103 protein-coding genes and 1 pseudogene (1 of these 104 running past the window's edge) are annotated in these 115,343 nt (G+C 70.4%); 61 read left to right on the top strand and 43 right to left on the bottom strand.

The window, feature by feature from the left end; all coding sequences use genetic code 11:
- The 6 genes from HF526_RS06170 to HF526_RS06145 all read left to right on the top strand — a co-directional run.
- A protein-coding gene (locus tag HF526_RS06170) for an ethanolamine ammonia-lyase reactivating factor EutA (RefSeq protein WP_169380284.1) crosses the window boundary here: on the top strand, positions 1 to 336 show its 3' portion. It extends 1,161 nt beyond the left edge of the window; the window shows 336 of its 1,497 coding nt (coding positions 1,162-1,497); the start codon falls outside the window, past its left edge; the stop codon is at positions 334 to 336.
- 614 nt (positions 337 to 950) lie between these two features.
- A complete protein-coding gene (locus HF526_RS06165) occupies positions 951 to 1,544 on the top strand; it encodes a cupin domain-containing protein (RefSeq protein ID WP_169380283.1) in 594 nt (197 codons plus the stop codon).
- 1 nt (position 1,545) lies between these two features.
- Complete coding sequence (locus tag HF526_RS06160; protein ID WP_169380282.1) at positions 1,546 to 2,163, top strand: cupin domain-containing protein; 618 nt, start codon at positions 1,546 to 1,548, stop codon at positions 2,161 to 2,163.
- Complete coding sequence (locus tag HF526_RS06155) at positions 2,160 to 2,876, top strand: class II aldolase/adducin family protein (RefSeq protein WP_169380281.1); 717 nt, start codon at positions 2,160 to 2,162, stop codon at positions 2,874 to 2,876. Before HF526_RS06160 ends, HF526_RS06155 begins: the two co-directional genes overlap by 4 nt.
- Entirely contained in the window at positions 2,873 to 3,868 is a 996-nt protein-coding gene (locus HF526_RS06150; RefSeq protein ID WP_169380280.1) for a substrate-binding domain-containing protein, read from the top strand. The genes HF526_RS06155 and HF526_RS06150 overlap by 4 nt, the downstream gene beginning before the upstream one ends.
- 172 nt (positions 3,869 to 4,040) lie before the next feature.
- Positions 4,041 to 4,184, top strand: a complete 144-nt coding sequence (locus HF526_RS06145) for a hypothetical protein (RefSeq protein ID WP_169380279.1) — start codon at positions 4,041 to 4,043, stop codon at positions 4,182 to 4,184.
- 323 nt (positions 4,185 to 4,507) lie between these two features.
- Here HF526_RS06145 and HF526_RS06135 read toward each other — a convergent pair whose 3' ends face one another.
- The 5 genes from HF526_RS06135 to HF526_RS06115 all read right to left on the bottom strand — a co-directional run bounded on the left by HF526_RS06135 (position 4,508) and on the right by HF526_RS06115 (position 8,965).
- Positions 4,508 to 5,386 (bottom strand): polysaccharide deacetylase family protein, encoded by an 879-nt coding sequence (locus HF526_RS06135; RefSeq protein WP_169380277.1) that lies wholly within the window; start codon positions 5,384 to 5,386, stop codon positions 4,508 to 4,510.
- Entirely contained in the window at positions 5,376 to 6,056 is a 681-nt protein-coding gene (locus HF526_RS06130; RefSeq protein WP_169380276.1) for a cysteine hydrolase family protein, read from the bottom strand. Before HF526_RS06130 ends, HF526_RS06135 begins: the two co-directional genes overlap by 11 nt.
- Positions 6,057 to 6,084: 28 nt before the next feature.
- Positions 6,085 to 7,287 (bottom strand): MFS transporter, encoded by a 1,203-nt coding sequence (locus tag HF526_RS06125; RefSeq protein WP_169380275.1) that lies wholly within the window; start codon positions 7,285 to 7,287, stop codon positions 6,085 to 6,087.
- Between the two features lie 89 nt (positions 7,288 to 7,376).
- Complete coding sequence (locus tag HF526_RS06120) at positions 7,377 to 8,264, bottom strand: polysaccharide deacetylase family protein (protein ID WP_169380274.1); 888 nt, start codon at positions 8,262 to 8,264, stop codon at positions 7,377 to 7,379.
- 11 nt (positions 8,265 to 8,275) lie between these two features.
- Positions 8,276 to 8,965 carry an isochorismatase family protein gene (locus tag HF526_RS06115; protein ID WP_169380273.1) on the bottom strand — a complete coding sequence of 230 codons (690 nt, stop codon included), beginning with the start codon at positions 8,963 to 8,965 and terminating at the stop codon, positions 8,276 to 8,278.
- 869 nt (positions 8,966 to 9,834) lie between these two features.
- On the opposite strand from HF526_RS06115, the gene HF526_RS06110 reads away from it, so the two are divergent.
- The 5 genes from HF526_RS06110 to HF526_RS06090 all read left to right on the top strand — a co-directional run bounded on the left by HF526_RS06110 (position 9,835) and on the right by HF526_RS06090 (position 17,830).
- On the top strand, positions 9,835 to 11,553 hold the full coding sequence (locus HF526_RS06110; RefSeq protein ID WP_211176827.1) for a PucR family transcriptional regulator: 1,719 nt from the start codon (positions 9,835 to 9,837) through the stop codon (positions 11,551 to 11,553).
- A 1,032-nt stretch (positions 11,554 to 12,585) separates the two neighbouring features.
- Complete coding sequence (locus HF526_RS06105) at positions 12,586 to 13,983, top strand: amidohydrolase family protein (protein ID WP_211176826.1); 1,398 nt, start codon at positions 12,586 to 12,588, stop codon at positions 13,981 to 13,983.
- A gap of 66 nt (positions 13,984 to 14,049) precedes the next feature.
- Complete coding sequence (locus tag HF526_RS06100) at positions 14,050 to 14,919, top strand: FAD binding domain-containing protein (protein ID WP_169380271.1); 870 nt, start codon at positions 14,050 to 14,052, stop codon at positions 14,917 to 14,919.
- 129 nt (positions 14,920 to 15,048) lie between these two features.
- Complete coding sequence (locus HF526_RS06095) at positions 15,049 to 15,504, top strand: 2Fe-2S iron-sulfur cluster-binding protein (RefSeq protein ID WP_338051325.1); 456 nt, start codon at positions 15,049 to 15,051, stop codon at positions 15,502 to 15,504.
- 1 nt (position 15,505) lies between these two features.
- Positions 15,506 to 17,830 carry a xanthine dehydrogenase family protein molybdopterin-binding subunit gene (locus HF526_RS06090; RefSeq protein WP_169380269.1) on the top strand — a complete coding sequence of 775 codons (2,325 nt, stop codon included), beginning with the start codon at positions 15,506 to 15,508 and terminating at the stop codon, positions 17,828 to 17,830.
- Positions 17,831 to 17,858: 28 nt separating this feature from the next.
- Here the strand turns inward: HF526_RS06090 and HF526_RS06085 are convergent, their stop codons facing one another.
- From HF526_RS06085 to HF526_RS06060, 6 genes are all read right to left on the bottom strand, one after another.
- A complete protein-coding gene (locus tag HF526_RS06085; RefSeq protein WP_169380268.1) occupies positions 17,859 to 18,008 on the bottom strand; it encodes a hypothetical protein in 150 nt (49 codons plus the stop codon).
- Positions 18,009 to 18,419: 411 nt separating this feature from the next.
- Positions 18,420 to 19,778: an LLM class flavin-dependent oxidoreductase gene (locus tag HF526_RS06080; RefSeq protein ID WP_239028350.1), complete on the bottom strand. Its 1,359-nt coding sequence runs from the start codon at positions 19,776 to 19,778 to the stop codon at positions 18,420 to 18,422.
- Positions 19,779 to 19,803: 25 nt separating this feature from the next.
- A complete protein-coding gene (locus tag HF526_RS06075) occupies positions 19,804 to 20,709 on the bottom strand; it encodes an HpcH/HpaI aldolase/citrate lyase family protein (protein WP_169380267.1) in 906 nt (301 codons plus the stop codon).
- Between the two features lie 24 nt (positions 20,710 to 20,733).
- Complete coding sequence (locus HF526_RS06070; protein ID WP_169380266.1) at positions 20,734 to 21,930, bottom strand: CaiB/BaiF CoA transferase family protein; 1,197 nt, start codon at positions 21,928 to 21,930, stop codon at positions 20,734 to 20,736.
- A 27-nt stretch (positions 21,931 to 21,957) separates the two neighbouring features.
- Positions 21,958 to 23,256 (bottom strand): MFS transporter, encoded by a 1,299-nt coding sequence (locus tag HF526_RS06065; protein ID WP_169380265.1) that lies wholly within the window; start codon positions 23,254 to 23,256, stop codon positions 21,958 to 21,960.
- A 62-nt stretch (positions 23,257 to 23,318) separates the two neighbouring features.
- Positions 23,319 to 24,383: a LacI family DNA-binding transcriptional regulator gene (locus HF526_RS06060; RefSeq protein ID WP_169380264.1), complete on the bottom strand. Its 1,065-nt coding sequence runs from the start codon at positions 24,381 to 24,383 to the stop codon at positions 23,319 to 23,321.
- Between the two features lie 188 nt (positions 24,384 to 24,571).
- Here HF526_RS06060 and HF526_RS36820 point away from each other — a divergent pair, with 188 nt between their 5' ends.
- From HF526_RS36820 to HF526_RS05990, 14 genes are all read left to right on the top strand, one after another.
- Positions 24,572 to 25,300, top strand: coding sequence for an FCD domain-containing protein (locus HF526_RS36820; RefSeq protein ID WP_169380263.1), 729 nt, complete (start codon positions 24,572 to 24,574; stop codon positions 25,298 to 25,300).
- A 213-nt stretch (positions 25,301 to 25,513) separates the two neighbouring features.
- Positions 25,514 to 26,515, top strand: coding sequence for a TIGR03619 family F420-dependent LLM class oxidoreductase (locus HF526_RS06050; protein WP_169380262.1), 1,002 nt, complete (start codon positions 25,514 to 25,516; stop codon positions 26,513 to 26,515).
- Positions 26,516 to 26,546: 31 nt separating this feature from the next.
- A complete protein-coding gene (locus tag HF526_RS06045) occupies positions 26,547 to 27,332 on the top strand; it encodes a carbon-nitrogen family hydrolase (protein ID WP_169380261.1) in 786 nt (261 codons plus the stop codon).
- Between the two features lie 10 nt (positions 27,333 to 27,342).
- Positions 27,343 to 28,026 carry a DUF2848 family protein gene (locus HF526_RS06040; RefSeq protein WP_169380260.1) on the top strand — a complete coding sequence of 228 codons (684 nt, stop codon included), beginning with the start codon at positions 27,343 to 27,345 and terminating at the stop codon, positions 28,024 to 28,026.
- 40 nt (positions 28,027 to 28,066) lie between these two features.
- On the top strand, positions 28,067 to 28,420 hold the full coding sequence (locus tag HF526_RS06035) for a cupin domain-containing protein (RefSeq protein ID WP_169380259.1): 354 nt from the start codon (positions 28,067 to 28,069) through the stop codon (positions 28,418 to 28,420).
- A 10-nt stretch (positions 28,421 to 28,430) separates the two neighbouring features.
- On the top strand, positions 28,431 to 30,845 hold the full coding sequence (locus tag HF526_RS06030) for a xanthine dehydrogenase family protein molybdopterin-binding subunit (RefSeq protein WP_239028349.1): 2,415 nt from the start codon (positions 28,431 to 28,433) through the stop codon (positions 30,843 to 30,845).
- Positions 30,824 to 31,708, top strand: a complete 885-nt coding sequence (locus HF526_RS36815) for an FAD binding domain-containing protein (RefSeq protein WP_338051324.1) — start codon at positions 30,824 to 30,826, stop codon at positions 31,706 to 31,708. Before HF526_RS06030 ends, HF526_RS36815 begins: the two co-directional genes overlap by 22 nt.
- Complete coding sequence (locus HF526_RS06020; protein ID WP_169380256.1) at positions 31,705 to 32,244, top strand: (2Fe-2S)-binding protein; 540 nt, start codon at positions 31,705 to 31,707, stop codon at positions 32,242 to 32,244. The genes HF526_RS36815 and HF526_RS06020 overlap by 4 nt, the downstream gene beginning before the upstream one ends.
- The gene (locus HF526_RS06015) at positions 32,237 to 33,403 is read left to right on the top strand and encodes an ABC transporter substrate-binding protein (RefSeq protein WP_169380255.1); all 1,167 of its coding nucleotides are present in this window, start codon (positions 32,237 to 32,239) and stop codon (positions 33,401 to 33,403) included. Before HF526_RS06020 ends, HF526_RS06015 begins: the two co-directional genes overlap by 8 nt.
- 31 nt (positions 33,404 to 33,434) lie before the next feature.
- Entirely contained in the window at positions 33,435 to 34,370 is a 936-nt protein-coding gene (locus HF526_RS06010) for a branched-chain amino acid ABC transporter permease (protein WP_169380254.1), read from the top strand.
- 5 nt (positions 34,371 to 34,375) lie between these two features.
- Positions 34,376 to 35,419 carry a branched-chain amino acid ABC transporter permease gene (locus HF526_RS06005; protein WP_239028370.1) on the top strand — a complete coding sequence of 348 codons (1,044 nt, stop codon included), beginning with the start codon at positions 34,376 to 34,378 and terminating at the stop codon, positions 35,417 to 35,419.
- A 50-nt stretch (positions 35,420 to 35,469) separates the two neighbouring features.
- A complete protein-coding gene (locus tag HF526_RS06000) occupies positions 35,470 to 36,222 on the top strand; it encodes an ABC transporter ATP-binding protein (protein ID WP_169380310.1) in 753 nt (250 codons plus the stop codon).
- An 11-nt stretch (positions 36,223 to 36,233) separates the two neighbouring features.
- Positions 36,234 to 36,962, top strand: a complete 729-nt coding sequence (locus HF526_RS05995; protein WP_169380252.1) for an ABC transporter ATP-binding protein — start codon at positions 36,234 to 36,236, stop codon at positions 36,960 to 36,962.
- Positions 36,959 to 39,214, top strand: coding sequence for a thiamine pyrophosphate-dependent enzyme (locus HF526_RS05990; protein ID WP_169380251.1), 2,256 nt, complete (start codon positions 36,959 to 36,961; stop codon positions 39,212 to 39,214). The genes HF526_RS05995 and HF526_RS05990 overlap by 4 nt, the downstream gene beginning before the upstream one ends.
- A 254-nt stretch (positions 39,215 to 39,468) precedes the next feature.
- Here HF526_RS05990 and HF526_RS05985 read toward each other — a convergent pair whose 3' ends face one another.
- The 3 genes and pseudogenes from HF526_RS05985 to HF526_RS37290 all read right to left on the bottom strand — a co-directional run.
- Positions 39,469 to 39,717 (bottom strand): WhiB family transcriptional regulator, encoded by a 249-nt coding sequence (locus tag HF526_RS05985; protein WP_169380250.1) that lies wholly within the window; start codon positions 39,715 to 39,717, stop codon positions 39,469 to 39,471.
- Positions 39,718 to 39,722: 5 nt separating this feature from the next.
- A complete protein-coding gene (locus HF526_RS05980) occupies positions 39,723 to 39,887 on the bottom strand; it encodes a hypothetical protein (protein WP_169380249.1) in 165 nt (54 codons plus the stop codon).
- Between the two features lie 657 nt (positions 39,888 to 40,544).
- A pseudogene (locus tag HF526_RS37290) lies at positions 40,545 to 41,051 on the bottom strand (IS30 family transposase); the annotation flags it as partial.
- A gap of 679 nt (positions 41,052 to 41,730) precedes the next feature.
- Between HF526_RS37290 and HF526_RS05970 the strand changes: the two are divergent.
- A complete protein-coding gene (locus HF526_RS05970) occupies positions 41,731 to 41,946 on the top strand; it encodes a hypothetical protein (RefSeq protein ID WP_169380248.1) in 216 nt (71 codons plus the stop codon).
- Between the two features lie 895 nt (positions 41,947 to 42,841).
- Here the strand turns inward: HF526_RS05970 and HF526_RS05965 are convergent.
- The 5 genes from HF526_RS05965 to HF526_RS05945 form a co-directional block, all read right to left on the bottom strand.
- Positions 42,842 to 43,018: a hypothetical protein gene (locus HF526_RS05965; RefSeq protein ID WP_169380247.1), complete on the bottom strand. Its 177-nt coding sequence runs from the start codon at positions 43,016 to 43,018 to the stop codon at positions 42,842 to 42,844.
- Between the two features lie 59 nt (positions 43,019 to 43,077).
- Positions 43,078 to 43,401 carry a GYD domain-containing protein gene (locus tag HF526_RS05960; protein WP_169380246.1) on the bottom strand — a complete coding sequence of 108 codons (324 nt, stop codon included), beginning with the start codon at positions 43,399 to 43,401 and terminating at the stop codon, positions 43,078 to 43,080.
- A 558-nt stretch (positions 43,402 to 43,959) separates the two neighbouring features.
- Entirely contained in the window at positions 43,960 to 44,826 is an 867-nt protein-coding gene (locus tag HF526_RS05955) for an alpha/beta fold hydrolase (RefSeq protein WP_169380245.1), read from the bottom strand.
- A 51-nt stretch (positions 44,827 to 44,877) separates the two neighbouring features.
- Complete coding sequence (locus HF526_RS05950; protein WP_169380244.1) at positions 44,878 to 45,276, bottom strand: hypothetical protein; 399 nt, start codon at positions 45,274 to 45,276, stop codon at positions 44,878 to 44,880.
- 512 nt (positions 45,277 to 45,788) lie between these two features.
- Entirely contained in the window at positions 45,789 to 46,625 is an 837-nt protein-coding gene (locus HF526_RS05945) for an alpha/beta fold hydrolase (RefSeq protein ID WP_169380243.1), read from the bottom strand.
- A 264-nt stretch (positions 46,626 to 46,889) separates the two neighbouring features.
- Here HF526_RS05945 and HF526_RS05940 point away from each other — a divergent pair, with 264 nt between their 5' ends.
- The 10 genes from HF526_RS05940 to HF526_RS05895 all read left to right on the top strand — a co-directional run bounded on the left by HF526_RS05940 (position 46,890) and on the right by HF526_RS05895 (position 56,344).
- Positions 46,890 to 48,455 carry a 4-hydroxyphenylacetate 3-hydroxylase family protein gene (locus tag HF526_RS05940; protein ID WP_169380242.1) on the top strand — a complete coding sequence of 522 codons (1,566 nt, stop codon included), beginning with the start codon at positions 46,890 to 46,892 and terminating at the stop codon, positions 48,453 to 48,455.
- A gap of 94 nt (positions 48,456 to 48,549) precedes the next feature.
- Positions 48,550 to 49,323, top strand: coding sequence for a FadR/GntR family transcriptional regulator (locus HF526_RS36810; protein WP_211176825.1), 774 nt, complete (start codon positions 48,550 to 48,552; stop codon positions 49,321 to 49,323).
- A 61-nt stretch (positions 49,324 to 49,384) separates the two neighbouring features.
- Positions 49,385 to 50,002: a flavin reductase family protein gene (locus HF526_RS05930; RefSeq protein ID WP_211176824.1), complete on the top strand. Its 618-nt coding sequence runs from the start codon at positions 49,385 to 49,387 to the stop codon at positions 50,000 to 50,002.
- Positions 49,993 to 50,370, top strand: coding sequence for a 2Fe-2S iron-sulfur cluster-binding protein (locus tag HF526_RS05925; protein WP_169380241.1), 378 nt, complete (start codon positions 49,993 to 49,995; stop codon positions 50,368 to 50,370). Before HF526_RS05930 ends, HF526_RS05925 begins: the two co-directional genes overlap by 10 nt.
- 54 nt (positions 50,371 to 50,424) lie before the next feature.
- Entirely contained in the window at positions 50,425 to 51,336 is a 912-nt protein-coding gene (locus HF526_RS05920; protein WP_169380240.1) for a catechol 2,3-dioxygenase, read from the top strand.
- 395 nt (positions 51,337 to 51,731) lie between these two features.
- Positions 51,732 to 52,739 carry an AsnC family transcriptional regulator gene (locus HF526_RS05915; protein ID WP_169380239.1) on the top strand — a complete coding sequence of 336 codons (1,008 nt, stop codon included), beginning with the start codon at positions 51,732 to 51,734 and terminating at the stop codon, positions 52,737 to 52,739.
- Complete coding sequence (locus tag HF526_RS05910) at positions 52,736 to 53,650, top strand: polysaccharide deacetylase family protein (protein WP_169380238.1); 915 nt, start codon at positions 52,736 to 52,738, stop codon at positions 53,648 to 53,650. The genes HF526_RS05915 and HF526_RS05910 overlap by 4 nt, the downstream gene beginning before the upstream one ends.
- Positions 53,647 to 54,954, top strand: coding sequence for an MFS transporter (locus HF526_RS05905; RefSeq protein WP_169380237.1), 1,308 nt, complete (start codon positions 53,647 to 53,649; stop codon positions 54,952 to 54,954). Before HF526_RS05910 ends, HF526_RS05905 begins: the two co-directional genes overlap by 4 nt.
- A complete protein-coding gene (locus HF526_RS05900; protein WP_169380236.1) occupies positions 54,951 to 55,169 on the top strand; it encodes a 2-dehydropantoate 2-reductase N-terminal domain-containing protein in 219 nt (72 codons plus the stop codon). Before HF526_RS05905 ends, HF526_RS05900 begins: the two co-directional genes overlap by 4 nt.
- On the top strand, positions 55,166 to 56,344 hold the full coding sequence (locus tag HF526_RS05895) for a M20 family metallopeptidase (RefSeq protein WP_338051323.1): 1,179 nt from the start codon (positions 55,166 to 55,168) through the stop codon (positions 56,342 to 56,344). The genes HF526_RS05900 and HF526_RS05895 overlap by 4 nt, the downstream gene beginning before the upstream one ends.
- Before the next feature lie 100 nt (positions 56,345 to 56,444).
- Here HF526_RS05895 and HF526_RS05890 read toward each other — a convergent pair whose 3' ends face one another.
- From HF526_RS05890 to HF526_RS05875, 4 genes are all read right to left on the bottom strand, one after another.
- Positions 56,445 to 57,287, bottom strand: coding sequence for a mycofactocin-coupled SDR family oxidoreductase (locus HF526_RS05890; protein WP_169380235.1), 843 nt, complete (start codon positions 57,285 to 57,287; stop codon positions 56,445 to 56,447).
- Between the two features lie 119 nt (positions 57,288 to 57,406).
- Positions 57,407 to 58,129 (bottom strand): FadR/GntR family transcriptional regulator, encoded by a 723-nt coding sequence (locus tag HF526_RS05885; RefSeq protein WP_169380234.1) that lies wholly within the window; start codon positions 58,127 to 58,129, stop codon positions 57,407 to 57,409.
- A gap of 100 nt (positions 58,130 to 58,229) precedes the next feature.
- The gene (locus HF526_RS05880; protein ID WP_169380233.1) at positions 58,230 to 60,047 is read right to left on the bottom strand and encodes a hydantoinase B/oxoprolinase family protein; all 1,818 of its coding nucleotides are present in this window, start codon (positions 60,045 to 60,047) and stop codon (positions 58,230 to 58,232) included.
- Entirely contained in the window at positions 60,044 to 62,122 is a 2,079-nt protein-coding gene (locus HF526_RS05875) for a hydantoinase/oxoprolinase family protein (RefSeq protein ID WP_169380232.1), read from the bottom strand. Before HF526_RS05875 ends, HF526_RS05880 begins: the two co-directional genes overlap by 4 nt.
- A 507-nt stretch (positions 62,123 to 62,629) precedes the next feature.
- On the opposite strand from HF526_RS05875, the gene HF526_RS05870 reads away from it, so the two are divergent.
- Positions 62,630 to 63,373: a dienelactone hydrolase family protein gene (locus HF526_RS05870; RefSeq protein ID WP_338051322.1), complete on the top strand. Its 744-nt coding sequence runs from the start codon at positions 62,630 to 62,632 to the stop codon at positions 63,371 to 63,373.
- A gap of 68 nt (positions 63,374 to 63,441) precedes the next feature.
- On the opposite strand, the gene HF526_RS05865 is transcribed toward HF526_RS05870, so the two are convergent.
- Positions 63,442 to 64,311 (bottom strand): FadR/GntR family transcriptional regulator, encoded by an 870-nt coding sequence (locus HF526_RS05865; protein ID WP_169380230.1) that lies wholly within the window; start codon positions 64,309 to 64,311, stop codon positions 63,442 to 63,444.
- Positions 64,312 to 64,451: 140 nt separating this feature from the next.
- Here HF526_RS05865 and HF526_RS05860 point away from each other — a divergent pair, with 140 nt between their 5' ends.
- From HF526_RS05860 to HF526_RS05825, 8 genes are all read left to right on the top strand, one after another.
- Positions 64,452 to 65,375 (top strand): HpcH/HpaI aldolase/citrate lyase family protein, encoded by a 924-nt coding sequence (locus tag HF526_RS05860; protein ID WP_338051321.1) that lies wholly within the window; start codon positions 64,452 to 64,454, stop codon positions 65,373 to 65,375.
- Positions 65,376 to 65,523: 148 nt separating this feature from the next.
- A complete protein-coding gene (locus tag HF526_RS05855) occupies positions 65,524 to 66,930 on the top strand; it encodes an MFS transporter (RefSeq protein WP_169380229.1) in 1,407 nt (468 codons plus the stop codon).
- Between the two features lie 36 nt (positions 66,931 to 66,966).
- Positions 66,967 to 67,491: a MaoC/PaaZ C-terminal domain-containing protein gene (locus HF526_RS05850; protein WP_338051320.1), complete on the top strand. Its 525-nt coding sequence runs from the start codon at positions 66,967 to 66,969 to the stop codon at positions 67,489 to 67,491.
- Entirely contained in the window at positions 67,488 to 68,693 is a 1,206-nt protein-coding gene (locus HF526_RS05845) for a CoA transferase (protein ID WP_169380227.1), read from the top strand. The genes HF526_RS05850 and HF526_RS05845 overlap by 4 nt, the downstream gene beginning before the upstream one ends.
- Position 68,694: 1 nt before the next feature.
- The gene (locus tag HF526_RS05840) at positions 68,695 to 69,858 is read left to right on the top strand and encodes an acyl-CoA dehydrogenase family protein (RefSeq protein ID WP_169380226.1); all 1,164 of its coding nucleotides are present in this window, start codon (positions 68,695 to 68,697) and stop codon (positions 69,856 to 69,858) included.
- A gap of 40 nt (positions 69,859 to 69,898) precedes the next feature.
- Positions 69,899 to 71,494, top strand: coding sequence for an amidase (locus tag HF526_RS05835; RefSeq protein ID WP_338051319.1), 1,596 nt, complete (start codon positions 69,899 to 69,901; stop codon positions 71,492 to 71,494).
- A 57-nt stretch (positions 71,495 to 71,551) separates the two neighbouring features.
- Positions 71,552 to 72,934 (top strand): MmgE/PrpD family protein, encoded by a 1,383-nt coding sequence (locus tag HF526_RS05830; protein WP_169380225.1) that lies wholly within the window; start codon positions 71,552 to 71,554, stop codon positions 72,932 to 72,934.
- A complete protein-coding gene (locus tag HF526_RS05825; protein WP_169380224.1) occupies positions 72,927 to 74,027 on the top strand; it encodes an LLM class flavin-dependent oxidoreductase in 1,101 nt (366 codons plus the stop codon). Before HF526_RS05830 ends, HF526_RS05825 begins: the two co-directional genes overlap by 8 nt.
- A gap of 194 nt (positions 74,028 to 74,221) precedes the next feature.
- Here the strand turns inward: HF526_RS05825 and HF526_RS05820 are convergent, their stop codons facing one another.
- From HF526_RS05820 to tcuA, 14 genes are all read right to left on the bottom strand, one after another.
- A complete protein-coding gene (locus HF526_RS05820; RefSeq protein WP_169380223.1) occupies positions 74,222 to 75,205 on the bottom strand; it encodes a zinc-binding dehydrogenase in 984 nt (327 codons plus the stop codon).
- A gap of 49 nt (positions 75,206 to 75,254) precedes the next feature.
- Positions 75,255 to 76,913, bottom strand: coding sequence for a class I adenylate-forming enzyme family protein (locus HF526_RS05815; protein WP_211176822.1), 1,659 nt, complete (start codon positions 76,911 to 76,913; stop codon positions 75,255 to 75,257).
- Between the two features lie 49 nt (positions 76,914 to 76,962).
- Positions 76,963 to 77,952 carry an asparaginase domain-containing protein gene (locus HF526_RS05810; RefSeq protein WP_169380222.1) on the bottom strand — a complete coding sequence of 330 codons (990 nt, stop codon included), beginning with the start codon at positions 77,950 to 77,952 and terminating at the stop codon, positions 76,963 to 76,965.
- On the bottom strand, positions 77,949 to 78,893 hold the full coding sequence (locus tag HF526_RS05805; protein WP_169380221.1) for a polysaccharide deacetylase family protein: 945 nt from the start codon (positions 78,891 to 78,893) through the stop codon (positions 77,949 to 77,951). Before HF526_RS05805 ends, HF526_RS05810 begins: the two co-directional genes overlap by 4 nt.
- Entirely contained in the window at positions 78,886 to 79,716 is an 831-nt protein-coding gene (locus tag HF526_RS05800; protein WP_169380220.1) for a polysaccharide deacetylase family protein, read from the bottom strand. Before HF526_RS05800 ends, HF526_RS05805 begins: the two co-directional genes overlap by 8 nt.
- Positions 79,717 to 79,839: 123 nt before the next feature.
- Complete coding sequence (locus HF526_RS05795; RefSeq protein ID WP_169380219.1) at positions 79,840 to 80,346, bottom strand: (2Fe-2S)-binding protein; 507 nt, start codon at positions 80,344 to 80,346, stop codon at positions 79,840 to 79,842.
- Positions 80,346 to 82,700 carry a xanthine dehydrogenase family protein molybdopterin-binding subunit gene (locus HF526_RS05790; protein ID WP_211176821.1) on the bottom strand — a complete coding sequence of 785 codons (2,355 nt, stop codon included), beginning with the start codon at positions 82,698 to 82,700 and terminating at the stop codon, positions 80,346 to 80,348. The genes HF526_RS05795 and HF526_RS05790 overlap by 1 nt, the downstream gene beginning before the upstream one ends.
- A complete protein-coding gene (locus tag HF526_RS05785) occupies positions 82,697 to 83,569 on the bottom strand; it encodes an FAD binding domain-containing protein (protein ID WP_169380218.1) in 873 nt (290 codons plus the stop codon). The genes HF526_RS05790 and HF526_RS05785 overlap by 4 nt, the downstream gene beginning before the upstream one ends.
- Positions 83,570 to 83,665: 96 nt before the next feature.
- A complete protein-coding gene (locus HF526_RS05780; protein ID WP_169380217.1) occupies positions 83,666 to 84,904 on the bottom strand; it encodes an SRPBCC domain-containing protein in 1,239 nt (412 codons plus the stop codon).
- Positions 84,901 to 85,821 (bottom strand): FAD binding domain-containing protein, encoded by a 921-nt coding sequence (locus HF526_RS05775; protein ID WP_169380216.1) that lies wholly within the window; start codon positions 85,819 to 85,821, stop codon positions 84,901 to 84,903. The genes HF526_RS05780 and HF526_RS05775 overlap by 4 nt, the downstream gene beginning before the upstream one ends.
- On the bottom strand, positions 85,818 to 86,363 hold the full coding sequence (locus HF526_RS05770; RefSeq protein ID WP_239028347.1) for a (2Fe-2S)-binding protein: 546 nt from the start codon (positions 86,361 to 86,363) through the stop codon (positions 85,818 to 85,820). The genes HF526_RS05775 and HF526_RS05770 overlap by 4 nt, the downstream gene beginning before the upstream one ends.
- Positions 86,360 to 88,642: a molybdopterin cofactor-binding domain-containing protein gene (locus HF526_RS05765; RefSeq protein ID WP_169380215.1), complete on the bottom strand. Its 2,283-nt coding sequence runs from the start codon at positions 88,640 to 88,642 to the stop codon at positions 86,360 to 86,362. Before HF526_RS05765 ends, HF526_RS05770 begins: the two co-directional genes overlap by 4 nt.
- A 66-nt stretch (positions 88,643 to 88,708) precedes the next feature.
- A complete protein-coding gene (locus HF526_RS05760) occupies positions 88,709 to 90,070 on the bottom strand; it encodes an MFS transporter (protein WP_169380214.1) in 1,362 nt (453 codons plus the stop codon).
- A gap of 162 nt (positions 90,071 to 90,232) precedes the next feature.
- Positions 90,233 to 91,735, bottom strand: a complete 1,503-nt coding sequence (gene tcuA / locus HF526_RS05755) for an FAD-dependent tricarballylate dehydrogenase TcuA (RefSeq protein ID WP_169380213.1) — start codon at positions 91,733 to 91,735, stop codon at positions 90,233 to 90,235.
- A gap of 827 nt (positions 91,736 to 92,562) precedes the next feature.
- Between tcuA and HF526_RS05750 the strand changes: the two genes are divergently transcribed.
- The 4 genes from HF526_RS05750 to HF526_RS05735 all read left to right on the top strand — a co-directional run bounded on the left by HF526_RS05750 (position 92,563) and on the right by HF526_RS05735 (position 96,081).
- Positions 92,563 to 93,441, top strand: a complete 879-nt coding sequence (locus HF526_RS05750; protein ID WP_338051318.1) for an ABC transporter permease — start codon at positions 92,563 to 92,565, stop codon at positions 93,439 to 93,441.
- The gene (locus HF526_RS05745; RefSeq protein WP_169380212.1) at positions 93,438 to 94,214 is read left to right on the top strand and encodes an ABC transporter permease subunit; all 777 of its coding nucleotides are present in this window, start codon (positions 93,438 to 93,440) and stop codon (positions 94,212 to 94,214) included. Before HF526_RS05750 ends, HF526_RS05745 begins: the two co-directional genes overlap by 4 nt.
- Before the next feature lie 18 nt (positions 94,215 to 94,232).
- A complete protein-coding gene (locus HF526_RS05740; protein ID WP_169380211.1) occupies positions 94,233 to 95,006 on the top strand; it encodes an ABC transporter ATP-binding protein in 774 nt (257 codons plus the stop codon).
- A 61-nt stretch (positions 95,007 to 95,067) separates the two neighbouring features.
- Positions 95,068 to 96,081, top strand: coding sequence for an ABC transporter substrate-binding protein (locus HF526_RS05735; RefSeq protein ID WP_169380210.1), 1,014 nt, complete (start codon positions 95,068 to 95,070; stop codon positions 96,079 to 96,081).
- A 75-nt stretch (positions 96,082 to 96,156) separates the two neighbouring features.
- Here the strand turns inward: HF526_RS05735 and HF526_RS05730 are convergent, their stop codons facing one another.
- Positions 96,157 to 96,837, bottom strand: coding sequence for a GntR family transcriptional regulator (locus HF526_RS05730; protein ID WP_169380209.1), 681 nt, complete (start codon positions 96,835 to 96,837; stop codon positions 96,157 to 96,159).
- Positions 96,838 to 97,214: 377 nt separating this feature from the next.
- On the opposite strand from HF526_RS05730, the gene HF526_RS36200 reads away from it, so the two are divergent.
- Positions 97,215 to 97,340 carry a hypothetical protein gene (locus tag HF526_RS36200; protein ID WP_275403897.1) on the top strand — a complete coding sequence of 42 codons (126 nt, stop codon included), beginning with the start codon at positions 97,215 to 97,217 and terminating at the stop codon, positions 97,338 to 97,340.
- A 313-nt stretch (positions 97,341 to 97,653) separates the two neighbouring features.
- On the opposite strand, the gene HF526_RS05725 is transcribed toward HF526_RS36200, so the two are convergent.
- Complete coding sequence (locus HF526_RS05725; protein WP_169380208.1) at positions 97,654 to 98,433, bottom strand: alpha/beta fold hydrolase; 780 nt, start codon at positions 98,431 to 98,433, stop codon at positions 97,654 to 97,656.
- A gap of 409 nt (positions 98,434 to 98,842) precedes the next feature.
- Here HF526_RS05725 and HF526_RS05720 point away from each other — a divergent pair, with 409 nt between their 5' ends.
- The 11 genes from HF526_RS05720 to HF526_RS05670 all read left to right on the top strand — a co-directional run bounded on the left by HF526_RS05720 (position 98,843) and on the right by HF526_RS05670 (position 113,256).
- The gene (locus HF526_RS05720) at positions 98,843 to 101,857 is read left to right on the top strand and encodes an AfsR/SARP family transcriptional regulator (protein ID WP_169380207.1); all 3,015 of its coding nucleotides are present in this window, start codon (positions 98,843 to 98,845) and stop codon (positions 101,855 to 101,857) included.
- Positions 101,858 to 102,016: 159 nt separating this feature from the next.
- Positions 102,017 to 103,441, top strand: a complete 1,425-nt coding sequence (locus HF526_RS05715) for a metal-dependent hydrolase family protein (protein ID WP_169380206.1) — start codon at positions 102,017 to 102,019, stop codon at positions 103,439 to 103,441.
- A 73-nt stretch (positions 103,442 to 103,514) separates the two neighbouring features.
- Positions 103,515 to 104,927, top strand: a complete 1,413-nt coding sequence (locus tag HF526_RS05710) for an APC family permease (RefSeq protein ID WP_169380205.1) — start codon at positions 103,515 to 103,517, stop codon at positions 104,925 to 104,927.
- 103 nt (positions 104,928 to 105,030) lie between these two features.
- Positions 105,031 to 106,161, top strand: coding sequence for an FAD-dependent monooxygenase (locus tag HF526_RS05705; protein ID WP_169380204.1), 1,131 nt, complete (start codon positions 105,031 to 105,033; stop codon positions 106,159 to 106,161).
- A gap of 69 nt (positions 106,162 to 106,230) precedes the next feature.
- On the top strand, positions 106,231 to 106,650 hold the full coding sequence (locus HF526_RS05700) for a hypothetical protein (protein WP_169380203.1): 420 nt from the start codon (positions 106,231 to 106,233) through the stop codon (positions 106,648 to 106,650).
- A 158-nt stretch (positions 106,651 to 106,808) separates the two neighbouring features.
- Positions 106,809 to 109,232 (top strand): xanthine dehydrogenase family protein molybdopterin-binding subunit, encoded by a 2,424-nt coding sequence (locus tag HF526_RS05695; RefSeq protein WP_338051317.1) that lies wholly within the window; start codon positions 106,809 to 106,811, stop codon positions 109,230 to 109,232.
- Positions 109,229 to 110,098, top strand: coding sequence for an FAD binding domain-containing protein (locus HF526_RS36805; protein ID WP_169380201.1), 870 nt, complete (start codon positions 109,229 to 109,231; stop codon positions 110,096 to 110,098). Before HF526_RS05695 ends, HF526_RS36805 begins: the two co-directional genes overlap by 4 nt.
- Positions 110,099 to 110,100: 2 nt before the next feature.
- Positions 110,101 to 110,673, top strand: a complete 573-nt coding sequence (locus tag HF526_RS05685) for a 2Fe-2S iron-sulfur cluster-binding protein (RefSeq protein WP_169380200.1) — start codon at positions 110,101 to 110,103, stop codon at positions 110,671 to 110,673.
- The gene (locus HF526_RS05680) at positions 110,666 to 111,604 is read left to right on the top strand and encodes an AAA family ATPase (protein ID WP_169380199.1); all 939 of its coding nucleotides are present in this window, start codon (positions 110,666 to 110,668) and stop codon (positions 111,602 to 111,604) included. Before HF526_RS05685 ends, HF526_RS05680 begins: the two co-directional genes overlap by 8 nt.
- 3 nt (positions 111,605 to 111,607) lie before the next feature.
- Positions 111,608 to 112,861: a VWA domain-containing protein gene (locus HF526_RS05675; protein WP_169380198.1), complete on the top strand. Its 1,254-nt coding sequence runs from the start codon at positions 111,608 to 111,610 to the stop codon at positions 112,859 to 112,861.
- Positions 112,858 to 113,256: a RidA family protein gene (locus HF526_RS05670; protein WP_169380197.1), complete on the top strand. Its 399-nt coding sequence runs from the start codon at positions 112,858 to 112,860 to the stop codon at positions 113,254 to 113,256. Before HF526_RS05675 ends, HF526_RS05670 begins: the two co-directional genes overlap by 4 nt.
- 152 nt (positions 113,257 to 113,408) lie before the next feature.
- On the opposite strand, the gene HF526_RS05665 is transcribed toward HF526_RS05670, so the two are convergent.
- The 3 genes from HF526_RS05665 to HF526_RS05655 all read right to left on the bottom strand — a co-directional run bounded on the left by HF526_RS05665 (position 113,409) and on the right by HF526_RS05655 (position 115,211).
- Positions 113,409 to 113,564, bottom strand: coding sequence for a hypothetical protein (locus HF526_RS05665; protein WP_169380196.1), 156 nt, complete (start codon positions 113,562 to 113,564; stop codon positions 113,409 to 113,411).
- Between the two features lie 88 nt (positions 113,565 to 113,652).
- Positions 113,653 to 114,087 (bottom strand): Rid family hydrolase, encoded by a 435-nt coding sequence (locus HF526_RS05660; RefSeq protein ID WP_169380195.1) that lies wholly within the window; start codon positions 114,085 to 114,087, stop codon positions 113,653 to 113,655.
- Positions 114,084 to 115,211: an FAD-dependent oxidoreductase gene (locus tag HF526_RS05655; RefSeq protein WP_169380194.1), complete on the bottom strand. Its 1,128-nt coding sequence runs from the start codon at positions 115,209 to 115,211 to the stop codon at positions 114,084 to 114,086. Before HF526_RS05655 ends, HF526_RS05660 begins: the two co-directional genes overlap by 4 nt.
- Positions 115,212 to 115,343: the final 132 nt, after the last annotated feature.

The raw sequence follows: 115,343 nt of genomic DNA, 5'->3' as shown, positions 1-115,343 counted from the left end.
ATCCGGCGTGCGGCCGAGCAGCAGGACCGGAGCCTCGACGAGGCCCTTGCCCTGGCACTGTGCTGGACCGGCCCGCCCACCCACGCACGGCTCGCGGCGGTCGGCCGGGGGATCGTCGAGGTCGCCGACGGCGGCACGGAGCCGCTGCTGCTGATGATCGATGGTGACGTCGGGCAGAGCCTCGGCCGACTCCTGGACCGCGAGCTGGGTCTGCACAGGCCGTTCGTCGCGATCGACGGCACAAGGCTCGCCGATCTCGACTTCGTCGACGTCGGCGAAAAGCTCGACCCGCCCGGCGTCGTCCCGGTGGTGATCAAATCCCTGCTCTTCTCGTGACCGCGGAGCCTGCGCGGTCACTGCGGTCGGCGGGGATCGCCATCTACCTCCCGTCGCTTTGTTCGGCATCGGGCAGGAGCGGTGATCCCGCTCGCGGCGCTGTCCGCCACCGCCCGGTGCTCCTCGGGGTGTGGTGGTTCGTCTCCGACATCGGCAACGCGCTGGGGCCGATCGTGACCGGCGCGGTCAGCGCGGCGGCACTGGCGCCGGCGTCGACGGCGGGGTGGGGTGGCGGTGGGTGCCCCGGCGACCACCTGGCGACGCCCGGTTCCCTGAAAGGAAGAACGGTAATACCATCGGGCCGTGCACGTGTGATCCTTGCCCCGTGGAAGGACAGTCGATGAGGACTCGATCACTCGCACTACCCCTGCTCGCCGTCGTGGCCGTGCTGCTGGTGGGGGTGCGGCGGCCTGGCCGACCAAGGCGCGGGTGCGTCCGACCTCGGCTCGTCGGCGGCGCAGTCGCCGTCGACCCAGGTTCCCGGTGACACCAGCCCGGAGGGCCTGGACATCGCCCCCTTCGCCTCCGCGGACCTGCTCCGCAACGCGAAGTCCTGGGACGACCGGTACGACGCCAGCTCCGGGCGTGCAGCAGGTCAGGAACGAGGAGGATTCATGACCGATGGCGAGGCGCAGGCGGACGATCCCGCCCTGGCGCATCTCTACCACAGCCAGAAGAACCGGACCTTCGTCCGCGCGATCCAGGGTGAGTACGGGCTGAACGCCGAGCTGGAGCGGCTGCGCTCGATGCCACGGGTGCGCAAGGCGAACGAGATCAAGTTCGTGGACGGGCCCCAGGCGTACTCCCGGCACTACGTGGAGCCCAAGGACGGGATCACCCAGACCTTCCATCTGCACCTGGAGGAGTACGGGCCGGGCGGGAAGTCGCAGAAGCACGGACACGTCAACGAGGCCGCCTTCTACATCCTCGACGGCACGGGCTATGAGATCCACGACGGGATCCGCTACGACTGGTCCGCGGGCGATGTCGCGATCGTGCACAACAACTGCGTGCACCAGCACTTCAACGCCAGCTCGGAGCGGCCGGCCCGGGCACTCGTAATCAAGACCAAGCCGATGTACCTGTTCCTCAACATGCTCTTCCAGAAGCAGGTGGAGCCGCGGGCTCTCGAGCCGGCGCCGGGCGGCGAGGGGTTCACCGCCCGCGAGGAGGAGACCGGCCACAACCACCCGGCGGAGGGGTACTGACATGGCCTGGGACGAGACCGGCGCCTGGATCGCCGGAGCGGACACGGTGGCGACCTACGCCGAGCAGCTGGCCCGGGCCGCCGAGGCCCCGGTGCGCGACGCCGAGCGCCGCAAGGTGCTGCACCCGCAGGACATGCCATGGGAGATGTCGCGGCAGGGCCTGCTCAAGCACCTGATCAATGCGGACCTGAACACCCGCATGCAGACGGTCGACGCCTACATGCAGATCATTCCGGGCGGCAGCCGTTCCGGAAGGCACCGCCATCTTGCCGAGGAGTGCCTCTACGTACTGGAGGGCCGCGGGTACGACCTGCACCAGGACTGCGACGTCGAGATCACCGACACCTACCACTGGAAGCCGCGCGAGGAGGTGCAGCGCTTCGACTGGGAAGCCGGGGACGTCATCTACGTGCCACCCAACACGATCCACCAGCATGTCAACGCCGATCCGGAGCGGCCGGCCCGCCTGATCTCGGCGATCAACCGGGTGTACCGGTACTGCGGGCTCGACGACCTCGAGCAGCTGGAGGACGCCCCGGAGTACGACCCGTCCGTGGTGCTCGACGCGGAGACGGTCCGTCGGTACGTGGCGACGCGCACGTCGGCGGCGCGGGCGTGACCGCCGAGCGGGAGCTGCGGCAGCTCGTCGCGCGGGCCGGGCAGGTGCTCGCCGCGCTCGGCCTGGTCGACTACCTGGGGCACGCCAGCGCCCGAGTGCCGGGGACGGACCGGGTCGTGGTGAAACCGAAGCACTCACCGACCGTGCGGAGCACGGCGGGGCTCGGGCCGGAGCGGATGATCATCGTCGACCTGGACGGGCGGTTGCTCGAGGGGGGCCCGGGCGGCACCGACCGGCCGCCGGCCGAGGTGTTCATCCACACCGAGATCTACCGCGCCCGGCCCGACGTCGGTTGCGTCGTGCACACTCATCAGCGGTCGGCGACTCTCGCGGGCGTGCTGGGGCTGCCGATCGAGCCGGTGCTGCACGTGCCCGCGACCTTCCTCGATCGCACCCCGCCGACCTGGCCGAACCCGGTGCTCGTCGACACTCCGGAGCTGGGTCGGGCTCTGGCCGGCGCACTCGGCGGCGAGCGTTTCTGTCACCTGCAGGGGCACGGGATCGTCAGCGTGGGGGAAGGGGTCCGCGAGGCCACCGTGGGCGCCGCGATGCTCGAGCAGCTCGCCGAGGCGGCGCTCACGGCCGCGTCCACGGGCACCCGACCCCGAGTGATCAGCCCCCACGAGATCGCGACACTGCGCGGGCAGGTGGCGGGCGTCGAGGGCCGGTGGGCCTACTTCTGCCAGCTCGCCGGGATCGAGGAGGCTGCATGAGCACGGTCCCGGTCACCTTGGCCTGCTGGGACTACGACCGCACCCGCGCCCTCGCCGACGGCACGGTACGGCCCGCGGGCGTCGCTCTCACCTATCTGAACCTCCCGGTCGAGGAGACGTTCTTCCGGATGCTGCGGCACCGCGAGTTCGAAGCGGCCGAGATGTCGCTGTCCTCCTACGTCACGCACGTGGGGTGCACGGCCGAGCCGGATCTCGTCGCGATCCCGGTCTTCCCGTCGCGCGCCTTCCGCCACCACGGGATCTACGTGCGCGGGGACAGCGACCTCGTGAAACCCGCCGACCTGCTCGGCGGGGTGGTGGGCGTGCCCGAATACCAGCTCACCGCGAATGTGTGGATCCGCGGCATCCTCGCCGACCGGCACGACCTGCCCGTCGACGCCGTGCGGTACCGGACAGGCGGCATGCACGAACCGGGCCGGGTCGAGAAGCAGGAGCTGGACCTTCCCCCGAGGATCGAGGTCGAGCCGATCCCGCCGGACCGCACACTGCTGGACATGTTGCTGGCGGGCGAGATCGACGCGCTCTACGCGCCCCGCACGCCGCGCCCGATGCTCGCCGGCGACACGTCGGTCCGGCGGCTGTTCCGCGATCCCCGCGTCGAGGAGGAACGCTACGCAGCCGAGACCGGAATCTTCCCGATCATGCACACGGTTGTGCTGCGGCGGGACGTCTACGCCGCGCGCCCGTGGCTGGCCCGCTCGCTCTACAGCGCGTTCGAGCAGGCCAAGGCGCTCACCGAGGCACGGATGGGGGAGGTGGCCGCGAACCCGTACATGGTCCCGTGGCTGACGGACGAGCTGGAGCGCACGCGCGCGCTGCTCGGCCCCGACTTCTGGCCCTATGGACTCGACGCCAACCGGACCACCCTGGCGGTGTTCCTCCGCTACGCCCATGAGCAGGGGCTGACGCCGCGCCGGCTCGCGCCCGAGGAACTCTTCGTTCCCGAGACCCACGAGTCCTATGTCATCTGAGCTGGAGGCCCTCCGCACGGAGATCGCCGACGCCTGTCGGGGTCATGCCCGCTCGCGGCCTCTCGCCGACGGCGTGCTCGGGCACGGCAGCGTGCGCATCGATGAGACACACATGCTGATCCGCTGCCGTGGGCCGCAGGAGCTTGGCCCGGGAGACGGTGGCCTCGCCCGCATGACTCTGCCGTCACGGCGGCACGTGGCGGTCCTCACCATCCCGGAGGCGGACCTCGTGGAGCTGCCCGATCTCGGTTCGGTCGTCACCGTGCGCACGGCGTGGCGACACGAGCTGGCGCGGATCTCGCGGGAGGACGACTGATCGAAGCCCGCTCGCGTCAGCCGTGTCCCTGACGTGACGCCACTCATGACCGAAACAGCTTGACCTTCGCCTCGTCAGGGAGCTGGCCGCCCCATCCCACCCCCGGGTCGGGTGTCCCGTACCGGGCGCCGGCGACGTCGAACTCGTGCAAGTGCGAGGTGGTCCGACCCCATCGCCGACTGCACGACTTCATGCAGCGCGGCCGGGCTGGCCTCACCCGGAACCTGGACCAAACGGGTCACCGCCGCCCGGACGTCCTGCAACACGATCTCGATCTCGAAGGTCTTCGTCGTGTCGGTCACGCGAGGCACGGGCATCGACCGTCACATCGCCCCGAGGGCGCGGTACTGCTCCACGATGTCGGTTCCGCTGGCCATCCAGCTGGCGTTACTGGACGCGATGTGGTTCAGGGCGTCGTGCAGGTAGCGCATCCGGTGCGCCTGACCGGCGAGAAACGGGTGCAGCGGGATCGCCATGACCCGGCCTATGCCGTGCGCGTCGGCGTCCCGGCACAGCTGCTCGAACTGGTCCACGAGTCGCTGCCGGTACTGTTCCCCGGTCAGGTGCTGGCGCAGGAGGAGCTCGGTGTCGTTGAGTTCGATGCTGTAGGGCAGGCACAGCAGTTCTCCGCCCTCGGCCGCGAGCGGGAAGGGCAGGTCGTCGGCCACCCAGTCGCACAGGTACTCGATGCCGGCGGCCCGCAAGATGTCCGGAGTGCGGTGCGACTCGACCAACCCCGGACCGAGCCAGCCCATCGGCCGCTGTCCGGTCGCCGAGGCGATGCGGTCGAGCGCGGTGTGCACCAGCTCGTGCTCTTCGTCCTCGGTCAGGCCGCTCAGCCGCACCGAGTTGTTGGTGCCGTGCCCGATCCACTCCCAGCCGCGCCGGCAGCCTTCCTCCACCAGCTGCGGGTACTCGTCGCACACCTCGCTGTTCAGCGTGGCCGACACCGGTACACCCAGCTCGCCCAGGCAGTCGAACAGCCGCCACATCCCCACCCGTGGCCCGTAGTCGCGCCAGCTGTGGTTGAGCACGTCGGGGTCGGCGGCGGCCGAGCGCTCGTTCACCGGGATGCCGGGATGGCCGAACGGGTAGTGCTCGACGTTGGTGATGACCCATACCGCGACCCCGGCCCCGCCCGGCCAGCGGAACTTCGGGTGGTCGACGATCGGCCGGTAGGCGTAACGGGGGCTACCGGTCACGGCGCTTGCCCAGCTCGGCAATCGCCTCGTCCACCGCGACGACCGAGGCGTACTTCATCGACAACTCGTACAGCGACACCGCGTGCGAGAACGGCGAACGGTCCCACACCGCGTCGGAGAGCACGATGGTCTCAAAGCCGCTGGAGTGGGCGTCGACGGCGGTGGCCCGGATGCAGCCGCAGGTGGTGGAGCCGGCGATGAGCACCGTGTCCACCTTCCGGTTGCGCAGCAGCACGTCCAGGGGCGTACGGAAGAACCCGCTGGCCTTGGACTTGGGCACCACCAACTCGCCCGGAACCGGCGCGATCCGCTCGGGGATCTCGTAGGCCCTCGTCCCGGTGCCCGGGGTGCGGCGGGCACGGGTCGTCGCGCCGTACACCGAGTCGGCCCCAGCCGAGGCACACACGTGCACGACCGGCAGCTCGGCCTCCCGGAAGAAACGCAGCACCTCCTCGGTGCGCTCCAGACCGACCCAGCCCGGCTCGCCGCACGCCGTCGGGTACTCGCTGATCGCCTCGAGGACGTCCACCGGCTGATGCCCGATGAAGCCCCACAGCGCGTCCACGATCAGCAGTGCGGGGCTACCGTCCCAACTCGGTTCCCTGGCGAAACCGGCTCGCCGGTAGATCTCCTGGTCCCGCTCCGGGATCAACCCGTCCCACACAGCCATCGACTCCTCCGACTCGTCGTCTCGATACCTAGTAACGGTCTTTGATCAACAGGGCCAGCGCGGCGGCCGCGACGACCAGGTCGGCGGCCAGCGCGATGACGACCAGTGAGAAGTCTCCGCTCGTGCCGATCATCGCACCGACCAACGCCGGGGCGAGGAAGCTGCCCACGTTCCCGAAACCATTGAGCACACCAGCCGCGCGCCCCATGAGGCGCTGTCCGCTGAAGCTGTGCAGGAGTGCCTGGACATTGCCGGCGCAGGCCTGCTGGCAGCACACACCAGCGATGAGAAAGCTCATGGCGAGCGGGATGTCTTCAGTGATGCCGCCGATGTAGACGCCCACTCCGGCCAGCAGATATCCGAGCGCGCCGAGCGGTGCCCTACGTCCGAGCCGGTCAGTGAGCAGGCCGAGCAGGTACACGGCGGCGACCTCGATGGCGAACGTCAGCGCGGTTAGCCAGCCGGAGGACTGGAAGGAGAAGTGGCGCACCCGGACGAGATAGGTGGGCAGCCAGCTGCTCCAGCCCCAGAAGAAGATGTTGTTGGCTACGAAGGCGAGGACGAGCAACCAGTACCGGTAGTTGCCGAACACCGAGGCCGCACGCTCGGCCGGGGTCACGGCGAGCCGGTGCCCCTGCTCGATCTGGGCCACCTCTCCGGCCGACACCCGGCGGTCAGTACGCGGGTCGTCGCTGGTGAAGAACCAGAGCATGGGAAGGACGACCACGACGCCCAGCGCCGCCAGCGCGAGGAACGCGGGCCGCCACCCGGAGAGCACCACGACCGTGGTGACGAGCACACCGCCGACCGCTCCGCCGACGGTGGCCCCGTTGAACCAAATCGACTGGGCCCGCCCCCGCTCCCGCACCGCGAACCAGCGCGCCACGAACGCGTTGCACACCGGGTACAGGATCCCCTCGCTGAGCCCGAGGAAGATGCGGGACAGATACAGCATCGGCAACGTAGCGCTGAACCCGCCCCACACCAGCGTCACACTCCACGCGACCACACCGACCATCGCGGCGCGCCGAGGCCCGATGCGGTCGATGATCGGTCCCCAGACGAACTGCCCCGCCCCGTAGGAGAGCAGGAAGGCCGAGACCAGGCCGCCGACCATGGCCGGCCGATCCAACAGCCCCATGTCGACCAGGAACGAGTGGCTGGCCATGATGACCGAGATGCTCAGCTTGTCGATCTGGGCAACCAGGGTCGCCACGAACAGCGTGGGCACGACGTAGATCCACCGCACCCGCGATGCCCGGCCCGGACCCTGCCCAAGCGCTGTCTCCTGCGCCGGAACCGCCTGTTCATTCGGGCGCGTCACGGTGTCACCACCCGCTCCGCCGGGAAAGCCGCGGCGCAAGGCGATGCGTCCGGGTGCAGGAGCGCATAGGCATCCGCGATCTCCGACCCGGTCGCCAACCAGACGTCGTCATGGTCCCGGATATGCTGCAGCACCTCGTCGACCGCGCCGATTCGGTGCGGCATCCCGGAGAGGTAGGGATGGAGGGCAAGCGCGAACACCAGCGCGGTGCGGGCCGATTCCGCGTACAGCACATCGAACTGGCGTTTGGCCAGCGCCACGAACTCCGGCGGGGTGAGCCCGGCGCGGTCGTAGGCGGGCTTGTCGTTGGTCTCGACCGAGTACGGCACGGACAGGATCGCCCCGGCCTCGACCGGGATCGGGAACGGCTGGTCGTCGCAGACGTGGTCAGCGACGTACACCACACCCTCGGCGACCAGGTGCGTCAGCGTGTCCGGGGTCTCGAGCAGGCCGGGACTGAGCCACCCCCTCGGCCGGATGCCGGTGACCGACTCCAGCGTTCCCAGGCTCTCGCCGATCAGCTTTCGCTCCTGGTCGGGCGGGTAACAGGGCAGTCGCCGGTTGTTGACCTGGCCGTGCCCCATCAGTTCCCATCCCTCGCCGACCAGTTGCCGCGTCAGCTCGGGATAGCGCACCGCGAATCCGGCGTTCATCGCGGCCGTCGCGCGGATCCCGTACTCGGCGAGTACCGCCCGCAGCCGGCCGAGCCCGACCCGGTTGCCGTACTCGCGGGTGGCCAGCCCGGCGGTGTCACCGGCGGGGCCGCCCGCAGTCAACGGCAGCTCGGGGGCGAAAACCTCCACGTTCGGCACCACCCACACCGCGAGCCGGGCGCCGTTCGGCCACTGCCACGGGGACCGCGCCTCGAGCGGTTTCGCCGCCATCCCGTGAACGCTCACCGGAGGTGCCCGCGCAGCTCGGCCAACGTCATCACGTCGGTGTATTTGTGGTGCAGGTCGAACAGGCTCACCTGGTGGCTCAACTCCGAACGATCGAAAACCGCGTTCTCGACGACCACCGTGTGGAACCCGTGCGAGTAGGCGTCGACCGCCGAGGCGCGCACGCAGCCGCTGGTCGTCTGACCGCAGATCAACAGCGTGTCGACCGCCAGCTCGCGCAGTACGTCGGCCAGTTCCGTGCCAAAGAACGCGCTGGCTCGCCGCTTGCGCACCACGACGTCGGCCGCCGTTGGCCGGAACTCCGGGTGGAAGGCGAAGTCGGTCGCAGAGCGGGGCTGCGCGTCCCGTTCCCGGCGGAGGGTGGGCCTGGTGCGCGCGTCGTCAGGGTTGTCGGTGAGCGCGGCGGCGCTGTAGAGCACCGGGCAGCCGGCCGCGCGTACGGTGTCGAGCAGCTCGTGCAGCACCGGCACGGCGCGCCAGGCGAAGGGCCCGCAGGAGCGCGGATTCACCCGTGCCGCGTCGGCCAGTGAGCCGGGCCCGGAGGGGAACGCGCTGACGAACAGGTCGACGGCCAGCAGGGCAGGCCGTCCGACGACCTTGGTCTCGCGTCGGTACGGCGCGTACACCTGGAGGGTCTCGGCGGGGACGACCCCACGCCAGCAATGGTCCTCGAAGTCGATCGACATAATCAATCGGTCCTCCCGTGCCGGTCCACTCTGACTGACAGTAAAATGGTAAGACCACTATGCCCGTGGAATTGTGAGTGCCCGCGCAGTTCGGTGTCAACCGTGGAACGTGCGCCGGACGTGCGCAGCGGCCTCTGAAGATGCGCTCCGCCGTGACCGAGCTACTGCTGCAGCGACAGCGGCAGCCGGCGGCGGCAGATCGGGGTGCAGGCGAGCGTGAGCAGTGCCGAGAAGTGGCCTCGGTGCAGGTAACGACGGCAGCGTGGGTGGTCGCAGCCCTTGTCGGCGTGCAGTTTGCCCGGTCACCGCCGGGGCGCCCGGGTTGTTCGCTCCATGGTTGCCCTCGCCGCCACGAACACCAGCGAGGAGGTGGTCACGCAACCCGAGCTCGTCCCGGCATGGTGGGCGCCAGCGCTGAAGTGCGTCCCCGCCGAGTCACGACGGGGCCTGCATCACCAGGTATTGCAGACGAATCCTCGAACTGGGCACACCCGGTGCCAGCCCATACGCAAGACGCGCCCCATCCGCTGTCAGCAGGGTGAGCACCCGGGTCCGGGCGGCGTCGCTTCCAGGACGCTCGCGCACCGACTTGTAGATCGCGATGGGGGAGGCTCGAGGATGTGCGCACGCCGCGGCGCATCCTCAAGCAGGTCCTGGAGATCATGGGCGACGCCGGCCAGCAGGGCGTCAAGGAGTCCGGCGCCGAGGTGTTCCGCAACGTTGCGCATTGTGCGTGTGATCGGCAGGCCATCACCTCTTGGGACAGCAGCGGCGGCCGATCACGAGCTTGTCTGCCGACGGCGGCTAGGGCACTATCCGCCTGACGGCAGGCAAAGTTGCCAACAAGTGGGTGATCCAGCATCAATAATGTGCCGAAAGGGTCTGTCTACGGCCTGCCGCTGCAAGAAGTGCTCAAGGTCGACAGCCTGCAGGGCTCGACCGTACTCAGCGGCGCTTCGGGGCTCCTGCGCATGGTCAGTCGACTCAATGTCATGGAAGTTCCGGACATCCTCCCGTGGGTCAAACCGCACGAATTGCTGCTGACCACAGGGTTTCCGCTGCTGCATGCTGATTCCGTCCAGCCGGTGCAGACGGGCCGGGGGGGACCCGTCCGGGGGGAGACGGACCATATGGCCCAGCTCGTCGCCGAGTTCCACGAACGCGGAGTCTGCGCGCTGGCCGTCAAATCGGGCCGCTACCTCTTGGACATCCCGGCCACGGCCCTGGAGGCCTCGGACCGGCTCGGGTTTCCGGTGCTGAGCCTGCCCGCGGACGTCGCCTTCGACGACGTGCTCGCGGACGTCTTCGCCGCGCTACTGGACCACCAGGCTGAGACCCTCGCGATAGCTCATGACCTGCAGCGCAGCCTCGAGACCGTCCTCTTCGCCGGCGGCGGCCTGGCAGAGGTCACCGACGAGGTGGCGCGGCTGCTGGACGTCGCGGTCCTCATCACCGCACCCGATGGTCAGGTGCAAGCAACGGGTGGCGATGAGGCTCGTCGATCGGCCTTGACGGCCCTTCCGGTGTTCGACGCGACCGGCCGCCTTCGGACCGAGGAACTTGCCGTCGGCATCCTGCACCAGCAAGGACCTGGCTCGGGCGAGTTGGCTGTCGTGCCCGTGCACGGCGGCGGACTCAACCACGGGTACATCGTCGCCCACAGCGTCACCGGGCAGCTGTCCGAGATCGGTGTGCATGCTCTGGAAAGGGTCGCGACGGTGGTCGCGCTACTGATCACCCGACAGCAGGCCGTGGCAGCGGTGGAGAGCAAGTACCGGGGCGATTTCCTCCGGGATGCCCTGACCGGCCGCGCCGGCGAGCCGCAGCAGGTGGCCGCGCACTTCGCCACGCTCGGATGGGACATCGATCGGCCGCTCGTTGTGGCGGTGGCCGAGCTCGAGCCCGACAACGACACCGGCTCCGGCCTGCACACCACCCTGCCGGTGCGGTCCTATCAGGACCGCCTCGCCGCGGCATGGCAGCAGGTGGTGCGCAGCCGCGACAGCAAGGCCCCGGTCGTCGGCTTCAGTCAGGAGATCATCACGTTGATCCCGGTGTCCGGAACTGCCGCCGAGGTGGAGGCCACCGTCGCCGGCATCGTCACCGAAGTCGCCAGGGACCGGGCGGCCGGCCGGCGGTCGTTCTCCGTCGGAGTCAGCCGGGTTGTTCCCGACCCGGCGACCGCACCCGAGGCCCTGACCACCGCCTACCAGCAGGCGCGCAAATCAGTGGCCATCGGGCGGCGGATCCACGGTCCAGGCTCGGTCACCCACTTCGGCGGTCTCGGGGTGCATCGCCTGTTGTCTCTCGTACCCGACCCGGCGGAGTTGCGATCCTTCGCCGAGGAGGTTCTCGGCAAGCTCGCCGGTGACGAGCCGGAGGCCCTCGATCTGCGGATGACGTTGCAGGCCCTGCTGGACAACAGCTTGAACGTCGCCGAAACCGCCCGCTCCCTGCACTTCCACTACAACACGCTCCGCTATCGGATCAGGAAGCTCGAACGGATGCTCGGCCCCTTCATCGGCGACCCCACGCTGCGGCTCGACATCACGCTGGCCTTGCAGGTGGTAGAGATGCGTGGGCTGTAGAACGTGGACAGACGCGCTCCCCACCCCCGTCGTCGGCAGCTGTTGCCAGATATCCACGTCCGAATTGAGCGACAATGCGCAGTGCTGGGGCATCCGCCAGTTCCTCACGTTCCACGGGACGACCCGGACCGTATGTGGGTCCGGTGAGAGCACAGGCAGCGTGACGACAGGCGACAGCATGGACCGTGTGCCGACCTCGGCGAGCAGCCATCCGGAGCGCACCGCTCACCGTTAACGGCACACACGCAACGTCGTGGTGACCGTGCGACGGCTGTTGCCGGACTGCCGACGCCATGACCTGCAGCTGACCGGCACCCGCGTGGGGTGCGAGCACGGCGTGTGCTGCGCGTGCTGCCGGATGACGAACCCGGTGCGAAGCCGCCCGGTAGTAGCTGTCTCCGCCCACGGCCACGTGGTCACCACGGTTGAGGGCACTCGCGCCGCCGGACCGGGGCCTGTCCGCAGCCTTTCGATCACCTCGCGGACTGCAAGATGACCGTGATCCGCAAGAACGTCGATGTCCTGACGACTGAGGCCACGACCCCTTCCGCTTCGTCCGGTGCAGCGTTTCAGCCCTCGTCAGGCTCAGCCGGCAGGCTTGACCGGAATGAAGATCCGGCACATGTGCAGGTGACGCCCCAGTCACCCGAGCTTCTGGCTGGAGTGACTGGGCAGGTCGTCCGCAATGACCACGATCGGGGCCGCACGATGCTCCGCTGCAGCAGCTGGTTCAGCCTGCCGTTACGCGTGCGCACCAAGCAGGCCCGCACGCGCACCGCGGCGAGTGTGAAAAGCTGCCGAAACCGCGATGAGTCTTGTGTCACCATGGCATAACGCAACGTCTCGTGTGGGCCGCTAGGGTGGCAACACGCTGAACCGGAGAAGTCCGGGCGGACGCAACAAGACGAGACGTCAGCGCAGGCAGTCCCGATAACTTCCAATGCTCCGGACACGCGGCCCAACCACGTCGGAGGCTTGTCGATGACATCTGCTCACACTCGCCCATCCGCGGAGTCGCCCGGGTCAGCTCCCGTGACCGTGCTGTCCGGCGGCACCGTGGTGACGATGGACCCACGCCGCCGGGTGCTCGAGGACGGCGCAGTGGCGTTCTCGCCGGCCTCCGGGTACCTGCTCGCGGTCGGGCCTTCGACGCAGTTGCGTGCCGACTACCCGACAGCGGAGCTCGTGGACTGCACCGGCCGGATCGTCCTACCTGGATTCGTGAACACCCACACCCACCTGTTCCAGACTTTGCTGAAGGGACTCGGCGACGATCGAGCGCTCGCGGACTGGTTCACGGCCATGACCGGCCCCTCCGCGGTGGAGCTCACCGAGGAGGACTGTTACGCCGCCGCGCTGCATGGCTGCGCCGAGGCGTTGACCACCGGGACCACGACACTGGTCGACTTCATGTACGTGCACCCGCGCCCGGGGCTCGGGGACGCGGTAGTGGCGGCGATGGAGGAGGTGGGCATACGCGCCGTCATGGCGCGTGGCTACGTCACGGCCGGAGCCGACGTGGGCGTGCCGGCAGAGCTGGTGCAGACGCTTGATGGTGCGCTCGCCGACGCGCAGCGGCTCATCGACCGCTGGAACCGACCAGGCTCACGCGTGCGAATCGGCCTTGCTCCCTGCATGAGCTGGACGGTGGACGCAGCAACACTCCGCGAGACCCGGGCGCTCGCCGATGCGACCGCAGCGCTGGTCACCATGCACCTCGCCGAGTCACCATTCGACATCACCGAGGCGCAGCGCCGATTCGGGATGCGCGACGTACCCTTCGCCGCCACTACCGGGCTGCTCGGCCCGGACCTACTCGCGGTGCACTGCGTGCAGTGCGACGAGCACGACATCGACCTGCTCGCCACACACGACGCGAAGGTCTCGCACAATCCGTGCAGCAACCTCTACCTGGGCTCAGGCATCGCCCCGATCCCACAGATGCAGCGCCGCGGTATCACCGTCGGCCTGGCCTCCGACGGGCCGGCCTCGAGCTCGAACCACTCGATGCTGCAGGCGATGAAGTTCGCCGCGCTGATCCACAAGGGCGCACTGCGCGATGCCGAGATCATGACGGCAGAGAAGGCCCTGGAGATGGCAACCATCGACGGGGCTGCGGCGCTGGGCATGCAGGACGTGATCGGCTCGCTAGAACCGGGAAAGCGGGCCGACGTCGTCGTGGCAGAGTTGTCGAGCCTGTGCCTCACCCCGCTGCACCAGCCGGTGTCGGCGCTGGTCTACAGCGCACGCGGGGACGAGGTGGACCGCGTGTACGTCGATGGTCAGCTGGTGGTACGCGGCGGCGCACCGGTACTGGTGAACCCCTCGGAGGTCATGCAGCGCTCCGCAGCCGCGGCGAGCGCGCTGACGCACCGGGCGGGAACCGCCGCGCTGGCCAGGCGGCCCTGGCGTTCGATGATCGTCTCTTGACCGGGAGCTATCGACAGACCAGCACAGTGCACGTCTTGGAGCGATACGCATCGGGAGGTTCTGAGTGTGAAGCCGGCGCCGTACGACTACTACGACCCAACAACCGTCCAGGAAGCGATCGGGCTGCTCGACGAGTTCGGTGACGAGGCGAAACTGCTGGCCGGCGGCCAGAGCCTCGTCCCCATGCTGAACTTCCGGCTGGCCAGGCCGAGTCAGCTGGTCGACATCAACAACGTGACCGAATTGGACTACGTGCGGCGCGACGACGGTGTACTCGTCATCGGTGCGCTGACACGTCATCGCAGCCTCGAGCAGTCCGAACTCGCCGACGGCGCATGGGCGCTGCTGCCCGAGGCGCTGCACAACGTCGGGCACGTGCACATCCGCAACCGTGGCACCGTCGGCGGGAGTCTCGCCCACGCCGATCCCGCCGCCGAGCTCCCTGCGGCGGTCAGCGCGCTCGGCGGCCGCATGGTGCTGCGCGGCCAGGAGGGCGAGCGTGAGGTCACCGCGGAAGCGTTCTTCGAGGGCTTCTTCACCACGGCGCTCGCGCCGAACGAGATCTTGACCGAGGTCCGGATCCCCGCTTGGCCGGCCAGGAGCGGAGCTGCGTTCCTCGAAGTAAGCCGGCGGCACGGCGACTTCGCCCAGGTTGGCGTCGCCGCAGCGATCGCTCTCGGTGACGACGGGCGAGTGACCCAAGGTGGGCTCTGCCTCGCCGGCGTGAGCGGCGAGCCGGTCTGCGCAACCGCCGCGATCGACGGGCTCATCGGCCAGCAGCCCACCGCACAGCTGATCCGGGAACTCACCGAGGAGTTCGTCGCCGGACTCACACCGCCGTCCGACCTCCACGGTTCGGCGGACTACCGCCGCCAGCTCGCCCGGCACCTCGTCCCTCGGGCCCTCGACGAGTCCGTCTGCCGGGCCCTGACCTGACCTGAGTCCCCGACGGCGTGATCATCAACCGGGCCGCCGTAATCCAGACATGGAGGCACCATGAGCAGGACGCTAGACGAGCAAGCGGCGGGCGCGGGCGCGGCGTCGACGACCGAGAGGTCGATCGTCGTGACGGTGAATGGCGTGCGTTTCGAACGGACCGTCTCCGTCCGCACGTCACTGGTCGACTTCGTGCGGGAGGATCTTCGCCTCACCGGCTCGCACGTCGGCTGTGAGCACGGCGTGTGTGGGGCGTGCACCATTCTGGTGGACGGCGAGCCGATCCGGGCGTGCCTCATGCTCGCGGTCCAGGCCGATGGCAAGAATGTGATGACCGTTGAGGGTCTGGCGGACGAGCGCGACGAGCTGCACCCCATCCAGCAGGCGTTCTGGGAGAACCACGGCCTGCAGTGTGGGTTCTGCACCCCGGGCATCCTGCTGACGACGTACGACTTCCTGCAGCAGAAGAAGGACCCCACGAGCTGCGAGATCCGCGAAGCGCTATCAGGCAACGTCTGCCGGTGCACCGGCTACCAGAACATCGTGCGATCGGTCCAAGCGGCCGACACGGATTGGGAGCGCTGAGATGGGCGTGAAGATGGTGGGCGCTCGCGTCAAGAGGGTCGAGGACCCCCGCCTGCTGCGAGGCGAGGGAGCGTTCGTCGACGACATCGACATCCCCGGCGTCCTTCACATGGCCGTCCTGCGTAGCCCGCATGCACACGCCCGAGTGCTGTCGGTTGACGTGGGCCCGGCCCGCGGGCTCCGCGGTGTCGTGGATGCGTTCTCAGCCGCCGACCTGGGGCCAGCCCCAGCCCCGATCCCGGTGCTGTTCCCGGTGGAAACATCTCGCGACACGCCACAGTACGCGCTCGCCCGTGATGTCGTCCGGTACGTCGGCGAGGGTGTCGCGGTCGTGGTCGCGGAGAGCCGGCACGTCGCCGAGGACGCGCTGGAGCTGATCGAGGTCGAGTACGAGGTACTCGACGCCGTGGTCGACCCCGTCGCCGCGATCGAGCCGGGAGCGCCTGCGCTGCACGCGGCCGCCCCGGACAACGTGGGCGCCCGCCTCGTCTACGCCGTCGGTGACGTCGACTCGGCGTTCGAGACGGCCGACCGTGTCGTCGGGGACCGCCTGGACATGCAGCGCTACACCGGAATTCCGCTCGAGACCCGCGGCGTTGCGGCGACCCGCGACGCCGTCACGGGTGAGCTGACGATCTGGGCGTCCAACCAGTGGCCGCACACCCTGCGCGGGATCGTGGCCGGCATGCTGGGCATGCCCGAACGGTCGGTACGAGTGATTACACCCGACGTAGGCGGCGGCTTCGGGACGAAGGCCGAAGTCTATCCCGAGGATGTCCTGGTCCCGTTCGCCGCGAGCAGGCTCGACCGACCGGTGAAGTGGATCGAGGACCGCAACGAGCACTTCCTCACCCTCGTTCATTCGCGGGAACAGATCCACGAGCTGGAGTTCGCGATGACGAACGACGGGAGGATCACCGGCCTGCGTGCGCGCCTGATCACCGACATCGGTGCCTACCAGCGGACCCTCGCCGTGATCAACTCGTCGCTGGCCGGCACCAGCATCGCCGGCATCTACGACATCCCCAACGTGCACGTCGAAGTCATCTGCGCCGCGACCAACAAGAGCCCGGCGTCGCCCTACCGCGGCGCCGGCGCACCCGAAGCGGCATTCGCCCGGGAACGCCTGATCGACATCGCCGCGCGGGAACTGGGCATCGACCGCGCCGACCTGCGCCGTCGCAACCTGATCAAGCCCGAGCAGATGCCTTACGACACGGGCATGGCCTCGGTCGAGGCAGCGGTGGTCCTCGACAGCGGCGACTTCCCTGCCGCGCTCGACGAGGCGCTGAAGATGGTCGACTACGACGGATTCGCTGAGAGGCAGCGCACCGCGCGCGCGGACGGTCGGCTGATCGGGCTCGGGATCTGCGTCTACCACCAGCTCTCAGGCACCGGGCCGTTCGAGGGCGCCAGCGTCAGGGTCGATCCTTCAGGCCAGGTGACCGTGAACTCCGGTGCGGCGCCACAGGGCCAAGGCACGGCGACCATGCTCGCCCAGATCGTCGCGGACGAACTCCAGGTCGACCACAGGTCGATCAAGGTCGTGTTCGGCGACACCGGCCGGATCGGCTTCGGCGTCGGCACGTTCGCCAGCCGCAACGCCGTGATGTCCGGGACTTCCGTGCTGATGGCGGCGACGAAGGTGCGCGAGAAGGCGATGGAACTCGCGGCGCACCTGCTGGAGGCCAACGTCAACGACCTCGAGCTCGAAGAAGGCTACGTCCAAGTCAAGGGCAGCCCACAATCCAAGCTGAGCCTCACCGAAATCGCCGCGGCGGCCGCGCCGGGCGGCAGCCGTCCGCCGGGCATGGAGCCGGACCTGGAGTCGGTGCAGTACTTCGAAAACCACGCCGCGCCGTACTCCTTCGGTATCCACATCGCCGAGGTCGAGGTCGACCGCAACACCGGGTTGGTCGAGATCTCTCGGTACGTCGTCGTCAACGACGCCGGCGTGATCATCAATCCGATGGTGGCCGAAGGGCAGATCGCGGGCGGTGTCGCGCAGGGTCTCGGTGGCGCGCTGATGGAGGAACTCGTCTACGACGCGCAGGGACAGCCGCAGTCGGCGTCCTTCATGGACTACATCGTTCCAGGAAGTCTCGACGTCCCGGAGATCGAGGTCGGGCACCTGCACAGCCCGTCACCGCTGAACCCGCTGGGAGTCAAAGGAATGGGCGAGGGCGGGGCCATCGGCGGTCACAGCGCCATCGCCAACGCCGTGGCGGACGCGATCGAGCACCTCGGCGTGCGGGTCACGAAGACCCCGCTCAAGCCGTCCGTCGTCTGGGAGCTGATGGAAGCGGCTGGCCAACAGAGACCGTGAGTGCGACATCCCTGTCGGCGCCACTGATTCATCGACCGGTTCGGTCCCGCACCACCAGGCGGGACGAGCAGGTCGGGGAGCACACCGCCGTCGCGGTGCCGATCGACCAGCCGGTGCCGCCGGCCGGTACGGCGTAGACGAGCACGCCACGGCTGGTGATCTCAGCGCTGTGCAGCACGACAAGCAGCCGGCGGGGCCCGGCCGGCGACAACGAGCCGAGCCCCGTCGCTGTCTCCGCTGCAGACTGTACGGTGCGTTGGGCACGCGGACCGGGAGTGCGCAAATCGGATCGAACGGGAGGCCACAGCAGCCGTCGGAGACCTGTCCACTGTGCTCGTCGGACGACTGACGTCACCATGGACCCCTGTCAGGGGCGCTACCCTTGGCCCACCGAAGGGCCCTCTGCACCTTGGACAGCCCGAACCGCCCGGCATGGGGAACCAGCTGTCTGCTTGATCACCCGTGGGCTGAGCGCACGGGCGACCAGGGACGTGACGTCACTGCTGGCCCTTCATCGGCCTGCAAGCCAGGACGACGAGCAAAGCCTGGGTGACCACGCCCTCGGCTCGCATCGAGATGCACCATGGCCTCAGTTGCGTGCCGCCGGCCGCGAGAGGCCGAGGTGCTGGCGCAGTGTCGTTCCCTCGTAGTCGGCGCGGAAGACCCCCCGCTGCTGCAGGATCGGAACGACCATCCGCACGAACTCCTCGAAGGCACCGGGGAGATGCGTGGCGGCCAGGACGAATCCGTCGCACGCCTGGCCGTCGAACCACTCTTGCATCTGGTCGGCGACGCGGTCGGCCGTCCCGACGAACCGTGGGCCCTGGAGGAGGGTCGCGCGGTGCGCGGCCAGGTCGCGGACCGTCAGCTCGTCACGGCCGAGATGCCGCCGCACCCCCTCGGCCAGTCCCCGGATGCCCGAACTGCTGTCGATCATCGCCTCGGTGACCGGGTCATCAAGGCCGTGTCGGGCGAAGTCGTAGTTGAGCACCTCGGACAGCAGGGTCAGCGACGCGACGGGGTGCACGTAGCTGTCCAGGAACAGCCGCTCCTTCTCCTCGGCGATCGCCTGGGTCTCCCCGACGACGGCGTAGGCCATAGGCAGCAGCTTGACGTCGTCGGGGTTCCGGCCGGCGGCGGCGATACGGTCCTTCTGGTCACGGTAGTGCTGCTGCGCGACCGCCAGACCGGGATCGGCCGTGAAGATCAGGTCGGCCCACTCGGCGGCGAACTCACGGCCGCGACCGGACGAGCCGGCCTGCAGGATCGCGGGCCTGCCCTGGGGAGTGCGCGGCACCGTCAGCGGGCCCCGCACCCGGAACCACTTGCCCTCGTGGTTGACCTCACGCACTTTGCCCGGGTCGGCGAACACGCCGCTGTCCCGGTTCATGACCAGCGCATCGTCGTCCCAGGAATCCCATAACGCGACCACCGCCTCGAGAAACTCCTGGGCGCGGTCGTAGCGCTCGTCGTGACCGAGGTGCGTCTCGAGTCCGAAGTTCTGCGCCTCCGAGTCGTTGACGGAGGTGACAACGTTCCAGGCCGCGCGCCCGCCGGAGAGGTGATCCAGGGTGGCGAAGGTGCGGGCGACGTGGAACGGGTCGTAGTAGGTCGTCGAGTACGTCGCGCCGACGCCGATTCGGCTGGTGGCGCCGATGATCCCGCCCAGCACCGCGGCGAGGTCGAGCTTGATCGGGCGCGCGCCGTACCGCACGGCCTCGGCCACCGAGCCGCCGTAGACACCGGGCATGGCGAGTCGGTCGTCGAAGAAGACGAGGTCGAACTTCCCTCGTTCGAGGGTTCGGGCGATGCGGGTGTAGTAGCCGAGGTCGAGGAACGACAATTCGGCCGAGGGGTAGCGCCAGGATCCGGAGTAGACGGTCACGTTGCCGGCCTGCATGAAGCCGACCAGGGTCATCTGCCGCTGACGGCCGGGAATCGTCGTCATCGACGCTCCTCTCCGGTGCTGATCTCTACAGGCCGAACAGCTCGGCCGTGCGGGTGATGTTGTCGGCGTGGCGCAGATGGGCGGCATCGACGAGCATCCCGTCGAGCCCGGTCGCCCCGCGTCCGGACGCCTCGGCCTCGCGGTAGGCGGCCACGACCTTGCGGGCATGCGCGATCTCGTCCGGCGTGGGGGCGAACGCGGCGTTGGCCAGTTCGACCTGGCTCGGGTGGATGGCCCACTTGCCGGTGTAACCCATCGCGGCGGCGCGCTCGCACGCGACGCGGTAGGCGTCCGGATCGCGGAAGTTGGGGAACGGGGCGTCAATCGCGTCGATGCCCGCGGCGCGGGCAGCCACCACCACGCGGGCGCGCGCGTAGTGCCACAAATCCCCGGGGTAGTCGACGACCGGGTCGAAGTTGGTGTCCACCCGGGCACCCTGGGAGGCGGAGAAATCCCCGGCTCCGAAGATGATCGCCTCCAGCCGCTCGCTGGCCCGGGCGATCTCGTCGACGTTCTGCAGGCCCTCGGTCTCCTCGATCAGCACCTCCAGGGCGACCCGCTTGCGCAATCCGAGCGTGTCCTCGAGCTGAGTGAGCAGCACGTCAACCCACCAGACGTCCCGCGCCCGGCGCACCTTCGGCACGATGATCACATCCAACGCCTCGCGGGCACCGGTGACGACCTCGATGACGTCGCCGTGCGCCCAGCGGGTGTCGATGCCGTTGATGCGGACGGCGCGGGCGGTGCGCCCCCAGTCGAGGTCGCGCAGCGCAGCCGCCGCCTTCGCCCGGGAGCCCTCCCGCTCCGCCGGGGCGACGGCGTCCTCCAGGTCGAGGAAGACCAGGTCCGCCCCGGACGCCGCGGCCTTGGCGAACATCCACTCATTGCTCGCCGGGGTGGCCAGCTCGGACCGGCGTGGCCGCACGGTCATCTCTCACGCTCCCTTGCGTTCAGGTCAGATCACGCCGTCGTCGGTCAGCCTGCGGCGCCGGTCGTCGTCAAGACCCAGCAGGCCGCCGTAGATCTCGTCGTTGTGCTCACCGAGCGCCGGACCGAGGTGCTCGACCCGGCCCGGCGTCGCGGAGAACCGAGGTACCGGGCCCTGGACCCGCATGGAGCCCAGGTCCGGGTCCGGATGGGCGGTGTAGACACCGCGGGCCTGCAGCTGGGGGTCGGCGAGCAGTTGCGCGGCGTCGTAGATCGGGGCGGCTGCGACCTCGGCCTCCTCGAAGGCGGCCACCGCGTCGTCGAGGGTCCGCTCGCCGATCCATTCGGCCATCACCCGGTCGATCTCGGCTGCATGGCGCAGCCGCTGCTGGGCCTCTGCGAAGCGCGGGTCGGTGGTGAGGTCGGCCCGGCCCACGGCGCGCAGCGCCCGCATCGCGATCGTCGGGGCGCTGCCCGACATGGCCAGCCAGTGCCCGTCCTTGGTGCGGTAGGTGTTGCGCGGCGCGCTGATGTCCCACCGGTTCCCCGTCCGCCCGGGCACGATTCCGAGTTGGTCGTAGCTCAGCACCGGCTGCTCGATGAGCCGGGCCAGCGGCTCGATGAGATTGACGTCGATCAGTTGGCCGTCGCCGCCGTGCACGTCGCGGTGGTAGAGCGCCATCATCACCGCATACGTCGCGGTGAGCGCCGCGACCCCGTCAGCGAGCATGAACGACGGCAGCGTCGGTGGTCCGTCGGGCTGCCCGGTGAGGTGGGCGAACCCGCTCATCGCTTCGCCCAGCGTGCCGAACCCCGGCCGGTCGCTCTTCGGCCCGCCCGCTCCGAACCCGGAGACGTGCAGCATCACCAGCCGGGGGTTGACCGTGGCGAGACATGGGTGGTCGAGTCCCCAGCGGCTGAGCGTGGACGGCCGCAGGTTCATCACCAGTACATCGGCGTGCCGGACCAGGTCGCGGAGCAGGTCGCGCCCCGGCGCCTTGCGCAGATTCAGCGTGACGGACTTCTTGTTGCGCCCCAAGCTCTTCCACATCAGCCCGATGCCGTCCTTCTGCGCCCCCCACTGCCGCAGCGGGTCACCGCCGTCGGGCTGCTCGACCTTGATCACCTCAGCGCCGAACTCGCCGAGCCAGGTGGCGACGAGCGGGCCGGCCGCCAGTGTGGCCGCATCGATCACCCGAATACCGGACAGCGGTCCCTCGGACATCCCTGCTCCCTCCTGCTGCGGATCCGGTCAGCTCGTGCTCGTCGAGGCGCCGCGCCGGTCGGCGATGTCCCCGGCCGGCGGCGTTCGAGGAGCGCTGCGCATCCCGACGCCCCAGGCCAGTGCGCCGATCAGGGCGAGGCCCCCGGCCACCGCCAACGGGACCACGAACGAGTTCGTCGCGTAGGCGAGCGCCCCGGTGACGATCGGGCCGAGAATGCCGCCGACGTTGCCCAGCGCATTGACGAACCCGGTGGCAGAGCCCGCCAGTCCGAGGCTGCGCATCACATCCTGCGTGGCCGCCCAGACCGCGCCGTTGGCGACGATGATCCCCGAGGTGGAGACCGACAGGAACGCCACCGCCGCTGCTGCCGACGAGGAGAAGGCGGTACCGAGGATCGCCAGCGCGGCCACCATCCCCCCGACCAGGACGATCTTGCGGGCGTTCAGCGACGAGACGCCGCGACGCAGCGCGGCGTCCGAGATCCGCCCGCCGAGCAGGCCCGCGACGAATGCGCAGATCCAGGGGATCGAGGTGGCGAAACCGGAGCCCAGTACCGAGAGGTGTCGATCCTGCACCAGGTAGCTGGGCAGCCAGGTGATGAACGTGTAGAGGAGGTAGAGCAGGCAGAAGTATCCGCTGGTGATCGCCCAGATGTCGCGATGCTTGACGATCGCGCTCCAGGGCGCCCGGCTCTTCTGCTGTTCGGGCTCCTGGCCCGCGAGGATCAGCTCACGTTCCTGTGCGGTCAGCCGCTGGTCCTCGAGCGGGTGCCGGTACCACGCGTACCAGAAGATCGCGGCGAGCAGCGAGAGCACCCCGGATGCGACGAACGTGCTCCGCCAGCCGTGGGAGCTGACCAGGAACGCCAGGACCGGCGGGCCGACGGCGGAACCGAGTGCGACCCCGGAGATGAACATGCTGCTGCCCAGCCCTCGTTCTGACCGGGGCAGCCAGTCCGACAGCGTCCGGATGGCGGCGGGCGCGAACGGCGCCTCTCCGACGCCGAGCAACAGCCGCGGCCCGAACATCGCCGCGACGGAGTGGGCGAAGGTGGTGAGGAAGCTGGAGACCGCCCAGACGAGCAGCGCGACCGAGTAGAGCACCCGGATACGCACGCGGTCGACGAGCATGCCGGCCGGCAGGTTGAGCAGCGTGTAGGTCCAGGTGAAGCTGGACAGCAGCAGCCCCATGACTGCCGCGTTGGTGTGGAACTCCTTGGTCAGCACCGGCGCGGCGATCGACAGATTCACCCGGTCGATGTAGGCGATCGCGGTGATGATCAGGACGAAGGTCGCGACGGCCCAGCGCCGGGGGGTCTTCAGCATGCTCGTGTTCCTCCTGGCACGTCGTTGTGCAGAGTTGCGTCGACCGCCGGCCGCGGCCTGCTTCACCCTCGGCGTCGGCCGGGTGGTGGCGCGGTCGATCCGGCAGGGCAGAGTTCGGGAGTGACGAGGTACGGACCGGGGTCCGGCACGGGCGTCGCACCGCCACGGGGCGGTTGCCGATCGTCGAGTCGTTCGCCCAACAGCCGGGCGGCTCGGCACGCCAGATCCTGATAGGAGACACAGACCGTCGTGAGTGGCGGGTCGCTGAGCGCGAACCAGGCCGGGTCGCCGTAGACCACCAGGGACAGTTCGTCGGGCAGACGGCGGCCGCTCGCGCGTACCGCCTGCGCAGCGCCGATGGACAACGAGCCGCCGCCGACCACCAGCGCCGTCGGCGTCCCTGGCTCCATCAGCAGCTGCTCGACCCCACGCCGCCCGTTCGCGCGAGTCGGTTCGAGTAACCGCATCGGCATCTCGTCGGGATCGAGACCGGCCAGCGCCATGCCGCGACGGATCCCCCGTAGCCGCGCTGCCCCGTTGGAGAGCAGCTCGGAGGTACCGAGGTAAGCGATGTCGGTGTGCCCGAGCGCGGCCAGGTGCAGCACGCTCTGGGCCATCGCCTGCTCGTCGTCGCCGAACACGCCGGGCGCGTCGATACCGCAGGCTCGGTGGAACTGCACGACCGGCAGGCTCGCCAACAACTGCTTGGTCGGATCGAGGATGTGTGTGCTCGGCGAGATGATCAGACCAGCGACCCGGCTCGCGACCAGTTCCTTGAGTTGCCGGAGCTCGCGTTCGGGATCGTTCTCGGTGATCGTCAAGATCATCTGCGTGCCGTTGGCGGACAGCAGTCGGGCGCATTCGGCGGCCACCGCGGAGTATGCCGGGGTGTCGACATAGGGAATGACGAACCCGACGAAGGCGTGGCTGGTGTTGGCCGACAAGGCGCGGGCAAGACGGTTTGCGACGTAGCCGCGCGCCTCGGCGTGCTGTCTGATCCGTTCTGCCAATTCCGGGCGCACGGCCGGGTTGCCGTTGAGTGCCCGCGAAATCGTTGCTGTCGAGACACCCAGGTCCCGTGCTAGATCCATTACGCCGACCTCGGCGCGTCGCGCTCGTGCAGCCATCGCATGTAAGCCTTTACAGCGATCGATGTAAACCTTTACATCACCTTCATCTCAGTACAACACGTGACATTCGCGGCGGTCAATGAGCACGGGGCGAGCGCCTGATGTCCGCAACGTCTGACCTGCGGGCCTTACCTGTGGACCTGACTTGACCGCAGAGCGCCTACAGTCGACTATGACCTATTGGCGTGGAGCCCGCCGCAGAGCGGGCCGCGGTTGAAGGCGAGGTGCAGGTGCCGGGGTCGAGGGCTGCTGCGGCGCCTCCCGAGACGATCGTCGACTACATCACCGAGCAGATCCGGCGCCGGATCGTGCTCGGCCAGCTGACTCCCGGGGAGCGGGTCCCGGTGTACGCGCTGGCCGAGGAGTTCGGGATCAGCCGGGTTCCGCTTCGCGAGGCGGTTCGCCAGCTCGAGGCCGAGGGCCTGCTGGACAACGTTCCCCGGCGCGGTGCCATCGTGCGCAGGCTGAACCGGCAGGATCTCGAGGACGCCTTCCGGGTCCTGAACGACATCGAGATCCTGGCGGTCGAGCGTGCGACCCGGGCCGCGGACGCGTCCGTCATCGCCGAGATGCGCTACTGGTCGGAGCGGATGCATGGCCTGGGGGAGGACTCGGTCTCCGGGGAATGGCTCGAGGCGCACCGGGAGTTCCACTTCGCGCTGTTCGAGGCCGCCGGTGACGGCATCCTGCTGCGGCACCTGAAGATGCTCTGGCACACCTGTCAGCGCTACGTCATGGCGGGCATGCCCGACCCCGAGCGGCAGCAGAGCTCGCAGGACGAGCACGTGCAGCTCATCGATCTGGTCGAGGCGAAGGACAGCGCCGGCGCGACGAGGTTGCTCGAGCACCACCTGGAGAACAGCCTCCGGTTCGCGCTGGCCAAGCTCGAGGAATCCGGCGCGGACGCGTCCTGAGCATCGCTCCTGGGCCGGCTGCCTCTCGGCGCCAGCTGGATCTTCTCCGCCATCAACTGCGGCCTTTCGACGGCTACGAGTTCGGCCGTCCGGTGATCTTCGCCCGGATTTAATCGATCCGTTAATCGATCAGTGCCGGGCCTGGCCGGCGCTCCCGGTCTTGCGCAGCCAACAGAATACTAATTACTGTCGCCTGCACGGAGGTGTGCGACTGTGACTGTGAAGATTGGCATCTGGGTGCCGTCGTATGCATGGAATCTCTCCGACGGCGGCGAACAGGCCCACCGGGTGAAGCGGCTGAAGGACTACATCGTCCGCTGCGAGGAACTCGGTTTCGACGTCTGGGACATTGATCATCTGCTCACCGCCCCCGGCCTCTACGGCAACGCGTGGCTGGAGCCGCTCTCGGTGCTCACCTACGCCGCGGCGCTGACCGAGAAGGTCATGCTGGGCACCGGAATCCTGGTCCTTCCACTTCGGAATCCGGTGTTGCTCGCCAAGGAGATCGCCACCCTGAGCCAGCTTTCGAACGACCGTTACATCTTCGGGGTCGGGCCGGGCTGGGATCCGAAGGAGTTCGAGTCCGTCGGCACTCGCATCTCCGAGCGCGGCCGGCGTACTGACGAGATCATCGCGGCGGTCCGGGAACTGCTCACCAAGGACAGCGCCAGCTTCGAGGGGGAGTTCTACTCCTTCCGCGACGTGACGATCGAGCCGCGGCCGATGAAGCACCCCGAGGTGTGGGTGTCCGGGGGGAGCCGGGTGCCGGATGAGAACTTCCACGATCGCGACTTCATGCCGAAGTCCGTGCTGAACCGGATCGCCAACGCCGACGCGTGGCTCTCCCGCTGCTCCGGCACCCAGGATCGGCTGTTGCGCGACTGGGAGACCGTCCAGAACCACGTCGAGTCGTCGGGCAAGCCCCGCGACGCAGTGCGCTTCGCCCACTGCAACTTCATCCAGCTCAGCCCGGGCAAGACCCGCGCGCAAGCGCTGGAGGAGCAGCGCGCGCACGCCGTCCGCGCGTTCGGCACGCACCGCAGCTACGAGCACCTGCAGGAGTGCTACCTGCTGGGTGAGATCGACCATCAGCTGGGGCGGCTCAAGGAGCTCGCCGGGCACGGCATGGACTACGTCGTTCTCGGCCCGCTCACCGACGCTCTCGACCAGCTGGACTTCATCGCCGAGCACCTGCAGCCCGAGCTCAACCGCTAGTGCCCGACCGGCTCCTTGAGAGAGGGTACGCATGCGTATCGCCGCAGTTCAGTTGCGTGTGTCGGACCTCGAGCCACCCCCGACGCGGCTCGAGGCGGCCCGGCAAGCGGTGCGGGCAGAGGCGGCCCGCGGTGCCGAGCTGGTCGTGCTCCCGGAGATGTGGCTGCCCGGGTTCTTCGCCTTCGACGACTACCCCCGGGTGGCCGAACCGCTGGATGGCCCGACCGCGACCGGGTTGTCGAAGTTGGCGGCAGAGTGCGGCGTGCATCTGTGCGCCGGCAGCCTCGTCGAGCGGTCGACGGAGGGGTCGCGGCGGCTGCACAACACCACCACGGTCTTCGGACCGGACGGAGCGCTGCTCGCGGCCTACCGCAAGATCCACCTGTACGGCTACGGATCGCGCGAGCAGGAGCTGTTGACCCCGGGCAGGGACGTGCTGACCTGTGAGATCGCCGGCGTCCGGGTGGGCCTGTCGACGTGCTACGACCTGCGGTTCCCCGAGCTGTACCGGGCAGCGGCCGCCGAAGATGCCGAGTTGTTCGTGGTCGTGGCCGGTTGGCCGTTCCCCCGGGTGGACGCGTGGCGCTGCCTGGCGCGGGCGCGCGCGATCGAGAACCAGGCCGCGCTCGTCGGCTGCAATGCCGCGGGCCGGCAGGGCAGCGGCGTCTTCGCCGGTGCATCGGTGGCCTTCAACGCCTGGGGTACGCCGCTCGGTGAACTGGACGACCGCCCCGGAATTCTGCGCGTCGAGATCGAGCCGGACGACATCCGTGCAGCCCGGGCGGAGTTTCCCGCGTTGCGCGATCGAGTTCTGTGAGGAGGGCGCTGTGCGCTTCAACGTGCAATGCACAGCGGTTGATCGCGAAGCCGACCTGGACGTCGAGTTCGTCCTGCTCGCCGGCTATACCGGCCGGGACCAAGAGGCCGTTCGCGCTCACATCGCCGAACTGGCCCGGCACGGTGTTGCCGCACCCGAGCAGGTTCCGGCCGTGTACGCGGTACCCGCCACGCGACTGGTCACGACACCCCGGATCGACGTCCACGGGGCACGGACCGCCGGCGAGGCGGAGTTCGTCATCCTCGACGACGGCGGGCGACTGCTGATCGGGCTGGGCTCGGACCACACCGACCGTGAGTTGGAGGAGCACTCGGTCGTGAAGTCCAAGCAGACGTGCGACAAGCCGATGTCGCCCGTGCTCTGGGAGTTCGACGACATCGCCGAGCACTGGGACCGGTTGCGGCTTCGCGCCGAGGTACGCACTCGCACCGGCTGGAGGCGTTATCAGGACGGAACGACCGCAAGCCTGCTCACCCCGAACCAGATCTTGCTGGAGGTCGGCAAGCGGGTGGGCCCGCTCGCGGGGGCAGCCGTCTTCTCCGGAACCGTCCCGCTCGTCGAGGGCGAGTTCCGCCATGGCCCGGGGTTCCGCGCGACGCTCGAGGATCCGGTGCTGGGCCGCAGCCTCGTGTGCGAGTACGCCGTACGGGAGCTTCCCGACATCGCATGTTGATCTTTATCCACTGTGGATGCATCAGGAGGATGTGAGGAGCATGGCCAAGCCGGAGATGGAGTTCTGGGACCCGTTCGCGGTCGACGCATCGGCGTGGACACCGATCGAGGGTGTCGAGGGCCTTGCCGAGTTGGTACTGGCGAACGACGAGGAGACCGGATCGGTGACCCGGTTGCTCCGGTTCGATCCCGGTTGCGACTCGAGCCCCATGGGGGTGCAGAAACACGACTTCTGGGAGGAGGTGCTGATCTACAGCGGGGCGATCCACGACCTCACTCTCGACCGGACCTTCTCGGCCGGGCAGTACGCGTGCCGGCCCCCGGGGATGGCACACGGTCCCTGGGTCGCGCCACAGGGATGCGTGACCTTCGAGGTGCGCACGTTCGGGCGCTGAGGTGATGTCCATGTCGCCGACCCCGCGCGGGGTGGGGGCGCGGGTCCAGCGCAACGAGGACCGCCGGCACCTGGGCGGTCAGGGCACCTTCCTGGCCGACATCGCCCTGCCGGGCACGTGCGACCTCGCCTTCGTGCGCAGCCCGATCGCGCACGGCCGGTTGCGGCGGATCTGCCCGCCGGCGGGAACGACGTCGGGAACGTTCTGGAGCGCCGTCGAGTTGGAAGGCCTCGCGCATCCGATCGTGGCCGATGCACGCCATCCGGCGTGGCGGGCGTCGGAATACCCCCTGCTCGCAAGGGGCAAGGTGCGTTTCGTCGGCGAGCCGGTGGCGGCGGTGATCGCCGGGAGCCGGGCGCTGGCCGAGGATCTCGCCGAGCAGGTCGAGATCGACATCGACGAGCTGCCCCCGCTCGTCGACCCGGTGCTCGCGCTCGCCCCGGATGCTCCGTTGGTCCACGACCACTGGGCGGACAACCGCTTCCTCGCCACCTCGGCCGACCTCGGTGACGTGGACGCCGCGAAGGCCGAGGCCGCGGTGAGCATCACCCGCCACTACGCGATGGGCCGGCACAGCGGCGTCCCGATGGAGACGCGGGGCGCGCTGGCGCACTACGACCAGCGGCTGGACCAGCTGGTGGTGTACTGCTCGACCCAGGTTCCGCACCTGGTGCGCACCGCGTTGGCCGAGGTGCTCGGCATCGCCGAACGGCGGCTGCGGATCGTGGCGCCCGACGTCGGCGGCGGGTTCGGGATCAAGTGCAACCTCGACCCGGAGGTCGCCCTGGTGGCGGCGGTCGCGTTGCGTTCACCGTATCCGGTGCGCTGGATCGAGGACCGCTGGGAACACTTCGTCGGCGCGATTCACGCACGCGACCACCGGTACCGCATCACCGCGCACGCCGCCGCCGACGGCGAGCTGCTCGCGGTGGAGGCCGACGTCCTGGTGGACGTGGGTGCCTACTCGGTCTGGCCGTGGACGGCCGCAATGGAAGCCGGGATGTCCTCGGGCATGATCCCAGGGCCCTACCAGCTGCGGAACTACCGCTTCACCTCGACCACCGTGGCGACGAACAAACCGCCGCTCGGCCCCTACCGCGGTGTCGCCCGGCCCGGGGCGTGCTTCGCGATCGAACGCACGATGGACGAGCTGGCGATCGTGCTGGGGATGGAGCCACGCGACATCCGGCTGCGCAACCTCGTCCAGCGTCACCAGATGCCCTACACCTCGGTGACCGGGCGGGTGTACGACAGCGGCGACTACCCGGAGTCGGTACGCCGCGCCGCGCACCTCGTCGATCACGACGGTATCCGTTCCCGCCAACAGGCCGGTGCTGAGTCCGAAAGGGACGGTTCCGGACGCCGGATCGGCGTCGGCTACGCGATCTACACCGAGCAGACCGCGCACGGGACCAAGGAGTGGGCGCTGCGCGGTCTGCCGGTGGTGTTCGGGTTCGAGCAGGTTCGCGCCGTCCTCGACCCGTCGGGAAGCCTGACCCTCAGCACCGGGATCCAGTCCCACGGGCAGGGACTCGAGACGAGCCTGGCGCAGGTGGCACACGATCTGCTCGGGCTCGATCCCGCGGAGGTCAGTGTCCGCCACGGCGACACCGATACCGCGCCCTACGGCATGGGGACCTTCGCCTCGCGCAGCATGGTGATGGCCGGTGGCGCAGCGCACGGTGCGTGCACGCAACTCGCGGACAAGGTCAAGGACGTCGCCGGTGCGCTGATGGGCTGCGCCAAGAACGACGTGGAGTTGCGGGGCGGCAAGGCCGAGGGGCCGAACTCGAGCCTGACCCTCGCCGAGATCGCCCATGCGGCGTACCTCCGTCCTGATCTACTGCCGCAACGGCTACCGCCGGGCCTCGACGTGACCTGCGCTTATCAGCCACTCGTGGACACCGGGGCCTACTCGTACGCGACGCATGCCGCCGTCGTCGAGGTCGATCTGGACGACGGGCATGTCCGGCTGCTCGACTACGTGGTCGTCGAGGACTGCGGCACGGTCGTCAATCCGATGATCGTCGACGGCCAGATCCAGGGCGGCGTCGCGCAGGGCATCGGCACCGCGCTGCTCGAGGAATTCACCTACGACGAGCTCGGGCAGCCCAAGGTGACGACTTTCGCCGACTACCTGATGCCCGGTGCCACCGAGGTGCCGGACATCCGGATCGAGCACATGGGGACCCCGTCGCCGTTCACCACGTTGGGTATCAAAGGGATGGGGGAGGGCGGCGCGATCGCACCGCCCGCCGCGATCGCGAACGCCGTGACCGACGCGTTGCGGCCGCAAGGGATCGCGGTCAACCGGACCCCGATCACCCCACAGCGGCTCTGGCTGGCATGTGCCGACCGGCCGGCTCGCCATGACCGGGTCGACGGGCTGGCCGACTCCGCCCCGTGGCCGGATGGTGCCTCGTGAAACCGGCACCGTTCCAGTACGTCCGTCCCTCCACTGTGGATGAAGCGGTGGGTGTGCTGGGCGAGCACGGGGACGACGCGAAGATCCTGGCCGGCGGGCAGAGCCTGCTGCCGCTGCTCAACCTGCGGCTCGCTGTGCCGTCGGTCCTCGTCGACATCAGCCGGCTGCGGCAGTTGCGGGGTGCCTCCCTCTCCGGCGCCGGTGCGACCCGGTACGGCGCCTGCGTGGTGCACAGCGAGATCGAGGACGGCGTCGTGCCGGACCGCTCGGCCGGCCTGATACGCGCTGCGGCAGCTGGCATCGGCTACCGCGCCATCCGCAATCGCGGAACCCTGGGCGGCAGCCTCGCCCACTCCGACGGCTCGGCCGAATGGCCGGTGATCATGGCCGCCCTCGGTGCGGAGGTGCTGGCCCGCTCGGCCCGCGGGGAACGCGCGGTGTCGTGCCGGGAGTTCGTGCAGGGCTTCTTCACCAACGCATTGCACGAGGACGAACTCATCGTCGGCGTCGACGTACCGCCCGTGAAACCGGGTGCCCGATGGGGGCTGCACAAGGCGGCCCGCAAGCCCGGAGAGTTCGCGGACTCGCTGGCGGTCGCGGTGGTCGACGTCGCCCCCGACGGAGTGGTGCGCTCGGCCGACGTCTGGCTCGGAGCCGCCCGCGATGTCCCGCTGCGGCTGCCTGGCGTGGAGAACGCGATGACGGGACGGCGGCCGACCGATCTGTCCCGATCCGAGGTTGTCGAACTCGTCGCCGAGCAGTGCCGCAGCGGCATCGACGGGCCGTCCCGGTACGCCGCTCACCTGCACGGAGTCACGGTCGCTCGGGCGCTCGCCCAGCTCACAGCGCAAGGAGAGGGATGAACGACAACATTACCTCGACGGTCACGGTGAACGGTGCCGGCCGGACGATGACACTTCCCGCTCGCACCTCGCTCGCCGATGCCTTGCGCGACACGCTCGGTCTGACCGGCACCCGGCTCGGCTGTGAGCACGGCGTCTGCGGTGCCTGCACCGTGCTCGTCGACGATCGGCCGGTGCGCTCGTGTCTCACCCTCGCCGCGGCGTGCGACGGGCACGAGGTGCGCACGGTCGAGGGGCTTTCCGGGCCCGTCGCCGAAGCGCTGCGCGAAGCCTTCCGCGCCGAGCACGGCCTGCAGTGCGGCTTCTGCACCGCAGGCATGCTCATCACCGCCTACGACGTCATCGAACGCCACGGGCCGGCTCCCCGTGCCGAATTGACCGCCGAGGACGTGCGCGGCGAACTCGCCGGGAACCTGTGCCGGTGCACCGGCTATATCGGGATCGTCCGAGCCGTTGTTCGCGCCGCCCGGTCAGTCGGCTCCGATGACCTGGCCGCCACCACATCGGCGTCCATGGTGGGGGTGCGCGGTGAGTAGTCGGCGGTTGATCCTGGCAGCGGCCACCGCCGTGCTCCTCGCGGTGAGCGCCTGCTCGCTGAACACCGGCAGCAGCGGCGGCGGTGGGCTGGCCTGCCGCGACGTCAAGCTCGCGTACATCGGCCCGTTGTCGGGGCCGAACCAGACCTTCGGCACCACCGCATACGACGGGGTGAAGCTCTCCGTCAAGGACTTCGAGCAGGCGCATCCGGGCTGCGCGATCGCCGGCGTCGACGCGTTCGACACTCAGGGCGACCCCGGCCAGGTCCCGGCCCTGGCGCAGAAGGCGTTGAGCGACAAGCAGATCGTCGGCGTCGTCGGTCCCGGATTCTCCGGGGAGGTCAAGGCTGCGCTGCCGATCCTCGATGAGGCGGGAGTACCGACGATCACCTCCTCGGCGACCAACGCCGATCTTTCCAAGCAGGGCTGGAAGGTCTTCCACCGCACCGTGGGGAACGACGACGTGGAGACAACCGGTCTGACCGATTACCTGGTCAGCACCCTCAAGGTCAAGACGGTGGCGGTGGTCGACAACGGCCAGGCATACGGCAAGGGGAGCGCCGACCTTTTCGCCCGCAAGATCGAGCGCCTCGGTGCCCGCGTTGTGGTGCGCGACTCGATCGACGCGTCCAACCAGGACTACTCCTCGACCGTCATCGCGCTTGCCGCGGCCCGGGCCGATGCGGTCTTCTGCGGTTGCCTCTACCCGGAGGCGGGGCGGATCGTGAAGCAGTTGCGCAGCGCCGGGTCGGCGGCGGCGTTCGTCGGACCGGCCGGGACCTACTCGCCGGACTTCATCAAGGACGCGGGCGCATCGTCGGCCGAGGGCACCTACGTCTCCGCTGCTTCCGCGCCGATCGGGGAGTTCGCGGGCTACGACCGCTTCGCCGCCGCGTGGCAGAAGGACTACGGCACCGTCCCCGACGTCTACTCGCCGGAGGCCTATGACGCCGCAACGGCCTTCCTCACCGCGATCAACGACGGGCAGCGGACCCGCGCTGCGATCAACACGTGGCTCGACAGCGCCGACTTCAACGGTCTCAGCGGGCCGATCAAGTTCACCGCCGGGGGTGACGTGGTGCGCACCAAGGTGGCGATCTACCAGGTCAAGGCCGGGCAGTTCCACGTCGTCGCCCAGGTACCGGTGTCACAGAGCTAGTCGAGCCGAGCCGGACAGCTGGGAGGCAGCCATGGGTCAGATCTGGCCGGCGACGGTCGCAGGCCTGGTCTTCGGATCGATCTACGCCCTGATGGCGCTGGGTTACACCTTGATCTACCGGGTGCTGAACGTCATCAACTTCGCCCACGCCGAGTCGTTCATGGTGGGAACCTTCGGCACGCTCTTCGCCGCACGCTGGTTGGGCATTCTGCCCGGTCCGGACTCCGTCCGGGACGGTGCCGGCGCCGTCGTAGCGCTCGGCGTGGTGCTGGTCGCCGCGGTGGTCTTCGCGGCCGCCGCCTCGGCCGCGCTCGAACTGGCCGTCTTCGGGCCGTTGCGGCGCCGCGGCGGCGGCCCCGCACCGACCATGATCGCCGCGCTCGGGGCCTCGCTGTTCCTGCAGGAGGTCTTCGGGCTGTGGCGGGGCCGTGATCTCGAGCCGTTTCCGCGCCTGCTCGAGCACACCCCGTTGTTCACCGTGTTCGGGGTGGGGGTTTCCGCCGTCCACATCGTGGTTGTCGTGGTCGCGCTGCTGGTGGCCCTCGGTGCGGACCGCTTCGTGAACTCGACGCAGCTGGGCGCCGCTATCCGGGCCACGGCGCAGGACCGGGACACCGCCACCCTGATGGGCATCAACACCGGGCGGGTGATCCTGCTGACCTTCGTCGTCGCCGGGGTGACGGCAGGAGTCGGGGCGACGCTGTTCATGACGGTGTACGAGAACACCTACTACTTCATCGGGTTCGTCATCGGGATCAAGTCCTTCACCGCCGCTCTGCTGGGCGGGATGGGCAACGTCCGCGGGGCGATTCTCGGTGGATACCTCGTGGGTGTGATGGAGAACTACGGCGCGATCGCCTTCGGGGCGGAGTGGAAGGACACCGTCGTCGTCGCCGTCCTCGTGCTCGTCTTGCTGGTCCGGCCCACCGGTGTCCTGGGTACTCGACTGCAGACCGTGAGGGTGTGAACCAGATGTCTTCCGGCGCACCATCCATCGCCCACCTGCTACGTGGCCGCCCGATGTGGGTGTCCATACCCCGGCCGGTCCGCATCATGGTCGGGGTGGCCGGCTGCGGGTTGCTCTACCTGCTCCCGATGCTGGTCGTCCCCGTCCTGGACACCGCGGGGTCGGACTTCGCGAGTGTGCTGTTCTATCCGGTCGGGATCTACGTGCTGCTTGCGATCGGGCTCAATGTGCTGGTCGGCATGACCGGCCTGATCAACGTTGGTTACGCCGGCTTCTTCGCGATCGGCGGCTACGTGATGGCGGTACTCGGAACCCAGCTGCAGTGGTCCTACTACGTGATCACACCGGTGGCGGCCATCGTCGGCGCCTTCGCCGGACTGCTGCTGGGGATCCCGGCCATTCGGTTGCGCGGTGACTACCTCGCCATCGTCACGCTCGGCTTCGGCGAGATCGTCCAGGAGATCGCGAAGAACGTGGAGCACCTGGGCGGCCCGAGCGGAATCAACGCCATACCGCATCCGGGCGGCATCGGCCCGCTCACCTTCGGCTACCTCGATCCCCGGCCCTACGGCTGGCTGTTGATCACGATCATCCTGGTCGTGCTGCTCGTGGTGCGCCTGCTCGACCGCAGCCGGGTCGGCAGAGCCTGGAACGCCACCCGCGAGGACGAGGACGCCGCGGAATTCATGGGGGTCCCGACCTTCCGGTTCAAGCTGCTGGCGCTGGCGCTGTCGTCGGCCATCGGCTCGATCGCCGGAACGTCGTACGCGGCGAAGGTGGGCTTCATCTCGCCGGACAACTTCCCGTTGCTGCTGTCGGTGCTCGTCCTCGCCGCGGTGATCCTCGGCGGGGCGGGCAGCATAGCGGGGGTGGTGGCCGGCGCCGTCCTCGTCGGCTACCTGCCCGAGCGGTTCCGGGTCTTCTCCGACTATCGGGTGCTGCTCTTCTCCGCCGCCGTGGTGATCCTCATGATCTGGAGGCCACAGGGATTGTTCGCCCGGCGCGGGCGAAGGCCCGCCGATGTGGACGCCGAGCCGGAGTCGGCGTGAGTACCCCGGCGTCGCCCACCGGTCCGCTGCTCGAGGTGCGGGACGTCTCGATGGCCTTCGGCGGGGTCCTCGCGCTACGGCAGGTGTCGCTGTCGGTCGGCCGCGGCCAGATCATCGGGTTGATCGGCCCGAACGGCGCCGGCAAGACGACGCTGTTCAACCTCGTCAGCGGCTATTACCGGCCGACCGCGGGGGAGATCGTGTTCGACGGCACGCCGTTGCCGGGGGCGAGCCGGCACAAGATCACCCGGCTGGGAATCGCCCGGACGTTCCAGAACCTCAGGGTCTTCGACCGGATGACCGTGCGGGAGAACGTCCTGGTCGGTGCGGACGCCCACCACCGGACCGGGCTGGTGAACGCGCTGTTCCGGTTGCCTCGGCACCGCCGGGAGGAGGCCCGAGGCCGGGCGATCGCCGACGAGTCGCTCCGCCTGGTGGGGCTGTCCGACCGCGCCGAGGAGTTGGCGGCCAACCTCTCCTACGGTGAACAGCGGCGCCTGGAGATCGCTCGGGCGCTGGCCACCGGGCCTCAACTGCTGCTGCTCGACGAGCCGGCGGCCGGGTCCAACCCGGCGGAGAAGGATCGGCTGGTCGAGCTGATCCGCGAGATCCGCCGGCGAGGCCACGCCGTACTCGTGATCGAACACGACATGGGGATGGTGATGGACGTGTGCCAGCGGATCGTCGTACTCGACTTCGGCATGGTGATCGCCGAGGGCCGCCCGGCCGACATCCAGAGCGACCCAGCCGTGATCGAGGCCTACCTCGGAGCGTCCACGCTCGAGCCGACCGAGACCACGTGAAGGGGGCGACCATGCCTGACCTGCTCGACATAGCGGATCTGCACGTGCTGCACGGAAAGGTGCGTGCGCTGCGCGGTGTCGGGCTGTCGGTCCGGCCCGGGGAGATCGTGGCGTTGATCGGGGCGAACGGGGCGGGCAAGACCACCACATTGCGCGCCGTGTCCGGCCTGGTACGGGCCCGGCGCGGCAGGATCCGGTTCGACGGTCGCGACATCTCCCGCGTCCCGGGCCACCGGATCGTCGGCATGGGACTGTCCCACGTACCGGAACGCCGCCGGATCTTCCCGGCGATGACCGTCATGGAGAACCTTCGGCTCGGCGGCTTTCTGCGCGGCCGCCGGGACCGAACCCTGGCTGCCGACCTGGATCGTGTCCTCGAGCTTTTCCCACGCCTCGCCGAGCGCGCCGGCCAGGTCGGCGGGACGCTCTCCGGCGGCGAGCAGCAGATGCTCGCGATCGGGCGCGCGCTGATGTCCAAGCCGCGGATGCTGCTGCTGGACGAGCCGTCGATGGGACTGGCCCCGCTGATGGTCGAGCAGATCTTCCGGATCATCGCCGAGATCAACGCGCAGGGGGTGACCGTCCTGCTGGTGGAACAGAACGCCGCCCAGGCGCTGGCCATGGCGCACCGGGCCTATGTGCTGGAAGGGGGACGGGTCGTGCATTCCGGAGCTGGACGGGACCTGTTGCACGACGACGCGGTACGCCGGTCCTATCTGGGAGTGAAAGCAGCGGTATGACCGACGGGCGCGAGGACATCGACAGGAATTTCGTGGCGGCCGTCCGGGCGCTGGAGCCGGCGGAGCGGCGGAGCGACCTGGCAGAGCCGCTTCGCGCCGGGACCACGCTGACCGGCCGGGAGGCGATCGAGCTCTTCGAGGCCCAGGCCGGCAGCCGGCATCTGGACTTCGCTGCTCGCTACCTGCGGGCCCGCAACCAGGGCTTCTACACCATCAGCTCGGCCGGTCACGAGTCGAACGCCACCGTCGCCGCAGCGCTGCGCCCCACCGACCCGGCCCTGCTGCATTACCGTTCGGGCGGCTTCTATCTGCGGCGCGCCCGCCAGGTACCGGGTATCGACCCGCTCCGCGACGTCCTCCTCGGGCTGGTCGGGTCGGTGGAGGAGCCCATCGCCGGTGGCCGGCACAAGGTGTTCGGCCGCCATGAGCTGGCCGTCATCCCGCAGACCTCGACCATCGCTTCGCACCTGCCCCGCGCGATGGGCATCGCCTTCGCGATCGAGCGGGCCCGCAAGCTCGGGACCGGCTCCGTCTGGGCGGACGACGCGATCGTGGTCGCCAGCTTCGGCGATGCCTCCGCCAACCACTCGACGGCGACCGGTGCGATCAACGCCGCGACGTACGTCAGCTACCAGGGCCTGCCGATGCCGCTGCTGTTCGTCTGCGAGGACAACGGGATCGGGATCAGCGTTCCGACACCGGCCGGGTGGATCGCCGCGGCATACGCCGCGCGGCCGGGGCTGCAGTACGTCGGGGCCGACGGCGTGGATCCGCTCGGGGCGTGGGACGCGGCGCAGGAGGCGGCGGCCTGGGTGCGGGACCGGCGATCGCCGGCGTTCCTGCACCTGCGCACGGTCCGGTTCATGGGGCACGCCGGCTCCGACCTGGAGACGTCCTACCGCGCGAAGTCGGCGATCGAGGCCGACTGGGAGCGCGATCCGCTGACGGCGACGGCGCGACTGCTGGTCGCCTCGGGCGTACTCACCCCGGGCGAGGTCATCGCGCGTTACGAGGCGATTCGCCACGCCGTCGCGCAGATCGCCGAGGACGTCGCCAGCCGGCCGCGGCTGGACTCGCTCACCACCGTTCTCGCGCCGCTCGCGCCACACAGCCCACAGCAGGTCGCCACCGCCGCCGCTCGTGCCGCTGATCCGGAGTACCGCGAACGCGTCTTCAGCGGTCAACTCCCGGAGGGCGAGGGCCCGCTCACGCTGGCGCTCTCGATCAACCGGGCGCTGGCCGACCTGCTCGCGGCCCGTCCGGAAACCCTGGTCTTCGGCGAGGATGTCGGGCGCAAGGGCGGGGTGTACGGCGTCACGCGCGGTCTGCAGAAGCGGTTCGGCGCGGCGCGGGTCTTCGATTCGCTGCTGGACGAGCAGTCGATCCTCGGCCTCGCGCTCGGCGCCGGCGTGTCCGGGCTGCTGCCGATCCCGGAGATCCAGTACCTGGCGTACCTGCACAATGCCGAGGACCAGATGCGAGGCGAGGCGGCGACCCTGCAGTTCTTCTCGCGGGGACAGTATCGCAACCCGATGATCGTGCGGGTCGCCGGCTACGGCTATCAGCGGGGCTTCGGCGGGCACTTCCACAACGACAACGCACTCGGCGTCCTCCGGGACGTGCCTGGCTTGGTGATCGCGTCGCCGTCCCGGCCGGACGACGCCACCGCGATGCTACGGACCTGCGCGGCGTCCGCCCAGGTCGACGGCTCGGTGTGTGTCTACCTGGAACCGATCGCGCTGTATCACCGGCGGGACCTGTACGTCGACGGCGACGCCGGGTGGCTGGCGCGCTATCCCGCGCCGGACGAGTGGGGGCCGACACACGTGCCGCTCGGACGAGGTCGGACTTACGGCGACGGACGCGACCTCACGCTGATCTCCTACGGAAACGGCGTGCCGATGAGCCTGCGGGTCGCCCGGCGCCTGGCCGATTCCGGGATCGGCGCCCGCGTGCTGGATCTGCGCTGGCTGGCGCCGTTGCCAGTCGACGACATCGTGCGTGAGGCGACCGCCACCGGGCACGCGCTCGTGGTCGACGAGACCCGGCGGACTGGGGGCGTTGCCGAGGGGGTGCTCGCGGCGCTGGCCGACGCCGGCTTCGGTGGGGCCGTGCGGCGGGTGGCGAGCGCGGACAGCTTCATCCCGCTCGGTGACGCGGCGCTGCACGTGCTGCTGGACGAACCGACCATCGAGAAGGCTGCGCACGTGCTCATCGGCGACGACAGCAACCGCCGCCGTCAGCAACACTGACGTCATCATTCGGCAGCCGCTGAGTGACTAACCGAGTGACAACCAACGCGCCATGCCGCGGACCCCACGGGGAGAGCACGGCGCGATAGATGTGCGGCTGCCCCAGCGTCCGGGGCTGCTTGCGAGGCTGTGTGGTGTCCACGGTGGAGGCTCCGTCCGGTCGTCGGTAGGTCGGTGGTGCGGCGGTACGGTGCGCGGGGGCGGGCCGGATACCCGCTGGCCCGTTCCCCTGGGCGGTCGCCCTGCAGCGGTGTTCAGGCGACGCGCGCGATCTTGCGCTGCTGGCGCTGCAGGGCGCGGCGCTCGTGCTCGCTGAGCCCGCCCCAGACGCCGGCGTCCTCCCCGGTCGTCAACGCCCAGTCCAGGCACCGGTCGGCCACCGGGCAGCGGGTGCACACGGCCTTGGCCTCGGCGAGCTGGGCCAGGGCCGGCCCGCTGGTACCGACCGGGAAGAACAGCTCCGGGTCCTTGTCGCGGCAGGCACCCTTCTGGCGCCAATCCATCTCGATCACTCCACTTCGGGACGGGCCACGTAGGCCTCCCGGCAGCAGGGCCGGGAGCACAGTTCGGCGATGCCGGACGCGTGGCCCCGCACGCGACACCCGCAGATGCGGCACCACACCTCGGGCGACGGGGCCTGGGTGGTCTTCTTGATCGGCAGCTCCAGTGCCATCGGATCGGTCCTCTCCTCTTGGATTCGTACTGCTCAGATGCGTGCTCGCGGGTTTCTGGTGATCATCTCCGCCCTTGTGGGTGGCTTTTGTCCCCTCTCCGGGCGAGGCCGGGTCCGGGCAGCGCCGGGCCCCGGAGGGGCTGGCCGAAGGGGATGGAGTCGGCGTGCGGGCCCACCCTCGCGCCGGTGGCGGGGTCCGTGCGTGGGTTCTCCTCTCAGCGCGCCGGCCCGGGCCGGGCGCGGGCTCATCGACCGCGCTCCGGCCCGGTGAGCTGACCTCCGGGCGTCTGCTGCTGACACCCGACCGGGGACCAGGACGGCGCTGATGGATCGGCCCTCGCAGCCCGGGCGGATCATGAGTGGTGTGGAAGACCGCCTCGCGGCCGCGGAACGCGGCGAGAATCCCACCGTGCTCGCCCGGCTCAAGACGGGCTGGGCGGTCATCGGCGACACCCAGCACCTCCCGGGTACTGCCTGTGTCTCTACCGGGCCGAGGCGAACCATCTCACCGACCTGCCTCGCTCCGAGCGGGCTGACTTCCTGCTCGAGATGTCGCTGCTGGGCGAAGCGGTGCAGAACGTCTGCAGCGCGCTTGATCCCCAGGTGGTTTCCAGGAGTCATCGCAACACTGGCTGGGATCCGGACGCCAGCAGTTGATCAAGTAGTGCTGCGGGGCTGCGGTATCCGAGGACCGCTCGGGGCCGGTGGTTGAGCTCGTGCTCGACCCGTCCGAGCGCAGCGGGGCTGTGCTCGGACAGGTCGGTGCCCTTGGGGAAAGTACTGGCGCAGCAGCCCGTTCGTGTTCTCGTTGCTACCGCGCTGCCAGGGTGAACCGGGATCGCAGAAGCAGACCGGGGTGTCGAGCGCGGCGGTGATCGCTGCGTAGCGCGCCATCTCGGTCCCCTGATCCCAGGTGAGCGAGATGGCGAAGGCGCGGGGAAGCGCTCCGAGGGTCTGGACCAGGGCGTTGGTGACGGTTTCGGAGTCGCGGCGCGGTAGGTGCACCAGTTTGACGTAGCGGGTCTGCCGCTCGACCAGGGTGCCGATCCCCGGCCGGTGTAGCGGCCCGACGAGCAGATCTGCCTCCCGGTGCCCGGGCACGGTGCGATCCTCGGGCGGGAACGGGCGCTCGTGGATGCTCAGCGTGGTGCCGCTGAACCGGCCCCGTCGTCCCCGAGTCGTCCCCGACCAGGGATATGCGCGCGACGGTGATCGCGACCGGTGCGCAGCGGTGACCGGGCCGGGGCCAGAACCACCGGTGGCCGCAGGAGTGGACTATCCGGGCGGTAGATCGCCTGGTGGATCGACTCCGCGCAGAGGCGCAGGTCGGCGCGGCCGGGGAAGCTCTCGTGTAGGTCACGGCTGACCTGTTGCGGGCTCCACCGCCAGGTCAGGCGCTCCGTCACGACCATCGACAGCTGTCGGCGGGTCGTCAGCTTGGTCGGCCGCCGGCGCCGACGGCGCAGTGCGGCCTTGCGGTGGGCCTCGAAGGGCCGGTACTGCCCGTCCGCGGCGGCGTTGCGTCGCAGCTCCCGGCTGACCGTCGGCGGCGACCGGCCGAGCGCCTCGGCGACGCGCGGATCGAGTGCCCGGCGCGGCGCATGTCGGCCATCTCGAGGCGCTCGTCCTGGGACCGGAACCGGTCGCTGATCGGAGCGAGCAGCAGCGGGTCCAGCGCAGGGACGAACGCGACGACCTCGCCGTTCGTGTAGACCTTGTAGCCGCGGCTCCAGCCCCGCGCGATCAGCCAGAGAAACCGCTGACGCTTGTCTGACCGCGGGCGACGACCGGGCCCCTTGCGGACACGACGAGACGACAACACGAGACCCCATTCTCGATCATCGTGTTGCGACCACCACTGGGAACCACCCCGACGCTAGGGGGGCAGCCCGGAGCCGCCGTCGACATGTGGGCCTACCCGGACCGCAAGGACCCGCGGTACCGGCTCGACAGCCGCCACGACGCCCTGCGGACGAAGCTGGCCGACGAGCTGATCAGGATCACCGCCGAGGCGGGGATGGGTTCCGCTTCCTGGCCCTCCGCGCTCCCGCGAAGGTGATTCTGCAGTCGAGGACTGGTGCCCTGTCAGTCGACGTTCGCCCTGAGGCGCCTGTCAGTCGGTGCTCAGCCGATCCGCGGCGCGGTGCAGCGCCATCCGGCCGGCCCAGCGGCAGAACAGTTCGAATCGGGCGGTGATCGCGCGGGGCGCCCGCGGTGCCGGCCGACCACGGCGACCTCGCGGCGGGGCCGGCAGCCCTGCCGCGAGGTCAGCCGTGACAGGCGGGTGCCGGTGGGGCCGTACGGGCGACACCGGGGGGCGTTCCGGCGTCGGGATGGCGGGTCGCCGGTGTGGTTACGGGTTGCTTAGCTACCGTCGTAACTGCGGTGCGTGACTATGGGTCCTCGACGAGTGGCGCTGACTGCTGCATTGGCCTCGCACGCCCAGGTTCACCTGCGCGACGATCTTGGCGCGCACGAACCCGCGGGGCCTTCCCGACGCCGGCCATCACCTCCGGCGGGCACTCCGAGACGGCGGCCCGTGTCGTCTGCGCCTGTTCACCAAACGTAGCCGCCCGAACCCGTCATCACGATGTGTTCCCTCGACCGCCGCTTCGAGGTCCCGGCCGTTCCGCAGCGCAACCGTCGACCGCAGGATGTGACCGTTCACCGCTGCCGTGGAACTCGAATGGGCGACCGGTCCTTGCCGTGGGGTTCCCCCGGCGTCGCCACTCGGGCAGCCCACCCCTGCGTTTGCCCAATTCGGGGGCAACGGTGGAGGGCCCTGGCAACTCCTGCGTCGGATGCTCGACCCGTCCGGGGCGCGCGGGGCGGCCCGGCAACGGCACAGACGGGCGCGGTGGACCCGTCGGCCCCTGTCGACAGGGATCTCCGCTCCGGGGCATGGCGGGGACCGTGCGACACACGGTGTTCGTGTCGCACGGTCCTACCAGGTCTCAGCCCTGGCAGGCGGGTCCGTCGAGCCCGAGGGCCTCGATCTTCTCGCAGCTCGACGACTGGGTCGGGTCCGCCCGCCGGGCCTCGATGATGATCAGCACGACGACGATGGCCGCGTATCGGCCGCCCCGGCCAGGTGGGTGGCGCAGCCCCCGCCGGAGGTGTCGAGCACGCACGTCACCACCCCGTCCGGGCCCCGCCGCACGGCGCGAGGGTCTCCGGTGAAGGAAGGCTGCTAGCTTGTTGCGATCTCGCCTCGGCCGAGTTGTTCATGGCTCTTGAGCTTGTCGATGAAGGACTCCAGCGGGACGGCAGCCAGAGTCTGGATCTTCACCGTTCCCCGGGAGGCCAAATCGACCGACAGATGCGCCACCGTCTCGTTGTCCGGCGCTTCCAGAATCGTGATGAAGTCATACGGGCCGAGCACCGCATATTGGGCGAGAACCTGGCAGCCCATGACCTTGACCTCGTCGTCGACCGCCCGCAGCCGGTCGGGATGGCTGTGCAGGGTCTGCCCCCCGTCGCCCACCAGCGTGCTGAGCAGGATGTATGTCGGCATGGTGCCTCCTTCGACGCGTTGAGGGACCTGGAGCAGTCACCGGGGTCGTCGGCTTGGTGCGCCCAGGCGCGCGAGTCCGGACCGGATTTGCCGGTCAGTGGATGCGATCGGCACGACGCCCTTGTCGACCAGCAACCCGGCCTCGATCGCATTCCTTGTGGGTTCCGCCGTGCATGGCAGCCACGCTGAGGATCGCGGCGAACCCACACACGGCGTAGGCGGTGGCATGAACGTGGCCGAGCGCGGCCACCGCCGCCACATGCGCGGCTGCACCCTCGCGAAGCACGCCACCACCGATGTGCCCGGGAGCAGTCTGCTGAGTCGGCGCTTTGTTGCCTGCCCCGCTGCCGGCCGCATGTCACTACCCGATCGGTCGCCGGGAACCACCCGGCAGCGACAGAGATTGACCTCGTTCAGGCTGTGCACAAGCCTGCTCCTCACCTTTCCGCCTGCGGGCCGAGCGGGTCGGCACGCCGAGAACCGAACGGGTTCCCGGCGACCTCGCCGCCCAAGCCATTCGGCTTACCGACGGTGGGCATCGATGAAGAGGGTCGTGGCTCAGGCGCTGGGCTGCGCCTCGACTTCCCGCTTGGTGATCTGCTCCAGCACGGGCATGAGGTACCTCTTGAAGGTCACCGGGTTCTCACACATCGGGAAATGTCCGATGTCCTCCATGATGATGGTTTCGCTGCCCTTGATCTTCTTCCCGGTCTGGGCGGTCATCTCCGGGGTACAGGCGAAGTCATAGACGCCGGTCATGAGGTACATCGGCACGTTGCCGCTGATCTTCTCGGCGAGCTGCCGGAAGTCGTGGTCGACGCTGTAGAAGTGCAGATCGCCGCGGAAGATGCCGGGGCCGCCCTGGGCGTAGTACCACCAGGTCTCCCAGCGGTAGTCCTCCGGGCTCTGCGGCGCCATCAGCCCGAACACCGAGGTGGCGCATGCCTCCCCACCATGCACCTCGGGGTGGTAGAGCCAGTCGATGAACCAGCCGGGTGAATAGTCGCACGCCTCGATCGCGATCAGAGCGCGCACTTTGTCCTCGAACTTGAGTGCCAGGTGCAGACAGATGTTACCGCCCATCGAGCTGCCCATGATGACGGGGCGTTCCAAGTCGAGGGCTGCACAGAATGCCATGACGAACTCGGAGTAGAACTTCGCCGTCAACCGGTACTCCTCATTCTGGAAGCCCGGCGGGGGGATCGACTTGCCGTGTCGTGGAAGATCCAGGGCGATCACCCGGAACTGGCTTGTGATGTCGGGATCGGCAAGCTGGTGGCGGTACTCGCGGGAATCGGTGCCGGCGGTGTGCAGACACACCAGAGGAGTTCCGTCGCCGGTCTCCTCGTAGAACACCCGGTATTCCGTTCCGTCATAGGGAACGTAAACGTAACGACCGACAATGGGATCGTGTTTCGCCGCCATCGTCCTGAGCTCCTACCTTCTCTGGTGCCCCTTGCCTGCTGCGTCGGGTGCTCATGCGGTCACCGGCTCGAGTCGGCGCATGTGATCGAGCATCCAGGTCACCGACCGCAGGTGCTGCCAGAGCACCTTGACGTTGCCCTCCATCCGCAGCCGTCCGTGCAGCGGATGAGCCATCGCCCAGATGTCGTTGTACATCGGCGGCGGGACCGGCTCGATGAATTTCTGCCACGATTCCCGGGGGCCGCGGAGAGTGAAGTCCCAGGTGTCCTGAATGGTCCATGAATCGGACACTCGCTCGACATTGCCACCACGGACCGACACGAGGTATTCTTTGTCTCCGAAGCCGAGGACGAAGTCCGCGTCCATGAAGTGTCGCAGATATTCCATCGCCCGGTCCCGATTGACGGCCTCTTGCCAGGCCGTCATCCATTCCGGATCGAACGGCGCCATGGCGACCACCTCCACTCGTCGACTGCCACTGCGTGGCAAGGCCGCACAGCGGCGGGTCTGCCCGGCAACCGTGGCAGCACGAGCGCGTTTGCGCAATCGCCTGTTCGTCGCAGCGGTCCGAATCTTTTCGGTGTGGTTCGAGTCTTTCGGCGCCGTCGGGTTCTCGGGGCGACCCGGGGCCGGCAGACTTCGATCTTCGCCGACACCACCGACATCACCGCCTCGCTCGTGCCGCCGGCCGGCCCGCCCGCCCCCGGGCTCACCCGCCGGGCAGTCGGGCGCCCAGATACTCACCATCGGCGGCATCTGGCGCGAGGTCATCCGCCGCGCCGGCGCCGGCTACGAACCCTGCCCGCCGATCAGCAGGCGGGCATCGACCGAAGGGCGTCGGTGAAGGGCGGGACGGGGATGCGGGTGCGCGCGGCGCCGTCGAGCGCCCGCGTCCCGGCCGGCACATCCGCTGCCGACGCGGAGACCCTCGCCGGCAGCCGGTTCGTGAGCCGCAGCCGGCCTCACACCGGGAGGAACCCGCGCAACAGGTGTACGAACTCGGCGCACTTCTCGATCTGGGTCCAGTGCCCGCACTGTCCGAAGACGTGTAGCTGCGACCGGGCGATGAGCTCACTGAGCCGCAGCGACGAGGACAGCGGGATCACCTTGTCCTCCCGGCCGTGCACGATCAGCGTGTCGTGCGGTAGTGCTCGCAGGGCGTCGTCGGACAGGGCGAGTGCATCGATGCCGGCCTGGCGGGGCGCAGGGAACATCGCGGAGTAGGACTCGTGCACGCCCGGGCGGACCGAGGCCTCGTACCGCAGCTGCGCGAGGTCGGGCCCGAGCAGGGAACGGTCGTAGGCGAAAAGCTCGAGCAGCTGTGCCATGTTCTCCACGGACGGCTGGTAGCCCCAGACGGCGTCGAGACCAGAGGTGAGATCGAAGCGGGTGCCGGCGCTGCCCATCAGCACGAGCCTGGCCACCCGGTCGGGGTGCCGGTCGGCCAGCCACAGGGCCAGCGCACCGCCGAAGCTGTTGCCCACCACCGAGACCGTGTGCAGCTCGAGGGCGTCGAGGAGCCCGACGAGGTGGTCCACCCAAGCCCGCTGGGAGAAGACGAAGCCGGCGGGGCGCTCGGTATACCCGAATCCGACGATGTCCGGCGCAACGACGCGCCGGTCGGTCGCCAGCTGAGGCAACACCCCCCGCCAGTTGGCCCACGCCGACACGCCCGGGCCGGAGCCGTGCACGAGCAGGACGGGCTCACCGGCTCCGTGGTCGTGGTAGTTGGTGCGGATCCCCGCCGCCTCGATCGTCAGGCCGATCTCGGGATCGGCGGCGGTCACGCTCTGGGTCATCACTGACCTCCGGTGTCGTGTCGCAGGCCCGGCTGGACCGCAGCCGGCTCGTGCACCGTAGCAAAAACTTTCAGCAGGTTTACCCTCATGTGCGAGACAATGTCGCTAGGAAATAGCTGGTAGAAGCGCTGTTGACGCAGCCAAGGGTACAAGTTACCTTCGTGCAGGATTCAGAACTTTCAGCTGGACCTGACTCTCTGCCGGGCCCGCTGCGCGGCCCACCGGACATCGATCTCTCACGAAGGAAGTGCTGCAATGACGCAGATGACCAGTGAGCCGTCCGCCACGACCACCGAGAACACCCGTCGCCCGTTCACCGGCGCCGAGTACTTGGAGAGCCTGAACGACGGGCGCGAGATCTGGATCCACGGCGAGCGGGTCGACAACGTGGCCACCCACCCCGCCTTCCGCAACTGCGCCCGCATGATCGCCCGGATGTACGACGCGATGCACGACCCGGCGAACCAGGGCACCCTGGCCGTGCCGACCGACACCGGCAACGGCGGGTTCACCCACCCCTTCTACAAGGCGCCCTACTCGCCCGCCGAACTGCGGGCGGGGGCGGAAGCGTCGGCGGAATGGGCGCGCATGACCTATGGCTGGCTCGGGCGCAGCCCCGACTACAAGGCGTCGTTCCTGTCGACGCTGGGATCGAACACCGACTTCTACGCGCCCTACCAGGACAACGCGAAGCGCTGGTACGTCGAGGCCCAGGAGCGGCTCCTCTACGTGAACCACGCGATCATCAACCCGCCGGTGGACCGCGACCTGGGCATGGAGGCCGCCGCTGATGTCTACATGCGGGTGGTCGAGGAGACCGACGAGGGGCTGATCGTCTCGGGGGCCAAGGTCGTCGCGACCAACTCCGCGCTCACCCACTACAACTTCGTCGGCAACTACGGTCCGCTGCCGGTGAAGTCCAAGGAGTTCTCTGCGATCTTCATGGTGCCGATGAACACCCCCGGGCTGAAGCTGATCTGCCGTTCGTCCTACGAACTGAACGCGGCCACGAACGGCAGCCCGTTCGACTACCCGCTCTCGAGCCGGCTCGACGAGAACGACTCGATCCTGATCATGGACCGTGTCCTGGTCCCGTGGGACAGCGTCTTCTGCTACGACGTCGACAAGGCCAACAACTTCTTTGCCGGCTCCGGGTTCGTGTTCCGCGCGATGCTGCACGGTTGCGTGCGGCTGGCGGTGAAGTTCGATTTCCTCGTCGGGCTGCTCACCAAGGCCCTCGAGATGACCGGCACGTCGAACTTTCGCGGGGTCCAGACGCGGATCGGCGAGCTGGTCTGCCTGCGAAATCTGTTTTGGACGTGCGTGGACTCCATGGTGGACAACCCCGCGTCGTGGCCGGACGGCACCTGCGTGCCCAACCCCGATTCGGCCGCGGTGTACCGGCTGATGATGACGCAGGCCTACCCGCGGGCGAAGGAGATCTTCGAGCAGGACGTCGCCAGCGCGCTGATCTACCTGCCCTCCAGCTCGGAGGACTGGAAGAACCCAGAGCTACGTCCCTACCTGGACCAGTACGTCCGCGGCTCTGCCGGCCGCTCGGCCGAGGATCGGGTCAAGCTGATGAAGCTGGTATGGGACGCCATCGGCACCGAGTTCGGCGGTCGCCACGAGCTCTACGAGCGCAACTACTCCGGGAATCACGAGAACCTGCGCATCGAGGCCTACCTCGGCCAGCTGCAGTCGGGCCAGATCGACGCCTACAAGGCCATGGTCGACAGGTGCATGTCCGAGTACGACCTCGACGGCTGGACGGTCCCGGACCTGGTCAACAACGACGACGTGCGGCGCACCGGCGTCGTCAGCAGCTGACCGGCCCCGGTCGGGGCCGTGCCGGCGGCGGGACACTGTCGGCCGGAGAGACGGCCCGGACCGGGAGAACCCGGAGATCACGGAGGGTGGCGCTGTGGCCAGGGAGACTGCTTCGAGAAGCGGCGCGTCGCGTGCCGAGGATGTCGCGGCCCGGCTCGAGATGGAGATCCTGCGGGCCGGGCACCCCGCGGGGACCCGGCTGGGACTGCGAACCGAGCTGATCAGCCGGTTCGAGGTCAGCCCGGGGGTGATGAACGAGGCGCTGCGGCTGCTGCGCGATCGCGAGCTCATCACGGTCAAGCCCGGGCCGAGCGGCGGGGTGTTCACCGCCGACCAGCCGCCCGGCGTCCGCCTCGGGGCCCTGGACCTGTGGTTCCAGGGGTTGACCGTGCCCCCCCTGGAGATCTTCGAGTCCCGGACGCTCCTCGAGGAGCTGTTCAACAACCTCGCTCTGCAGAACTCCACGCCGGCCGACCACGCCGCGATGGAGCGGGGGTTGCAGGGAATGCACGCCTCGGCGGGCGACCCCCACGGCTTTTTCGAGGCGAACGTCGAGTTCCACCGGGCCATCGCACGGTCGACGGGCGTCACCGTGCTGACCGGGATCTACGACAGTCTCGTCACGGTGCTGACCGGGGCGCTCGTCCGCGCGGCCTGGACCGCCGGGTACGAGCAAACGGTCGACCACAACCTGCGCGTGCACGCCCAGATCCTCGAAGCCATCCGGGGGAAGGACCGCAAGCGGCTGGAGACCGCGACGCGTCTGCACCGCGTCGACATGGTCAGTCTCGCTCAGCCGGAGAAGTCCCCGGTCGCCCACCCCGACCTCGATCCGCCGGCCGGTGCCGGCGACACGCAGGTCGGCTGAGCACCACGCCGGCAGCTCGCGCCGGCTGGATCTGGTTCGTCCAACGGAGGAAGGAGCCGAGTTGACCGATACCGCATGCGGCACACCCCGAGCGGTCGATCCGCCGGCGGCGATCGAGGCGGCACGGCTCCGCTCGTGCCTCGGCCGGTTCGCGACCGGCGTCACCGTGGTCACCTACTCTCACGACGGCGAGCCGCGCGGTGCCACCGTCAACGCGTTCAGCTCCGTGTCGCTCGATCCGCCCCTGGTCCTGGTCTCGATCGCCCGCAAGGCCAGGGCATGCCCCCTGCTGCAGGACGCGCCGTTCACCGTCAATGTCCTCTCGGCCCGCCAGGTCGGGGTCGCTCTGACCTTCGCAGGCCGCCCCCAGGACTCGGCGGTCATCGAATGGGAGCAGGGGCACCACGCCCCGCGGCTACGGCACACCCACGCCACCCTCGAATGCACTCCGTGGCGCTCCTACGACGGCGGCGATCACGTGCTCTTCCTCGGTCGGGTCCACGACCTCGCAATCCGGGAGAACGACCCGCTGGTGTTCCACGGCGGCGCCTTCCACCGTCGCGGGGACGGGCTGGATTCGACCGGACGCTGCTCGCGGCCCTCCGCACTCGCCGCGCTCCCGCTGCAGGTAGACGCGATGGAGCAGCTGGCCGAGGAGTTCGCCGCCGGATGGATCTGAAGCCGTCGGTGCCCGACGACGATTCGATCGACGTGACGATTCATCCGTCGGCGGTCACGATCGGCCTGCGCCCGGGCGAGGCGCTGCTCGACGGGCTGCGCCGCCACGGCTACTCGCATCGCCACGGCTGCCGCCGCGGAGGGTGCGGGCAGTGCAAGGTCGACGTGCTGACCGGCGAGGTCGGCTACGACGTCGTGGTCGCCGACACCGTCCTGACCGGCGAGGAGCGTGCTACCGGGACGGCGCTGTCCTGCCGGGCGCTCGCCCGGTCCGGCCCGATCACCGTCGCACTTCGCAACGAAACCCTTCGTTGCTTCTTCCCGTGGGTCACCGGCGCGGACCCCGCCACCACGCCCGGGAGCGCGTAGCTCCGATCCCCACCGACATCCCGGCACCACCGACAACGACGTGAGGAGCCTGCCATGGGCGTCATGCGACTCGGGTACGTACACGTGCGGGTCACGGACCTGGACGACGCACGCAAGCACTACGGCGACACCCTGGGGATGAGCGTGGCCGCCGAGACTTCGGGCCGCGTCTACTACAAGGCCTGGGACGAGTACGACCACCACTCCGTGGTCCTCGAGGGGGGCGGCGTCGGGCTGGTCAAGCTCGGCTACAAGGTCTCCCGCTCCGACGACCTGGACGTCTTCGAGAAGCGCAGCCAGCAGTTCGGCTGCGTCACCGAGCGGATGAGCCAGGGCGACAACCTCGCCGTCGGGGACGGGGTGCGCATCACCCTTCCCTCCGAGCACACGCTCGAGCTCTACCACGAGATCGAGTACGTGGGCACCGAGACGGGGGTCCTCAACCCCGATCCCGAGCCCCGCCATCCCCGTGGCGTCTCGGTCCCGCACATCGACCACGCCCTGGTGACGACCGAGGACCCGGAACTGCTGGAGCGGTTCTTCGCCGAGTGCCTGGACTTCCGGCCCGCCGAACGGCTCGTCACCGATCCCGCCCAACCCGAGCTGCTGGGGTCGTGGATGTTCTGCGGCAACTCCCCGCACGACATCGCGTTCGTCAAGGGTCCCAACGGCAAGCTGCACCACTTCGCCTACCACCTCACCGACTGGAGCACGCTGCTCCGCGCCGGTGATCTGTTCGCCATGGACGACGTCCCGGTCGACATCGGACCCACCCGCCACGGCATCACCCGGGGCACCACGATCTACTTCTTCGACCCCGCCGGAAACCGCAACGAGGTCTTCGCCGGCGGCTACACCACGTACGAGGACTTCCCCACCATCACCTGGACGGCGGACCAGCTGACCAAGGGGATCTTCTACATCGGCCGGGAGATGAAGGACACCTTCCTCTCCACCCTCACCTGAGCGCGATCCGGTCGCCGATCTCGACCGCCGGCCCGACCGCGGTCAGGGTGGCGATCCGGCGCAGGCAGCGCCGAGTGGAGGGCGTGGCCGAGCCAGTTGGCGGCGGGGTGGTATCCGAGCGGTCCCACCGGCTGCCGGGCTGAACCGACGAGGCCTGTGACGTCGTTGCGCCCGGGCGGCCCGGCGTCATTCACGTGATCTACCCGCCTACGGGCCGACGTGACACCTTGCCGGCCCGTGGGGTCACGAGAGTCCCAGAGCGGTCCTGCATGTCCGCTCGCCACGGCGCACGAACCGGTCGGGGCGACGGTCAAAAGTCCCTCCTCGCGCAGATGTGCTTCTTATCGTCACAGCTTCTCGTTGACACGCATGTTTCCGTCATCCACAGTGAAGATGTGAGTGATAGCGTCAGTCTCGACGAGCTCGACCGGCGCCTCGTCGCTGCGCTCCAGCTCAACGGGCGCGCCTCGTGGCGGCAGGTGGCCCGTGCCGTCGACGCGAGCGAGTCCACCGTCGCCCGCCGCGGACAGCAGCTGCTCGATTCGGGGGTCGTCCGGGTCACCGGGGTGCTCGACCACCTGCGCTGCGGGCTGGGCATCTCGCTGCAGGTGCGGCTGCGCTGCCGTCCGGGCACCGCGAACCGCGTGGCCGAGGCGCTCGCGGCACTCCCCGCCACCAGGTTCGTCACGGTCGTCACGGGAAGCGCCGACGTCGCCGCGGAGTTCGTGGTCGCAGACCACCGCGACGTCACCACCGTGCTGGTGGACGGGCTGCCGCGCCCCGACGACATCGTGGAGACCGAGTCCATGGTGGTCGTGCGGAAGTTCTCGGCGGTGGAGGAGTGGGACACCGGGCAGCTGGGCCCGGAAGCGGTCGCCCTGCTGCGGCCCGACGGTGTGCTGGCCGGGCACCGGGAGTGGCACGAGCCGGAGCGGCTCACCGAGCAGGAGTTCGCGGTCGCCCGTGTCCTCGCCGCCGACGGGCGGGCCGGCTACGCGCAGATCGCGGGCGCGGTCGGCATCAGCGAGTCCACGGCGGCGCGGCGCGTCGAGTCGCTGGTACGCCGCGGGTGTCTGCGCCTCCGCACGCTCTTCGACACCGCGTTGCTCGGCCTGAACGTCGAGTTCATGCAGTGGTTCGTGGTGGAGCCCGGTGAGCTCGAGAACGTGGGCGCGCAGCTGGCGAAGGTGCGCTCCACGCAGTACGTGAGCGCGACGACCGGCCGCTTCAACCTCTGCCTGCACGGCGTCCTGCCCGGCTACGGCGACCTCTACCACTACATGACCGACGTCGTCGGCGCGCTGCCCGGTGTCGGCACCGCCGACATGACGCTGCAGGCCCGCACCCTCAAGCGGGCGTACGTGCGGATCAACCACGACGGGACCAAGGAGCGAACCGGATGACGACCGAGATGGAGCCGTGGCAGTGGGACGAGCCCACCTGGCGCGGCCACGTCGAGCGGGTGCGGGCAGGGCAGCGGCTGGTGCCGTCGAGCTGGCCGGGCGGGGCGCGCTGCGCGGTCGCGATCTCGTTCGACCCCGACCACGAGACCATCCCGCTGCGTGACGGCGAGACCCGCCCCGGGAAACTCGCCCAGGGCCAGTACGGCTCCCGTGTCGCCGCCCCCAAGGTGCTGGCGCTGCTCGCCGAGCACGGTGTGCCCGCCAGCTTCTTCATGCCCGCGGTGTCGGCGCTGCTGCACCCCGCCGAGGTCGAGGCCTACGCCGCGGGTGGCCACGAGGTGGCGGTGCACGGCTGGATCCACGAGCGCAACATGCTGCTCTCGCGTGAGCACGAGCTCGACCTCACCGGCCGGGCGATCGAGGTGCTGGAGAAGCTCAGCGGCGTGCGGCCGGTCGGGATCCGCACCCCGAGCTGGGACTTCTCCGAGAACACGCTGGCGATCATCGAGGAGTTCGGGCTCGGCTACGACTCCTCGCTCATGGCCGACGACGAACCCTACGAACTGGTCGCCGACGGGCGGCGCACCGGCATCGTGGAGATTCCGGTCGAGTGGATCCGCGACGACGCCCCTTACCTGATGATGGAGCGCTACGGGGCGCTGCGGCCGTACACGCCGCCGCGGGCGCTGCTCGAGATCTGGCGCGACGAGTTCGACGCCGCGTACGCCGAGGGCGGGCTCTTCCAGCTCACCCTGCACCCGCACGTCATCGGGCATCGGTCCCGGCTCGTCGTGCTGCGCGAACTCCTCGCGCACATCACCGGCCACCAGGACGTCTGGTGCGCCACGCACGCACGGATCGCCGAGGTGGCCCGGGCGCAGATCACCCCCGCGACGGACGGCCCGGCGTGAGCGAGAGGACCGCCGTCGCGGTCACCGGGTCCGAGACGCGGCTGAGCGTACGGCAGCGCAAGGCGATCGTCGCCGGCGCGATCGGCAACACCGTCGAGTGGGTGGACTGGGTGGTCTACAGCACGCTCGCGCCGATCTTCGCGGCGCAGTTCTTCCCCAGCGGCGACCGCGCCGCCGCGCTGCTCTCGACGCTCGCGGTGTTCGCCGTCGGGTTCGTCATGCGACCGATCGGCGGCGCCGTACTCGGCGCCTATGCCGACCGGCTCGGGCGCAAGAAGGGGCTCACGCTGACGATCGGGCTGATGGCGGCCGCGGCCTTCGTCATCGCGATCTGCCCCACCTACGCGGCGATCGGCATCGCGGCCCCGCTGATCCTGCTGCTGGCCCGGCTGGTGCAGGGCTTCTCGGCCGGCGGCGAGTTCGGGTCGTCCTCGTCGTTCCTCGTCGAGTCGGCCGCGCCGCGGCGGCGCGCGTTCGCGGGCTCCTGGCAGCAGGTGTCGGTGGGCGCGGGGGCGCTGATCGCGTCGTTCATGGGCTTCGTGCTGACCTCGTCGCTCAGCGAGGCCGACATGCAGTCATGGGGCTGGCGCGTCGCGTTCGGCATCGGCGGTCTGCTCGGGCTGGTCGGGCTGTGGCTGCGGGTGAGCGTCGAGGAGACCGAGAGCTTCCGGCGGGCGACCAGCGAGGGCCGTACCCGCCGCAATCCCGTCGTCGGGATGCTCACCGAGCACCCGCGGGCCGCGCTGCGGGTCGCAGGCATCACGATCGCGGGGACACTGACCTACTACGTGTGGATCAGCTACATGCCCGGGTACGCGAACGCGGCGGTCGGGGTCCCGTTGTCGGAGGCGCTGCTCGCCAGCACGATCGCCATCACGTACTTCCTGTGCCTGCTTCCGTTCGTCGCGCTGCTGTCCGACCGGTACGGCCGCAAGGTCACCCTGCTGACCTTCGCGATCGGGTTCGTCGTGATCGCCTACCCGGCGTTCCGGCTGCTCGAGATGGGCGGGTTCTGGTGGCTGCTGGTGGTCGAGCTCGTCGGCGTGACGTTCCTGGCCGGCTACTCGGCCAACTGCGCCGTCGTGATGGCCGAGCAGTTCCCGGCGGAGGTGCGCAGCACCGGCATCGGGCTGCCGTACGCGCTCACCGTGGCGGTCTTCGGCGGCACCGCGCCCTACATCACGACCTGGATGAGCGCGAACGGGCTGCGCGGCTGGGTGTGGCTGTACGTGGCGGTCGCGGCACTCATCGGGGTGGCCGTCTACGCGACCATGCCCGAGACGAAGGGACGAGAGCTGACGTGAGGCACGTGATCGTGGGGGCCGGCGCCATCGGTGTCACGCTCGGCCACCACCTGGCGAAGGCGAGGCACGAGGTCGTCGTCGATGCCGAACACGCCGATCGCCTCCGCCGAGAGGAGATCGCCGTGCGGTGCGGGGAGGAGCGTCCGGCGGTTCCCGTCGCGGGGGCCCCGACGGACGAACAGCGGATCGCCGAGCTCGCGGGGGTGCCGCGGTGAGCGTGCCGTACCCGGACGTGATGGCGCGTGTCGACGTCGCGGCGCTGCGCGGCCGGCTCGACGGTCATCGCGACGAGATGGTCGCCGATCTCGTCGCGTACGCCGAGCACGAGACGCCCAGCGACGACCGGGCGCTGCTCGCGGCCGGACTCGCGCACGTCGAGGGGTGGGTGGCCGACCGGCTCGGGACGCCGGCGTCGCGGACGCGACACGGGTCCGCCGAGCACGGGGACGTGCTCGTGCTTCAGCTCGACGGCGCGGGGGAGCGGCCGCTGACCCTGCTGGCGCACTACGACACCGTGTGGAGCGCGGGCACCCTCGCCGACTGGCCGGTGCGGATCGACGGCGACCGCCTCACCGGGCCCGGGGTGTTCGACATGAAGGCCGGGCTGGTGCAGGCGGTGTGGGCGGTGCGGGCGCTACGCGCCGCCGGCCTGCCGCATCCCCCGCTGCGGCTGCTGCTCAACGGCGACGAGGAGATCGGGAGCCCGTTCTCCCGGCCGCTGATCGAGAAGGCGTGTGCCGATGCCGCGGCGGTGCTGGTGTTCGAGGCCGCCGCGGACGGCGCGGTCAAGACCGCCCGCAAGGGCGTCGGGCTCTGGGACGTGCGCGTGCGCGGCGTCGAGTCGCACGCCGGGCTCGACCCGGCGGCCGGGGCGAGCGCGATCGACGAGCTGGCCCGTGTGGTGCGGACCCTGCACGACGCCACCGACCCCGACGCAGGAACGAACGTGAACGTCGGCGTGGTCCGCGGCGGCACCCGCTCCAACGTCGTGGCGGGCGCGGCCGAGGCCGGCGTCGACGTGCGGGTGCGGACCACCGCGGAGCAGGCGCGGATCGACGCGCTGATGGCCGGGCTGCGCGCCCACGACCCGCGAGCCGAGGTCACGCCGATCGGCGGCTGGAACCGCCCGGTGATGGAGCGGTCGCCGGCTATCGCGGCCGTGTACGCGCTGGCCAGGGCGGCCGCGGCACAGATCGGGGTGGACCTCGCCGAGACCGCGGTCGGCGGGGCCAGCGACGGCAACTTCGCCGCGGCCCTGGGCCGTCCCGTCCTCGACGGGCTCGGCGCGGTGGGGGCGGGCGCGCATGCCCGGCACGAGCACGTGAGCATCGACGGGATGGTCGAGCGTGCCGCCGTCGCGGCCGGGGTGATCGCGGCGTTCGCGCAGTGAGCTGCGGGGGTTGCGCCTTCGGCGACCGGAGGGGGCGGAGCGATACACGCATCTGCGGGAGGCGGTGAGCCCCCAGCGGGCGGTCGCGTCCATGCCGTCGCTACTTGGTGGTCATGCCGGCGTCGACGGGCAGCGTCACGCCGGTGATGTAGCGGGCTTCGTCGGAGGCCAGGAACAGCAGTGCGTTGGAGATGTCGATGGGCTCCACCCACGGCACCGGCAGCGCCAGCAGCGTCGCTGACGCCTCGGCGAACTCCTCGCGGGACGGGTGCTCGTTCTCGGGCAGGAACAGCCGGTACATCGGCTCGTTCTGGATCATGTCGGTGTTGCAGTTGGTCGGCGCGATGACGTTCACCCGGATCCCGTGCGGCGCCATCTCCAGCGCGAGGGTGCGCATCAGCCCGACGACGCCGTGCTTGGCCGCGACGTAGTGCCCGAAGTTCGCGAAGCCCTTGATCCCCGCCCCGGAGGCCGTGAGCACGATCGAGCCGCCCCGCCTGCCGGCGAGCAGATGCGGCACGGTGGCCTTGCAGGTGTGGAACACCCCGGTGAGGTTGACATCGAGCACGTCGCGCCAGTCGTCCTCCGAGGTCTGGTGGACCGGGTCGCCGAACTGGAAGATTCCCGCGTTGGCGGCGACGATGTCGAGCCGGCCCAGCTGCGCGACGCCGTCGTCGACGGCCTTCCTGGTGGCGTCGACGTCGCGCACGTCGGCCTGGCTGACCACGATGCGCCGGTCGAGGTCCTCGACCAGCTTGACCGTCTCGGCCAGGTCCGCCTCGGTGGCCGGCGGGTAGAACCGCCGGGTCCCCCCGACGTCCCCGCACACGTCGACGCCGATGATGTCGGCGCCCTCCTGGGCCAGCCGCACCGCGTGGCTGCGGCCCTGCCCGCGCGCCACCCCACTGATGAACGCGACCTTGCCCTCGACCCGTCCTGCCATGACCGCTCCCGTCAGATCGATCGACTTCGTTGCCGTTGGTGCGATCCCGTCGCCGGGTATCAGACGTCCCGAACCAAGCCCTCCTGCTCCCGCCGAGCACGGTCGACCGCGATGGCGCGTCAGCCGCGGTGGAGCCGGTCCATTCGCATGTACGCGTCGCTGAGATGGTCAAGGTGCCGGCGCATCGCGCTCATCGTTCCCATCGAGTCACCGTCCTCGATCAGTGCGAGCAGGGCGCGGTGGTCCGCATCGACGCACTGCCAGAATCCGGCCGGCGCGCGGTCACGACCGAAGCGGCTGGAGAGCACACGGAAGATCGGAATGGTGATCACCTCGAGTAGCGGGTTGCCCGCCGCTCGGAGCAGCACCAGATGGAACTCCTGGTTGTGGGCGTAGGTCTCCGGTCCCTGCGCACCGCTCGGGTCGAACATCGATCGGCGCAGCGCATCGAGGTGCTCGTCGGTGCGGCGGTAGGCCGCGATCCCGGCCGCCGGGACCTCCAGCATCTGCCGGACGTCGATCAACTGCTCCACCGACACGGTCTCGACCGCCGTCATCAGCCCGACGCCGGTCTCCAGGTGGGCGCTGATGTCGCTGACGGTCGGGACCGCGACGAAGCTGCCCCCGGTCACGCCCCGGGTCGTGCAGATGATGTTCTGGCTGGCCAGTACCTTCAGTGCCTCGCGGATGGTGCTGCGGCCGACACCGTACTCGGCGCTGAGCTCCGACTCACTGGGCAGGCGAGCACCGGGGGCGAGTTCGCCGGCGAGGATATGGTCGCGGATCTGCCGCGCCACGGTGGCGTAGGCCGGGGGCCCGGCTGCCCCGTCAGCGCGTTTCATCGCAGTCCTCACTCACATGGCGCTCGAGCGGCCTCGCCGTGCAGGCTATCGCCCGTGCGGGCCACGCGCGTGCAGGCCGGCTGACTCACCCCCGTGTCGTTCAGGCGGCGCTCCGGGCTGCGCGCAGTTCCCGCGTGGCCGCCTCGTCGACGGTCCACGAGTCGGTGTCGAGGACCACGCCGTAATCCCGGCGGGCGTCGTCGGCGGTGAGGTACTCGTCCGCGACGTCGTCGAGCACGGCCTGCGGGTCGCGGGCGTAGGGGTCCCCGAACCCGCCGCCGGAGGGCAGCCGGATCTCGAGCACGTCACCGGCCTTGCACACCTCCTGGGTGACCTTCGAGAAGAGCACCTCCTCGCGGTCGGTCCCCGGGTTGCGGATGAAGGCGCCCGCGGTCCCGTCATGGCCGCCCAGCGCCCCGGCCGGGGGGTCCGAGCGGTTGTCCGCCTCCGAGCCGAGGTACGTGTCGACCTCCATGAGCCAGGTGCGCACGCTGCCGATACCGCCGCGCCACCGGCCGGGGGCCGGTGGCTCCTCGCGGAGCTCGTAGCGGACCGCCCGCATGGCGTGGTTGAGCTCCAGTTCCTCGATGGGGTTGTTGCGGGTGTTGGCCATCAGCGAGTCCACGCAGTCCATGCCGTCCTTGCCGTGACGACCGCCGTAGGAGCCCTCGTTGATCTCGATGTAGACCCAGTAGGACTCGCCGTCGGGGGCCAGCCCGGAGTAGGCGATCGCGCACAGCGCCGCGGACGATCCGGCGATGGCCTGATCGGGCAGAACCGGGGCCAGCGCCAGGTTGATCGAGTCGAACACGCGGTTGATCTGGGAGAACCGCGCGAAGCACGCGGCTGGGAAGTGGGGGTTGAAGATGGAGCCCTCGGGTGCATAGGCCTTGACCGGACGGAAGCACCCGTCGTTCTGGGGCACGAACTCCTCGGTGAGGAACTCGTCGAGGAGAATCGTGCGGATCGCCGAGACGGCGGTCGGGAGCACCGAGCCCTCGAACGGGACGTTGAACGCGGTGGGGACCTGGTCGTTGGACCCGGTCAGGTCCACCAGCACGTCGTCGCCGTCGATCTGCACGCGGACGGCGACCTTGAGCGGGATGCCCCGGTTCTTGCCGTCGTCGTCCAGGTAGCCGATCGGTGCCTCGTAGGAGCCGTCCGGGATCTCGCGGATGCGGCGGCGGAGCATGTCCTCGGAGTAGTCCATCCAGCGCTCGGCGGCGCTCATGACGGTGTCGAGGCCGTACTTCTCCAGTAGTTCGGTGAACCGGCGCTCGCCCAGCCGCGCGCAGGCGATGAGGGCCTCGAGGTCGCCGCGGTTCTGCTCGGGGGTGCGGACGTTGTCCAGGATGTGCTGGATCAGCATGTCATTGCGGACGCCGGCCTCGTAGATCTTCATCGAGTCCATGAGCTTGCCCTCGGCCCAGACGTCGACGACGTCCATGCAGAGGCCGGGGAAGTTGCCGCCGATGTCGGACACGTGGCCGGTGCACCCGGCGAACCCGATGTGCTCACCCTGCCAGAAGATCGGGATCACGATCCCGTAGTCGGGGGAGTGCGCGGCACCGTGGTAGGGGTGGTTGTGCAGGACGACGTCGCCGGGCTGGTAGGTGCCGGCGAGCCGGCGGTTGATCCCGCGGATGTAGGCGGGGATGGAGCCGCAGTGCATCGGGGTGGAGTCGGACTCGCAGAGCTCCCGGCCGTTCACGTCGAAGATGCCGGCGCCGAGGTCCTCGGATTCGCGGATCAGGCTGGAGTAGGCCATGCGGTAGAGCACCTGGGCCATCTCCTTGGCCATCGAGTTCAGGGCGCCGCCGATGACCCGCAGCGTGATGGGGTCCACGTCGACGTCATTCCAGGTGCGGGTGGCCTCGCCGGCCAGGGAGACGCCCGTCGGGGGCAGCAGCGCGGTCACGCGGTCTTCCTCTCCATGATGATGTGACCGACGGAGTCGACGGTCGCGTGCTGGTTGAGGCCGATGACGGTGGTGGAGTCGAACTGCTCGACGATGGCCGGACCGCTGATCCGGTTGCCGGCGCGGAGCAGCGCGCGGTCGTAGACCGGCGTCTCGAACCACTCCGGCTCGCTCACCTCGTCGCGCCAGAACAGGGCGCGCGTCGTCGTCTTGACGGCTGCGCCCGGGTCCTCGCCACCGGGCTCGATCTCGCCGATGACGACGTGCGTGACGGCGCCCACGCCGGTGACCCGGATGTTCACCAGGTGCACCGGCTTGTCCTCGAACCGCTGGGAGTAGGTCCGGCCGTGGACCTCGTGGAACGCCGCGGCGGTGGCGGCCACCCAGTCCTCGTCGACCTCGCCGTCGGGTGCCGGCACCCGCAGTTCGTAGCCCTGCCCCATGTAGCGGCAGTCCACGGACCGCTCCAGCGAGATGTGCTCGTCGTCGACGCCGTCGGCACGCAGCTGAGCCCGCGCCTGCTCCTCCAGCCGCTTGAGCTGCGTGGCGATCAGGTCGACGTCCGGCGCGGCCGAGGATGTCCATACCGTCGTCGGGATCTCGTACCGGAGGTCGGTGGTCAGCAGACCCATCGCGGAGGCGATGCCGGGATGGCGGGGCACGATGACCCGTGGGATGCCCAGCTGCTCGGCGATGTGCCAGGCGAACAGCGGGCCGGCGCCGCCCTCGGCCACCAGGGAGAATTCGCGGGGGTCGTAGCCCTTCCGCACGGAGTGGAGGCTGATGGCCTCGGTCATCGAGTACGCGAGGATCTTGAAGATGCCCATGGCGGCCTGGGCGAGGGTGGTGTCCAGGCTCCGGGCGATGTGCGTCTCGACGGCCTCGCGGGCGAGTTCCGGCTGCACGGTCATGGTGCCGGAGAGGAAGCTGTCCTCGCGCAGCCAGCCCATCAGCACCATGGCGTCGGTGGACGTCGGTTCGGTGCCACCCCGGCCGTAGCAGGCCGGCCCGGGGTGGGCCCCCGCACTACGCGGCCCCACCCGGAACATGCCGCCCTCGTCGACCGCCGCGATGGAGCCGCCGCCCGCGCCGATCGTGTCGACCTCCGCCATCGGAACCATGGCGTGGTAGTCACCGATACGGGTATCGAGCAGGTGCTTCATCCGGAGCTTCCCGTCCGGGGCGACGCCCACGTCGGCCGAGGTACCGCCCACGTCCAAGGTGATGACGCTCGGATAGCCCGAGGCGCGGCCGATCGCGCACCCGCCCAGCAGCCCGGCGACGACCCCGCTGGTCAGCAGGGACACCGGTGCCTCGCTGGCGCTGCGAGCGGTGATCAGACCACCGGCCGAGGTCATCAGGTGGACGTCGTCCCCGATTCCCGCGGCACGAGCGGACTCGGCGAGACGGGTGACGTAGGTGGAGACCTTCGGTCCGATGAAGGCGTTGAGCGCGGTCGTCGAGAACCGCTCGTACTCGCGGTACTGAGGTGCCACCCGGCTCGACAACGAAACGAAGGCCTCCGGGAACTCCTCCTCGATGATCTCGCGGACCCGCTCCTCGTGGACGGGGTTGCGGTAGGCGTGCAGGAAGCAGACCGCGATGGCGTCGACGTCCCGGTCCCGGAGCAGGCGCACCTGCTCGCGCACCTGGCCCTCGTCGAGCGGGGTCACCACGGTGCCGGCTGCGTCGATGCGCTCGGCGACCGTGCGCCGGTTGCGCCGGCGGATCAGCTGCCATTTCTGCCAGGGCAGGTCCTGATGGTTGGAGTAGTTCAGCGGCCGCTTCTTGCGGGCGATGTGCAGCAGGTCGCGAAAGCCCTCGGTCGTGATCATGCCGACGTCCGAGCCGTTGTGCTCGAGCACGATGTTGGTCGCCACGGTGGTGCCGTGGAAGAACATCTCGATGTCGCCGACGGAGATGCCGGCTCGCTCGGCGAGCGCGCTGATGCCCTCCATCGTTCCGACCGAGGGATCGTCCGGTGTGGAGGGAGTCTTGTGGACGACGACGCGTCCTTCGTCCCACAGGATGAGGTCGGTGAAGGTGCCTCCGACGTCGACTCCGATGCGTTTCATCCGCGGTTCCGTTCTGCTCAGCCCGGCCGAGGGCATCGAGGGCACGCCGGGACATGGACCGGTCCGGCGCGGGTCTGGACGGGAGCACCGGCTCGGGGGCCGGCGGCACGCCCATAGTGGGGGAGCCGTCCGCGCGGACGCAATACCTCGGATCTTTTCGGTTCGTTGTGGATCTGCTTCACCGGAGGCTGCCGGCACTCGGCCCGATGGGCCGCATGCTCGGCCGCAATTCCGGGGGGCTGGACCCGGCAGCGACTCGCTTGACGATTGAAAACTCTGATGTTAAGCGTCAGGGCGCGACCAAAGATGGTTCGTGGCCACTCATCCGGCGAGCGGCTCGCTGCGCCGTGACCGGTGGAGCGCCGGTGCCCCGGGAGCCGTCACTCGATCACCCGCACCCGACGCAGAACGAGACGCTCGGCGAGGGGTTCCTGGCTCTTGCGGGCCCGTCGCTGCACGCGCATGGTTAATCAGCGCAACGATCCGTCGAGCCCCCGGGAGGGCCGCGTGCCACGCATCGACGTCGAGATTCCGGCTCCGGACGGCCGGTGCCCCGCCACCCTGCACCTGCCCGACGGCGACGGGCCCTGGCCCGCGGTCCTCATGTTCCCCGACGCGGGCGGGGCCCGGGAGACGTTCCGCGAGATGGCCGACCGGCTCGCGGCGACGGGGTACGCGACCCTGCTGCCCGACGTCTACTACCGGGCGGGGGACTGGGCGCCGTTCGACATGGCGACCGCGTTCAGCGACCCGGGGGAGCAGGCACGGCTCGGCGAGCTGATGGGCGGGCTCACGCGGGAGCGGATCGTCGCCGACTCCGGGGCGTTCCTGGAGTTCCTGCTCTTGCGGCCGGAGGTCACCGGGGCCGCGGTCGGCACCACCGGGTACTGCATGGGCGGGCGGATGTCGCTGATCGCCGCCGCGGCGCACCCGGACCGGATCGCGGCGGCGGCGTCGTTCCACGGCGGGCGGCTCGCCGTCGCCGACGACCCCGAAAGTCCGCACCGCGCCGCCGACCGCATCAGGGCGACCGTCTACGTCGCCGTCGCCGTCGACGACGGATCGTTCACCGAGGAGCAGGCCGAGTTGCTGGGGAAGGCGCTGTCCGCCGCGGGGGTGGAGCACGTGATCGAGTTCTACCCGGCCCACCACGGGTTCGCGGTGCCGGACAACCCCACCTACGACCCGGACGCCGCGGCCCGGCACCGGGCCGCGCTCGAGGAGCTGTACCGCGCCCACCTTCCGGGCTGATCGGTGCCGGCCCCGGCCGTGGCTCGCCGACGGCGCGGCGGCCCTCTCGGACCTCGGTCACGCCGGCGTCACGGACAGGGGCGACCCCGCCAGCTACCGGGATGCTCGTACAGCTCCCGCAGGTCGAGCAGGTGATTGCGCATGGCCTCCTCGGCCTCGGCGGCCTCGCCGCGGGCAATGTGCTCGGCGATGGTGGCGTGGCAGGCGTCGACCTCGTCCCACTGTTCCCGGGCGACGGCGGCGCGGTCGAGCCGGGTACGCAGGACGTCGCTGACCGGCTGGCCCATCATCGTGAACATCAGGTTCCCGGTGGCCATGAGGATCATCGTGTGGAAGTCCATGTGCGAGACGAATCCGCTGGGGTCGCGCGGGTCCTGCGGGGCCTCGGCGGCGGCCCGCAATGCCTGGACGGTCTCCTCGTCGGCACGCTGGGCGGCGAGCCGGGCGGCGACGGGTTCGAGCAGCAGGCGGGCCTCGAGCAGGTCGGCGATCTGCAGCTGCGGGGTGGCCACCAGCACTCCGAGCGCGCCGCCGACGTCCTCGACCAGCTTGGCCGGGTCCGGTGCGGCGACGAACGAGCCGCCCTGCACCCCCCGCCGCGTCTCGATCAGGTGCTGGCTGGTCAGAGCGCGCAGCGCCTCCCGGACGGTGGATCGGCTGACGCCGAACATCCTGGTCAGCTCCGCCTCCGCGGGCAGCCGGGTGCCGGGTTCGAGGATGCCTCGCATGATCTGGGAGCGGAGCTCGTCGGCCACCTGCTGGTAGGCCGGCCGCACCCGCTGGACGCGCAGCTGCGCGATGGGCGCCCCGGAGCGCCGTGACCCCGAGGCGGCGTTGGTACCAGGGCGATCGGTGTGGTTGAGCGCTTCGTGGTCCGCCGGGTCGGGGCCGCCGCCCGGGGGAGCCGCGGTGCCGCGGCGGTCCGGAATCGGGGCCATGTGATCACGCTCCGGGAAAGGTCTCGTCGCCCCGGCGGGGACGTGGGCGGGTCGGTACGGGGTCGGCAGCGGGCGGAGCCCGGCGGACCGTCGCGTGAGGGCAGCCTACCGACAGCACAGCTGGACCGGAGCGGGCCGTCGTGAAAACGTCAGACATCGTGATCATCACGCCGCCCGCAGCACGGGCCGATCTGCTCGCCACCCGCACCCTGCTCTTCGTCCCCGGCGACCGTCCCGAGCGCTTCGCCAAGGCCGCCTCGGCCGGGGCCGATCTCGTCGTGCTCGACCTGGAGGACGCCGTCGCGCCCGAGGCCAAGTCCGCCGCGCGGGCGGCCGTGCGCGAGTGGCTGGCCTCCGGTCACCCGGGGATGGTGCGGGTCAACCCGCCCGGCACCGACTGGTTCGCCGACGACGTCGACGCCGTGACCGACGCCGCCCGGGCGGCCGGTGGGGTCCCCGGGCCGGTGATGCTGCCCAAGGCGCAGGACCCGGCCGACGTCGCCGCCCTCGTGTCGGCGCTGGGCCCGTCCGCGCAGGTCGTTCCGCTGATCGAGACTGCGCTCGGGGTGCACCGCGCCATCGAGGTCTGCGGGGTCGCGGGCGTCGTCCGAGCCGGATTCGGCAGCGTCGACCTGGCGGCCGAGCTGGGGGTCGACCCGGTCGACCGGGACGCGCTGCGGTACGCGCGCTCGGCCCTCGTGCTCGGCGCGCGAGCCGCGGGAGCGGGTGCGCCCATCGACGGCGTGACGACGGCGGTGCGGGACGAGGAACTCCTGCTCGCCGACTGCGCCCACGGCCTGTCCCTGGGCTTCACCGCGAAGATGTGCATCCACCCGGCGCAGGTCGGGCCGGTCGCGGCGGCCTTCTCCCCGCCGCCGGAGCAGGTTGCCTGGGCACGATCGGTGGTCCAGGCCTCGGCTGCGGGTGGGGTCGCCGTCCTCGACGGGAGGATGATCGACAAGCCCGTGGTGGACCGGGCGCGGGCGCTGCTGTTGCGTGCCGGCGAGCCCGTCCGAGCCGTCGATCCAGCGGCGACCGCATCGCCGCAACCCCTTGTCGTGTAAGCGTCTGATATTTAGCGTGCAGCTGTGACCGCGGACTTGTCCGGGTCGCCCCCGTGCGTCGCGGCGCGGGGTGGGACGAGCGCGCACCGCCGCGCGCCGAGGGGAGCTCGCGATGTCGCCAGGCCCGTCTCGACCCACCGGCACCAGCATGGGTCCGGCCGGCCCCTCGGCCGTCCCGGCCGCCGGCACTGGGATCGTCGATCTCGCCGCCCGGCTCGACCGGATCCCGGTCGTCACGCCGACGCACCGCCGCTGGGTGGGGCTGCTCGGCTTGCTGTTCGTCTTCGATCTCGTGGATCTCAACTCGTTCGCCTACGCCGCTCCGGCGCTGCGCAGCGAGTGGGGGCTGTCGATCGGAGGCGTCGGAGCGATCACCTCGGCGGGCTTCGTCGGGATGTTCCTCGGCGCCATCGTCGGCGGCCGGCTGTCCGATCGCGTCGGCCGGCGCCCGGTGCTGATCGGCGCCGCGTTCTTCTACTCGCTGTTCTCGCTGCTCAGCGTGTTCTCTACCGGTCCGTGGATGCTCGGGGCGCTGCGCGTGCTCACCGGGTTCGGGCTGCAGGCGATGACCGGCGTGCTGCTGGTCTGGGTGAGCGAGATGTTCCCGCGGTCGTTACGCGGCCGCTACCAGGCGCTCCTGCTGGCCATCGGGCTCGCCGGCGTGCCGATCGCGGCGTGGGTGGCCCGGCTCGTCGTCCCGATGGGGCACGGGGCCTGGCGGTGGATCTTCGTGGTCGGCGCACTGGGCGCCGTCGGCGGCGTGATCGCGCTGCGCACCCTGCCCGAGTCGGTGCGGTGGCGCGCGGGGCACGGGCGCACCGGTGACCCTCGGGAGGAGGAGCTGGTCGCGATCATGGAACGGCAGGCCGAGGCGCGCACCGGCGAGCCGCTGCCGGCGCCGGTTGCGGACCGCCCGATCGTCCCGGGCCGGCTGACCGAGCTGCTGCGCGGCGCGACCCTGCGCAAGACGGTCGTGGCCTCCCTCGCGTGCGTCTTCTTGATCCTGTCCTTCTACGGGTTCAGCTCCTGGGTGCCGACCCTGCTCGTCGAGCGCGGCTACACCACGGCGCAGAGCCTCACGTACTCGTCGATCCTCGCCATCGCCGCCGTGCCGGGCGCGCTGCTCGCGATGCCGATCATCGACCGGTTCGAGCGCAAGACGGTGATCCTCGGGATCGAGGTCGTCGTCGCGGTGCTCCTGCTGCTGTTCGGGCTCATCGACCACCCGGCCGCAATCATCGGGTGCGGCTTCGGTGCCGCCCTGCTGATGCAGACCGGCGTCGCGACGCTCTACACCTACATCGCCGAGGTGTTCCCGCTGCACCTGCGCGGGCTCGGCTCCGGCATCGCGAACGGGTCGGGCCGTCTGGCGGGCGTGCTCGGCGGCTTCGGAGTCGCCGCGCTGTACTCGGGGATGGGCCTGACCGCCGTCTATGCCTACATCGCGATCGCCGCCCTGCTCATGGGGCTGGTGATGGCGCTGTTGGGGACCGCACCACGAACCGCCGGCTCGAGGAGATCGAGCGCGGTTGACCAAGAATTGTCAGATGTTTAGCGTCGGATGGCGAACGCGGACGAAGGAGTGAGCGGCGTGACGGTGAAGCCCGGCTGGCAGGGACGCTTCTACGAGGACTTCGAGATCGGGGACGTTTACCAGCACCCGCTGGGCCGCACGATCACCGAGACGGACAACATCTGGTTCACGCTGCTGACGATGAACACCAACCAGGCGCACTTCAACGCGCAGGTGGGGCAGTCATCGGAGTTCGGCCGGATGCTGGTGGTGTCCCCACTGACGATCGCGATCGCGATGGGGCAGTCGGTCACCGACACCACCCAGAACGCCTTCGCGAACCTGGGCGTCGACGAACTGAAGCTGACCGCGCCGGTGTTCGCCGGCGACACGATCTGGTCGGAGTCGATCGTGTTGTCCAAGCGGGAGTCGGGGTCCCGGGCGCACGCCGGGATCGTCTCGATCAAGACCCGGACGCTGAACCAGGACGCGGTCGAGGTGCTGTCCTTCAAGCGCACCTTCTACGTGCACAAGCGGGACACCGACGGCGCGAAGTCGCTGTTCCCGCAGGCCGCCGAGCCGCTCACGCTGGAGAACCCGTGAGGCCGCTCGAGGACGTCAGGATCGTCTCGCTCGAGCAGTACGGGGCCGGCCCGTTCGGCTCGATGCACCTGGCCGAGCTGGGCGCGGAGATCATCAAGGTGGAGGACCCCTCGGTCGGCGGCGACGTCGGCCGGGCGATCCCGCCCTACGCCGAGGGCGGCGACTCGCTGTTCTTCCAGTCCTTCAACCGGGACAAGACCTCGATCACCCTGGACATCCGCACGCCGCTGGGCCGCGCGGTGTTCGAGGACCTGGTCCGGACCGCCGACGCCGTGTACTCCAACCTGCGCGGCGACGTCCCGGAGAAGCTCGGGATCCGCTACGACGATCTGAAGGACGTCAACCCGAGGATCGTCTGCTGCTCGCTGACCGGCTTCGGGATGACGGGGCCGCGGTCGAAGGAGCCCGGCTACGACTACGTGCTGCAGGCGCTGGGCGGATGGATGTCGCTGACCGGAGAGCCGGGCGGGGCGCCGCAGAAGACCGGGCCCTCGCTCGTGGACTACTGCGGCGGGTACGTCGCGGCGATCTCGCTGCTGGCCGCGATCCACGCGGCCCGCCGCGACGGTGTCGGGACCGACTGCGACCTCTCGCTGTACGACACGGCGGTCAGCCTGCTGGCCTACCCGGGCACCTGGCATCTGACCGCGGGCTACCGGCCCACGCGGACGCGGCACTCCGCGCACCCGTCGCTGATCCCGTTCCAGGCCTTCGAGGCGGCCGATGGCTGGCTGGTCGTGGGATGCGCGAAGGAGAAGTTCTGGCATCGGCTCACCGCGGTGATGGACCGCCCGGAGCTGGCCGACGACCCGCGGTTCGCGACCTTCGCCGACCGCAACCGCAACCGGGAGGTGATCGTGCCGCTGCTGGAGGAGATCTTCCGGACGCGGACGGTCGCGGGCTGGCTCGCACCGATGTACGCGGCGTCGATCCCGTGCGCCCCGATCAACGACGTCGCGGGCGCCCTGGCCGACCCGCACACGCTCGAGCGGGACCTGATCGCCGAGACGGCCCACCCGGTGTTCGGGACGGTGCGCAGCCTGCGCAGCGCGGTGCGGGTGGGCCGGCCGGGGGCGGACCGGGCGCCGACGCGCAGCGCCCCGCCGATGGGTGCCGACACGGACCGCGTGCTGCGGGCACTGGGTTACGACGACGACAAGATCGCCGCGCTGCGCGAGGCCGGCGCGCTGGGAAAGGGCTGACGTGGACTTCCAGTTGAACGACGAGCAGCGGCTCTTCCGGGACACGCTGCGGGACTTCGTCGACTCCGAGATCGTGCCGGTCGCACGGGACTGGGAGCACTCCGGGCGCTACCCGACGGAGATCGTCGAGGGGATGAAGCAGCTCGGCCTGTTCGGGCTGGCCGTGCCGGAGGAGTACGGCGGGCTGGCCGCGGACACGGTGTCGTTCGCGTTGACCTTCGAGGAGATCTCGCGGGGCTGGATGGGGATCGCCGGCATCCTCGGCAGCCATTCCGTCTCGTGCTTCATGCTCGCCCGGCACGGCACCGAGGAGCAGAAGGCGAAGTACCTGCCGGACCTGGCCACCGGGAAGCGCCGCACCGGGATCGCGCTGACCGAGCCCGGCGCGGGGACCGACCTGCAGGGCATCCGGACCACGGCCCGCCGCGAGGGCGACGAGTACGTGGTCAACGGGACCAAGATGTGGATCACCAACGCCCGGTACGCCGACCCGCTGCCGGTGCTGGTGAAGACCGATCCGACGGCCGCACCCGCGCACAAGGGCATGAGCATCCTCCTGGTCGAGGCCGGGACGCCCGGGTTCGAGGTCACTGCCGACATCGGCAAACTCGGCTACAAGGGCACCGAGTCCTGCGAAGTCGTGCTGACCGACGTCCGGGTGCCGGCCTCGCAGCTGCTCGGCGGCGTCGAGGGGCGCGGCATGCAGCAGGCGCTGTCCTCGCTGGAGACCGGCCGGATCAACATCGCCGCCCGCAGCGTGGGCATCGCCCAGCGTGCCTACGACGAGGCGCTGAACTACGCCCGTGAGCGCACCGCGTTCGGGCAGGCCATCGGGGAGTTCCAGGCCGTGCAGATGCGGCTGGCGGAGATCGCCGTCCGGTTGCAGGCGGCGCGGCTGATGACGTACTGGGCGGCCTCCCGGATGGACGACGGCGTCCGGATGGACACCGAGTCCGGGATGGCGAAGATCTTCGCCTCCGAGCAGGCGCTGGCCTGCGCAACCGACGCGATGCGCATCCACGGCGGATACGGCTACTCGACGGAGTTCGAGGTCGAGCGGCTCTACCGGGACGCGCCGCTGATGTCGATCGGCGAGGGCACGAACGACGTGCTGCGCGGCGTCGTCGCGAAGTCACTGCTGGCGGGCAAGGCGGTGATCCGATGAGGGCTCGGCTCGCCGGGGGCCGAGCCGAGAGGCGCGCGCGGTGAGCTCCGTGGAGGAGCTCGGCGCCCTCGCGGCCCGGCTCGGGTACACCCTCGACCCCTGCCAGGTGAAGGACATGTCCGAGGCGGTGGCGGGCGCGGAGCCCGCCGCCGCGGTCCTCCGAGCCCTCCCGGTCCGCCCGGAGGATGCCGATCCGATGCGCGGTGACGCCTGGCTGTCCGGCCGGGTGAGTGCGAGTGGCCCTTCGCGCGCACGAGCCGCGGAGACCGGCGAGTTCGGCGACGTCGCTCGGGATCTGCGCGGCACGGTGTCCGCGCGCGACCGGGTGGGTGAGGCGCTGGACCGGCTGGGCCGGCTGCACGCCGAGCTGAACTGCACGATCCGGGTGCTGCGCGAGCGGGCGCTCGACATGGCCGCCGAGTCCGACCGGCGGGAGGTGCCGCGGCTGCTCGAGGGTGTGCCGTTCGCGGTCAAGGACGTGATCGACGTCGAGGGCGTGCCCACCACCGCCGCCTCCCGGACCCGGGCGGACGCACCGCCCGCGACGGAGTCCGCGACGGTCGTCGCCCGGCTGGAGGCGCACGGGGCCATCCCGATCTCTAAGGACGCCACCACCGAGTTCGCGGTCGGCGGCCCGCACCCGCCGCTGACCGGTGCCTGCCGCAACCCCTGGGACCGCGAGCGGTGGGCCGGGGGGTCCTCGACCGGCACGGCTGCGGCGGTGGCAGCCGGGGTGGTGCCGTTCGGCCTCGGGACGGACGTCGGCGGCTCGATCCGATTGCCCGCGGCCTGGTGCGGCCTCACCGGGCTCAAGCCGACGGCGGGGGCGATCCCGCGCACCGGCGTCGTCCCGCTGTCCTGGACCACGGAGGCCGTGGGCCCGCTCGCCCGCGACGCCCGTACGGTCGCGCTGCTCTTCGCTCTGCTCCGGGGCCCGGACGGGCGGGACCTGCGGGTCCGGGAAAGTCCGTTCGAGTCGGGCGACGCCACCGACCTGCGCGGGCTGCGGATCGCCCTGCCCGGGGGCTACCTCACCGAGCTCTGCGACGCGGCGGTCCGAGCCGGGGTCGCGCACCTCGCCGACGTCCTCGCCGACGCGGGCGCCGAGATCGTCCCCGGCGAGATCCCCTCCGCCGCGCAGGCCCTGCCCATCGGCTACCAGATCGTGTTCACCGAGGCCGCGGCACTGCACCGGATCGACGCCGCCCGCTGGTGCGACTACGACCCGGTGACCGTGAAGCGGATCAGCCAGGGGATCGCGACCCCGGCGAGTGACTACCTGCGCGCCTTGCAGTTCCGCGCCGAGTTGCAGGCCGAGCTCGACGCCGTGTTCGCGCGCGCCGACCTCGTCGTCGTCCCGACCACGCCGGCCACCGCACCGCGGCTGCCCGACTGCACCGTGACCGTCGACGGTGAGCAGTACCCGCTCTACGCGGCGCAGTCCCGCGCCACGATGCTGGGCAACCTCACCGGCGCCCCCGGCCTCGCCGTCCCGACCGGGCTCGCGCCGGACGGGTGCCCGGTCTCCGCTCTGCTGATCGCCCCGCCGCACGGCGAGGCGACCGCGCTGCGGGCCGCCCAGCTCTTCCAGGACCGCACGGACCACCACACCCGGATGCCTCCGATCGCGGTCTGACCCTCCCGCAATGCATACGTCCGACGTATTGTTCGTTCTCGACCAGGAGGCTCACCGATGACCCTCAGCCCCGCCCGCACCGCGCTCGCCGGGCAGGTCGGCGAGTTCGCCGCCCGCGCCGAGCTGTCCGATGTGCCCGCCGAGGTGGCCGAGCGGGCCCGTCACCTGGTCCTCGACGCCGTCGGGCTGGCCTTCGCCTCGACCGCCTACGGGTTCCCGGCCGTCGCGCTGGAGGCGCTGTCGGCATTCGGCGGCGGCACCCACCCGGTGCTCGGCATGCCGGACCGGCTCTCCCCGCGCGACGCCGCGGTGCTCAACGGCGTGCTGATCCACGGCATGGATTTCGACGACACCCACATCTCCGCCGTCACGCACGTCTCGGCGGCCGCCCTCCCGGCCGCGCTGTCCGCGGCGGTGAGCCGGGGTGCCACCACCGCCGACCTGCTGCTGGCGTACATCCTCGGCGTCGAGGTGTCGGCGCGGGTCGGGATCGGCGGCGCGGGCGGGTTCCACGACGTGGGCTTCCATCCGACGGCCGTGGCCGGCGCCTTCGGCGCCGCGGTGGCGGCTGGGAAGATCGCCGGGCTGGATCCGGACGGGTTCGCCGCCGCTCAGGGCGTCGTCGGGTCGATGAGCGCGGGCCTGCTCGAGTTCCTGGCCGACGGAGCCTGGACCAAACGCCTGCACCCGGGCTGGGCGGCGATGTCCGGGCTGACCGCGGCGAGCTTCGCCAAGGCCGGATGGAGCGGGCCGCCGGCGGTCTACGAGGGCCGCTTCGGGCTCTACAACACCCATCTCGCCGGGCGCGTGACCCACCCCGGGGCCGTGGGGGAGGCGCTGGGAAAGACCTGGGAGCTGGTCCGCACGGCCGTCAAGCCGTACCCGATCTGCCACTTCATCCACGCGTTCGCCGACGCGGTGCTCGCCCTGCGTCCCGAGATCGGCGACACGAGGATCGCCGAGGTCCGCTGCGCGATCCACCCGGTGCCCGGCAAGGTCGTCTGCGAGCCGCCGGAGGCGAAGTGGGTCCCGCGCGACGAGTACGACGCCAAGTTCAGCCTGCCGTACGTCGTCGCCGCGGCGCTGACCCGCGGGCGGTTCACCCTCGCCGAGCTGGAGGACGACGCCCTCGGCGATGCCGGCATCCTCGCCCTCGCCCAGAAGGTTCGGGTCTCCGACGACCCGGACAGCGCGTTCCCCGCCGCCTACTCCGGCGCCGTCGAGATCGAGTTGGCCGACGCCCGGGTGCTGCGCCACCGCGAGCAGGTCAACCGCGGGCACGACGAGCGGCCGCTGACCAACGCCGAGATCGTCGCCAAGTTCCGGGAGACGATCGGCCGGGTCGCGTCCGCGGCGACAGCGGACCGCGTGCTCAACGCCGTGCTGTCGCTCGGTGACGGCACCCCTGCCGTCGACTTCGCGGAGGCCTGCCGTGCGTGACGGGCGCGTCGAGGTCGGGGTGTTCCTCACCCACCAGCAGCCCGCGGGCCGCGACCCCCTCGAGGCGCTGTACGAGCAGCTCTCGCTGGTCCGGGCCGCGCGCGACGGCGGGCTGGACTCGGTGTTCGCCGGCCAGCACCACCTGTCGGAGACGTTCTCGCACATCCAGCCGCTGCCGTGGCTGGCCCGGCTCGCCGCCGACGCCGGCGACATGCGCATCGGCACCGGTATCCACCTGCTCGCACTGCACAACCCCGTGGACACGGCGGAGAACTTCGCCAGCCTCGACGCCGTGTGCGGCGGCCGCTCGATCTTCGGCGTCGGGCTGGGATACCGCGAGGTGGAGTACGCGGCGTTCGGGATCCCTGCGGGGGAGAAGGTCCGGCGGTTCACCGAGAACCTGCGGATCGTCGAGGAACTGTGGTCCGGCGAGCCGGTGCACGCCGACAACCCGTGGTGCCGGCTCGACGGTGTCCGGGCCACCACCCTGCCGCGGAACCGCCCGCCGATCTGGATGGCCGCGAACTCCGACGCCGCCGTCCGCCGTGCCGCCCGCCTCGCCGACACCTGGATGATCAACCCGCACGCCACGGCGTCGACGATCCGGCGCCAGCTCGGCCTCTTCCACGCCGAGCGGATCGCCGCGGGCCGCGGGCCGGTGCACGAGCTGCCGCTGATGCGGGAGGTCTACTGCGCACCGACCCGGGAGCGCGCGCTGGAGCTCGCGCGGCCCCACCTGGCCGCCAAGTACGCGGTCTACGCCGACTGGGGCCAGGACCGGGTCATGCCCGGGAAGGAGTCGTTCCGAACCGATTACGCGGATCTCGCGGAGGACCGGTTCGTGGTCGGCTCTCCGCAGGACTGCCTCGCGGCGCTGCTGCCGTGGCGCGACGAGATCGGCGTCGACCACTTCGTGCTCCGCACGGACTGGGCCGGCATGCCGGTCGCCGACGCGCTCGCCTCGCTCGAGCTGATCGCCCGCGAGGTGGCTCCGGTTCTGCGGTCCTCTCCGGCCGGAGCACGTCCCCGGGAGCGGAAGGACGGCACCGGGATCTCGGCGTCGTCATCCCCATCGTCGACGGCGCCTGGCTGATCGCGGAGAACGTCCGACGTACATGCTGTCCGCCGCCCTGAACCAGCGGGTCGTGCAGGAGGCCGAGGCGCAGGGCGACGTCGCGCCCGGCCTGGCCCACAGGTGCCACCGGTCGGTCGGCAGTCGGGGTGAGGGCGTCGGCGAGGAGGGCCGGCCGACCGTCGTGGTCGGCAGCAGAACGACGGTGAAGGCCATCAGGTGGGCAGCAACACCTGACGACTCGTGGCCCCACCCGCCTGCACCGCGCGAAACGCGACCTTCCAGTCCGCCAACGGAACCGTCGTGCTCAGCGGCGCCGCCACCAGGCCCTGCTCGTGGAATGTGAAGACCTCCCGGTAGCACTCGGCGACCAGTTCGGGCATCCGCTTGCGGTAGTCGCTGATCTGCAGACCGGAGACCTCGATGTTCTTCAGCAGCGGATAGTTGGCCTTCAGTACCGGGATGCGCCCGGCCGCGAACCCGATGACCACGAGCCGGCCCCGCCAGGCCAGCGAGCGGACCGCCCCGTCGAACGGGTCGCCGCCGAGCGGGTCGATCACGATGTCGACACCTACCCCGTCGGTCGCCGCCAGTACCTGAGTGCGGACGGACTCGCGCAGGTCGGGCCGGGAGAGGTCGATCATCGCGTCGGCTCCGGCGGCTGCCGCCGGTGCGAACCGCTCGGGGCGCGAGACTCCGGCCAGCACGAGCCCGGCGCCCATCGCTCTGGCGAGCTGCACGGCGGCCAGGCCGACCGCACCGGTGGCGCCGAGCACGAGGACGGTCTCACCGGGGCGGATGCGGGCACGGTCGCGCAGCGCCATCCAGGCGGTGTCGAATCCCAGCGACATCGCCGCGGCGTCGACGAACGCCAGCGCGTCGGGCAGCCGGTACACCTGCCGGTGGTCGACGGCCGTCAGCTCGGCGTAGCCGCCGTACTCGGCCATGGCCAGTACCCGGTCGCCCGGCGCGAGCCCGGCCACCCCGGGGCCGACTTCTCGCACCACACCGCTGGGCCCCTTGCCCGGGACGTAGGGCAACACCGGCTTGAACTGGTACTCGCCGCGGAAGGTCACGAGGTCGACGTAGTTGACGGGCGCGGCGCGGACCTCGACCAGGACCTCGCCCTCGCCGGGACGCGGGTCCTCCCGTTCCTCCAGCCGGGCCTTGTCCAGGTTGCCGAACTCGTGGACGGTCACCGCGCGCACTGTGCCGTTCCCTTCCGTGGGGTGCTGCGGAGGACGGCGATCACGAGCGGACCGCCGGGGTGAAGCGGACCGAGGAGGGTGTCACCCGGCCTTCGTCGACCCATTCGACGAGCCGGCGCTTGAGGATCTTCCCGGAGGGCATCAGTGGGATCTCGTCGAGCGCGAGGAAGTACTCCGGCATGTCGTACTTGGACAGGCCGGACTCGTCCAGGTGGCGCAGCAGACCGTCGGCGTCCACCTGCTGGCCGGGCAGTGGCTTGACCACCAGGCAGACCCGCTCGCCGAGCCGCTCGTCGGGCACGCCGATGACGGCGGCCTTGTCCACCCCGGCATGGCGCATCGCAAAGTTCTCGATCTTGGCAGGGAAGATGTTGTGCCCGCCGCGGATGATGACGTCCTTCTTGCGGCCGGTGATTCGCAGGTAGCCGGCCTCGTCCAGCCAGCCGAGGTCCCCGGTCATGAACCAGCCGTCGGCGTTGAACGAGTCCTCGGTGGCGGCCTGGTCGTCGAAGTAGCCGAGCATGAGCGACGCGCCGCGAGCGCCGATCTGCCCGATCTCGCCGGGCGGCAGCACCTGGTCCGGGTCCTCCTGGGAGAAGATCGTGACCTCGTAACCGGCACAGGCCCGGCCCGAGGTCTCCACGATGAGCGCGGGGGCGTCGTCCGGGACGGTGTAGTGGTGCGACCCCGCCTCGGTCATGCCGTAGCCGCTCTGCGGGACGATGCCGAGGTCGAGCAGCCCCTGGGCGACGACCGGCGGGACCGGGGCGCCGGAGACGCGGAAGCCGCGCACCGACGGCAGCCCGGTGCCGGGTCGCTCGCGCAACTCGGCCAGCAGGTCGATCGCGTGCGTGGGCACCCCGAACACGAACGACGCGCCGACCTCGCGCAGCCGGTCGGCGAGGCTCGCGCCACGGGGCAGGTCGTGCACCACGAACTCGCCTCCCCCGGCCAGCGTCATGATCATGGCGCCGAGGCCGAGGTTGTGGCTCAGCGGGGACAGCGAGTAGACGCACATCCCGGCGTCCAGCGCCCAGTCGCCGGCCATCGCCCGCGCGGGGGCAAGCAGAGTGTTGTCGGAGTGCATGACCCCCTTGGGCGCTCCGGTGGTGCCCGAGGTGAAGGCCAGGTAGACGACGGTGTCGGGGTCGGTGCGGACCGGCGCCTCGGCGGCCGGGGCGGGTAGCTCGGGAAGGACGGCGGCGGAACCGTCCCGCGGCGTCAGGGGCAGCGCCAGCCGCAGGCCGGGGAGGTCGCGGACCTCGGCGAACACGTCGTGGCGGTCGGCGTCGGCACCGTACCCGACCTCGGCGATCAGCGCGGCCGCGCGCATCCGTCGCAGGAGTTCGACGATCTCGCCCACGGTGTGGTCACGGTGCAGCGAGGGGCACGCGACGTAGCCGTTGCGCGAGCAGGCCAGCAGCGCCACCGCCGTCTCGAGGCGGCTCGGCAGCCAGACCGCGACGCGCTGGCCGGGGCGGACCCGGTGCCCGTACAGCGTGGCGGCGAGCCGGTCGGCGGCGTCGACGAGCTCGGCGTAGGTGACCTGACGGTCCCGCTCGCGGACCGCGACCTTGTGCGGGGTGCGATCGGCGTGCTCGCGGACGAGGCCGTAGATCGTGCTGTCACGCCAGTGGCCGGCCGCCCGGAAGGCCCGGATCCGCTCGCTGCTCAGCGAGGTCAGCATCGTGTTGATCATGTTTGTCTTTCCTGTCGGGGTGTCCGGCCGGGCCGCTGCCACGTCGCCGCTACACCTGGTCGAACAACTCCTGGAGCCGCTCGGGGTCGGCGGTTCGGGTCAACCCGAGAGCCAGCAGCACCTTGGCCTTCCACGGCTGCAGGTCGTCGGCGGCGATCAATCCGCGACGGGTCAGGCCGGGGGAGCGGACGACGCGGCCCGAGCCGACCCGGCTGCCCTGGCACACCGCCACGCCCATGGCGACGGCGCGGTCGAGCGCCGCGTCCTCGGCGGAGGTCGGTCGGCCCGCGCCGGTGCCGGCACTGACGATGCCGCGGGTACCCGCCGCGACCGCAGCGTCGATCAGTGCGCCGTCGGCGCCCACATAGGACACGACGACGTCCACCCGGGGCAGCTCGGTCAGGCCGGTGACGTCGAACTCCGCCTTGCCGGCCGCCACCGGCCGGTGCCGCAGCACGACCCGGCCGTCGGCGTCGGCGACGCCGAGCGGTCCGGTGCCGGGGGAGGCGAAGGTGTGCACCCGGAACGTCGAGGTCTTGGTGACCTCGCGCGCGGCGTGGATCGTGTCGTTGAGGACGACGAGCACGCCGTGGCCGCGGGCCTGCGGGGCGGCGGCGACCTGCACGGCACGCAGCAGGTTCAGCGGGCCGTCCGCGCCCAGCGCCGAGGCCGGGCGCATCGCCCCGACCAGTACGACGGGCTTGTCCGATCGCACGGTCAGCTGCAGGAAGAACGCCGTCTCCTCCAGGGTGTTCGTGCCGTGCGTGATGACGACCCCGTCGTGGCCGCCGTCGAGCAGGCCCTGCACGGTCCGCGCCAGGTCGAGCCAGTCCCGGCCGGTCAGGGCGTAGCTGGGCACCCGGCGGAAGGGAACCTGCCCGACCTCGGCGATCCCGCGCAGTTCCGGGATCGAGTCCAGCAACGTGCCGTCGCCCAGCCGCTGGCGGTTCTCGGTGTACCAGGCCAGGTCGAGCCGGTCGGTCCCCACCGAGTCGATCGTGCCCCCGGTGGCGATCAGGGCGATGCGGGGGAGGCTCACGGCTCCACCTGCTTGCGGCAGTGCTCGACGACCGCCCCCGGGGTGGTGATCCAGACGCTGTCGAGGCCGCGGACGTGCCGCAGCACGGCCTCCACGGCGTCCGCGCGGAAGGCCTGCCCGGATACCCAGGGGTGCAGGTGCAGGGCGAGTACGCAACCCGTGGTCGCGCCCTCGGTGTGCATCCGGTCCACGGCCTCGATCACGCTGCGCGCCCACACCTGCGGCGCGCTCTGCCGCACGAACATCGTGCTGAGGTCACTGAGCTCCCAGGAAAGCGGAAAACTCCACAGGTTCCCGCCCGCACCCGGCACCGGGTAGGGCTGCTCGTCGTTGCCCCAGTCCGCGACGTAGCCGACGCCGGCCTCGGCGAGCAACGCCGGGGTGCGCGCCGACTCGCTGTGCTCGGGTCCGAGCCAGCCCGTCGGGCGCACGCCGAGCGCCGCGTCGAGCCGATCCAGGGTGGAGGCGATGTAGTGCCGCTCCTCGTCCTCGCGCATCGCACTGGTGAGCGGCCGGCTGGCACTCAGACCGCCGGCCAACACCTCCCCGACGGCCGGGAGCAGGTGCCGGGTCAGCGGGCGATAGCCCTCGGCGGTGAGGACGTCGACAACCGCGGCCGGGGTGACGTCGAGCCCCTGAAGGACATCGAGCAGCCGGAACACCCCGACCCGGTGGCCGAACTCGCGGTGCGACATCCGCGGTACATCCGGATACGGGCCGATCCCGCGGCCCCCGGGCGGGGGCGCGACGGGCGGCTCGGGCTGCTCCCACTCGGCGGCACCGAGGTGCAGCACGACGGCGACCGCGAGCCGGGCGTCGCCGGGCCAGCGCAGCGCCGGGCGCGCGGGCAGCGGGCTCCACCCGAACCAGGCGTGGTCGTAGCCGGGCCGGGCGGGGGCGGTGGTCACCGCATCGACGACGTTCAGGACGGGCTCAGGCATGGACGACCTCGCCCGCCGCCAGGTCGGCGTCGTAGTGGTGCTCGCGGTAGTGCGTGACGATGTCGGTGGCCGTGGCGATCCAGGCGCCGTGCGCGCGCAGGTGTGCGAGCACCCGGTCCAGGCTGCCGATCCGGTGCGGCTGGCCGATCGCGAACGGGTGCAGCGGCAGGCACATCATCCGGCCGCCGGACTCCGCGTCGCGGTGCAGCCGGTCGAACTGCGCGGTGCAGTACTGCGCGTATTCGTCGCCCTCGACGTGCGAGCGCATCAGCAGCGGGGCGTCGTTGAGCTCGTAGCTGTAGGGCAGCGCGACCATCCGGCTCCCGTTCGCGGTCAGCAGGGGCGCCGGCCGTTCGTCGTGCACCCAGTCGGCGTGGTAGCTCATCCCGGCTTCGGCCATCAGGTCCGGCGTCCAGCCGTTGCCGGTGATGTTCGGGCCGAGCATCCCGGAGAACTGCCGCCCGGTGTGCCGCTCGAGCACGGCGTTGCACGTGCGCAGGAACTCGCGTTCCTGCTCGACGTCGAGCCCGGTGAGGTAGCGGGTGTTGTAGAGCCCGTGGCTCATGAACTCCCAGCCGCGCTCGACCATGGCCGCGGCGATCTCCGGGTAGTGGTCGAGCACCGCGACGTTGAGCGACACCGTGGCGGGCACGGCGTGCCGGTCGAGCACCTCGAGCATCCGCCAGAACCCGACCCGGTTGCCGAAGTCGTGGTAGGCGAACTTGCGCACGTCGGGGTGCGGGGTGCGCGGGTAGGGGTCGATCGCGCCCGCGGGCGGCAGGTACTCGTAGTGCTCGACGTTCGGCACCACCCAGACCGCCACCCGCGCGCCGCCGGGCCACCTGATCGGGGGCCGGTCGACAATGGGGGAGTACGGCAACCGATCGTGGATCGCGGCGAATGGCCGTTCGTGCGGGTAAGGCATGTCAGTGCCGCTCCCAGCTGCTCAGTGCCGCGCGGCCGCGCGGCCGCACATCCGTGCGGCCGCGCATTCGCGAACGGCCTCGGTGATGGCCGCGTAGCACCCGCACCGGCACAGATGGCCCTGCAGCCCCTCCTCGATGGCCTCGTCGTCGAGTGGCCCGTCGGTGCTGTCCAGCAGGGCCTGGCCGCTCATGAGAAAGCCGGGGGTGCAGAACGAGCACTGGAAGGCCTGCGAGGCGATGAACTGCCGCTGCAGGTCGGAGAGTTCGCCGTTTTGCCCCTCCAGGCCCTCGGCGGTCTGGACGGTGCGCCCGCCAAGGGCGTAGAGCGGCAGGATGCAGGCGCTCACCGGCTCGCCGTCGAGCAGCACCGTGCAGGTGCCGCACACCCCGATGCCGCAGGTCTCGCGCACGCTGAACAGGCCGTGCGCGCGCAGCGCGGTGATCGCGGGCGTGGTGTCGTCGCCGGCGAGGACGACGTGCTCGCCGTTGACGACGCAGGTGAAGGACGTCTGGTCGGTCGGGTCCATCATGAGTTCCTCGCTCGCAGCACTCGTTCCGGGGTGATGGGCAGGGTGCGCACCGGCGCGCCGATGGCCGCGCGGACCGCGTTCCCGATCGCGGCGATCACCGGCGGCAGGGTCGTCTCACCGAGGCCGTGGATCTCGGCCTCGCCGGAGTCCTCGAGGAACTCGACCTCGAGCTTCGCGGGCATGTCGCCCATCGCGGTGATCGCGTAGTCGGACAGGTTGGGGTTGGTGAGGATGCCGCCGTCGTAGACCAGTTCCTCGTACAGCGCGTGGCTGATGCCGAACACGGTGCTGCCGTGCATCTGCAGGCGGGCGAGCTTGGGATTGACCACCCGGCCGGCGTGCGCGATCGAGTGCACGTGCCGGACGTAGACCTTCCCGGTGCCCAGATCGACCTCCACCTCGGCGGATGCGGCGCCCTGGTGCCAGTGGTCGCTGGCGATGCCCTGGCCGGTCTCGGGGTCGAGCCCGCCGGCGGTGATGACCTCGCCGTCGCCGCTGATGCTGCCGGTGCGGGTCCGGGCGAACACCTCCGGTACCGACAGCCGCACGGTCGGGGAGCCCTTGACCACGACGTGCCCGTCGGTCAGCTCCAGGTCACCCGGGGAGACCTCGAGCAGGTCACCGGCGAGCTTCAGCAGCTTCTCGCGAATGACGTGCGCGGCGGCGGTGAGCGCCCCGCCCATCGCGCGGGTGGTGCGACTGGAGCTGGTGGTCTGGTCGTAGGGGGTGTACTGGGTGTCCGGCTCGGTGACGTGCACCGCCGAGACCGGCAGGCCGAGCGGCTGCGCCGCGAGCTGCGCGAGGACCGTGTGCGCGCCCTGCCCCATCTCCACCGACGAGGTGAGCACCTGCAGGCTGCCGTCCGCGTCGAGGCGCATCGCCGCGTGCGAGGTGGACGGCGTGATCGTCGACTTGAGGATCACCGCGAGGCCTTTGCCGCGCACCCGGTTCTCGTCGAGCATCACCCGGCGGTCGTGGTCGTAGTCGATCGCCGCGGCGGTGCGGTCGAGCAACTCCCGCCAGTGCGCCTCGCGCATGATCTCGCCGGTGGCGAACCGGTCGCCCTCGCCGAGGAGGTTGCGGCGGCGGAACTCGACGGGGTCGATGCCGAGCGCCTCGGCCATCTCGTCCATCTGTTGCTCGTAGGCCCACGCGGCCTGCGACACGCCGTAGCCGCGGTACGCCCCCGCCGGCGGCAGGTTGGTGTAGACGGCGTAGGAGTCGATCCGGACGTTCGGAATCGCGTACGGGCCCGCGGTGCTGTACCCGCCGTTCTTGATCAGGCGCGGACTGATGTCGGTGTAGGCGCCGGCGTCGAAGTACACCTGCACGTCGCGCGCCAGCAGCGTGCCGTCCGCGGACACGCCGGTGCGCATCCGGATCGTGGCGGCATGCTTGGTGAGCGAGAGGAACTCCTCGTCGCGGGGGAGCACCAGCTTGACCGGCCGGCGGGCCTTCCACGCCAGCGCGGCGGTGACCGGCTCGAACTTCGCGTAGGTCTTGCCGCCGTAGCCGCCGCCGATCGGCGGGACGATCACGCGCACCTTCGAGCTCGCCACGCCGAACATCTCGGCCAGCGTGTCGCGCACCGCGTAGGGCGCCTGGGTCGACGACGTCACGGTGAGCCGCTCGCCCTCGAAGTGCGCCAGCACGACGTGCGGCTCCATCGTCACGTGCTGGACGGCGGGGCTGTGGTAGGTGTTCTCGAAGACGTGGTCCGCCGCCGCGAACCCGGCCTCGACGTCACCGGAGCGGAGCTGGAACTTCGTACAGACATTGCCCTCGCGGCCGTGGAACTTGATGTCGGCGTAGCTGCGCTCGCGGGGCAGCGGGGGCTTCTCGTGCACCAGCGGCGCCCCCTCGGCGAGCGCCTCGTCAACCGAGCCGACCGCGGGCAGCGGCTCGTAGCCGATCTCGATCTCGAGCAGCGCGGCGGCCGCCTGCTCCTCGGTCTCCGCCGCCACTGCGGCGACCGGGTCGCCGGCGAAGCGGACCTTCTCCCCGCACAGCACGGGCTGGTCGCGCAGCACGGCGCCGTAGTAGCGCGCCGGCGCGCCGGGCCTGTCGAAGTCGGTCGCGGTCAGCACCGCGACGACTCCCGGCATCTTCTCCGCAGCGCTGGTGTCGATCGAGCGGATGCGGGCGTGCGGCAGCGGGCTGCGCAGGATGCGGGCGTGGGTCATCCCGGGGACCACCGCGTTCAGGGCGAAGTCGACGCGGCCGCTGACCCGCGCCGTCGCACCGATCATGTCCACCGGCTGCCCGACGGCGGAGCCCTGCGCTACCGGGATGCTCCGGTTCGGGTTGGGGATCCCCGCGTCCACTGTGGTGTCGGTGTCGTTCGGGTTCACAGGCGGAACGCTCCGTTCTCGGCGCCGGTGGAGAGGACCTTCAGGGCCCGCCGGACGAGCTCCCCGGTCACGTGCTTGCGGTACTCGGCGGAGCCGCGGGCGTCGCCGATGGGGGAGATGGCGGCGCTGTAGGCGGCCGCGACCTCGTCCCAGGCGCTCTTGTCCGGCTTGGCCCCGCGGCAGGCCTCGGTCGCCTCGGCCACCGTGAACGGCGTGGCGGTCGCTCCCGCGACCGCCACCCGGACGTCGGTGCAGCGCCCCGAGGAGTCGAGGTCGACGTGGGCAGCGACGCCGACGCAGGGCCGGTCCTCCGCGGAGCGGCTGATGTACTTGAGGTAGGTCGTGCGCGCCGTCGGCGAGGGCCGGGGGATGCGGACCTCGGTGACGAGCTCACCCGGCTGCAGCACCGTCTGGTAGTAATCCACGAGGAACTCCGACAGCGGGATCCACCGGTCCGTCCCGATGCCGACGACGTGCACCTCGCAGCCCAGGGTGGTCAGCACCGCGGGCGGGTCGGAGGCGTAGTCGGCCTCGCTGACACAGCCACCGATGGTCGCGCGCTGGCGGATCCGGTGGTTGGCGACCAGGCCGACCGCGGCGGTCAGCGTGGGCAGCACGGTGGCGAGCTCTGCGGAACGCTCGATGCCGCGCAGGCTGACCAGGGCGCCGAGCCGGACGGCGTCGGGCTCCACGGTCACCCGGTTCAGTTCGGGCAGCCTGTCGAGGGAGACGAGCTGCTCGGGCATGACCAGTCCGTTGCGCATCATCAGCATCAGGGCCGTGCCGCCGGCGATGATCTTCGTGTCCTCGCCGCCGTCAGCCAGCAGGCGCAGGGTGTCGGCCGTGGTCTGTGGCCGGAGTACCTGCATCACCATCTCCTCCCGAGCGGCGGAGCGCTCGTTGTCCTCACATCGGTTGCGACCGCTCCACGGTCGGGATCTGGATGTACCCGGCTGCACATCGGGTCAGTTCCGGGCCATGGACGCGGGCCGCAGCAGCGGCAGCCGGCGACGCAGGGACGTGCTGACCGGCACTCGCCCGGGCGCGACCAGGACACCGTCTGCACCGGCCCGTAGCACGACGGGGACATCCCTGGGCGCTACCAGGCCGGCCAGCACCGGGAGCTCCAGCCCGGCGTCGCGGATCTCGTGCACCGCATGGACGAGCAGTGCCGCGCCGATCTCGGGGGCGACGCCGCGGTCGAGCACGACGCCGACCCCGTGAGCGACGCCGGTGGACGCCACCCGAGCGCACAGCAACGCGGACCACGGGGCCGCGGCCACCAGCAGTACCGGACGCCCGGTCACAGTCGTCGCCTGCCGGCACAGCGCCGCCATCACCTCCGGATCGCCGACCGCGGCGCCCCGTGGAACCACGGCGACGGCGTCCGGGGCGTGTGCGCCGGGCACGCCCGCGGCGCCGAGAGCAGCGAGTAGCTCGTCGCCGCGGCCCGCGTGCACGGCCGCCACTCGCGGCACCGCGATCCCCCCGGGCGCGCCGACCGGGCCGGCGGACAGCCAGACCGCGCCCAGGTCCGGGGTGCCGGCGGCCCGAGCCAGGTCGTCCCGATGCGCGGCGACCGCGATCCGGCGACCCCGGCGGACGAGCGCGGCCAGGGATTGGGCCGGGGTGCTCGCCAGGGCCAGACCTGCTGGGGCGGCGGCTGCAGGTGCCGCAGCCGCCGGCGGCGTGGGGAGAGTGGACTGCGGGGCTGCGGGGGCAGAGGGGGCGGCGACCAGATCGGCCGGGGTCCGCACCGCCGCGAGCTGCCGGGAGAACTCCTGGACGAAGGCCTCGGTGATCTGGTCGGCCTTCTTCACGATGACCGCACGCCCGAACTGCCCGAGCTTCCCGGAGATCGTGACGTCGGTGTGCACGTCGAGCCGGCACTCGGTCTCGGAGTGCTCCACGACCTCGATCCGCATGTCGCCGGCCACATCGCCACCGATGCGGCGGTCGCTGCCCTCCAGGCGCAGCACCGCGACCCGTCCCGCCACATCGGTCTCGAGCACCCGCACCGTGCCCTGCAGGGACACGGCCACCGGACCGATCCGGATCGCGAAGACCCCCCGGTAGCTGTCCGGGGTGTCCTCCCGGATGTCCTGGGCGCCCGGCAGGCACGCGCCCACGAACGCGATGTCGAGGCACCGGCGGAAGGTCTCCTCCGCCGAGGCCGCGATCTTGATGCTCCGATCGACGATCACTGCGCCCCCTCCTTCGAATGCTCGTGCGCCCAGTCCCGGCCGTCGGGGCCGGCTTCCTGGCTGCGCAGCCGGGCCTGCTCCACTGCCCGGCGAACCCAGACGCGGACCATCTCGCGGCGGTACCAGGCCGACCCCCGCACGTCGGAGAGCGGGTCGGCCCGCTCGGCGTAGGCGTCGGCCAGCTCGATCAGCGTGGTCGCGTCGAGCCGCCGGCCGCGGGCCTGTTGCTCGATGTCGCACAGTCGCAGTGGTGCGTCGCATGCTGCCCCGACGGCGACCCGCAGGTCGGCGCAGGTGCCGTCACCGGCGAGCCGCACGATCGCGGCGACGCCGACGCACGGCCGGTCTTCGTGCGAGCGCGACGTGTACTTGAGGTAGGCCGAGCCGGTGCCAACGGGCAGGACCGGCACCCGGACCTCGGTAACGACCTCGGCCGGCGCCAGGGCTGTCTGGTAGAAGCCCAGCAGCAGCTCGCCGACGCCGATTCTCCGTTCCCCGGTGGGGCCGTGAGCGCCGACCGCGGCGTCGAGAGCACGAAGCGCCGCTGGCGGGTCGGAGGCGTAGTCGGCCTCGGCCAGCACGCCGCCGACGGTGGCCGCCGAGCGCACCTGCGCGTTGCCCACCACGGCCAGCGAGTCGGCGAGCAGCGGAGCGTGCCGACGCACCAGCGGGTGGCGGGCCGCCGTCGCGTGGGTCACCAGCGCCCCGATTCGTAGCACGCCGTCCTCGGCTGCGACGGCACCGAGGCCTGGAACGTCACGCAGCGACACCAGCGCCTGCGGGGCGACCAGCCGCTGTTGGAGCATCAAGGTCAGCGCGGTACCGCCCGCGACCAATTTGGCGGTCCCGTCGTAGGCGTCCAGGACGTCGACCGTCTCGCTGACCGTCCGCGGGAAGAAGAAGGCCGGGGCGCTCATGCTTGCTCCCGCCGATCTGCGGCACCGGCCACCTCGAGCGCGGCGCCCATGATGCGGGAGTAGCTGCCGCACCGGCAGATGTGCCCGCTGAAGGCCTCCCGGATCGCTGTCTCGCCCGGTGCGGGGTCCACCGCCAGCAGTGCCTCCAGCGCGAGCACGAAACCCGAGGTGCAGTACGAGCACTGGAACGCGCGGTGGCGCAGGAACGCCTCCTGCACCCGGCTCAGCTCGCCCGACGGGCTCTCCAAGCCCTCCACCGTGCGGACTTCGGTGCCGTCGCACAGCGCGGCGAGCGTCAGGCACCCGCTTGCGGCGCGGCCATCGAGCAGCACCGTGCACGCACCGCACATGCCCACGCCACAGCCGCTGCGCGCACCGTGCAGCCGCAACTGCTCGCGCAGTGCGTCGAGCAGTGTCTGGGTCGGACGGACCCGCAGGGTGCGGGCCCTGCCGTTGACGCCGAGCCGGACCGGCACACGATCATCGGCGTCGGGCATCTTCACCGCCTCCGGGTCGTCGGGCAGCTCCTCCAGTCCGCTCATGTAGTCACTCCCACGGTCGCGGCCTCGCTCAGCTGTTGGCTGCCGCGCTGCTCCTGCAGTCCGCGCAGCACCTTCTCCGCACTGATTGGCAGGCTCCGGATGCGCACGCCCGTGGCCCGGTAGAGCGCGTTGGCGATGGCCGGAGCGATCGGCGGCAGGGCCGGCTCGCCCAGACCGTGCACCTCCCCGTGTTCCAGGTCCTCCATGAGCTCGAACGCGTGCTCACGCGGCATGTCCTCGAGCGTGGGCACCATGTAGTCGGCCAGCGTCCCGGTGACGAGCTGGCCCTGGTCGAACACCAACTCCTCCATCAGCGCGTTCCCGACGCCGAAGACGAGGCAGCCTTCGCACTGGTGTTCGGCGCCGACGGGGTCGATCACCTCGCCGGCGAACACCCCGCCGGTGTAGCGGAGCAGCCGCACGTGGCCTGTGGCGGTGTCGACCTCGATCTCGGCGGCGCCGACCGACTGGTGCCAGTGCACGGAGCCGATGCCCTGGCCGGTGAAGGGGTCGAGGCCGCCGGCGGTGACGAGCGTGCCCTCCCCGATCACGTTGCCGACGCGGCTGCGCCGCACCACCTCGGAGAGGGGCAGGCCCTGCTGCTCGACCCCGGCGACCCGCACCTGACCGCCGACGATCTCGAGGTCGGCCGGGTCGACCTCCAGCAGGTCGGAGGCCAGCTCGCGGATCTTGTCCAGGGCGTCGTCGGCGGCCCGGCCCATCGCGGTTCCCATCGAGTACATCGACCGGCTGGCGGTGGTCTGCTGGTCGTAGGGCGTCAGGTCGGTGTCGACATAGGACACGCCGACAAGGGCCGGATCGACGCCGAGACGGCGCGCGACCGTGGCTGCCAGAGCCGGCCGGATACCCTGACCCATCTCGACAGAGCTGGTGAGCACATCGATGCTGCCGTCGGGATTGATCCGGACACTCGCCGTGGATGTCGACGGGGTGATCGTCCCCTCGATCACGCAGCTGACGCCCTTGGCCCGCACCAGGTCGCCGTCGCGGTGCGCGGGCTCGTCCGGGTCCCAGCCGATCCGCTCGGCCACCCCGTCGAGCAGGTCGTGGAACCGCAGGTGCTCCAGGGTCTCGCCGGTGCAGAAGGCGTCGCCGTCGCGCAGCAGGTTGATGCGACGGATCTCCACCGGGTCGAGCCCGAGCCGCTCGGCGATCATGTCGAGCTGCCCCTCGTAGGCCCAGGCGGCCTGGTTGATGGCGAAGCCGCGGTAGGCGCCGGCCGGGGGGGTGTTGGTCAGAACGGCGTGGGCCTCGATCCGCACGTGCGGGATCGCGTACGGCCCGTTGAGCCCGTAGCCGGCGAACATCACCTTGCGCGGGCTGATCACGGCGTAGGCGCCTGCGTTGTAGTAGGCGGTCGCCTCCCGGGCCACGATGCGGCCGTCGCGCATGACGCCGGTCCGGATCCGCACCCGCATCGCGTGCTTGGTGCTGGTGACGAACTCCTCCTCGCGCGTGAGGTACAGGCGCACGGGGGCGACCGCCACGCGCGACAGCGCCGCGGCGATCGGCTCGACCGAGGCGTAGGCCTTGGCCCCGAACCCGCCACCGAGGGCCGGCACGACGACCCGCACCCGGTTGAGCGGCAGGCCGAACTGCAGGGCTAGTTGTCGGCGGGTGATGTAGGGCGTCTGGGTGGACGACCAGACGGTGAGCCGGTCGCCGCGGGCGTCGGCGACCACCGCGTGCGTCTCCAGCGGTACCGCGCCCGCGGCCGGGCTGTCGAAGACATCGTCGAAGACCAGGTCAGCGGCCCTGAACCCGGCCTCGACGTCGCCCTTTACGACGGTGAATGTGTTGCAGACGTTGCGCTCGTGGTCGGCCCGCAGGGTCACGTCGGCGAAGGACGGGTCGCGCTCCGGCGGTTCGGCGAACAAGCGGACGGTGTCGGACCCGAAGGCCTCCTCGGCGTCGAACACGGCGGGGAGATGGTCGTAGTCCACCTGCACCAGCGCGGCCGCATCGTCAGCCACCGCGGGGTCCTCGGCCAGCACCGCGACGACGGGCTCGCCGATGTAGCGGACCACGTCGATCGCCAGCACGGGCTGATCGAGCATGACGGGGCCGAACAGCACGGCCATGTCCCCGCGGGCTGCGAGGTCGGCCCCGGTCACCGCGGCGACCACCCCGGGCAGGGCCGCCGCCTCGTCGGTGCGCACCGCCACGATCCGCGCGTGCGCGGCGGTCGACCGCACGAGTCGGCAGTGCAGCATGCCGGGAACCTCGTGATTGATTACGAAAGGTGTTCGCCCAGTCACTCGGTCGCGTGAGTCGAGCACACTTTCACCTCTTTCGTCCGCCGAGACTGATTGCAGAATGTTGCGTTACCGAACCACGTCTGCCGCCGTCTGTCCGGTGCTCTCGATCACGTCCGGTGCGCCGGTGGCGTCCATGTCGGTCCGGAAGGTCTCTCGGACCGCGAACACGGCCGCGAAGGCCAGCGCGGCGCCCGCCGCGACGTAGAGCGCGACCGGCCACGAGCTGCCGCCGGACCAGCCGAGGAGAGCGGTCGCGATCAGCGGCGCCGGCGCGGCCGCGAGCATCGACGAGATGTTGTAGCTCACCGAGGAGCCGCTCATCCGCAGTCGGGTGGGGAACATCTCCGACAGCAGCGCGGCCGAGGTGGAGAACGTCGGCGCGTGCCCGCCCAGCAGCATGAGCACGATCGCGACCCAGATCAGGACCGGGTTGCCGGTGTCGACGAGCAGGAAGAACGGGTAGGCGAATGCGACGGCGAACCCGGCGCCCGCCAGGAAGACCGGCCGGCGGCCGACCCGGTCGGACAGCGCTCCCATCAGGGGCATCATCAGCAGCTCCAGCGCGCTTCCGATGATCACCCCGGTCAGTACCACGCCGCGGGAGACGCCTAGGGTTGTGGTCGCGTAGCTCAGCACGAACACCGACACGATGTAGAAGATCAGTGTGTCGGAGAAGCGGGCGCCGATCGCGAGCACGACGTTGCGGGGGTGGCGCCGCAGTACCTCCACGACCGGCTGCTTCGCGGTCTCGCCGCGGCGCTGCACCTCGGCGAAGGCCCGCGGCTCCGCCAGCCGCAGCCGGATGACCAGGCCGGTGACCACCAGGGCAAAGCTGAGCACAAACGGGATACGCCAGCCCCAGGTCAGGAACCCGTCGCCGGCCACCGAGGACACGATCGCGAACGTGGCGGTGGCGAGCAACGAGCCCGCAGGCACGCCGATCTGCGGCCAGCTGCCGTAGAGGCCCCGCTTGCCCGGCGGGGCGTGCTCGGTGGCCATCAGCACCGCGCCGGCCCACTCCGCCCCGATGCCCAGGCCCTGCACGAAGCGCAGCACCGTGAGCAGCACGGGCGCCCAGATGCCGATCGTGGCGAACGTCGGCAGCAGGCCGATCAGCAGCGTCGCGACGCCCATCGTCATCAGGCTCGCCACCAGGACCGTCTTGCGGCCCAAGCGGTCGCCGATGTGCCCGGCGATGACGGCGCCGACTGGCCGAGCGACGAACGCGACGCCGAAGGTGGCGAACGACGCGATCAGGCCGACCGTCGGGCTGACCGTGGGGAAGAACAGCTTCCCCAGCACGAGGGCCGCAGCCGTGCCGTAGATGAAGAAGTCGTACCACTCGACGGTGGTGCCGATGAAGCTCGCGAAGGCAACCTTCCGCGGGTTCGCCGGCGCGGCACCGAGGTGCTGTTCTCCTGCTTGCATGGTCGCTCCTGTCAGTGGGCCGGGCTCGAGCGCCTCGGCGTCGCAGCGGTGCGGTCGATACAGCGGGACGTGCTGTTCGGCGTGCTTCCGCTGCGCACGCCGTGGATCGCCAGACCGGGTGAGAAGGCCGGGGCGGCACCCGGGGCCGCTCCGGCTCCCGGCTCAGGCCAGGCTGCCGGCGCGGCGCCCGAACACGGCGCCCGCGGTCAGGCCGGTGCCACCGGGGTAGTTACCGCTGAACAGGCCACCGAGCATCTCCCCGCACGCGAACAGTCCGGGCACCGGCTTGCCCGAGCTGTCGAGGGCGCGCCCGTGCTCGTCGGCGTGCAGCCCACCGAAGGTGAAGGTGATACCGCAGGTGACGGGGAAGGCGTAGTAGGGCGCCTGCTCGACCGGGATCGCCCAGTTGCTCTTGGGCGGATCCACCCGGGCCGCGCGGCCGTCCTTCACAGACGGGTCGAGGGGCACGTCGCGGTCAATGGAGGCATTGAATTCCTCGACCGTGCGTCGGAATGCTTCGGCGTCGACACCCATCCCGCGGGCCAACTCCTCGAGCGAGTCGGCCACCACGACCGAGGCGCCCGGGCTGTCGTACTCCTCGGTGCGCAGCATCGGGCGGGTGATGGCGTCGAAGACCTGGAAGGCGATCCCGTCGGGCTGGGCGAGGATCTCCCGGCCGTACTTGGCGTAGGTGTAGTTGCGGAAATCGGCGCCCTCGTCGAGGAACCGCAGGCCGCGATTGTTGACCACGATGCCCAACGGGTAGCTCTGCCGGGTCAACCTGTTGGTGAGCTCGCGGTTGCTCTCGTTGTTCTCGGCTCGGGCGTCCCAGGCCACGCTGTGGCAGGAGGCCCAGTCGCCTGCCGGTGCGACACCGGCGTTCAGCGCGGCGCGCAGCATGTCCCCGGTGTTCAGCGGCGTACCGCGGACCTTGGCCCGTTCCCAGCCTGCACCCAGGTGCCTGCGGCGCAGCTCGGGGTCGGCCTCGAAGCCACCGGCGGCCAGGACGACCGACTCCGCGTGCAGGGCGACCGTCGCACCGTTCGCATCCGTGCAGACGACTCCGCACACGGCGCCGTCGTCGACCACTAGCTCGGTGCCGCGCAGTCCGTAGCGCACTTCGATGCCGCTCTTCTGGGCCGCCGCGATGTGCTGTTCCATCAGGCCTTGGCCGCCGTCGGTGCTGCCTACCGCCAGTCCGCCCCAGAACACGTGCCGACCCGCCGAGTCGGGGTAGGACTGCCGCTCGAACATCAGGCGGAATCGCAGTCCGAGGCCGTGCAGCCAGCGCAGCACGTCCTGGCTGTCGTGGACGAGGGCCTCGCTCAGAACCGGGTCGGCCCGCCCTGAAGTGACCTTCTTCATGTCGGCGAGGTAGGCCTCGGCCTCATAGGGCGGCAGGACCGTGGCGTCGAGTCGCTCGTCGGGGTCCAGCAGGTCGCTGATCTCGGCCAGGCCGGAGTGCGCGATGCGGAACGCCCCCGCCGTGTAGTAGCTGTTGCCACCCGCCTCGTCCGGCTGTCCCTTCTCGACGAGCAGGACGCGACGCCCCCGCTCGGCGGCGGCGTGGGCCGCGCTGAAACCCGCGTTGCCGCCCCCCACGACGAGCACGTCGAACGGCCGCTCGGCCAGCCCGTCGGGGGACGGGGCCGGGTCTTCTGCCATCACAGGCCTCCTGTGGCTCACGCTCGGCTATTTCGGGACCGACTGTATACAGCCGTATTCGCGAGTGTCCATACCTCAGCGCCTTCGCCTGTGGAGGTGTCGGCGCAGACGTCGAACACTCTGGCGTCTAGCCGTATTCTGTTGTATACCTACCCGGAAGTGTCTCCGTGGCGAAAGGAGTGTCGCTCTGCGAGGGCAGGGGCCCGGGCTCGTCCGCGATCTTGATGGAGGAGTCGCGGAGCAGCATGTCTGAAGTTCTTTTGCTGTCTTCAGGAAAAGGTCTCACGCGCTTTTTCTGCTGCCCATTCACCGGAGATTCGCCTCGGCGTCTCCTCGACGCCGTCGGCGAGCTCCGGCAGGGGAGGCGGTAGTCCGGCTTGGGCGAACGAGATGTTCGATGCTTCGCGCCGAACATGTGATGCTGGCCATCTATCTGCGGTTCCGCGCCTGTGTGAGGACGGGAGGGTGGCCACACCCTGATCACGGCTGACAGCATGAGCTGGACCTTCTTTCGGGGGTAACGGATCGGAAACAATCCGGAAACGTGTCCGGGCATGAATGGGTGTCAGCCCGTTCGATGCGCTGTGCACCGCCTGTCGTGGTTGCGCCCTTGACACGGTGTCCAACGGTATACATGCTCTCTCGTAGTTGATCGGGACGTCCCACAGCCGGGACGTCCCGATCAGTACGTGGCGCTGTTCCGGTCATATTCGGGCGGCGATCCGTGCGATCCCGGTGCCCTGCTCCGCGAGCCACCGCACGCGGTGTTCAGAGCAGCTACGACCGACGGCCCCAGCACCGACTGGCGACTGGCAAGGAGTTCTGGCGTGGTTCAGGCAGCCGAGATGCCGACCGAGGAGTCGGCTCACCCGGTGGCAGGCGCGTTATCCACTGCCGGGGGCCAGGCGCGTCCACCGACGCCGCGCCGCACGGGCGCGCTGTGGCGCGGCCGCGCGTCCACCTGGACGGGCGTGGTCGCGGCGGTGGCGCTGTGGGAGTTGCTCCCCCGGCTCGGCATCCTGCCTGCCGAGTACATCCCGCCGGCTTCGGTGGTCCTCCCGACCCTGGTGGGGCTGTTCGGCGACGGTGCGTTCTGGTCGGATCTCGGGGCGACGTTGGCCGGCTGGGTCATCGGGCTGTCGTTGTCGACTGTGGTCGCCGTGCCGCTCGGGTTGCTGATCGGGACCACTCCCGCGCTGCACCGCGCGACACGTGTGCTGATCGAGTTCTTCCGACCGATCCCGTCCGTGGCCCTGATCCCGCTCGCCATCCTGGTCTTCGGAATCACGCTGGACATGAAGGTCTTCCTGATCGTGTTCGCGACGTTCTGGCCGATTCTCGTGCAGTCCGTCTACGGAGTGCAGGACGTCGACCCGGTGGCGCGCGACTCTGCCCGCTCGTTCGGGCTCAACCGGCGGGAGATCTTCTTCCACATCACGCTGCCCAGTGCCGCGCCCTACGTGGTCACCGGCCTGCGGCTGGCCTCTGCGCTCGCGATCGTCCTGGCCGTCACGGGCGAACTCGTCGCGGGGGCGCCTGGCTTGGGCCGCTCCATCCTCGTCGCGCAGAGCGCCGGGGCGAGCGACCTGATGTACGCCCTGATCGTCGTGACCGGGCTGGTCAGCCTGCTGCTGAGCGCCGCGTTGTCAGCGGTCGAGCGCACGCTGCTGCACTGGCACCAGAGCCACCGGGTGGTGCAGTCGTGAACCGTCGCGTCACCCTGCTGGCGTTGGAAGTGCTGACGCCGCTCGCGGTCGTGGCCGGCTGGTTCGTGGTGTCGGCCGGTTCGACCTCGCTGTACTACCCGCCGCTGGCCGACATCCTGCAGCGGTTCGGGCAGATCTGGCTGGGGTCGGGCTTCGTGACCGACGCCCTCCCCAGCCTCGGACGGATGCTCGCCGGCTACGGGATCGCCGCGGTCGCGGGCGTGGTCGTCGGTACCGCGCTCGGGCTCTCGCCCATGGCACGCACACTGCTCGGGCCCACGGTGGAGTTCCTGCGGGCCCTGCCGGCGGTGCTGCTGATCCCGTTCGCGCTCGTGGTGTTCACCAACGACACGACGCTGAAGGTGTTCGTCATCGCCCTGGGTTGCTCGTTCCCGGTCATCCTCAACACCGTCGACGGCGTCCGGTCCGTCGAGCCGCTGCAGCTCGACGTGGCACAGATGTTCGGGTTCGGCCGCGTCGAGCGGTTGTGGCGCGTGGTGCTGCCCTCGGCGAGCCCGCAGATCTTCGCCGGCCTGCGGGCCAGCCTCTCGCTCGCGCTGATCCTCATGGTGGTGAGCGAGATGGTGGCCAGCACCAACGGGATCGGCTACTCGATCCTGCAGTCACAGCGACTGTTCGCCACCACCGACATGTGGGCCGGAATCGTCCTGCTCGGCGTCCTCGGCTACCTCATCAACACCGCCCTCGTCGTTGTCGAGAAGCGCGTCCTGGCCTGGCACCGCGGCTTCCGGGCGAGCGTGCTCGGTTCCTGACCCTCCCATCAATAGGAGATGTGCACAGTGCTCGTCGAGGTCGAGAACCTCCGCAAGGCCTACGGCACCGGGCCCACCGCCCACCTGGCGATCGCGGACATCAGCTTCGAGGTCGGTGCAGGCGAGTTCGTCTGTATCGTCGGTCCTTCAGGGTGCGGCAAGACGACGTTGCTGCGCTGCCTCTCCGGTCTGATGCCGCCGACCTCCGGGTTCGTCAGGCTGCACGGCACCGCCATCGATCGGCCACCGCAGGAGATGGGCCTGGTCTTCCAGGAGTACAACCGCTCGTTGCTGCCGTGGATGACGGTGCAGCGCAACGTCGAGCTCCCGCTGAAGAAGAAGATCCGCTCGCGGGCCGAGCGCACCCGAGCGGTGAACGACGCGCTCGCCGCGGTGGGGCTGACCGCGTTCGGCGACCGTTATCCCTGGCAGCTGTCGGGCGGCATGCAGCAGCGCGTCGCGATCGCCCGGGCGATGGCCTACCGTCCCGAGATCCTGCTCATGGACGAGCCGTTCGCGTCGCTGGATGCGCAGACCCGCATCGAGCTGGAGGACCTCGTCCTGCGGGTGCGCCACGAGTTCGGCGTCACCGTCCTGTTCGTGACCCACGACATCGACGAGGCCGTGTATCTCGCCGACCGGATCGTGGTCCTCAGTCGGCCCCCGTGCTCGGTTGCCGAGGTGCTTGACGTGCCGTTGCCGGCTCCGCGTGATCAGACCGCCACGAAGGCGCTGCCCGAGTTCGCCGCGCTCCGCGCGCACGTGTACCGGCAGATCCTCGGCGACCGCTGATGCGCACCGGTCCGCGCCCCGACGCGACCGCTCGTTCCGTTCCCCGCAGAAAGGCACAGCCATGCCCGACCTCACGACAGCCACCCCACGACGGCGCCGATCCAGGGCCCGTATCTACAGTGGACTCGCGACCCTCGTCCTCGGAGCCGTCACGGCCTGTGGGTCGGGCGGTGATGCGCAGGCAGCCGGACCCGGTGGCCTGACCCACGTCGACGTCGGGATCCTGCCCATCGTCACCAACGCGCCCCTCGCGTTGGGTGTGCAGAAGGGCTTCTTCAAAGAAGAGGGCCTGGACGTCACCACTCACGTGGGCCAGGGCGGCGCAGCGCTGCTGCCGGCGGTCATCAGCGGCCAGTACGACTTCGCGTTCTCCAACAACGTGTCGCTGCTGCTCGCTCGGTCGAAGGGCCTGCCGGTCAGCATCATCGCGGCCGCGAGCAGTGCAGGGGTGGATCCTGAGCCGATCGACGAGGCGATCGTGGTGCCGGCCAGCAGCCCCGTGAAGTCGCTCGCGGACTTGCGTGGGGCGACCGTCGCGGTGAACACGCTCAACAACATCGTCGAGGTCGCCGACCGCGTGACCCTCGAGAAGGCAGGTGTGGACCTGTCGACGGTGAAGTTCATCGAGATCCCGTTCCCGGACATGCCCGCGGCGCTGGCCCAGGGCCGGATGCAGGCGGCCCACATCGCGGAGCCGCATCTGACCAGGGCGGTACAGGCCGGAGCGCGGATCATCGCCCACCCGTACCGGGTCGTGCAGCCCGACGTCCACATCTCCTCGTGGTTCGCGTCCGACCGGTTCATCAAGGCGAACCCGGACACGGTGCAGCGCTTCACCCGCGCACTGGAGCGGTCCCGCGCCTACGCGGCCGAGCACACCGACGAGGTGCGGGCGTTCATCCCCGGCTTCCTCAACCTCGACCCGGCGCTCGCCAAGCAGATCGCGCTCGGGAAGTGGCCGGCCGGAATGCCCAGCGAGCAGTCGCTGCGGAGCCTGTACGACGCCACGGTCCGCTACGGCCTGCTGAAGCCGGAGACCCTGCCGGATCCGACCACAATCCTGCGCCAGGGCTGACCCGTCAACCCGGTCCGGGCCGGCGACACCGCACGGTGCAGCCGGTCCGGACCTTGCGGTGTCCGGACCGGTCGGTTACTCGGACTCCCACAGCCGAAGGCGGATGTCGCGTGCGGCCGTGAAGTGCCGGGTGGCGACCGCTGAGGCGGTCTCAGGATCCCGTGCCGCAATGGCCTCGACGAGGTCCTGGTGCTCGACGTGGGATGCGTCGTGCCGACCGGGATAGGCGAGAGTGGTCGCAGGGTAGCGACCGAGATGCAGATTGAGCCGCTCGAGCAGGTCGATCAGCGACTCGTTGCGGCTGGCCCGCCAGACGGTGCGGTGGAACTCGCGGTTGGTCTCGGCCAGCGTCTGCGGATCGGTGGCGTCAGCGCGTTGCGCATGCTCAGCGGCGCGCCGCATTGCGACGAGATCGATCGACGTCCGCCGCTCGGCGGCGACGGCGGCCGCCTTGCTCTCCAGGGCGATCCGGGTGTCGTAGATGTCGAGGATCTCTTCCGGGCTGCTCTCCCGGACGAGAAGGCCACGCTCGTTGCGCTGCACGAGACCGTCTTGCTCGAGCCGGGTCAGCGCCTCGCGAATCGGGGTCCGGCTGACGTTGCACCACTCGGCGAGCGCGAGCTCGATCAGAGGTTCGCCCGGCGAGAGCTCGCCCGACATGATGGCCTGTTTGAGCCGCTCGTACGCCGACACCTTGCGCGACGCGCCCGGCCTCCGTGGGGAGGGTCGAGAAGGCGAAACCGGAAGCTGGGCCATGTGTTGCTCCGTCGAGTCGCATTCTTGGAGGTCGTTCCAATGTACACCGTAGTACGCCGATGTATATCCTTGCTTCCGGTGTGGCCGAGGGTATGTGCCGTGGCGTCCCCGCGGGCGTCGGCGACCTGCCCGCCTCGTGTCGCCGGGGCCGGCGGTCGGCGTCGACAACGAGTAGATCCCGGACGTCATGGCCGCCGTGCGCGGGGCTGGACGCGGGCGGCCCCGGCCGGGACGCCGCGCGTCGCTCGCAATGATCATCGTGTCTCACCGGTCCGCATCTCTCGCACTCACGGGTGCTCATCTCCCGCGCGCTGGCGACGCGTCGCGACCGGCACCGCGTTCCCTGGCACTGCCGCGCCGACACCCGGTGGCACGCGATGGCCACCCGTCGGGCGATCCGAGTGATCGACCCGGTGGCGAAGACGGCTGCGGGGCTGTCGATCACCGAGGACGTGGCGTGGAGGGCCGCGGGCCGCTCGGCGGCGGGCCCCGGTGCGGTGTAGGGCCGGGAGAATCAGCCGCACCGGTCGCGGGTGATCGTGCGTGACATCGAAGGCTCAGCAGCAGGGGCCGCGGCCCTTCGCCCGAGTCGCAGTCGCGTACCGGTGGTATCAGGCCAGCGTCGCAGACCTCCTCTCCGGGAGGCGGATCCGGTACGGCCAAAAGCGCGGAGATGGGCGCCGAAGGAGAGGGTTTCACGCCGTATACGGTCGTGATCCTGACGCCCGGCCGTCCTGGCGATCAAGTTGGGCAGGATGTCTGACGCGCCACCAGGGTGCCCGAGTCGTCTGCTCTTCGCCGCGAGCAGTCGGCCTGTCACCGTGTCGCTTGTGTCCCGAGAAACTCGCTGATGTGCTTGTTGAGTAGTTCGGGTCGCTCCAGCCAGACCAGATGACCTGCCCGTGGAACGGCACGCATCGTCGACCCGGGGATGGATGCCGCGACGCGCTCGTTGTAGCGGGGCAATGTGATCCGGTCCTCTTCTCCGTAGACGACCAGCGTCGGGCACGAGATCTGGGACAGGCGATCGGCGGTGTCGTGCACGAGGTCGGCACGAAAGTGAGCAGCGGTGCCGTCCATCCGCCGCGACATGTGAGCGGTGAGTTCCAGTTCCACCGCCGCCTGCAACTCCGGCTCCTCGTCGATCACGCTGGGGCTGGACATCCAGAACGCGAACTGCGCGTAGACGTCGACGGGGCCGTTCTCCAGCGCGTAGAGCCGCGACTCGAAGTGTCGCTGCATGTGCTTCTCGATCCGGGTGGACGACCACGTGGCAGCCAGCACGAGGCTCCGGACCCGGTCGGCATGGCGCAGCGCCAGTTCCTGGGCGACTGCCGAGCCGAGGCTGAGCCCCACGACATGGGCCGGCGCGAGGTGCAGGGCCTCCATCAGTCCTGCCACGTCGGTGGCCAGATCCGCGACGGTGGGAGGTAGGGCGCCGCCGGTGGTCTGACCGCTGCCGCGCAGATCAACAGTGATACACCGGTAATGCCCGCTGAAGTGGGCGACCTGATGCGTCCGCCACATCGATCCGGCGAGCCCTGTTCCGGGGATCCAGATGATGGGGTCGCCGGCCCCGCACTCCTCGTAGTACACATCGACGTCCCCGGCGCGGATCGTGGGCATTCGGGCTCCCTCATCAGTCGAGCGGCAGCCGCGTCCGGCTGGCTCTACGCAGCTGAACCACGGGAAACGCGCACGCTGCCAGGAGCACGTGAGCGCGCCGTTAACCGGGGGTCTTGCGTCCGCCTTGTACCCTAAGTTGCATGCAATCTGCCGTTGATCGCCGACGCATCGGGGACCGGCGGCATTCCGCCACTGCTGCCACCCCTCGGCGGATCAGCGGGACAGCGTGCTCCAGCGGCAGGCCTGAGTTGCCGGGCGCGGCGATCGACGAGCCCACCGGGGCCGTCCGGCGGTGCGTCGGGGGACGACGCGCCCGGGTGACGTCCCCGTTGCATGCGGGATCTGCTCCGGCCCCGGGGGAGCTGGGGGACGTGACCTGATGCGGGTCATCCAGCTCAAGATCTCCCCTCCGCCGGTCGGTGGCACCGTGGTGCGGCGACCGCGCATCGAATCGCTGCTGAGCCGGTTGATCGAGCAGCATCGGGTCGTGTGTGTCCTTGCTTCGGCAGGTGCCGGCAAGACGACCGCGGTGCTACAGGCGGCCCACCAGTTGCGCCGTCCACTGTCGTGGCTGGGTGTCGATGCCACCGACGCGGTCACCGGTCGCCTCCTCACCTACCTGGAGGCCGCGATCGCCCGCCAGGTCAGCGGCGTGGAGGGAATGGCCAGTGCGGCTCTCGCCGCGCAGCTGCCACACGCCGAGGTGGCCGGCCTGCTCGCGGAGGCGGTGGGCGACAGCAACCTGCTCATAGTGCTCGACGACGCGGAGCGCATCGCCGACCAACCCGACGCGCTCGCCGTGGTGGCGTCCTTCGCCCGGTACCTGCCACCGACCGCGCGGCTGGTCATCATCAGCCGCTCCGTCCTGCCATTCGACGCCGCGGGGGGCGCGTCCTTCCTCACCTACGTCGCCGCAGTGGGCGAGGAGGACCTCGCCTTCACCGTCCAAGAGGCGGCCGATGCGCTGGCGCTGTCCGGACGGCCTGACGTCGACCCGGCCGAGGCGATCGTGGAGACCGGTGGCTGGGTCACCGGCGTCCTCTTCGAGGCGTGGCGCTCCGCCGATCATGTGATCGGGATCGGCGGGGAGGCCGACCCGTTGCACGGCTACCTGTCCACCCAGATCCTCGGCCAGCTCGACCCCGCCGAGCGCGAGTTCCTCATCTCCACCGCATTGCTCAAAGAGGTGACCCCGGCTGCCGCGGAGAGCCTCGGGCTGCCCGACGCGGCGACCCGCCTGCACTGCCTGCGGGCCCGCCGGCTCCCCGTGGCATGGGACCGCGACGGCAGAGCGATGCGCTGCCATCCCCGATTCCGGGAATACCTGCTCGAACTGCTGAATCGCCGCAGCGATGCCGACGTGCGCGCGCTACACCTCGCCTACGCCCGGCTGCTGGTCGAGCTGCAGCACGACGAGGAGGCGGTGGAGGAGTTCTTCGGTGCCGGAGCGCTGGACGCCGCACTGGAGGTCGTCGAGCGCATCATCGTCGGCATCATCGAGCGGACCGACTTCGCGCTGGCCGAGCGGTGGCTACAGCGACTCGCATCGGCGCGCAGCGCCGACCGCCTCACCCTGGTCATCGCCGAGTTGATGCTGGCGGTGGCGCGCGAGGACTACGGACGCGGCGCGAACCTGGCCGATGAGCTTGCCGCGGCCGGTCGGCGCGATGAGCTCGCGGGGATCTCCGGACGGGCGGCCGGCTTGATGGCGTGGTGCTACCTGCACACCGGGCGGGTCGCGGACATCCGCGCGGTCCTGAACAGCGGGCGGCCGGGCGATGAGCTGGACGCCATGCACTACGCAATGCGGGTCGTCGAGGACGTCCCGCCTCCACTCGGCCCGGCCGCCGGCTCGCTGACCGGAGGCCCGTTCGATGCACTGGTCATGCGGACCCACTACGACCTCGGACGGCTGAGCCTGCTCGCGGACCCGCCCTCGTCGCCGTGGGCGGCGAAGGCCGGTGATCCGTGGCGGGCCGGGGCCTTGCTCGCCACCGGGCACACCGAGCAGGGCTTCGAGCTCTACCAGGGTCTGGAGGGCACCCACGAGCAAGGTGTCTGGCTCTCGGCGGTGATCGGGCCGAAACTGATGGCGGAGCTCGGTGAGCGGGACACCGCCTGGCGGCTGCTCGGCGCCGGACGCGAGCGCATCGTCGCCAGCGGTTCGGAGTTGTTCCGGATGCTCAGTCTGCTGACCGAAGCCGAACTACTGCTGCGTTTCGATACCGACGCCGCGGCCGCGCGGCGGGTCCTGGAAGAGGTGGCGAGCCACCCCGTCGGCCTCGAGTACGCGAACATTCGTGAGCACACGAACACATTGCTCGGTTGCGCCCTGCTCATGGACGGAGAGGATCTGCGCGCCCGTGACTGCTTGGCCGCGGCGGTCGCGAGCATGCGGGCCGGCGAGCGCATCCTGTGGCTGAGCGCGGCGGCGGTGTATCTCGCCGAGGCGCGGTGGCGGCTGGGGGAGGAGCAGGCCGCCGACGACGCCGCCAATCTCGCGCTGTGGGCCGCCGAGCAGCAAGGCTCCAACCATTCCTTGCTGCAGGCGCTGGCGGAATTCCCGGCCGTCCTGTCCCGGCGGCTGGACAGCGAGCCCCACGCCGACTCGCCCTGGCACGAGCTCGGTCGCGCGCTCATGGTGCTCGGCGTCGAGCTCGGTGACGTCCTGGCCGCGACGGTGCACGTCACCGAGTTCGGACGCACCGCGGTGCTGGTCAACGGAGAGGACGCCGCGCTGCGGCTGAAGAAGAGCTACGAGCTGCTGGCGTTTCTCGCCAACAGCGGACGTGACGAGGTGGCCCGCCAGGAGCTGCTCGAGGTGTTGTTCGAAGGACGCAGCGACGACGCCGCCGGTTCCTACCTACGTCAGGCGATGCTGCGGTTGCGGCGGGCGGTGCCGGAGGTGTTGCACGCCGGCGGCGTGGCCGGCAGGGTGGGTCTGGGCCCCGGCGTCCGCGTCACGACGGAATCGGAGCGGCTGTCCGCCCTGCTGCGGCAGGCGGCGAGCATGCGCGGACACGACCGGCTGCAGATGCTCCTGCGAGCCCTCGAGATCGCCGACCGGGGCGAGTACCTCCCCGGTGTGCAGTCCCGGTGGGCGGAGGAGCGGCGCCGTCATCTCTCCTCGATGGTGCAGGAGGCCCGGTACGACGCGGCCGAGATCGCCTTCGCCACCGGGCACTTCCGGCAGGCGGCGCGCCTGGTCCGGGACGTGCTGCGGGCCGACCCGTTCCGCGAGGCGGCCTGGCGACTGGAGATGCGGATCGCCGATGCTTCGGGGAACCAGGACCGTGTCATCGCTGCGTACCGGGCCTGCGAGCGCGCCCTCTCCGAGCTCGGGACGCAACCCGCTCCGACGACCGTGCAGCTCCTGCAGGACCTCCGCCGTTGATCGACGGCCCCACCGTTGACCCGGCCGGGTCATCCCCGGGGCCGACAACCGGCGGTTTCGCTGTGATTCACGCCGCACGTCCACCATTCGCCGGCACAGCGACACCCACCGCGCAGCACGCCCAGTGCCCAGCGCGAGCGGAACGGGAGGACGCACGCCATGCCGTCATCGTGGTTGCTCATCGAGAACGGCACCGTCGTCGACGGTGCGGGCTCACCGGCGTCGGCCTCGACGTCCGTCCTGGTCGAGGGCAACCGCATCGTCCGGGTCGGTCCGGAGGCGACCGCCGACGCGGTCCCCCGGGGCGAGCCGCTCACCCGGATCGATGCGACCGGCAAGACCGTGATGCCCGGGCTCATCGACGCCCACTGCCACATGACCTACGGCGAGAGCCGCACCGAGGAGGAGATCGACCTCTACACCAGCCCGGAGCTGCGCACGCTCAAGGCGGCGTTCCACGCGCAGAAGGTGCTGCGCGCCGGCGTCACCGGGATCTCCCAGCCCGGTGGCAGCTACTTCATCGGCGTGGGGCTGCGGGAGGCGATCAAGGACCGGATCGTGCAAGGCCCCCGGATGACCTCCGCCGGCCGCTACATCAGCACCAGCAACAGCCTTACCGACTGGTATCCGGATTCGGTCGGCGTGCCCGAGGGATCCATCGGCATTCTCGCCAACACCGTCGACGGGATGAAGGACGAGGTGCGGCGCCAGGTGAAGAACGGCGTCGACCTCATCAAGCTTGCGGACAGCCCCTACGGCGACTACCAGGCCTTCACCGACGACGAGATGAAGATCGTGGCGGACCTCGCCCACCAACTCGGCAAGAAGGTCACGATCCATGCCCGAGGCTCCGCCGAGGTCGACGCCGCCGTCCGGGCGGGCATCGACTGGATCATGCACGGCAACGTGATGAGTGACGAGACGATCGAGCGGCTCGCCCGATCCGGCAGACCGCTGGTGCCGACACTGCTGCTGCTGGCCAACGTTGCCGACTACGGCGCCCGGGTCGGAGCGCCGGCCCCGCTGCGTGACGGCATGAAGCGCATGCTCGACAAGACCGGCGACAGCCTGCACCGCGCGCACGAAGCGGGCGTGCGCATGGTGCTGGGGACCGACACCGGCTTCTCCGTCGCCCCTTACGGCGAGTGGCACGCCCGCGAGCTCGAACTCCTCATGGACTACGCGGGTCTGTCGGCGCTGGAGGCGATCCAGGCGGGCACCCAGCACGGGGCCCTCATGCTCGGCCTCGACGGCGAGATCGGCGTGATCGCACCGGGGATGATCGCCGACATCATCGTGGTCGACGGCGACCCGGTGAAGGACATCAGGGTCCTGCAGGACAAGCGACGCATTGAGACCGTGATCCAGGACGGCCGCGTCGTGGTGTTCGACGAGGCTGCGCTCGCACGGCACTGGCCGCACGAGCGGGGCCAGGCGTACTCGGTCACCGACCTCACCTATGACCTGGTGCACGGCGGGTCGGGTGCGCCCGGCAACGGGGACCTCCCGGAGCTCGACGCGAGCGACGCGAGGGATCTCGTGGCGGACCTCCAGCATCGGGAGGCCTCCGCACGGACGGACTGACGGCGTCACCCGTCGTCGGGCTCAGCAGTTGGCAGTCCACCTCCGATCCGTTCCTCTCCACCGGGGTGATCACATGACAACGAGCAAGGAAGTCCCCGAAGACAGCTTCGACGACGATCTCGATCTCGATCTCGTCGACGAGAAGCCCCTGTCGTGGTTCGACGTGTCCGCAATGGGCACCGGCGAGATGCTGTTCACCGCGGGCTGGGCCTGGATCGTCTACATCGCCAGCTCCTACGGCATCAAGTGGACCATCATCGGCTTCGTCGCGGGCGCGCTGGTCATCAACGGGACGTGGTGGCTGTACCGTGAGATGATCACGGCCGTTCCCGAGCCGGGGTCGATCCAGTCCTACGGCCGGGAAGCCGGGCTGTTCTCCCTCGGCACGTCCTACTTCATCCTCTACGCCCCGGTGTACGGCGCGTTCATGTGGCTGGAGCTGCTGGTCGCCCAGGGCCTGTTCGAGTTGCTGTTCCCGAGCGTGCCGGGGGGCATCTGGCCCTACGTCGTCATCGTCCCGGTGGTGGGGTTGAACCTGCTCGGGCACCAGATCACCGGCAAGGTGCAGGCCGCGCTGGTCGTCGTCACCCTCGTCGGCGACATCCTGCTCGCGGTCGGCCTCTGGACCCTGGTCGCCAGGAACAGCTTCTGGTCGGCCAACTGGGAGTCGCCGACGCCGACGAACTGGCTCACGGTCTTCATCGTCGCCGGGCTGTGGCTCGGGATCATGGCCGGGATCATGGAAGTCCAGCAGGTGCTGGTCGACGAGTGGCGGAACTTCACCCAGTCCCGGGATGTGGGCCTGCTCTCGGCAGCCTGGCAGCTGTGGGCGCGCCAGCTTCCCCTGGCCCTCGCCATCCTGTCCGCCGCACCGCTGAGCGCGCTGGTCCTGATGCCCGTGCCGACGGTCGGTTCGATTCAGTCGATTCTCGGCGAGCACACCGAGAGCCCCTGGCTCTACCTCGCGTTGATCACGATGCTCATCGCCACCTACACGACGCTGAGCGTGTTCTTCATGGCCATGGGCAAGATCGTCGCGCTCTACGCCCAGCAGGGGGCGCTGCCGCGGGCCCTGGGCCGCTACTCCACGCGCTCGGTGCCATGGGTGGCGATCCTCGTTCTGGCCGTGTTCGCCCTGATCGGGGTCTACTGGCAGAACTGGGCCTTCGTCTCCCACGCCCTGTCCACCTGGTCGGTCACGCTGTACTTCCTCATGGCGCTGTTCTTCCTGCGCATGCGGGCCCGCAAGGACCTCGACCGGCCGCTACGGGTGCGCTACGGGGTGCCGATCGCGATCTTCCTGTTGATCTACACCGGGCTCATCGCGTTCGGCATCTTCAGCCTGGACTGGAAGGCCGCAGCGGGCTGGCTCGTCCTGGTCGCCGTGGTCGCGCTGTACGACAAGTTCGTCGTGCCCCGCACCAGGCGCGGTGGCTTCTACCGGGCGCAGGTGCTGCGCCAGCGCACGGACGCCACCCGCCTGTAGGTCGCCGGTGCGAACGCCGGCTGACGGGACGCCCCTCTCCCGGCAGCCGGCTCCCCGCCGCGACCGCGGCACCACCTGAGGGACCCAGGGAAAGGACGTCGCAGTGAGCAAGGCGAGGCATGCGGAGATCGCCGGGGCGGGGCTGGGAGGTCTGGCCGTCGGGATCGCACTCGCTCAGCGCGGATGGCGGGTGCGCATCCACGAGCGGTCCGCTGAGCTGCGGATGTTCGGCGCCGGGATCTGGTTGTGGGAGAACGGGCTGCGCTCGCTCGCCGCCCTGGGCGTCGAGGAGGTGGCCACCCGCAGGGCCAAGCGGATCGAGACCCTCGTCGCCCGCGACCAGGAGGGCAAAGCGCTCATGCACCGGGTGTTCGGCGCGGCCGACCGGATGCTGCTGCCGCCACGCGCGGACCTGTACGACGCCCTGATCGCCCGGGCCACCGAACTGGATGTCGACGTCGTCGCCTCCTCGGTCATCGTCGGCGGCCACCCCCGCGGCGAGCTCGAGGACGAGGACGGCAAGGTCTGGAAGGCCGACCTGGTGGTCGCCGCCGATGGCGTGTTCTCCCGGGTCCGGGAGTCGATGCTGCTCACGCAGCGGGTGGACTACCTCGACGAGGGTTACACCCGGTTGCTCATCCCCCGCCGGGACGGGGACCCGGCCACCGAGATCACCGAGTACTGGAGCGGGTCGCGGCGGCTGCTCTACGACCCGTGCACCGACGAGGTCAACTACGTCTGCCTGTGCTGCAACGTCGACGACGAGGCGGGCCGGCGGGTGCCGGTGGACAAGGAGAGCTGGCTTGAATCCTTTCCACATCTGGGCGGAATCCTCGAGCGGATCGACGAGGTCGGCCGGTGGGACCGGGCCATGCGGGTGACCTGCCGCGCCTGGTCGCGGGGCAGCGCCGCGGTGGTGGGGGACGCCGCGCACGCCCAGCCGCCGAACCTGGGCCAAGGTGCCAACCTCACCTTCCAGAACGCGTTGTCGCTCGCCGCATACCTGGATCGACACCACGACGTGCCGACGGCGTTGCGGGGCTGGGAGCGGGCCGAACGCCCGCTGACCGACCACGTCCAGCGGTGGACCGACCTCTATGGGCGGGTGGCCAGCGCCTGGCCCGACCGCTTCGCCGCACGGCGCAGCCAGGTGCTCGAGTTCGCCACGCGGGTGCCGTGGGTGGCCAAGCAACTGAACAAGGCGGCCCGCCACGTCCCCGTCGGCGCGCCGTAACACTTGGCGGCCGCGAGGGAGCCGGGCAGAGTGCACTCACATCGATTCCACAGCAGGGTAGGGGTCTGAATGTCACAGGAAGCGAAGGCGGCCGGCGGACAGCGCTACGAGTACATCCCACGGCCGGAGGTGGTCACCAAGGAGTATCTCCGGGACATCCTCGAGATGTACTACATGCACAAGTGGAACCCGAACAAGGACACCGTCGCCGCGGTCAAGAAGTGGCGGGACTGGCCACTGGTCGTCCGCATGCCGGACGTGAAGGAAGACTTCACGGTGATGATCGACGAGGGCCGGGTGCTGCACGTGAAGGAAGGGCTCCCCGAGCGGCCGCGGATCCTCGCCACGATGCTCTCGGACACGATGCAGCGGATCTATTACGACGAGACCACGGCTGCCATCGAGTCGATCGCCGGCCGGATCAAGATCCGCGGCAATGAGACCGAACGCCGCCGGATGCTCGCGGCGATCTCGTACCTGACCTGGTGAGTCCGATCTGCTGATGCTGCCTCCCTGTGGGTCGGTCACCGGACCCACGGGGCGACGACGAGAGGCGTGGAATGACTGAGACGTTGCCACTGCCGGACCAGCACGTCGGTCCAGGCGCCCGGGAGCACCGTTCCGGGAACAAGCTTGTGGGTCGTTCGGTGCCCCGGACCGAGGACCTGGCCCTGCTCACCGGGACCGCCCGCTTCATCGATGACATCCGCCTGCCCGGCATGCTCTACGCCAAGATCCTGCGCAGCACGACGGCGCACGCCCGGCTGAACGGGGTCGATCTGTCGAAGGCGCTGCAGCAGCCTGGCGTGCGCGGCGCGCTGTGCGGCCAGGACCTCCTCGGCAAGATCAAGCCGTGGGGCGACATGATGCAGGATCTGCTGGTCGGCGATCACTTCCCCTTCGCCACCGACAAGATCCTCTACGAGGGGCAGGAGCTCGCCGCCGTCGTCGCGGACAGCAAGCATGAGGCGCTGGACGCGCTGGAGATGATCGAGGTCGACTACGACGAGTTGCCGGTCGTGGTCGACCCGGAGCAGGCGCTGCGACCCGACGCCCCGCTGATCCAGGAGGGGATCAACTACGAGTTCGGCGAGGGCAACATCTTCGACCGCTACCGGGTGCGGGTCGGGGACATCGAGGCCGCCGAGGCCGATGCCGACATCGTGGTGCGGCAGCGGTTCAGCACCAACCGGCAGGCGGGGGCGGCGCTGGACCCGCACGGCTGCGTGGCCAGCTATGACTCGTTCACCGGCGTGCTCACCATCTACTCGTCGACTCAGTCGATCTTCATGGTGCGCGACATCCTGGCCGACACGCTGCAGATCCCGCGCAACCGGGTCCGGGTGATCGTCCCGGAGGTCGGCGCGGGATTCGGGTCGAAGGCCCAGATGTTCGCCCACGAGGTGATCGCCTCGGTGCTCTCCATGCAGCTCGGCCGTCCGGTGCACCTGGTGCTCGGCCGCGGAGAGATCTTCCGGGCGGGGACCGCGCGCAACGGCCAGGTGCGCTACGCCGAGCTGTTCTGCAAGCAGGACGGGCGGATCATCGGGTACCGCGACTACGTCGTGCACAACTGCGGCGCGCAGTCGCTGTGGGGCAACCAGGTCGTGCACATCGGCACCAATGTCGGCATGTTGCCGTACCCGATTCCGAACATCCACGTCGACGCCGACATCGTGCACACCAACACCGCGCCGGGCGGCCCGCTGCGCGGTTTCGGCATCCCGCAGACCATCTGGGCCAAGGAACAGCTGGTCGACCTCGCGGCCGAGCAGCTGGGGATGGACCCGTTGGAGCTGCGGTCGCGCAACGTGCTCCGGCCGGAGACCTTCCCGTTCCGGACCCCGATGGGTCAGGTGGTCGACAGCACCTCGATCCACGAGTGCCTGCACCAGTGCGCCGAGGCGATCGGCTGGAAGCAGAAGAAGGCCGAACCCGTCCCGTTCGAGGGCGTCGGCCTCGCGGTCTCGATGAAGTACACGAGCTGCCGGCACCCGTCGTTCGACACCGACCTGTCCGCGGTGCGGCTGCGGCTGGAGACCGACGGCACCGTGACGATCTTCTCCAGCGATGTCTCGCACGGCCAGGGCCATGCGACGTTCCTGGCGCAGATCGTCAGCGACGTGCTGGGTGTGGGTTTCGAGAAGGTGGCTCTCGCCCAGCCCGACAGCGCGACCTCGCCCTTCGGGCTCGGCACGTTCGCCAGCCGGGCCGCTGCCGTGCTCGGCACCGCATGCCGGCAGGCTGCGGAGCGGCTGCGCGAGAAGGTGGTCGCCATCGCGGCACACGTGCTCGAGGCCAACCCGGAGGACCTGGAGACGGGCAACGATCGCGTGCACGTGCGCGGCCTCCCGGACACCGGGCTGTACCTGGAGAATCTGGCCGGGTACGCCGCGTATCGCACGCACCAGCTGCCGCCCGGGTTCGAGCCGACGTTGGAGTCGGTGGCCACCTACGACACGCCTACCGAGCGGGAGGCCTCCGACGGGTCGGGCAACCTCAGCGTGACGTATTCGGGCGCTGCGCACGCCGCGCACGTCCGGGTCGACCCCGACACCGGACGCATCACGGTGGTGGACTACGCGATGGCGCACGACACCGGTGTGGTGATCAACCCGCTGATCGTCGAGGGTCAGCACCAGGGCGGGTTCCTGATGGGCATCGGGATGGCGCTGGGCGAGGACTACGCCTACGACGAGCAGGGTCACATGCTCAACGCCAGCTTCAAGGACTACCAGGCGCCCTACGCCCCCGAGTTGCCCGAGCTGACCAAGATGTACGAGATCCCGGCCCCGTCAGTGACGATCCCGGGCGGGCAGAAGGGCGCGGGGGAATCCGGCACCGGGCCGGTGCCGGCGGCCATCGGCAACGCCGTGTACGACGCGACCGGCGTCCGCTTCACCGCGCTGCCGATCACCCCGGACCGGATGCTGCTCGCGCTGCGCGAGAAGGAGCGGCGGGGGATGGCGAGCTTCCGATACCCCGACGACATGCCCGAGTTCACCGGCCCGCGCTCGGCCGGGGAATGGCCTGCCCCGACCGCGTCGGATGAAGGAGACCTGCTGCTGTGAAGCCCTTCACCTTCCACACCCCGAGCGGGCTGAGCGAGGCGGTGAGCCTGCTCGAGCAGCACGGGCCGGACGCCCGGGTGATCGCCGGTGGCCAGACCCTGCTGCTGGCCATGAAGGAGCGCCTCGCCCGGCCTGCCGCGCTGGTGTCCCTCGCCGGGTTGCCGGGCCTACGGGGCTGGCGCTACACCGATTCCGGTGCCCTCGAGGTCGGTGCGGCGACGACGTACGCCGCTCTTGCCGGGGCAACCGATCTCGCGGGCTGGCACGCCGAGATCGCCGCGGTGGCCGGCGACCTGGCCGACCGGCCGGTGCGCACCATGGGCACCCTCGGCGGGGCGCTGTGCGCGGCCGAGCCGCGCTTCGACATGCTCACGCTGGTGGTCGGGCTCGGCGCCGAGCTGGTCACCGTCGGGCCCGGGGGCGGGCGGACGATTCCGGCGTCGAAGTTCTTCGACTCGGCCGGGGGCACCGTTCTGCGTCCCGACGAGATCCTGACCACGATCCGGTTCCCGCGGCGGACCGCGTTCTCCGCAGTCGGCTTCGAGAAGTTCCGCTACCGGGTGTTCGACGCCGCGCTGGTCTCAGCGTGCTGTGCGCTGCGACTCGGCGACGACGGGGCGGTCGCGGACGCGCGGGTGGTGGTCGGGGCGGTGCACCCGGCTCCGGTGCTCGTCCCCGGGGTCGCCGACGGCCCGCTCACCGATGCCGCGGTCACCGAGATCGGCCGGCGGGCCGCTGCCGAGGTCCTCCCCGAGGAGCTCGCCACCACCCCGCTACGCCGTTACCAGCGGGAACTCGTCGGAGTGCTCGTGGCCCGCGCGATCGCGCGGGCCCACGACCGGGCCAAGGACCAGAGCGGGAGCTGAGCGTGCAGACCATCACGATCACCATCAACGGCCGGGACGTCACCGCGGAGATCGACGAGCGCACCTTGCTGCTGGAGTTCATCCGCGACGTCGCGGGTTTCACCGGCACACACAACGGTTGCCTGGAGGCGCGCTGTGGGTGCTGCTCGGTCGAGGTCGACGGCGACATCGTCAAGTCCTGCAACGTGCTGGCGCTGCAGGTCGCCGGGCGCAGTGTGACCACAGTGGAGGGCCTGTCACCGCAGCGGGTCGCGCCGCTGGAGCACATCACCACCCAGAGCCTGGCGGGCGTCTACCGGCCACTCGACGCGCTCGGAGCGCAGGACGCGGACCTGCATCCGCTGCAGGCCGCGTTCCACAAGTGCCATGCACTCCAGTGCGGGTTCTGCACGCCCGGGATGTTGATGGTGCTCAAGGACTACCTCGAGGACAATCCCGAACCCACGCGTGAGGATGTCCGCAAGGCGATCGCGGGCAACATGTGCCGCTGTACGGGCTACCAGCACATCGTCGATGCCGCGATGGAGGCCGCGGAGACCATGCGGCCCGTCGGGGCCCCGGTCGCCGATGGCTGAGGTGACCACCGCCGAGCTCGACGCCGATCCGGTCCGGGAGCTCACCACGGCGCTGGCCGGGGAGCACTACGTCGCCGACCGGCCGTTGGCCACCGTGCTGCACCTCGCCCGGCGCCTCGAGCTCCCCGTCCTCCTGGAGGGGGAGCCCGGGGTCGGCAAGACCGCCGTGGCCGAGGCGCTCGCGGCGGTCCAGGGGGCCCGGCTCGTACGGTTGCAGTGCTACGAGGGGCTGTCGGCCCACCACGCGCTCTACGAGTGGGACTACGCCCGGCAATTGCTCGACATCCGGATCAGCGAGGCCGAGGGCCTGGCCGGCAGCGGGCTGCGGTCGCGGATCTTCTCGCCGGAGTTCCTGCTCCGCCGGCCGCTGCTGGAGGCGATCTGGCCGGGTGGTGACGACGCGGAGCGGCCGGTGCTGCTGCTCGTCGACGAGGTGGACCGGGCCGACGAGGAATTCGAGGCGCTGCTGCTCGAGGTGCTGTCGCAGTTCCAGGTGACCATTCCCGAGATCGGGACGATCCGGGCCACCCGGCGGCCCACGATCGTGCTCACCGCGAACCGGACCCGGGCGCTGTCCGACGCGCTCCGCCGGCGCTGCCTCTACCACTGGATCGGGTTCCCCAGCCCGGAGCGCGAGATCGAGATCGTGCGGACGCGCCTTCCGCGGGCGTCCGAGCGGCTGGTGCAGCGCGGCTGCCTGTTCGTGCAGAGGCTGCGTGGCGGCCACTACCGCAAGGCGCCCGGCGTCTCCGAAACGCTCGACTGGCTGCGCGCCCTGACGCTCTTCGGCGCCACCGACCTCGACCGCGCGCGGGTGGAGGACACCGTCGGGTGCCTGCTCAAGGACGCGGACGACATCGCGGCGTTCCTGGGCCGCGACGGCGAGGACGTGTACCGGGAGTTCGGTCTGCTGCCGGACGGCCTGGGGTGAGCCGTGACGCCTGACCGTCCACGCGCGCTCGCACCGCACCCGCTCGTTGCCGCCGCGCGTGATCGGCGCCGGCAACGAACCGGGGACCTCGACCACGACGTCGCGCTGTTCGCTGCGTTGCTGCGCGACGTCGGCGTCCCCGCGCCGCTGTCGGCCGTGCTGCGCGCCGTCCGCGCTGCCGCCACTGTCGCCCTGGAGCGGCGGGAGGATCTGCAGGTCGCGCTGCGCAGCAGCCTGGCCGCGTCGGTCGAGGAGGCCGCGGTCGTTGACGTCGTGTTCGGGGTCTTCTGGTCCGTCCGGGCGCCCGAGGAACGGGGGCTTGTCGACGAGTCCGGTGGCGGGGACGACGAGGCGGCCGGTGAGGGCCGCCCGGACGCGGCCGGCGGCACTGCGGCAGGGAGCGGGGAGCGCCGGGTGGACGGCTGGACCCGGCGGGCGACCTGGAGCAGCACCGGCACCGGCCGGCGGGTGTCGGCGGCGGTCCCGGACCGGGACCGCCGGATCGAGGAGCTGGCCCGCCGGTGCGCCCGCGCGCTGGGGACCGCCCGCAGCCGCCGGCGCCGCCCGGACAGCCGCGGTGACCTCGTCGACCTGCGCGACAGCCTGCGGCACAACTTGCGCTATGGCGGGGAGGTCGCCGACCTGCGGCGGACCAGGAAGCGCCGGGAGCGGGCACGCCTGGTGGTGCTCTGCGACCTGAGTACGTCCATGCAGCCGTACACGCCGTTCTTCCTGGCGTTCGTGCAGGCCCTGACCAAGGCGGTCCGCTCGGTCGAGTGCGCGATCTTCAATGTGGAGGTGACGCTGGTGACCGACGTGTTCCGTCGCATGCCGCTGCGCCCCGCGCTGGCCTGGCTGGAGCACCGCTCGGTGTCGCTGGCGGGCGGCACCCGGATCGGTCACTGCCTGCACGGGTTCACCGGTGAGCTGGAGGCCCGCGGTGCACTCGCGCCGAGCACGACCGCGATCGTGCTCAGCGACGGCTGGGACGTCGGTGACGCCGATCTCCTGGCGCGCGAGGCAGCCCGACTGCACCGGCAGGTGGGCCGGCTGGTCTGGCTGGACCCGCACGCGGCCGCGACCGGCTACCGCCCGCAGGTGGGCGGGCTCCGGACGGTGTGGCCGTTCCTCGACGACTACCTCGACTTCTCCACCGTCGAGTCGCTCACCGCGGTCGTCGCCCATCTGGAGGGCATGCGCGATCGGCCGCGGCCGGTCCGCAGCACGTTCGACGACGACGAGAGGAATGCAGGATGAGTGCCAAGCAGCGAGTGGAGATGCGGGTGCCGGGGCTGCCGACGCCGCTCAGCCACTACACGGACGCGGTGCGCTTCGGGGACCTGCTGTTCGTGTCCGGGGTCGCCCCGCTCGACGAGAACGATCGGCTCGTCGGCGAGGGTGACGTGGTCGCCCAGGCGCGTCAGGTGCACGTCAACCTGGCCAAGGCTCTCGAACACGCCGGTGCGAGCTTCGCGGACGTGCTCAAGGTGACCGTGTACCTGACCGACGTCGACGACCGCCAGAAGGTCAACGACATCCGTCGGGAGTACTTCGGCTCGGCTTATCCGGCCAGCACGCTGGTGGAGGTCAGCGCACTCGCCGTCCCCGGCATGCTGGTGGAGATCGAGGCGGTCGCCGGTATCCCCGGTTGAGATCTGCGGCCACCGAACGGGACCTGGCCGTGGTACGGCCGTGCCGGATCAGTCGCGAGGTCCCGTTCGGCGGTCGCGGGGAGCAGGCTCATGGCCCCCGTTCGAGGAGCAGCGCGCCGGCCCGGGCGGCGACCTCGTGGGCCGCCCCGGGATCACGCAGCATGTCTCTCCGGCCGGATCGCCTCGCTGGACCGCCGCAGCGCCCGGCCCAGGCCGTCCGCCTCGTCGTCGGACAGGGCGTTCGCGGAGTCGGCGTGCCGGCGCGGGAACAGCGCCAGCCAGCCCGGGACCTCGTAACCGCGCAGCACGCCGGCGACCCATCCGACGGCGTCGATGCCGGGACCGGCCAGTTCGGAAGCGCGCCGTCCGCGTCCGGGCAGAGCCCGCAGTGGCCGCTCATCCGACCACCGCGACGGCTTCGACCTCGATCAGCAGTTCCGGCTGCACGAGCCCCGCCACCTGAACGATCGTGCTGGCCGGACCGTGAGCCGGGAACAGGCGCTCGCGCAGCGCGCTCAGTTCGTCGAACCAGCCGAAGTCGGTCACGAACACCGTCACCTTGAGCAGGTCCTGCCAACTCGCACCGTGCGCGGCCAGGATCCGGCCGACGTTGTCGAAGGCCTGGCGGGCCTGGGCCGGTCCGTCCCCGACGCCCACCACGCGCCCCTGGTCGTCCCAGGCGACCTGTCCGGAGATGTAGAGCAGGTCCCCGGCGGAGACGCGCACCGCAGTGGAGTAGTACGGCCGGAACGGGGGCGGCGTGCCCGGCACGTCCCGGATCGACTTGCGCGGGCTCATGCCCGTGATGGCCGCGCCTCCGTCGCCGGTCACGACGCGTCCCCGACCGGCAGGTGCCGAGCCGCGCGGTTCAGTTGCTTGTCCACCCACGGGATGGCCGTCGCGAACTGCAGGAACTTCGTCCGGCTGTCCGAGAGGTGCTCAGGCCACATGCTGACGATCCACCCGTAGCCGTGGCTCCACCGCTGCACGTGATCGGTGAGCGCGCGCTCGCGGTCCTCCCAGGCCCGCAACGCCGGCACCACGTCGCGATCCCCGCTCACCGCGGCGGCCAGCGAAACGGCGTTCGTGAAGGTCATGTTCGCGCCCTGGCCGAGGTTGGGGGCCTGCGCGTGGGCCGCGTCGCCGACCAGCACAACCTTGCCCTCCGACCAGGCCCGGCACCGGACGGTCATGCCGCGGTCCCATCGCCCGTCCTCGCCGATCCGGTCGATGATCTCGGAGAACGTCGGGAAGGTCTCGGCCCAGCTGTCCTTGTCGACCGGCACGGACCGGCCCCGGCGGTCGTCCACCGGGCAGGAGAAGGCGACGTAGTGCTGCTCGTCCGAGGACGGGCAGTACAGGAGCCGGCGCGAGCCGTGCCAGGCCTCGGTGATCACCGATGCCTCGTCGCCCGGCTTCCTGGGTACCAGCAGCCGGATGTAGCCCTCCCGCAGGTAGGAGATCTTGTCGGTCAGCTGCAGCGACTCCCGGATCCGGGAGTACGCACCGTCCGCAGCCACGACCAGATCGGCGGGCAGCCGGGTGCCGTCGGCGAGGACGAGGACGCCCTCCGGCTCGGCGTCGGCGACCAGGGACTCGGTGACGATCTCGACTCCGGCGGACCGCGCTGCGTCGATCAACGCCTGGTAGAGGTCGGCGCGCACCGGCAGGACCATCTTGTCGTCGTCGGTGAAGCCGCGGCGGAACATGTCGTGGCCGTGCTGGTCCACGACCGCCCATTCCTTGATGCGCGTGGCCCCGCGGATCGCCTGTTCGTCCGCCCCGATCAGGCGCAACGAGCGCAGGCCGTTCTCCCACAGCCAGATGCCCGCACCGAACATCCGCAACTCGGTTGCCCGCTCGTGTACCCGCACCTGCCAGCCCCGCAGGGCGAGCGCTGTGGCAACCGCGAGCCCGCCCAGCCCCGCGCCCGCCACCTCGGCTGTTCTGCGCATCGGAACCTCCCGTCCGGCCGGGAGGATCCTGGCAGGCGGGCGTGAGCAGCGCGTTAATGCGGCGCGTTGCCGTCTTGATCATGCATGCAATCTCGCGTACAACCTCAGCGGGGAGGTGCTCAGGTGATGCGT

The sequence above is a fragment of the Pseudonocardia acidicola genome (genome assembly GCF_012911935.1).
Classification (GTDB): domain Bacteria; phylum Actinomycetota; class Actinomycetes; order Mycobacteriales; family Pseudonocardiaceae; genus Pseudonocardia; species Pseudonocardia acidicola.
The sequence above is the reverse complement of the archived record's forward strand: the minus strand, read 5'-3'. Positions and strand labels throughout refer to the sequence as shown.

Coding starts and splice junctions, on each gene's coding strand:
- HF526_RS06165 (WP_169380283.1), top strand. CDS start 951: ATGACCGATGGCGAGGCGCAGGCGGACGATCCCGCCCTGGCGCATCTC.
- HF526_RS06160 (WP_169380282.1), top strand. CDS start 1,546: ATGGCCTGGGACGAGACCGGCGCCTGGATCGCCGGAGCGGACACGGTG.
- HF526_RS06150 (WP_169380280.1), top strand. CDS start 2,873: ATGAGCACGGTCCCGGTCACCTTGGCCTGCTGGGACTACGACCGCACC.
- HF526_RS06145 (WP_169380279.1), top strand. CDS start 4,041: ATGACTCTGCCGTCACGGCGGCACGTGGCGGTCCTCACCATCCCGGAG.
- HF526_RS06130 (WP_169380276.1), bottom strand. CDS start 6,056: ATGGCTGTGTGGGACGGGTTGATCCCGGAGCGGGACCAGGAGATCTAC.
- HF526_RS06120 (WP_169380274.1), bottom strand. CDS start 8,264: ATGGCGGCGAAACCGCTCGAGGCGCGGTCCCCGTGGCAGTGGCCGAAC.
- HF526_RS06115 (WP_169380273.1), bottom strand. CDS start 8,965: ATGTCGATCGACTTCGAGGACCATTGCTGGCGTGGGGTCGTCCCCGCC.
- HF526_RS06090 (WP_169380269.1), top strand. CDS start 15,506: ATGGGCGTGAAGATGGTGGGCGCTCGCGTCAAGAGGGTCGAGGACCCC.
- HF526_RS06080 (WP_239028350.1), bottom strand. CDS start 19,778: ATGACGACGATTCCCGGCCGTCAGCGGCAGATGACCCTGGTCGGCTTC.
- HF526_RS06075 (WP_169380267.1), bottom strand. CDS start 20,709: ATGACCGTGCGGCCACGCCGGTCCGAGCTGGCCACCCCGGCGAGCAAT.
- HF526_RS06070 (WP_169380266.1), bottom strand. CDS start 21,930: ATGTCCGAGGGACCGCTGTCCGGTATTCGGGTGATCGATGCGGCCACA.
- HF526_RS06065 (WP_169380265.1), bottom strand. CDS start 23,256: ATGCTGAAGACCCCCCGGCGCTGGGCCGTCGCGACCTTCGTCCTGATC.
- HF526_RS06060 (WP_169380264.1), bottom strand. CDS start 24,383: ATGGCTGCACGAGCGCGACGCGCCGAGGTCGGCGTAATGGATCTAGCA.
- HF526_RS06045 (WP_169380261.1), top strand. CDS start 26,547: ATGCGTATCGCCGCAGTTCAGTTGCGTGTGTCGGACCTCGAGCCACCC.
- HF526_RS06035 (WP_169380259.1), top strand. CDS start 28,067: ATGGCCAAGCCGGAGATGGAGTTCTGGGACCCGTTCGCGGTCGACGCA.
- HF526_RS06030 (WP_239028349.1), top strand. CDS start 28,431: ATGTCGCCGACCCCGCGCGGGGTGGGGGCGCGGGTCCAGCGCAACGAG.
- HF526_RS06020 (WP_169380256.1), top strand. CDS start 31,705: ATGAACGACAACATTACCTCGACGGTCACGGTGAACGGTGCCGGCCGG.
- HF526_RS06010 (WP_169380254.1), top strand. CDS start 33,435: ATGGGTCAGATCTGGCCGGCGACGGTCGCAGGCCTGGTCTTCGGATCG.
- HF526_RS06005 (WP_239028370.1), top strand. CDS start 34,376: ATGTCTTCCGGCGCACCATCCATCGCCCACCTGCTACGTGGCCGCCCG.
- HF526_RS06000 (WP_169380310.1), top strand. CDS start 35,470: ATGGCCTTCGGCGGGGTCCTCGCGCTACGGCAGGTGTCGCTGTCGGTC.
- HF526_RS05995 (WP_169380252.1), top strand. CDS start 36,234: ATGCCTGACCTGCTCGACATAGCGGATCTGCACGTGCTGCACGGAAAG.
- HF526_RS05990 (WP_169380251.1), top strand. CDS start 36,959: ATGACCGACGGGCGCGAGGACATCGACAGGAATTTCGTGGCGGCCGTC.
- HF526_RS05985 (WP_169380250.1), bottom strand. CDS start 39,717: ATGGATTGGCGCCAGAAGGGTGCCTGCCGCGACAAGGACCCGGAGCTG.
- HF526_RS05980 (WP_169380249.1), bottom strand. CDS start 39,887: ATGGCACTGGAGCTGCCGATCAAGAAGACCACCCAGGCCCCGTCGCCC.
- HF526_RS05960 (WP_169380246.1), bottom strand. CDS start 43,401: ATGCCGACATACATCCTGCTCAGCACGCTGGTGGGCGACGGGGGGCAG.
- HF526_RS05955 (WP_169380245.1), bottom strand. CDS start 44,826: ATGGCGGCGAAACACGATCCCATTGTCGGTCGTTACGTTTACGTTCCC.
- HF526_RS05950 (WP_169380244.1), bottom strand. CDS start 45,276: ATGGCGCCGTTCGATCCGGAATGGATGACGGCCTGGCAAGAGGCCGTC.
- HF526_RS05945 (WP_169380243.1), bottom strand. CDS start 46,625: ATGACCCAGAGCGTGACCGCCGCCGATCCCGAGATCGGCCTGACGATC.
- HF526_RS05940 (WP_169380242.1), top strand. CDS start 46,890: ATGACCAGTGAGCCGTCCGCCACGACCACCGAGAACACCCGTCGCCCG.
- HF526_RS05925 (WP_169380241.1), top strand. CDS start 49,993: ATGGATCTGAAGCCGTCGGTGCCCGACGACGATTCGATCGACGTGACG.
- HF526_RS05920 (WP_169380240.1), top strand. CDS start 50,425: ATGGGCGTCATGCGACTCGGGTACGTACACGTGCGGGTCACGGACCTG.
- HF526_RS05910 (WP_169380238.1), top strand. CDS start 52,736: ATGACGACCGAGATGGAGCCGTGGCAGTGGGACGAGCCCACCTGGCGC.
- HF526_RS05890 (WP_169380235.1), bottom strand. CDS start 57,287: ATGGCAGGACGGGTCGAGGGCAAGGTCGCGTTCATCAGTGGGGTGGCG.
- HF526_RS05885 (WP_169380234.1), bottom strand. CDS start 58,129: ATGAAACGCGCTGACGGGGCAGCCGGGCCCCCGGCCTACGCCACCGTG.
- HF526_RS05875 (WP_169380232.1), bottom strand. CDS start 62,122: ATGAAACGCATCGGAGTCGACGTCGGAGGCACCTTCACCGACCTCATC.
- HF526_RS05865 (WP_169380230.1), bottom strand. CDS start 64,311: ATGGCCCCGATTCCGGACCGCCGCGGCACCGCGGCTCCCCCGGGCGGC.
- HF526_RS05855 (WP_169380229.1), top strand. CDS start 65,524: ATGGGTCCGGCCGGCCCCTCGGCCGTCCCGGCCGCCGGCACTGGGATC.
- HF526_RS05830 (WP_169380225.1), top strand. CDS start 71,552: ATGACCCTCAGCCCCGCCCGCACCGCGCTCGCCGGGCAGGTCGGCGAG.
- HF526_RS05815 (WP_211176822.1), bottom strand. CDS start 76,913: ATGATCAACACGATGCTGACCTCGCTGAGCAGCGAGCGGATCCGGGCC.
- HF526_RS05805 (WP_169380221.1), bottom strand. CDS start 78,893: ATGCCTGAGCCCGTCCTGAACGTCGTCGATGCGGTGACCACCGCCCCC.
- HF526_RS05795 (WP_169380219.1), bottom strand. CDS start 80,346: ATGGACCCGACCGACCAGACGTCCTTCACCTGCGTCGTCAACGGCGAG.
- HF526_RS05785 (WP_169380218.1), bottom strand. CDS start 83,569: ATGCAGGTACTCCGGCCACAGACCACGGCCGACACCCTGCGCCTGCTG.
- HF526_RS05775 (WP_169380216.1), bottom strand. CDS start 85,821: ATGAGCGCCCCGGCCTTCTTCTTCCCGCGGACGGTCAGCGAGACGGTC.
- HF526_RS05770 (WP_239028347.1), bottom strand. CDS start 86,363: ATGAGCGGACTGGAGGAGCTGCCCGACGACCCGGAGGCGGTGAAGATG.
- HF526_RS05760 (WP_169380214.1), bottom strand. CDS start 90,070: ATGCAAGCAGGAGAACAGCACCTCGGTGCCGCGCCGGCGAACCCGCGG.
- tcuA (WP_169380213.1), bottom strand. CDS start 91,735: ATGGCAGAAGACCCGGCCCCGTCCCCCGACGGGCTGGCCGAGCGGCCG.
- HF526_RS05740 (WP_169380211.1), top strand. CDS start 94,233: ATGTGCACAGTGCTCGTCGAGGTCGAGAACCTCCGCAAGGCCTACGGC.
- HF526_RS05735 (WP_169380210.1), top strand. CDS start 95,068: ATGCCCGACCTCACGACAGCCACCCCACGACGGCGCCGATCCAGGGCC.
- HF526_RS05730 (WP_169380209.1), bottom strand. CDS start 96,837: ATGGCCCAGCTTCCGGTTTCGCCTTCTCGACCCTCCCCACGGAGGCCG.
- HF526_RS36200 (WP_275403897.1), top strand. CDS start 97,215: ATGGCCACCCGTCGGGCGATCCGAGTGATCGACCCGGTGGCGAAGACG.
- HF526_RS05720 (WP_169380207.1), top strand. CDS start 98,843: ATGCGGGTCATCCAGCTCAAGATCTCCCCTCCGCCGGTCGGTGGCACC.
- HF526_RS05715 (WP_169380206.1), top strand. CDS start 102,017: ATGCCGTCATCGTGGTTGCTCATCGAGAACGGCACCGTCGTCGACGGT.
- HF526_RS05710 (WP_169380205.1), top strand. CDS start 103,515: ATGACAACGAGCAAGGAAGTCCCCGAAGACAGCTTCGACGACGATCTC.
- HF526_RS05700 (WP_169380203.1), top strand. CDS start 106,231: ATGTCACAGGAAGCGAAGGCGGCCGGCGGACAGCGCTACGAGTACATC.
- HF526_RS05680 (WP_169380199.1), top strand. CDS start 110,666: ATGGCTGAGGTGACCACCGCCGAGCTCGACGCCGATCCGGTCCGGGAG.
- HF526_RS05670 (WP_169380197.1), top strand. CDS start 112,858: ATGAGTGCCAAGCAGCGAGTGGAGATGCGGGTGCCGGGGCTGCCGACG.
- HF526_RS05655 (WP_169380194.1), bottom strand. CDS start 115,211: ATGCGCAGAACAGCCGAGGTGGCGGGCGCGGGGCTGGGCGGGCTCGCG.